The 115,343-nt window shown below is 33.7% G+C and carries 101 protein-coding genes and 4 tRNA genes (1 of these 105 running past the window's edge); 51 read left to right on the forward strand and 54 right to left on the reverse strand.

Annotation, left to right across the window (positions count from 1 at the left end; all coding sequences use genetic code 11):
• Positions 1–22: 22 nt before the first annotated feature.
• From OZP10_RS10160 to OZP10_RS10180, 5 genes are all read right to left on the reverse strand, one after another.
• Positions 23–460 (reverse strand): retropepsin-like aspartic protease, encoded by a 438-nt coding sequence (locus OZP10_RS10160; protein WP_281634532.1) that lies wholly within the window; start codon positions 458–460, stop codon positions 23–25.
• Positions 420–3,062: a CHAT domain-containing protein gene (locus OZP10_RS10165; protein ID WP_281634533.1), complete on the reverse strand. Its 2,643-nt coding sequence runs from the start codon at positions 3,060–3,062 to the stop codon at positions 420–422. Before OZP10_RS10165 ends, OZP10_RS10160 begins: the two co-directional genes overlap by 41 nt.
• A 118-nt stretch (positions 3,063–3,180) precedes the next feature.
• Positions 3,181–5,133: a PKD domain-containing protein gene (locus OZP10_RS10170; RefSeq protein ID WP_281634534.1), complete on the reverse strand. Its 1,953-nt coding sequence runs from the start codon at positions 5,131–5,133 to the stop codon at positions 3,181–3,183.
• A 112-nt stretch (positions 5,134–5,245) separates the two neighbouring features.
• Complete coding sequence (locus OZP10_RS10175) at positions 5,246–6,229, reverse strand: hypothetical protein (protein WP_281634535.1); 984 nt, start codon at positions 6,227–6,229, stop codon at positions 5,246–5,248.
• 185 nt (positions 6,230–6,414) lie between these two features.
• Positions 6,415–6,714: a hypothetical protein gene (locus OZP10_RS10180; RefSeq protein ID WP_281634536.1), complete on the reverse strand. Its 300-nt coding sequence runs from the start codon at positions 6,712–6,714 to the stop codon at positions 6,415–6,417.
• A 130-nt stretch (positions 6,715–6,844) separates the two neighbouring features.
• On the opposite strand from OZP10_RS10180, the gene OZP10_RS10185 reads away from it, so the two are divergent.
• The 6 genes from OZP10_RS10185 to OZP10_RS10210 all read left to right on the forward strand — a co-directional run bounded on the left by OZP10_RS10185 (position 6,845) and on the right by OZP10_RS10210 (position 13,249).
• A complete protein-coding gene (locus tag OZP10_RS10185) occupies positions 6,845–7,429 on the forward strand; it encodes an RNA polymerase sigma factor (RefSeq protein WP_281634537.1) in 585 nt (194 codons plus the stop codon).
• Positions 7,430–7,431: 2 nt separating this feature from the next.
• Positions 7,432–8,157, forward strand: a complete 726-nt coding sequence (locus tag OZP10_RS10190) for a tetratricopeptide repeat protein (RefSeq protein ID WP_281634538.1) — start codon at positions 7,432–7,434, stop codon at positions 8,155–8,157.
• Positions 8,158–8,286: 129 nt separating this feature from the next.
• Complete coding sequence (locus OZP10_RS10195) at positions 8,287–9,948, forward strand: S41 family peptidase (protein WP_281634539.1); 1,662 nt, start codon at positions 8,287–8,289, stop codon at positions 9,946–9,948.
• Positions 9,949–10,251: 303 nt separating this feature from the next.
• The gene (locus tag OZP10_RS10200) at positions 10,252–11,031 is read left to right on the forward strand and encodes a TatD family hydrolase (RefSeq protein ID WP_281634540.1); all 780 of its coding nucleotides are present in this window, start codon (positions 10,252–10,254) and stop codon (positions 11,029–11,031) included.
• Between the two features lie 63 nt (positions 11,032–11,094).
• Positions 11,095–12,231 (forward strand): 1-acyl-sn-glycerol-3-phosphate acyltransferase, encoded by a 1,137-nt coding sequence (locus OZP10_RS10205; protein WP_177211296.1) that lies wholly within the window; start codon positions 11,095–11,097, stop codon positions 12,229–12,231.
• Positions 12,221–13,249, forward strand: coding sequence for an asparaginase (locus OZP10_RS10210; protein ID WP_281634541.1), 1,029 nt, complete (start codon positions 12,221–12,223; stop codon positions 13,247–13,249). The genes OZP10_RS10205 and OZP10_RS10210 overlap by 11 nt, the downstream gene beginning before the upstream one ends.
• Before the next feature lie 153 nt (positions 13,250–13,402).
• On the opposite strand, the gene OZP10_RS10215 is transcribed toward OZP10_RS10210, so the two are convergent.
• Positions 13,403–14,644 (reverse strand): MFS transporter, encoded by a 1,242-nt coding sequence (locus OZP10_RS10215; RefSeq protein ID WP_281634542.1) that lies wholly within the window; start codon positions 14,642–14,644, stop codon positions 13,403–13,405.
• A gap of 90 nt (positions 14,645–14,734) precedes the next feature.
• Between OZP10_RS10215 and OZP10_RS10220 the strand changes: the two genes are divergently transcribed.
• The 3 genes from OZP10_RS10220 (at position 14,735) to OZP10_RS10230 (ending at position 16,414) form a co-directional block, all read left to right on the forward strand.
• Entirely contained in the window at positions 14,735–15,616 is an 882-nt protein-coding gene (locus tag OZP10_RS10220) for a LysR substrate-binding domain-containing protein (RefSeq protein ID WP_177211293.1), read from the forward strand.
• Positions 15,617–15,664: 48 nt separating this feature from the next.
• Positions 15,665–15,751 (forward strand) — tRNA-Ser (locus OZP10_RS10225).
• Between the two features lie 96 nt (positions 15,752–15,847).
• A complete protein-coding gene (locus OZP10_RS10230; protein WP_281634543.1) occupies positions 15,848–16,414 on the forward strand; it encodes a transposase in 567 nt (188 codons plus the stop codon).
• 60 nt (positions 16,415–16,474) lie between these two features.
• Here the strand turns inward: OZP10_RS10230 and OZP10_RS10235 are convergent, their stop codons facing one another.
• From OZP10_RS10235 to OZP10_RS10245, 3 genes are all read right to left on the reverse strand, one after another.
• Positions 16,475–17,239: an SGNH/GDSL hydrolase family protein gene (locus OZP10_RS10235; RefSeq protein ID WP_281634544.1), complete on the reverse strand. Its 765-nt coding sequence runs from the start codon at positions 17,237–17,239 to the stop codon at positions 16,475–16,477.
• Between the two features lie 66 nt (positions 17,240–17,305).
• A complete protein-coding gene (locus OZP10_RS10240) occupies positions 17,306–18,088 on the reverse strand; it encodes a DUF3050 domain-containing protein (RefSeq protein ID WP_177211284.1) in 783 nt (260 codons plus the stop codon).
• Positions 18,089–18,179: 91 nt separating this feature from the next.
• Positions 18,180–19,358 (reverse strand): acyl-CoA dehydrogenase family protein, encoded by a 1,179-nt coding sequence (locus tag OZP10_RS10245; protein WP_281634545.1) that lies wholly within the window; start codon positions 19,356–19,358, stop codon positions 18,180–18,182.
• Positions 19,359–19,644: 286 nt separating this feature from the next.
• Between OZP10_RS10245 and OZP10_RS10250 the strand changes: the two genes are divergently transcribed.
• A complete protein-coding gene (locus tag OZP10_RS10250) occupies positions 19,645–21,306 on the forward strand; it encodes an AraC family transcriptional regulator (protein WP_281634546.1) in 1,662 nt (553 codons plus the stop codon).
• A gap of 10 nt (positions 21,307–21,316) precedes the next feature.
• Here the strand turns inward: OZP10_RS10250 and OZP10_RS10255 are convergent, their stop codons facing one another.
• The 4 genes from OZP10_RS10255 to OZP10_RS10270 are packed head-to-tail and all read right to left on the reverse strand — an operon-like array spanning position 21,317 to position 22,066.
• Complete coding sequence (locus tag OZP10_RS10255; protein ID WP_177211279.1) at positions 21,317–21,466, reverse strand: hypothetical protein; 150 nt, start codon at positions 21,464–21,466, stop codon at positions 21,317–21,319.
• Between the two features lie 49 nt (positions 21,467–21,515).
• Positions 21,516–21,665, reverse strand: a complete 150-nt coding sequence (locus OZP10_RS10260) for a hypothetical protein (RefSeq protein WP_177211279.1) — start codon at positions 21,663–21,665, stop codon at positions 21,516–21,518.
• Between the two features lie 47 nt (positions 21,666–21,712).
• Positions 21,713–21,862 (reverse strand): hypothetical protein, encoded by a 150-nt coding sequence (locus OZP10_RS10265; RefSeq protein ID WP_177211278.1) that lies wholly within the window; start codon positions 21,860–21,862, stop codon positions 21,713–21,715.
• 54 nt (positions 21,863–21,916) lie between these two features.
• A complete protein-coding gene (locus tag OZP10_RS10270; protein WP_281634547.1) occupies positions 21,917–22,066 on the reverse strand; it encodes a hypothetical protein in 150 nt (49 codons plus the stop codon).
• A 587-nt stretch (positions 22,067–22,653) separates the two neighbouring features.
• Between OZP10_RS10270 and OZP10_RS10275 the strand changes: the two genes are divergently transcribed.
• The 7 genes from OZP10_RS10275 to OZP10_RS10305 all read left to right on the forward strand — a co-directional run bounded on the left by OZP10_RS10275 (position 22,654) and on the right by OZP10_RS10305 (position 31,156).
• Entirely contained in the window at positions 22,654–24,210 is a 1,557-nt protein-coding gene (locus OZP10_RS10275) for a vitamin K epoxide reductase family protein (protein WP_281634548.1), read from the forward strand.
• A 63-nt stretch (positions 24,211–24,273) separates the two neighbouring features.
• Entirely contained in the window at positions 24,274–24,456 is a 183-nt protein-coding gene (locus OZP10_RS10280) for a hypothetical protein (RefSeq protein WP_281634549.1), read from the forward strand.
• Positions 24,457–25,269: 813 nt separating this feature from the next.
• Positions 25,270–25,434 carry a hypothetical protein gene (locus OZP10_RS10285; protein WP_281634550.1) on the forward strand — a complete coding sequence of 55 codons (165 nt, stop codon included), beginning with the start codon at positions 25,270–25,272 and terminating at the stop codon, positions 25,432–25,434.
• 140 nt (positions 25,435–25,574) lie between these two features.
• Positions 25,575–27,767, forward strand: a complete 2,193-nt coding sequence (locus OZP10_RS10290; RefSeq protein WP_281634551.1) for a peptidase domain-containing ABC transporter — start codon at positions 25,575–25,577, stop codon at positions 27,765–27,767.
• 2 nt (positions 27,768–27,769) lie between these two features.
• Positions 27,770–29,065 carry an HlyD family secretion protein gene (locus OZP10_RS10295; RefSeq protein WP_281634552.1) on the forward strand — a complete coding sequence of 432 codons (1,296 nt, stop codon included), beginning with the start codon at positions 27,770–27,772 and terminating at the stop codon, positions 29,063–29,065.
• A gap of 38 nt (positions 29,066–29,103) precedes the next feature.
• Positions 29,104–30,747, forward strand: a complete 1,644-nt coding sequence (locus OZP10_RS10300) for a S41 family peptidase (RefSeq protein ID WP_281634553.1) — start codon at positions 29,104–29,106, stop codon at positions 30,745–30,747.
• A gap of 25 nt (positions 30,748–30,772) precedes the next feature.
• Complete coding sequence (locus OZP10_RS10305; protein ID WP_281634554.1) at positions 30,773–31,156, forward strand: hypothetical protein; 384 nt, start codon at positions 30,773–30,775, stop codon at positions 31,154–31,156.
• Positions 31,157–31,174: 18 nt separating this feature from the next.
• On the opposite strand, the gene OZP10_RS10310 is transcribed toward OZP10_RS10305, so the two are convergent.
• The 3 genes from OZP10_RS10310 to OZP10_RS10320 all read right to left on the reverse strand — a co-directional run bounded on the left by OZP10_RS10310 (position 31,175) and on the right by OZP10_RS10320 (position 33,065).
• Positions 31,175–31,882, reverse strand: coding sequence for a tRNA1(Val) (adenine(37)-N6)-methyltransferase (locus tag OZP10_RS10310; protein ID WP_281634555.1), 708 nt, complete (start codon positions 31,880–31,882; stop codon positions 31,175–31,177).
• 78 nt (positions 31,883–31,960) lie between these two features.
• A complete protein-coding gene (gene rimM, locus OZP10_RS10315; protein WP_281634556.1) occupies positions 31,961–32,485 on the reverse strand; it encodes a ribosome maturation factor RimM in 525 nt (174 codons plus the stop codon).
• A gap of 16 nt (positions 32,486–32,501) precedes the next feature.
• Positions 32,502–33,065 carry a 30S ribosomal protein S16 gene (locus tag OZP10_RS10320; protein WP_281634557.1) on the reverse strand — a complete coding sequence of 188 codons (564 nt, stop codon included), beginning with the start codon at positions 33,063–33,065 and terminating at the stop codon, positions 32,502–32,504.
• A gap of 190 nt (positions 33,066–33,255) precedes the next feature.
• Here OZP10_RS10320 and OZP10_RS10325 point away from each other — a divergent pair, with 190 nt between their 5' ends.
• Together OZP10_RS10325 and rbp are read left to right on the forward strand one after the other, a co-directional pair.
• A complete protein-coding gene (locus OZP10_RS10325) occupies positions 33,256–33,753 on the forward strand; it encodes a DUF6252 domain-containing protein (protein ID WP_281634558.1) in 498 nt (165 codons plus the stop codon).
• Positions 33,754–33,866: 113 nt separating this feature from the next.
• Positions 33,867–34,214 (forward strand): RNA-binding regulator, encoded by a 348-nt coding sequence (gene rbp / locus OZP10_RS10330; RefSeq protein WP_177211265.1) that lies wholly within the window; start codon positions 33,867–33,869, stop codon positions 34,212–34,214.
• 125 nt (positions 34,215–34,339) lie between these two features.
• Here rbp and leuB read toward each other — a convergent pair whose 3' ends face one another.
• The 6 genes from leuB to OZP10_RS10360 all read right to left on the reverse strand — a co-directional run bounded on the left by leuB (position 34,340) and on the right by OZP10_RS10360 (position 41,879).
• Positions 34,340–35,395, reverse strand: a complete 1,056-nt coding sequence (leuB, locus tag OZP10_RS10335) for a 3-isopropylmalate dehydrogenase (RefSeq protein WP_281634559.1) — start codon at positions 35,393–35,395, stop codon at positions 34,340–34,342.
• Between the two features lie 159 nt (positions 35,396–35,554).
• A complete protein-coding gene (locus OZP10_RS10340) occupies positions 35,555–37,075 on the reverse strand; it encodes an alpha-isopropylmalate synthase regulatory domain-containing protein (protein ID WP_281634560.1) in 1,521 nt (506 codons plus the stop codon).
• Positions 37,076–37,192: 117 nt separating this feature from the next.
• Positions 37,193–37,789, reverse strand: coding sequence for a 3-isopropylmalate dehydratase small subunit (gene leuD, locus OZP10_RS10345; protein ID WP_121362564.1), 597 nt, complete (start codon positions 37,787–37,789; stop codon positions 37,193–37,195).
• A 169-nt stretch (positions 37,790–37,958) separates the two neighbouring features.
• The gene (gene leuC / locus OZP10_RS10350) at positions 37,959–39,353 is read right to left on the reverse strand and encodes a 3-isopropylmalate dehydratase large subunit (protein ID WP_274252114.1); all 1,395 of its coding nucleotides are present in this window, start codon (positions 39,351–39,353) and stop codon (positions 37,959–37,961) included.
• Between the two features lie 518 nt (positions 39,354–39,871).
• Positions 39,872–40,792 (reverse strand): helix-turn-helix domain-containing protein, encoded by a 921-nt coding sequence (locus OZP10_RS10355; RefSeq protein ID WP_281634561.1) that lies wholly within the window; start codon positions 40,790–40,792, stop codon positions 39,872–39,874.
• A 283-nt stretch (positions 40,793–41,075) separates the two neighbouring features.
• On the reverse strand, positions 41,076–41,879 hold the full coding sequence (locus tag OZP10_RS10360) for an SDR family oxidoreductase (protein WP_281634562.1): 804 nt from the start codon (positions 41,877–41,879) through the stop codon (positions 41,076–41,078).
• 481 nt (positions 41,880–42,360) lie between these two features.
• Here OZP10_RS10360 and dnaE point away from each other — a divergent pair, with 481 nt between their 5' ends.
• Together dnaE and OZP10_RS10370 are read left to right on the forward strand one after the other, a co-directional pair.
• Positions 42,361–46,896, forward strand: coding sequence for a DNA polymerase III subunit alpha (gene dnaE, locus OZP10_RS10365; protein ID WP_281634563.1), 4,536 nt, complete (start codon positions 42,361–42,363; stop codon positions 46,894–46,896).
• A gap of 177 nt (positions 46,897–47,073) precedes the next feature.
• Positions 47,074–48,012, forward strand: coding sequence for an outer membrane beta-barrel protein (locus tag OZP10_RS10370; RefSeq protein ID WP_281634564.1), 939 nt, complete (start codon positions 47,074–47,076; stop codon positions 48,010–48,012).
• Positions 48,013–48,126: 114 nt separating this feature from the next.
• Here OZP10_RS10370 and OZP10_RS10375 read toward each other — a convergent pair whose 3' ends face one another.
• From OZP10_RS10375 to OZP10_RS10390, 4 genes are all read right to left on the reverse strand, one after another.
• Positions 48,127–49,125: a Gfo/Idh/MocA family protein gene (locus OZP10_RS10375; RefSeq protein ID WP_281634565.1), complete on the reverse strand. Its 999-nt coding sequence runs from the start codon at positions 49,123–49,125 to the stop codon at positions 48,127–48,129.
• 361 nt (positions 49,126–49,486) lie between these two features.
• Positions 49,487–51,595 carry a prolyl oligopeptidase family serine peptidase gene (locus OZP10_RS10380; protein WP_281634566.1) on the reverse strand — a complete coding sequence of 703 codons (2,109 nt, stop codon included), beginning with the start codon at positions 51,593–51,595 and terminating at the stop codon, positions 49,487–49,489.
• A 161-nt stretch (positions 51,596–51,756) separates the two neighbouring features.
• Positions 51,757–53,964: a TonB-dependent receptor gene (locus OZP10_RS10385; RefSeq protein WP_281634567.1), complete on the reverse strand. Its 2,208-nt coding sequence runs from the start codon at positions 53,962–53,964 to the stop codon at positions 51,757–51,759.
• A 164-nt stretch (positions 53,965–54,128) separates the two neighbouring features.
• Positions 54,129–54,482, reverse strand: a complete 354-nt coding sequence (locus OZP10_RS10390; RefSeq protein ID WP_281634568.1) for a hypothetical protein — start codon at positions 54,480–54,482, stop codon at positions 54,129–54,131.
• A gap of 225 nt (positions 54,483–54,707) precedes the next feature.
• On the opposite strand from OZP10_RS10390, the gene OZP10_RS10395 reads away from it, so the two are divergent.
• Positions 54,708–55,412, forward strand: coding sequence for a porin family protein (locus tag OZP10_RS10395; RefSeq protein WP_281634569.1), 705 nt, complete (start codon positions 54,708–54,710; stop codon positions 55,410–55,412).
• Here the strand turns inward: OZP10_RS10395 and OZP10_RS10400 are convergent.
• Complete coding sequence (locus OZP10_RS10400; RefSeq protein WP_281634570.1) at positions 55,407–56,012, reverse strand: hypothetical protein; 606 nt, start codon at positions 56,010–56,012, stop codon at positions 55,407–55,409. The genes OZP10_RS10395 and OZP10_RS10400 overlap by 6 nt on opposite strands.
• A gap of 335 nt (positions 56,013–56,347) precedes the next feature.
• On the opposite strand from OZP10_RS10400, the gene OZP10_RS10405 reads away from it, so the two are divergent.
• From OZP10_RS10405 to OZP10_RS10425, 5 genes are all read left to right on the forward strand, one after another.
• Positions 56,348–58,819: a bifunctional UDP-N-acetylmuramoyl-tripeptide:D-alanyl-D-alanine ligase/alanine racemase gene (locus OZP10_RS10405; RefSeq protein WP_281634571.1), complete on the forward strand. Its 2,472-nt coding sequence runs from the start codon at positions 56,348–56,350 to the stop codon at positions 58,817–58,819.
• A gap of 68 nt (positions 58,820–58,887) precedes the next feature.
• Positions 58,888–59,265 (forward strand): large conductance mechanosensitive channel protein MscL, encoded by a 378-nt coding sequence (gene mscL / locus OZP10_RS10410; RefSeq protein WP_111376040.1) that lies wholly within the window; start codon positions 58,888–58,890, stop codon positions 59,263–59,265.
• 175 nt (positions 59,266–59,440) lie between these two features.
• Entirely contained in the window at positions 59,441–60,430 is a 990-nt protein-coding gene (locus OZP10_RS10415; protein WP_177211250.1) for an aspartate-semialdehyde dehydrogenase, read from the forward strand.
• 172 nt (positions 60,431–60,602) lie between these two features.
• Positions 60,603–61,283 (forward strand): XAC2610-related protein, encoded by a 681-nt coding sequence (locus OZP10_RS10420; protein WP_281634572.1) that lies wholly within the window; start codon positions 60,603–60,605, stop codon positions 61,281–61,283.
• A gap of 82 nt (positions 61,284–61,365) precedes the next feature.
• The gene (locus OZP10_RS10425; RefSeq protein ID WP_281634573.1) at positions 61,366–61,875 is read left to right on the forward strand and encodes an SMI1/KNR4 family protein; all 510 of its coding nucleotides are present in this window, start codon (positions 61,366–61,368) and stop codon (positions 61,873–61,875) included.
• 72 nt (positions 61,876–61,947) lie between these two features.
• On the opposite strand, the gene OZP10_RS10430 is transcribed toward OZP10_RS10425, so the two are convergent.
• The 4 genes from OZP10_RS10430 to OZP10_RS10445 form a co-directional block, all read right to left on the reverse strand.
• Positions 61,948–62,265, reverse strand: coding sequence for a 2Fe-2S iron-sulfur cluster-binding family protein (locus OZP10_RS10430; RefSeq protein ID WP_091490641.1), 318 nt, complete (start codon positions 62,263–62,265; stop codon positions 61,948–61,950).
• A 58-nt stretch (positions 62,266–62,323) separates the two neighbouring features.
• A complete protein-coding gene (locus OZP10_RS10435) occupies positions 62,324–62,803 on the reverse strand; it encodes a hypothetical protein (RefSeq protein ID WP_177211246.1) in 480 nt (159 codons plus the stop codon).
• Positions 62,804–63,018: 215 nt separating this feature from the next.
• The gene (locus tag OZP10_RS10440; protein WP_095929732.1) at positions 63,019–63,258 is read right to left on the reverse strand and encodes a NifU family protein; all 240 of its coding nucleotides are present in this window, start codon (positions 63,256–63,258) and stop codon (positions 63,019–63,021) included.
• 114 nt (positions 63,259–63,372) lie between these two features.
• Entirely contained in the window at positions 63,373–64,500 is a 1,128-nt protein-coding gene (locus OZP10_RS10445) for an Mrp/NBP35 family ATP-binding protein (protein ID WP_281634574.1), read from the reverse strand.
• Positions 64,501–64,918: 418 nt separating this feature from the next.
• Between OZP10_RS10445 and OZP10_RS10450 the strand changes: the two genes are divergently transcribed.
• On the forward strand, positions 64,919–66,520 hold the full coding sequence (locus OZP10_RS10450) for a L,D-transpeptidase family protein (RefSeq protein ID WP_281634575.1): 1,602 nt from the start codon (positions 64,919–64,921) through the stop codon (positions 66,518–66,520).
• 65 nt (positions 66,521–66,585) lie between these two features.
• Here the strand turns inward: OZP10_RS10450 and OZP10_RS10455 are convergent, their stop codons facing one another.
• The 3 genes from OZP10_RS10455 to OZP10_RS10465 all read right to left on the reverse strand — a co-directional run bounded on the left by OZP10_RS10455 (position 66,586) and on the right by OZP10_RS10465 (position 71,242).
• A complete protein-coding gene (locus OZP10_RS10455) occupies positions 66,586–69,015 on the reverse strand; it encodes an ABC transporter permease (protein ID WP_281634576.1) in 2,430 nt (809 codons plus the stop codon).
• Positions 69,016–69,148: 133 nt separating this feature from the next.
• Entirely contained in the window at positions 69,149–69,856 is a 708-nt protein-coding gene (locus OZP10_RS10460; RefSeq protein ID WP_111376033.1) for an ABC transporter ATP-binding protein, read from the reverse strand.
• Positions 69,857–69,997: 141 nt separating this feature from the next.
• Positions 69,998–71,242, reverse strand: a complete 1,245-nt coding sequence (locus OZP10_RS10465) for an efflux RND transporter periplasmic adaptor subunit (protein ID WP_281634577.1) — start codon at positions 71,240–71,242, stop codon at positions 69,998–70,000.
• 160 nt (positions 71,243–71,402) lie between these two features.
• On the opposite strand from OZP10_RS10465, the gene OZP10_RS10470 reads away from it, so the two are divergent.
• The gene (locus OZP10_RS10470) at positions 71,403–72,755 is read left to right on the forward strand and encodes a sigma-54-dependent transcriptional regulator (protein WP_281634578.1); all 1,353 of its coding nucleotides are present in this window, start codon (positions 71,403–71,405) and stop codon (positions 72,753–72,755) included.
• Between the two features lie 146 nt (positions 72,756–72,901).
• Entirely contained in the window at positions 72,902–74,227 is a 1,326-nt protein-coding gene (locus tag OZP10_RS10475; RefSeq protein ID WP_281634579.1) for a sensor histidine kinase, read from the forward strand.
• 181 nt (positions 74,228–74,408) lie between these two features.
• On the opposite strand, the gene OZP10_RS10480 is transcribed toward OZP10_RS10475, so the two are convergent.
• From OZP10_RS10480 to OZP10_RS10500, 5 genes are all read right to left on the reverse strand, one after another.
• A complete protein-coding gene (locus OZP10_RS10480; RefSeq protein WP_111286436.1) occupies positions 74,409–74,735 on the reverse strand; it encodes an MGMT family protein in 327 nt (108 codons plus the stop codon).
• 133 nt (positions 74,736–74,868) lie between these two features.
• Positions 74,869–75,507 carry a LysE family transporter gene (locus OZP10_RS10485; protein ID WP_111286085.1) on the reverse strand — a complete coding sequence of 213 codons (639 nt, stop codon included), beginning with the start codon at positions 75,505–75,507 and terminating at the stop codon, positions 74,869–74,871.
• Positions 75,508–75,549: 42 nt separating this feature from the next.
• The gene (gene trmB / locus OZP10_RS10490) at positions 75,550–76,227 is read right to left on the reverse strand and encodes a tRNA (guanosine(46)-N7)-methyltransferase TrmB (RefSeq protein WP_095929742.1); all 678 of its coding nucleotides are present in this window, start codon (positions 76,225–76,227) and stop codon (positions 75,550–75,552) included.
• A 134-nt stretch (positions 76,228–76,361) separates the two neighbouring features.
• Positions 76,362–77,744 (reverse strand): ammonium transporter, encoded by a 1,383-nt coding sequence (locus OZP10_RS10495; RefSeq protein WP_281634580.1) that lies wholly within the window; start codon positions 77,742–77,744, stop codon positions 76,362–76,364.
• A gap of 263 nt (positions 77,745–78,007) precedes the next feature.
• Positions 78,008–78,496 (reverse strand): nuclear transport factor 2 family protein, encoded by a 489-nt coding sequence (locus OZP10_RS10500; RefSeq protein ID WP_281634581.1) that lies wholly within the window; start codon positions 78,494–78,496, stop codon positions 78,008–78,010.
• A 317-nt stretch (positions 78,497–78,813) separates the two neighbouring features.
• On the opposite strand from OZP10_RS10500, the gene OZP10_RS10505 reads away from it, so the two are divergent.
• Positions 78,814–79,473 (forward strand): hypothetical protein, encoded by a 660-nt coding sequence (locus OZP10_RS10505; RefSeq protein WP_281634582.1) that lies wholly within the window; start codon positions 78,814–78,816, stop codon positions 79,471–79,473.
• Between the two features lie 151 nt (positions 79,474–79,624).
• Here the strand turns inward: OZP10_RS10505 and OZP10_RS10510 are convergent, their stop codons facing one another.
• On the reverse strand, positions 79,625–79,939 hold the full coding sequence (locus OZP10_RS10510) for an HPF/RaiA family ribosome-associated protein (RefSeq protein ID WP_111425972.1): 315 nt from the start codon (positions 79,937–79,939) through the stop codon (positions 79,625–79,627).
• Positions 79,940–80,280: 341 nt separating this feature from the next.
• Here OZP10_RS10510 and OZP10_RS10515 point away from each other — a divergent pair, with 341 nt between their 5' ends.
• Positions 80,281–80,514: a hypothetical protein gene (locus OZP10_RS10515; protein WP_281634583.1), complete on the forward strand. Its 234-nt coding sequence runs from the start codon at positions 80,281–80,283 to the stop codon at positions 80,512–80,514.
• A 272-nt stretch (positions 80,515–80,786) separates the two neighbouring features.
• Here OZP10_RS10515 and OZP10_RS10520 read toward each other — a convergent pair whose 3' ends face one another.
• The 3 genes from OZP10_RS10520 to OZP10_RS10530 all read right to left on the reverse strand — a co-directional run bounded on the left by OZP10_RS10520 (position 80,787) and on the right by OZP10_RS10530 (position 85,498).
• A complete protein-coding gene (locus OZP10_RS10520; protein ID WP_281634584.1) occupies positions 80,787–81,596 on the reverse strand; it encodes a TdeIII family type II restriction endonuclease in 810 nt (269 codons plus the stop codon).
• 33 nt (positions 81,597–81,629) lie between these two features.
• Entirely contained in the window at positions 81,630–82,868 is a 1,239-nt protein-coding gene (dcm, locus tag OZP10_RS10525) for a DNA (cytosine-5-)-methyltransferase (protein ID WP_281634761.1), read from the reverse strand.
• Positions 82,869–83,026: 158 nt separating this feature from the next.
• A complete protein-coding gene (locus tag OZP10_RS10530) occupies positions 83,027–85,498 on the reverse strand; it encodes an AsmA family protein (RefSeq protein WP_281634585.1) in 2,472 nt (823 codons plus the stop codon).
• A gap of 230 nt (positions 85,499–85,728) precedes the next feature.
• On the opposite strand from OZP10_RS10530, the gene trxA reads away from it, so the two are divergent.
• A complete protein-coding gene (trxA, locus tag OZP10_RS10535; protein ID WP_068844792.1) occupies positions 85,729–86,046 on the forward strand; it encodes a thioredoxin in 318 nt (105 codons plus the stop codon).
• A 160-nt stretch (positions 86,047–86,206) separates the two neighbouring features.
• Here trxA and OZP10_RS10540 read toward each other — a convergent pair whose 3' ends face one another.
• The 5 genes from OZP10_RS10540 to OZP10_RS10560 all read right to left on the reverse strand — a co-directional run bounded on the left by OZP10_RS10540 (position 86,207) and on the right by OZP10_RS10560 (position 91,383).
• Complete coding sequence (locus OZP10_RS10540; protein WP_281634586.1) at positions 86,207–87,430, reverse strand: hypothetical protein; 1,224 nt, start codon at positions 87,428–87,430, stop codon at positions 86,207–86,209.
• 50 nt (positions 87,431–87,480) lie between these two features.
• Entirely contained in the window at positions 87,481–89,688 is a 2,208-nt protein-coding gene (locus tag OZP10_RS10545; protein WP_281634587.1) for a TonB-dependent receptor, read from the reverse strand.
• A 10-nt stretch (positions 89,689–89,698) separates the two neighbouring features.
• Positions 89,699–90,169 (reverse strand): DUF4625 domain-containing protein, encoded by a 471-nt coding sequence (locus OZP10_RS10550; protein ID WP_281634588.1) that lies wholly within the window; start codon positions 90,167–90,169, stop codon positions 89,699–89,701.
• A 5-nt stretch (positions 90,170–90,174) separates the two neighbouring features.
• A complete protein-coding gene (locus tag OZP10_RS10555; protein ID WP_281634589.1) occupies positions 90,175–90,597 on the reverse strand; it encodes a DUF4625 domain-containing protein in 423 nt (140 codons plus the stop codon).
• Positions 90,598–91,032: 435 nt separating this feature from the next.
• On the reverse strand, positions 91,033–91,383 hold the full coding sequence (locus tag OZP10_RS10560; RefSeq protein ID WP_281634590.1) for a hypothetical protein: 351 nt from the start codon (positions 91,381–91,383) through the stop codon (positions 91,033–91,035).
• A gap of 158 nt (positions 91,384–91,541) precedes the next feature.
• On the opposite strand from OZP10_RS10560, the gene OZP10_RS10565 reads away from it, so the two are divergent.
• From OZP10_RS10565 to OZP10_RS10610, 10 genes are all read left to right on the forward strand, one after another.
• Positions 91,542–94,109: a M1 family aminopeptidase gene (locus OZP10_RS10565; RefSeq protein ID WP_281634591.1), complete on the forward strand. Its 2,568-nt coding sequence runs from the start codon at positions 91,542–91,544 to the stop codon at positions 94,107–94,109.
• On the forward strand, positions 94,106–95,032 hold the full coding sequence (locus tag OZP10_RS10570) for a DUF58 domain-containing protein (protein ID WP_281634592.1): 927 nt from the start codon (positions 94,106–94,108) through the stop codon (positions 95,030–95,032). Before OZP10_RS10565 ends, OZP10_RS10570 begins: the two co-directional genes overlap by 4 nt.
• An 86-nt stretch (positions 95,033–95,118) precedes the next feature.
• Positions 95,119–95,192: transfer RNA gene (locus tag OZP10_RS10575), tRNA-Asp, on the forward strand.
• Between the two features lie 675 nt (positions 95,193–95,867).
• A tRNA-Asp gene (locus OZP10_RS10580) sits at positions 95,868–95,941 on the forward strand.
• A 279-nt stretch (positions 95,942–96,220) separates the two neighbouring features.
• Complete coding sequence (locus OZP10_RS10585; RefSeq protein ID WP_177211229.1) at positions 96,221–97,042, forward strand: AraC family transcriptional regulator; 822 nt, start codon at positions 96,221–96,223, stop codon at positions 97,040–97,042.
• Positions 97,043–97,314: 272 nt separating this feature from the next.
• Entirely contained in the window at positions 97,315–98,670 is a 1,356-nt protein-coding gene (locus tag OZP10_RS10590) for a TolC family protein (RefSeq protein ID WP_281634593.1), read from the forward strand.
• Positions 98,671–98,758: 88 nt separating this feature from the next.
• Complete coding sequence (locus OZP10_RS10595; protein WP_073408093.1) at positions 98,759–99,808, forward strand: HlyD family secretion protein; 1,050 nt, start codon at positions 98,759–98,761, stop codon at positions 99,806–99,808.
• A gap of 1 nt (position 99,809) precedes the next feature.
• Positions 99,810–101,393 carry an MFS transporter gene (locus OZP10_RS10600; protein WP_177211227.1) on the forward strand — a complete coding sequence of 528 codons (1,584 nt, stop codon included), beginning with the start codon at positions 99,810–99,812 and terminating at the stop codon, positions 101,391–101,393.
• A 106-nt stretch (positions 101,394–101,499) separates the two neighbouring features.
• Entirely contained in the window at positions 101,500–102,510 is a 1,011-nt protein-coding gene (locus OZP10_RS10605) for an NHL repeat-containing protein (protein WP_281634594.1), read from the forward strand.
• A gap of 79 nt (positions 102,511–102,589) precedes the next feature.
• A complete protein-coding gene (locus OZP10_RS10610; protein WP_281634595.1) occupies positions 102,590–103,249 on the forward strand; it encodes an HAD family hydrolase in 660 nt (219 codons plus the stop codon).
• Positions 103,250–103,544: 295 nt separating this feature from the next.
• On the opposite strand, the gene OZP10_RS10615 is transcribed toward OZP10_RS10610, so the two are convergent.
• Together OZP10_RS10615 and OZP10_RS10620 are read right to left on the reverse strand one after the other, a co-directional pair.
• On the reverse strand, positions 103,545–103,949 hold the full coding sequence (locus tag OZP10_RS10615; RefSeq protein WP_281634596.1) for a YcxB family protein: 405 nt from the start codon (positions 103,947–103,949) through the stop codon (positions 103,545–103,547).
• A 127-nt stretch (positions 103,950–104,076) separates the two neighbouring features.
• On the reverse strand, positions 104,077–104,307 hold the full coding sequence (locus OZP10_RS10620) for a helix-turn-helix domain-containing protein (protein ID WP_281634597.1): 231 nt from the start codon (positions 104,305–104,307) through the stop codon (positions 104,077–104,079).
• Between the two features lie 86 nt (positions 104,308–104,393).
• Here OZP10_RS10620 and OZP10_RS10625 point away from each other — a divergent pair, with 86 nt between their 5' ends.
• The 7 genes from OZP10_RS10625 to dcm (OZP10_RS10655) all read left to right on the forward strand — a co-directional run bounded on the left by OZP10_RS10625 (position 104,394) and on the right by dcm (OZP10_RS10655) (position 112,108).
• Positions 104,394–104,633, forward strand: a complete 240-nt coding sequence (locus OZP10_RS10625) for a hypothetical protein (protein WP_281634598.1) — start codon at positions 104,394–104,396, stop codon at positions 104,631–104,633.
• A gap of 265 nt (positions 104,634–104,898) precedes the next feature.
• Complete coding sequence (locus OZP10_RS10630) at positions 104,899–106,125, forward strand: hypothetical protein (RefSeq protein WP_281634599.1); 1,227 nt, start codon at positions 104,899–104,901, stop codon at positions 106,123–106,125.
• Positions 106,126–106,739: 614 nt separating this feature from the next.
• Positions 106,740–108,128: a tyrosine-type recombinase/integrase gene (locus tag OZP10_RS10635; protein WP_281634600.1), complete on the forward strand. Its 1,389-nt coding sequence runs from the start codon at positions 106,740–106,742 to the stop codon at positions 108,126–108,128.
• Between the two features lie 15 nt (positions 108,129–108,143).
• A complete protein-coding gene (locus OZP10_RS10640) occupies positions 108,144–109,256 on the forward strand; it encodes an RteC domain-containing protein (protein ID WP_281634601.1) in 1,113 nt (370 codons plus the stop codon).
• 80 nt (positions 109,257–109,336) lie between these two features.
• Positions 109,337–109,615, forward strand: a complete 279-nt coding sequence (locus OZP10_RS10645) for a helix-turn-helix domain-containing protein (protein ID WP_281634602.1) — start codon at positions 109,337–109,339, stop codon at positions 109,613–109,615.
• Positions 109,616–109,747: 132 nt separating this feature from the next.
• Positions 109,748–110,827, forward strand: coding sequence for a protein rep (locus OZP10_RS10650; RefSeq protein ID WP_281634603.1), 1,080 nt, complete (start codon positions 109,748–109,750; stop codon positions 110,825–110,827).
• Between the two features lie 294 nt (positions 110,828–111,121).
• Positions 111,122–112,108 carry a DNA (cytosine-5-)-methyltransferase gene (gene dcm, locus OZP10_RS10655; RefSeq protein ID WP_281634604.1) on the forward strand — a complete coding sequence of 329 codons (987 nt, stop codon included), beginning with the start codon at positions 111,122–111,124 and terminating at the stop codon, positions 112,106–112,108.
• On the opposite strand, the gene OZP10_RS10660 is transcribed toward dcm (OZP10_RS10655), so the two are convergent.
• From OZP10_RS10660 to OZP10_RS10675, 4 genes are all read right to left on the reverse strand, one after another.
• On the reverse strand, positions 112,089–112,862 hold the full coding sequence (locus OZP10_RS10660; protein ID WP_281634605.1) for a hypothetical protein: 774 nt from the start codon (positions 112,860–112,862) through the stop codon (positions 112,089–112,091). The two genes, dcm (OZP10_RS10655) and OZP10_RS10660, sit on opposite strands and share 20 nt — an antisense overlap.
• Positions 112,859–113,779: a hypothetical protein gene (locus OZP10_RS10665; RefSeq protein ID WP_281634606.1), complete on the reverse strand. Its 921-nt coding sequence runs from the start codon at positions 113,777–113,779 to the stop codon at positions 112,859–112,861. Before OZP10_RS10665 ends, OZP10_RS10660 begins: the two co-directional genes overlap by 4 nt.
• Entirely contained in the window at positions 113,772–113,993 is a 222-nt protein-coding gene (locus OZP10_RS10670; RefSeq protein WP_281634607.1) for a helix-turn-helix domain-containing protein, read from the reverse strand. Before OZP10_RS10670 ends, OZP10_RS10665 begins: the two co-directional genes overlap by 8 nt.
• Before the next feature lie 349 nt (positions 113,994–114,342).
• Positions 114,343–114,424, reverse strand: a tRNA-Leu gene (locus OZP10_RS10675).
• A 110-nt stretch (positions 114,425–114,534) separates the two neighbouring features.
• Between OZP10_RS10675 and OZP10_RS10680 the strand changes: the two genes are divergently transcribed.
• A protein-coding gene (locus OZP10_RS10680; protein ID WP_281634608.1) for a dipeptidase crosses the window boundary here: on the forward strand, positions 114,535–115,343 show its 5' portion. The gene runs 580 nt beyond the window's last position; only the first 809 of its 1,389 coding nucleotides appear in the window; the start codon lies at positions 114,535–114,537; its stop codon lies off the right edge, out of view.

Raw genomic sequence — 115,343 nt, forward strand, 5'->3', positions numbered from 1 at the left:
TATATCAAAAAAACAAATTATACTACTTTAAATATAAATAATGGTTAAAATAATCAATAATCGCTTTTCCCTCCAATAAAACATCAGCGCCAATAATGCCATGTACGGCTTTGGCCTTAAAAGATTCTAAAGCTTCATTAACATGCGAAAGATCAAAAATTACAATATTGAAATCTTTGTTTTTCCAGCTTCCCAATTGCAATTTGTTTTTAGATGAAATCTGAGTTGTCATTCCAGTTCCGCCTGCTCCAGAAGCTTTTGTTTTAGAATTTTTTGCAGAAAGTTCAAAACGCTCAATAGACTCAAAACCCACGCAAGTGTTGGATGCGCCCGTGTCTAAAATGAAATTGCCAGAAATGCCATTTATTTTGGCTTTTATCTGCAAATGCTGAGTTTTAGTGATTTTGAATTTTATTTTTTTATAATTCTCTTTTTTGAGAATTTCGTGAAGATTTTCCATTCCTGTAATGATTGAAACTCAAAAATAAGCCAATTACAGCCAAAAAACTAATGATATAGAAGATATAATTGGTTTGCGTTTCAGGTTTTTCAAGAGTGCCGTAATAGACAAAAGCACTCCAGTAATAAGGAGACTTTTTTGCATTGGGAATATTTTCATCTTTTAAAAATTTCCTTTTTGCATTTGCTGTTGCGTGTACAAAAGAAGAATTATGTTTAAGATCTTTATAAAAATAATCCATAAAAACAGAAGTAGTATAATCGTTTACATTCCACAGAGAAAATAAGAGATTTTGTGCTCCTGCAAACTGAAAACCTCTTGCAATACTCATGGCGCCTTCGCCTTTATACAATTTTCCAATTCCTGTTTCGCAGGCGCTCAGAACCACCAAATCTGGATTGAGCTGTAAATTGTATAATTCAGAAAACAGGATTTCCTGATCGTAAAATTTAATGCTTGCCGGAATTTCAAAATCTCCCGAAGAGGCATGTGTACTCAGATGAATAATTGATTTTCCCGTAACATTATTTTTAAAGTTTGAAAAAGTGGCATTTTCATTTTCAAAAAACTGTCCGTCAAAATTGTGTTTTATAGATTGCAATTCATTTTTTGAAAAAGGAAGTTCATAATTGGTTTTCCCGAAAACGGGAAAAAGACCTAGAATATTTTTTTTGCCACTTGAAAGCGTATTTGCATTCAAATACAATTCGGCAGAATTATTATACGAAATATCAAAATCATTCAGTAAATAATGCATTTTGGCAAAATTTGTCGTTTTAGATTCCTTTGTTATTAAAGCTTCAAAAGGTAAGAAGTTCAACAGCCCATCAGGAATAATAATGAGATTTTTAGAATCCGATTTTAGAGGTAAAAGAAGTTTTTTATGAGTAAAAAATGCTGTTTTTTGGTAGCTTCCAACATTGCTGACAATATTCTCAGGATTATCAAAAAAACTTATAAATCTTATTATCGGCTCACTGCATATATGGCCAATACAAATTGATTTTAATTGGATTTTGTTGTTTTGAACGACAAATAGATGAATTGCTTTATAACCCATAAAATATTCGTACAGTACAGCATCATCTTTATCAAGTTTGGCGTAAAGCTTTTGCAAGTCGAACGAAGTTTGATTTTTTTTGTTATTTTTTTCTTCATTTGATTTTAGCAGCAACATTAATTTATTCTGTTTCTGGATGGCTTCATTTATTTTTGAAATATCTGCAAGATCTTGTTTTTGCTGTTCTTTCAAAATAATGGTGTTCCAGTTTTGCATCTGCTGCAAAATCAATTTTTCTTCTCTAGAAAGTAATTCAACGTTTTTCAAATGATCTTTTAAAACTACAGATTTTGTCTTTTCTGCAAGTTTAAAAGCATCTTCAATATAACTTTGTTTTTTTTCGCTGTCAAAAAGAGATTTATAAATATCAAGACACTTTTCTGTTCGGTTTCGATTTCTAATTTGAGATATAATTTTAGAATCTTCGTAGATTAAAAGTGACTGAAATAATTCTTCAATATAGAAAGAAAGAGCATAGCTTTTTAATGCATTTTTGGGTTCATTTTGAGATAGATAAAGTTCTGCCTGTAAATCTAAAGCATCGAGTAGAACAGTTTCGGCATAAAGTGAATTTTTATCGGGAAGGATATTTTTCTGGCTTTGGTAATTAGGCAATAATGTTTTATAAACAATCGTAAGTTCATTTTGCGCTTCTTCAAAACTATTTTGTTTCAATAATAAAAAGGATTTTTCTAGATAAAATTGTGCTTTTTTTCTAGGTTCCTGTTGAGGTAATTTTTCAAAAATGGCTTGTGCTTTTACAAAATATAAAGTAGCATCTTTTAAATTAAAGTCGAGTTTTATTCTATAAAGATTAATGTAAGTGTTATATAAATTTTCTGAAAGTGCCTTATCTTTTTTTAATAAAGGAATGGCTTTCAAAAAAGCATTTTCAGCCTCAGTAAAATCTTCATTGATATTTCTTAAGAGATAATTTGCGCCTAGATTGTTTAATAAAAGTCCTTTTTGAGAAGAGGTTATTTTTTCTGAACGAAGCGTTTTTTCAATTATTTCAATAGCCTCATGGACTTTTCCTGAATTTTGATAAACGTTTGATAAATTAAGGATGGCCGCAATTTTCTGCTTTTCATTCTTTTCTTCGTTGGCAATAAAGTAATATTGTTTAATAGTATTTTCGGCATTTTTATAATCGCCTAAAATCGTGTACAAATTGCCTAAAGGTTTCAGGCAGAATTCGGTAATATCGTAGTTTTTTAATTTGTTTTTCTGGTAAATCATCCACGCTTTTTCATAGCTTTTTATAGCATCTAAAGTCTGCCCAAACTGATTTTCATAATACGCTTTATTGCAATTTAAAATTACAATTGCCAGTAATTCTTCTTTGGTTTTAGGTTTGGCACTTTTCCAAAAATCAGTTTCGATACTTCTTAAATTTTGTAACGCTTCCGTGGAAGGATTTGCGGTAAAACTATCCACAGCATTATATATTTTATCTTCCTGATTTTGTCCGTAAACATTCAGACTCAGGAAAAGAAGGATAAAACCATATAAGTGATGTAAGTTCATATTATTGTTGAGCATAATTTTGATGATCATTAAGTTAATATAAGTTTTCAATTCTTTACCTCATTTTCATAAATATATTAAAACTTTATCAAGTTATTTTAATATGAACTTACATCACTTATATGGTAAAAAACTAAAACTTCCAAATTCCATAAACCTGAAAATAATTAAAATTCTGTTCAAAATTAATCACATAACGCGCACCTAAACTTGGTCCGATTCTAGCAAAACCAGCTGTTAGATCAAATAAAAAACCTACTTTAACATCTGTAAAATTATTTTTTATGGTATTTGAATTCGTTGTCGAACTGATTAAAGAATTTCCCTTATCGCCTTCATAAGTATCAATTGTGATCGTCTGATTTTGTTCTGAATAAACATTGACATTTGCCTGAATTCCTGCTCCAACTCCGATATAATTATTGATGTTGTAGCGAATCAAAACTGGAATTTCCCAATTGATATTTTTATTTTCGGTTGCAGTTGTGGTTCGCACCAATTGCCTTGTTCCGTTGGCATTTGTATTAAACTCTTCGGAGACATTTACGTCACTGTTGTATTTGTTTAAAGCATTTTCCCATTCTACCTGCCAATAAAAGCGATACGATTTAAAAGGCGAAAGTGTCGCGCCCACAAAATAACTGGTCGATTTATCTAAATCGGGATAAAAATTATAACCAGCTTTTGCGCCAATCGAAATTCCGGGCAAGAATCGGGTAGTAGCATAATTGGTAATTATAGGTTCATTTTTATCAAATATAATTGCAGTTCGGCTTTTGGTTTTTACTTTATGAAAATCTTCGCCAAATTTCATGGAGTATTTTACAAAACCTTTTGTAGAATCCTTTTCCTTTACATTTTTCTGTTCGCTTCCAGGCAGATAAATATTTTTGAAGGTAAAAATAATTTGTTTTTGTTTGATGATCGTATCGAGACAGCTTACCGTTGGTTCTTCTCCTTTTGGGCAAATTGGACATTCTGGATACATACTTTCAATCTGAAAAGTTTTTTTGTCGAACATCTCCGGGATATCGGTTTCCAGACGAATTTTTCTTGCAGGACCTTCACCATTATTCTGAAAACGCGTTTTAAAATTTACTCTTTTAAAACGCACTAATCTGTAATTCATAAAACTTCCGTTAGACCCCATTTTGTTTGGATCATGAGAAGTCACAATTTCCATTTCCAGATTTTTTACTTTGTGGTTTTTATAACTTCTATTCGGCACAAAAATACCACGCATTGTAACTGTTGCGCTGGTATCTTTTATCATTTCGGGAGTAGTTTTGAAAGTATAAAAAATATTTCGGGTTTCTCCAGGATTTGCATCATCAAATTCTAAAATAGAAACATTATGATACGTTTTATTGGCATTTAAAAGAGAAGCGTCTAAATCTTCTTCGGTTGTGGTATTTCGGTATTTTTTGGTTTTGAAATTCCCTTCGGCGGAAGCCAGAAAATTATTCGAATCATTTAAATCATCAACCGCAACGACCAGGTTTTCTTTTACTTCACGTTCGCCCGCATAAGTTCTGAAATCGCTTAACTCGAAATTATTGTGTTTAAATTGCTTTTCATTATAAAACAAATAAAGCTTTCCGCTAGAAACATAATTCTCCAGATTTTGATAACTCACAACGACTACCATTTCCTGTTCTGGAATAGGATCACAGTTTTTAATAATCGCAAAACCATTCTGATCGGCAATAGAAGCAATGTCTTTATAATTCGTATTTGTAATGTCGTTGATGGCCACTTTTTTAGGGCGAGTTGCTGGAGGTTTTCCGTTATCGTAATTATTGGTTACAGCAAGTCTTGTGGTGTAAGTGCCCTTGCTTTTATAAACATGTTTAGGTTCGGCTTCTTTACTGTAATGCCCGTCTCCCAATTCCCATAAATAAGAATAACTTGGTTTTGGCGCACCTGCAATCGGAATCAAAGGCGGTGTTTCGGGTTTAAAAGAAACCTGATTTCCGTTTTGTATAAAACCTATATTGGCTCTTCGCGTTATGGTGTCTTTCACTTTGGTTTGCCCTATTGCGAGAATAGAAAATAGAATAAAGAAAATAGACAGTTGTGGTTTCATAACTAGATAGTTTTGAGGTTTAAAAATTTCTGAATGAAATCTCAAACAAGATTAAATGTAAAAAAAAGTGATGAGCAAATCACCACTTTTTCTCAAAAAAAGCATTTGTAAGCTACTGTATGGCATTAATTGCTGCAATCAGTTGAGCTTCGGTACCGACTGTTGTTTCGGATAAATTAAATTCGTAAACCGCATTGGCAGAAATTGTCACTCCTTTTATCGCATAACGCCAGTTACCATTATCTTCAGTAGCAAAAATGATGTGGCATGCTAATCCAATCGGAATTTGTCCATAATGCTCGCTAAATAAACCTTCAGCAGTAAACGTATCCAACTTAGCAAGAGCATTTGTGCCTTCTCCATCATAAGAAAGATAAACAGCACTGTTTGTATTATTGTATCCATCTGGTACATCTACCAAAAGAGTTGTTTTTGGTCTAGGGTCGCTGTAAAAACGGTCTACGTTTGTCCATCCAAAGTTTCCAAAAGTTACATAATAATTGTTTCCTTCGCCTTGTACGCCACCTTTTCCGCCAGTTCCGTCAGCATTTGCTTTTGCCTCTCTCCAGGCCAATTCGCCATCTTCATCAATAACTCCAGTCCATAAAGTCATTAAATTATCAAGACCATTTGTTAATGCCGTTGGAACAATCATGTTCATACTGCATGAAGTTTGTAATTCGACTCCCCCCTGAGTTGCTTTGATGAAGAATTCTCCTCCAGAAATCAAAAGATTTTTCTTTCCGTCTGCTGTAATTCCCATAGTTGGTTTGTTGGTTACCAGCATATTTCCTTTGTCAAAAAGTTCAATGTATTCTATATCGACTTGTCCCGTTACCGGATTTCCATTTTTGGTTAGACAGTCTCCATTAATGTTAAGTTTTACACCTTTAGCCGAAGTTAAAGTGACAACACCATTTCCTGCGGTCATGGTAAAATTTTGCGTGTTTCTTTTTACTCCTTTTTCGCTAATGCTTTTAAATGCTGCCGAAGTTGGTGGAGAAAGTTTAATATCGTCTCCGTCAGTATTGTCACAACTTGCAAACGCTGTCATAGCGAGTATTAAAAGTCCGATTTTTTTTAAATTTGTTTTCATAATTTCTAGTTTTTTATAAATCTGTTCTGAATCTTTTCAGAGGATTTTCAGATTTGGTTAATTAATTTTTAGTTAAATCAATTCGGGTTTGATTTTGTTACCCTTCTTTCCTAAAAATATTTTTAAGAGGCTTGTATATCCCTATATCAAGGGAGTATAAAATTTGTTACCCCTGATTTTTTGTTTTAAGCAGAAATGCATTTGTCTTCAAATAAATTTCCGTCTTTGTCGACAGCGATTAAAATGTTTTTTTTACGAGAGAATTTCAGAATAAGACAAATCCAGACAATGGTCCAAAAACCGAAAGTGATAATGCTGAGAAATAAATGAAAAGCATGATTTATGGTTTTCTTTTCTTTAGACAAAACCACATAAGGCAGTTTCTCATTTTGTTCTGTAATTACAAAACCATTGCGTGTTTTGGCGGCGATTATTTCGTAAAACCGATCTAGGTTTTTTTCGTCTATAAATTGATAACTTTCCATTTCTTTTAATTTTTTAAAGGTTTTTAAAAGACTTTTGTTTCGTTATATACAATTGATTGTATTATTGTTACCTCTTATTTTAAAAGTTTTTAGGATTCTTTTTTTTAAATTAGCTGTAAAATGTTTTTTTATGGATCAAAATAAAATTCATCCTGATCAAAAATATATCGACGGACTTGCTGCAAACGATTCAGTGATTATCGAGATGATATATAGAAAATTTGCGCCCAAAGTCGTGCAGTTTATCACCAATAACTCCGGCGATAAAGATCAGGCGCAGGATGTAGTTCAGGAAATCATGATTCTGCTTTTTAATCAGGCTAAAGCTGGTAAACTTTTTTTAACCTGTCCTTTTGATGCTTATTTTTTCTTATTGTGCAAAAGACGATGGCTAAACGAATTGAAAAATTCTGCCAATAAAGGGGTAACAATTTATGAGAATGTAGTATCTATCAATGAATCTGCTCACGAATTGGTTGCACAAGCCGAAGAATTTGATGAAAAACAGAAACTTTTCGAAACCATGTTTCAGAAACTAGGAGAGAAATGCCAAGAAGTTTTGAAACTCAGTTTTTCTTTAAAATCGATGGAAGAAGTGGCCGAGAAACTCAATGTGACTTATGGCTATGTGCGTAAAAAGAAATCTTTATGCGTAGGCCAGCTGACACAGTGGATTCAAGAAGCGAAAAATTTTAACTCTTTAAAAAACAATTAATCATGAACGAAGAACGCTATATATTATTTGATCAATATCTTCAAGGCGAACTGACCGTTGATGAAAAACACAATTTGGAGAAACAACTATCTGAAGATCCAGAATTGGCTTCAGAATTTGAAAGTTTCAAAGAAATGCATTTTCAATTGGGAAATAAATTTGGACAAGAAGAAGAGAGAGAAATCTTTAAAGAAAACCTCACTAAAATTTCAGATAAATATTTCCATAAGAAACAAAACAAAGTGGTTTCGCTTAAACCGTGGTATTTTGCGGCAGCAGCATCTGTGATTATTATGTTCGGACTATTTTTCTTTGATTATAAACACTATCCTAATTTTGAAGATTACAATCATCCGGAAAGCGCTTATTTTACAGAAAGAGGTGTGTCTGAGGCTATTTTAAAACAAGCAGAGAATAATTTCAACGGAAAAAGATATCAAGCCGCTATTCCGATTTTTGAAATGATTTTGAAAGAGAATAATTCAGATGAAATTAAATATTTCTACGCAGTATCCTTATTGCAGGTTGACAAATATGTAAAGGCAGAAACTATTTTTAAAGAATTGGAAGCAGGAAATTCTGTTTATAAAGAAAAAGCAAAATGGAATCTGGCTCTATCTAAGCTAAAACAAGGAAAATATAAAGAATGTAAAGACATTTTACAGACTATTTCTCAGGATTATGAAGACTATGATCAAGTAGAACAGCTTTCGGAAGAATTGGACTAAAATACAATTATTAAGAAAAATTTTATCCGTTTACGGAAAACCTCAATCGAATTTGGAATTTTAGTTCTAAATTCGATTTTCTTTTTAAAGGAATTCGCCCAAAACATTTAACCTAAACCTACCCTTTTAATGAAGAAGTTTACATTGTTGCTTTTTATTGTTTTTTCTCATAGCATTTTTAGCGCTACTAAAATTACGGAGACCGAAAAGCTTTATGCAACCTGTAAAGTCTGGGGATTTTTAAAATATTATCACCCCAAAGTTGCTGGTGGAGAATTGAATTGGGATAATGAGCTTTTGGAAAAATTGCCTAAAATAGAAAAAGCGCAAACCAAAGAAGAGTTTTCATTAATTATGGAAAATTGGATCGATGATTTGGGGCCCGTAAAAGAAATAGCGCCAATTGCAATACCAAAAGACGTAAAGTTCTTTGATAAAAATTTTGATTTAAGTTGGATTAACAGCGACAAACTGTTTTCAAAAAAGCTTTCAAAGAAATTAAAATTTATTGAAGAAAATAGATTTCAGGGGAAACAATTTTATGTAGAAGGAAAAGAACATGTCAAAAATGTTTCTTTGATAAACGAACGTTATGATCATCCAAACTTTGAAGATAAAAATTCTAAACTCCGAATGATTTTTATGTATTGGAATATTGTCGAATATTTTTTTCCGTATAAATATTTGATGAATCAAAAATGGGATAAAACTTTAACAGAGACATTGCCTGCGGTTATCAAATCAGAAAATCAAAAAGATTTTTATACAGCCATGAAAAAAATGGTTTCAAAAATGGATGACAGCCATACAGAGTTTTTTATGTACGGGCCAACGCTGGGTGAAGGAAAAGGAAGATTTTTTCCCGCTGATGGAAAAATAATTGATGAAAAAATAGTAGTAACAGAAATTTTAGGAGACAGTGTGGCCGAAGCTTACAACATTAAAATTGGAGATGTTATCACTAAAATAAACGACAAAACTATTAAAGATCTTATTTCAGAAAACAGAGATTTAATTTGTGCTTCAAATGAAGCTGCATATTTAGATAAACTTGCAAAGATTGTTTTGATGAATAGTGCAGATAATGTTAAAGTAGAGTTTTTGAAAGATGGGAAATACGAAACAAAAGAAATGATTTGGTTTGATTATCATGAATCACATAGAAATGAATTTAAAAAAGGGGCACAGAAAAAGAAGGAAAAGTTTAAACTTCTTGATAATAATATTGGATATGTAGATATGGGAATTATTAAGCCCAAAAACATTCCTGCTATGATTGAAGTTTTAAAAGACACCAAAGCGATTGTTTTCGATATGAGAAATTATCCGCTAGGTACTTTTAGAGAAATATCAGCTTTTTTGAATTCTCAGGAAAAAGAATTTGCCATTTATACGCGTTCGTATTATGGTTATCCAGGTAAATTTATATGGGAAGGAGAAACAAAAAGTGGTTCTGAAAATAAAGATAATTACAAAGGAAAAGTAATTGTTTTGCTTAATGAGAAATCAATCAGCCAGTCAGAATGGACGGCAATGTGTTTTCAGACAGCAGGAAATACCACAATTATAGGAAGCCAGACTGCAGGTGCAGACGGTAATGTAAGTCAGTTTGATTTTCAAGGATTTCACACACTATTCTCCGGAATTGGCGTTTACTACCCAGACGGAAGAGAAACGCAGCGTGTAGGAATTGTACCTGATATTGAAATAAAACCAACAATTTTAGGTATTCAACAAGGCAAAGATGAAGTTTTGGAACGCGCTTTGCTATATATAGAAACAGGAAAATAACTCCAATTATCGTTCTGAAGAACGAGGGATCGCACTAGCTGATCGAGAGAAAAAATGGGGGTTTTCTCCTCGAAGCTTCTTGTGAGATCCTTCGTTCCTCAGCATGATAAAAAAATTGGTTATTATTATTCAGACCTTTGTCAAAGTTTAAACTTTTACAAAGGTTTTTCTTTTTAATCAAATACAGAAAATCCATTTTTATCAGCGTTTTCACGAAGTGAATCCGTTTCATCCGCGTACCAATCGTGCAGAATTGCTATTCTTTTAATATTGTCGTAATTTTGCTACTTTAAAATTATAGACTTGAATTCAACACCCATTATTACCGATACCCATACCCATTTGTATTCTGAAGAATTTGATCAGGATCGTGACGAAATGATTCAGCGCGCTATTGATGCCGGAATTACCCGTTTCTTTATTCCCGCAATCGATGCTGCCGCGACTCAATCTATGTACGATTTGGAGAAAAATTATCCTGAAAATATATTCTTAATGATGGGTTTGCACCCCACTTACGTGAAAGATAATTATCTGGAAGAATTGGCGCATGTTGAAAACGAACTGGCCAAAAGAAAATTCTATGCAGTTGGCGAAATCGGGATCGATTTATATTGGGATAAAACGCATTTAAAAGAACAGCAAATTGCGTTTAAAAGACAAATTCAGCTGGCAAAACAATACAAATTGCCAATCGTAATTCATTGCAGAGAAGCATTTGATGAAATCTTTGAAGTCTTAGAAGAAGAAAAATCTGAAGATTTATTTGGGATTTTTCATTGTTTTTCCGGAACTTTAGAACAAGCAGAGCGTGCAATTTCTTACAATATGAAATTAGGAATTGGCGGTGTTGTTACTTTCAAGAACGGAAAAATAGACCAGTTTTTAAATCAAATCGATTTAAAACACATCGTTTTAGAAACAGATTCGCCGTATTTAGCCCCGATTCCTTATAGAGGAAAAAGAAATGAAAGTAGCTATTTAGTCAATGTTATTGCCAAATTAAGCGATATTTATAGTGTTTCTGCCGAAGAAATTGCAACAATTACAACTCAAAATTCAAAGGACGTTTTTGGTATTTAACTTAAGCCTTACAAAACTTTAATTTTTTTTTTGTTCTTTTGCCCACTTAAACCCAAATAAATAATGCAGAGATTTGATGCCATTCGACCGTTTTATGATTCCGAAATAAATGAAGCACTTCATGGTGTGGTAAATCATCCTATGATGAAAACCATGATGAACTTTACTTTTCCGGATGTGGAAGATGAGGTTTGGAAGGAACAATTAAAGAAAACACATTCTATTCGTGATTTTCAATGCAATTTTATTTACAATACAATCCAGAAAGTTTTAGAAAAAAGCTCTGAAGGCCTTACAACTTCAGGTTTTGAAAAACTGGAACCCAATACATCTTATCTGTTTATCTCAAATCATAGAGATATTCTTCTAGATACAACATTATTGAATGTTTGTTTGTTCGAACATGGCTTGGTAATGACAGCTTCTGCAATTGGAGATAATTTAGTGAAGAAAGCTTTCTTGGCAACTTTAGCGAAATTGAATAGAAACTTTTTGGTTTTAAGAGGATTAACACCTCGAGAAATGTTGCAAAGTTCTAAATTATTGTCTGAATATATAGGACAATTACTGCTTCGCGAAAATCGTTCGGTTTGGATTGCACAAAGAGAAGGAAGAACAAAAGACGGAAATGACGAAACCAATCCAGGTGTTTTAAAAATGATTGGAATGGGTTCTGATGAAGAAAACTTAATGGATTATTTCAAGAAATTAAAAATTGTTCCAGTTTCTATTTCTTATGAATATGATCCTACCGATGTTTTGAAAATGCCGCAATTAATGGCAGAAGCAAACAACGAAGTTTACGTAAAAGACAAAAATGAAGATTTCATGACCATTATAAGCGGTATCATGGGAACTAAGAAAAGAATACATATTTCTGTTGGCGATGTTTTAGATACAGAAATCGATCAGATTGTGGCTGAAAATGACAATGCAAACAAGCAAGTTCAGGCTTTGGCACAAACGATTGATGACGTTATTTTGAAAAACTACCAATTATGGCCAACAAACTTTATTGCTTACGATATTTTAAACGAAACAGACAAGTTTGCTCACAAGTATAAAGAAAGCGAAAAACAGCTTTTTGAACGTCGTTTAGAAATGCGTATCGGAAGCGATAATCCTGTGACAAGACAAGGATTTTTGGCTATGTACGCTAATCCTGTTGTCAATAAATTGAAATACCAAGATGTCATCTAAAGCAAGAATACTATTAGTTTATACCGGAGGAACCATCGGTATGAGCAAAGATTTTGAAACTGGAGCGTTGAAAGCCTTCAATTTTGGTAAATTAATTCAGAAAATCCCGGAAATTAAACAATTGGACTGCGAAATCGAATCGATTTCATTTGAAGATCCAATTGATTCTTCGAATATGAATCCCGAAATGTGGACAAGAATTGCCACCATTATCGAGGAAAATTACAACGTTTACGACGGATTTGTTGTCCTTCACGGATCAGATACTATGTCGTATTCGGCTTCGGCATTGAGTTTTATGCTCGAGAATTTAGCAAAACCAGTTGTGTTTACAGGTTCACAATTGCCAATTGGAGATTTGCGTACCGATGCAAAAGAAAACCTGATTACAGCAATACAGATTGCTTCACTTTTAGAAGACGGAAAGCCAGTTATTAATGAGGTTTGTCTGTATTTTGAATACAAGTTATACCGCGGAAACCGAACCTCTAAAGTAAATGCTGAACATTTTAGGGCTTTTACAGCGCCAAATTATCCTGAATTGGTAGAATCTGGTGTTCATTTAAAACTAAACAGACATTTATTTCTTCCTGTAAATAAAGACGCAAAACTGATCGTTCATAAGAATTTGGACAATCATGTTGCCATCATCAAAATGTTTCCTGGAATGAGCGAAGTAGTTCTGGCTTCGATCCTTTCTACCAAAGGATTGCGAGGAATTATTCTAGAAACTTACGGCTCAGGAAATGCTCCAACAGAGGACTGGTTTTTAAATCTAATAGAAAAAGCCATCAAATCTGGAATGCATATCGTAAACGTAACACAATGTTCTGGCGGAAGTGTCAATATGGGGCAATACGAAACCAGTACTGCTTTGAAATCGCTTGGAGTTATTTCTGGAAAAGATATTACTACAGAAGCTGCAATTACTAAATTAATGTATCTGTTAGGGCATAATATTCCGCAAAATGAATTTAAAGATATTTTTGAGACTGCACTTCGCGGGGAAATATCTTAGAATTTAAATTGCAATATTTTAAATCCCAAATTCCAATGTTTCGTCGTAAAGAACTTTGTAAAAGTTTTAAACTTTGACAAAGTTGATCAGCCTTGTTTTTTCAATCCTGTAAAACTTTGGAGGTAATTGGAATTTAGTCTCGATGCTTCGAGATTAAAATTTGGAATTTCTATACTCAACCGGACAAGTCTCCAAATCCTCTGAAGCTTTTTGTTTCTTGTAATACACATAAACAATAACAGAAAGAATACAAATAATTCCCTGAATGGCAACGGTAGTTCTTACGCCAAGCGAATGAGAAACATAACCGATAATTAAACTTCCAACAGGAATCATTCCTTGATACGCCATCATGTAATAACTAATACTTCTAGAACGCATACTAACAATACTATGAGTCTGAATATAAATGTTAATCGATGAGGTTTGTCCCATCATTCCGATACCGCTTAAAGTCATACAGATCAATGCAACTGTAATACTACTTGAAACTGCTAGAATAATAATACTGAAACCTAACAATAAGCTGGCTGCAATCATTAGTTTTCCCATATTTTCAGACGATTTTAAATTGGCCAAATAAATTGCTGATATAACAGAACCAATTCCGGCAGCACTCTCAAACCAGCTAAAAGTTTCGGCATTTCCGCTAAAAATATCTTTGGCGAAAACGGGCATTAAGGTGTTAAAAGAAATTACAAACAAACTGCTGCAAGTCAGCATCAAAAGCATTCTTGCCATTTCGCTTTCTTTTTTCACATAATCAAGGCCTTCTATAAGATCGTCCAGCATATTTAATTTGTTTTCGGCTTTAATGTGTGGTGTGATTTTCATCATCATCAACGAAATTAGGACGGGCACATAACTAATAAAGTTTCCGATAAAACAAATATCTTCTCCATATTGATGCAGAATAATTCCCGCAAGTGCCGGTCCGGCGATTCTAGCAAAATTGTTTAAAGTGGAGTTAAGAGCCACAGCATTTGGAAGATCTTCTTTATTATCGACAATATCAATCATCATGGTTTGACGGCAAGTCATATCAAAAGCATTAATAATTCCCTGAATTAAACTCAATGCTAGAATAAAATTGATATTGTAAATTTTAAGATAAATAAGCAAAGCCAAAGCTCCAGCTTGAAGCATCGCCAAAGATTGCAAAACCATCATGGCACGGTGTCTGTCATAACGGCCAATAATGCTTCCTGCAAGAGGTGCCAGAAATAAAGACGGAATCATGCTTAAAAAAGTCGCTAATCCCAGTAGAAAAACAGATCCAGTTATGCTGTAAACCATCCAGCTTACGGCGGTTTTCTGCATCCAGGTTCCAATTACTGAAACAGATTGTCCATAAAAGAACAATTTGAAATTTTTTGATTTTAACGCTTTAAACATAGTCCTAAATATTTAATACAAAGGTCGGGATTATGATTTCATTAGAAAAATTAATAATTTTACTGATAATAAGTAGTAAAACTTATCAACATGGAAATCTATCAACTGCAATATTTTATTAAAACGGCTGAGGTTTTGCACTTTACCAAAGCGGCAGAATTGTGTTTTGTGACGCAATCGGGACTTTCACAGCAAATAAAGAAACTCGAAGAAGAATTGGGAATGCCATTGTTTAAGAGAATTGGTAAGAAAGTGCAATTGACAGAAGCTGGTGCAGTTTTCTTGATTCATGCTAAAAAAGTGGTCGAAAACGTCGAAAATGGAAAACAGGCCATTGAAGATTTAAACGAAATGATTGGCGGAGAACTCCGAATAGGTGTAACCTATATTTTCGGATTATTGATTCTGCCTGTTGTAAATGCATTTGCCAAGAGATATCTGAATTTAAGAATTGTTGTAGAATATGGCACAACAGAAGCTTTAGAACAAAAACTCATTAATAATGAATTGGATTTGGTTCTGGTAATTTCATCGCATGAGATTGGACCTCCAATCCAGAAAGTGCCTTTGTTTACCTCAAACATGGTTATGGCGGTTTCAAAATCGAACTCTTTGGCGGAACTAGAAAAAATACCGTTTAAGAGATTAGATGAAGTGCCATTAATTCTTCCAGGAAAAGGTTCCAATTCGCGAGAATACGTTGAATTGCTGTTTGCAAAACACAATATGAATCCGAAAATTTCGATCGAGTTAAATTCGATTCATGCGCTATTGCAAATGGTAGAAAACAGTGATTGGGCAACCATTGTAGCCGAAAAAGCTTTGAAAGGCTGGGAGCATAGTCTTAAAGCTATTCAGATTACAGGTGTAGTAACCAAGCGAGATTCGTTTATGCTGACAATTGGCAGTTATCAAAAGAAAGCAGTAAAATTGTTTATGGAGGAATTTAGAAAAAGTATAAACGAATCTTAATTTTACTTTTTAAACTCGATTTTTTTTGTGTTATTTGCAGACCAAAATAGAAAGGTGTCCGAGTGGTTTAAGGAGCTAGCCTGGAAAGCTAGTATATGGGTAACTGTATCGAGGGTTCGAATCCCTTCCTTTCTGCGAGTTTTTAACTAAAAATAATACCAAACCTCGAAATTCATGTTTCGAGGTTTTTTTATTGAATTTTTCGAAAATAAAAACTCTCTTCTGATAAAAATGTCTCAAAAATTTCAAAATAAATATCGTATTTCATCGGCTCGATTGCAAAATTGGGATTATGGTGAAAATGGTGCTTATTTTATTACGATTTGTACTCAAAACAGAGAGCATTATTTTGGAGAAATCGTTGATACGAAATTTATTGCGTCTGAATTGGGTATTTTGGCAGAAAAATTTTGGTTGGAAATTACTGAACATTTTCCGTATGTGGAATTGGGTAATTTTGTTATCATGCCTAATCACGTACATGGGATTTTGATTATTGATAAAAATGCGTCGGTTTCCGTAGAGACGCGATTAATCGCGTCTCTACCCGAAATGACAAATAAAATAGGTGGTTTTGCCAAAGATAAAAACCCGATGCTACAAGACAATATTTCAAGAATTATAAGATGGTATAAAGGCAGATGTTCTTTTGAAATGAGAAAATTACATTGTGATTTTAGTTGGCAATCGCGTTTTTATGATCATATCATCAGAAATGAAAGATCTTTTGAAAACATTCAAAATTATATAGAGGACAATCCGATGAATTGGAATGAGGATAAATTTTACGGTAAATAAAAATAAAAATAACCCAAAATCGTGATAACGGTAGAGACGCGATTAATCGCGTCTTTACAATTAATCCTGCAAAACCATTTTTACCTTTGGGAACATTCTTTCAACAAACATTTTATAAGCAGTTTCAGAAGGATGAAGACCATCTGAAGCAACTAAGCTTGGGGTGTTTAAGCCTTGTTTTGTAATGTCGGTTATGGAAACGAAAACTACATTTTTTGAAATGCAATAATTCTCAGCAAAAGTGTTGTATTGATTTATTTCGTTGGAGATTTTCATGCGGTTTTCGTCCGTATAATTTGTTGCAAATGGAGTATAAACATAATCTGGAATTGAAAGTACAATCACATTTTTTTTGTCGCCTTTTGCCAATGTAATTGCTTTATCTAATAACAGCGGAAAATCTTTTTCATAAACTGAGAAATCCTGATGTTGGTATTGATTATTTACGCCAATTAAAAGCGTAACGAGATCATAATTTGAATCGGGATTTTGAGTATTTATTGCCGCAATTAAGTCTCTTGTTGCCCAGCCAGTTTGGGCAATTATTTTTAATGAAAAAGTTGTTTCGGGATAAATTGTTTTGAGGCTGGATTTAAGCTGTTCTGGATAACGGCAGGTTTCGCAGACACTTTGTCCAATAGTATAACTGTCGCCTAAAGCGAGATAATTTATCGATGAAGCAATTGGAGTTGTTGGAATTTCTGTTGCTGGGGGCAAGGTAGTTGGCGGTACTGAAGCATTTTCGGAACCTGCTTGCTCAGAACTGCAACTCAATAGGAATATGGAGAGGATAACGATAACTATTTGTTTGAAATGCGTTTTCATAATTTTGGCAAATTTGAGTTGAGAACATTTTAAACAAATAGTTACGTTAAATATTTGGCTTAGGTTTTAAACCATTTCAGTTTTCATCACAATTTCTTCTTCAATAGCGTTCCAAAGTCCGATACGTTTTTCTAAGGCAAGAATTGAAACCTCTTCAACTTCTTTCCATTTTTGAGCATCTTCCTCACATAATTCAGTAATCATTGTCATTGCCATTGGTCCGTGTTCGTCGGCATCTAGTTCGATATGTCTTTCAAAATAATATAACAGTTTTGCTAGATCGCTCTCTGGCAGATTTTTTTGAAAGTTCTTTAAGATTTCCGTAAACATACTCGGAATCAAATCTTCTCTTCCAAAAGTAAATGCAGCGGCAATTTCGTGTGGTTTTCCTTCTTCAATAACTCTAAATGTAAAATCTAAAAAGGCTTTTACATTTGGATGTAAATTACTTTGCTTGATAGCAACAAATATATTGTGAAGAGAATTTACTTCTGATAAGAAGTTTAAAACTCCTGTTGTATCTGCACCGCAGGCTTCCATAGCTTCAAGATACATTTCGTAGTGACTTTGTCTTCTTCCGTCAATACTTAAATCTGTTTCTTCTGCGAGAACAATTTCATTAATTAAATATCTAGTTTCTGGATTTTTTGTAGCAAACCAAGGCGTTGTTGTACAGGTAAGTTTGGCTTGTAACGCTTTTAATAATGACATAAAATCCCAAACAGCAAAAACGTGAGTTTCAAGAAAACTGTGCAGGTCGTCTATATTTTGAATCTTATTGTATAAAGAATGATTTAATAGTTGGTCTTTTTGTGGTTGTATGCTTTTGTTTATCGTTTCGATATTCATTTTTGAAAAAATTTTGATGCAAAGATAAAAAGCTTCTTCGTGAAGAAGAAGCTTTTTAGATTGATTTTGTATATATTTTAATAATTATCAATTATTTAAATGCTGGAATTCCGGTTACATCCATTCCAGTTATCAATAAATGTATATCGTGAGTTCCTTCATAAGTAATCACACTTTCAAGGTTCATCATATGACGCATAATTGAGTACTCGCCTGTGATTCCCATACCTCCAAGCATTTGTCTGGCCTCGCGTGCAATAGTAATGGCCATATTTACATTATTACGTTTTGCCATAGAAATCTGTGCGGTAGTTGCTCTACCTTCATTTCTTAAAACTCCTAATCGCCATGTTAATAATTGTGCTTTTGTGATTTCGGTAATCATTTCTGCCAGTTTTTTCTGCTGTAACTGTGTTCCTCCAATTGGTTTTCCAAACTGAATTCTTTCTTTTGAATATCTTAAAGCGGTATCATAACAATCCATTGCAGCACCAATTGCTCCCCAAGCAATTCCATAACGAGCAGAATCTAAACAGCCAAGCGGAGCACCTAAACCAGATTTGTTTGGTAAAAGGTTTTCTTTAGGAACTTTTACATTATCAAAAATTAATTCCCCTGTTGCAGACGCACGAAGCGACCATTTGTTATGCGTCTCTGGAGTTGTAAATCCTTTCATACCACGCTCAACAATTAAACCATGAATTCGTCCTTCTTCGTTTTTTGCCCAAACAATAGCGATATCAGCAAATGGAGCATTTGAAATCCACATTTTGGCACCATTTAAAAGATAATGATCGCCCATATCTTTAAAATTGGTAATCATACTTCCAGGATCAGACCCATGATCTGGTTCGGTTAAACCAAAACAGCCTATATATTCTCCCGTAGCAAGTTTTGGAAGGTATTTCATTCTTTGTTCTTCGTTTCCATATTTCCAAATAGGATACATTACCAAAGAAGATTGGACAGATGAGGTAGATCTTACACCAGAATCACCTCTTTCTATTTCCTGCATAATTAAACCATAAGAAATTTGGTCTAATCCAGCACCGCCATATTCTACAGGAATATAAGGTCCGAAACCGCCAATTTCGCCTAGACCTTTAATAATTTGTTTAGGAAATTCTGCTTTTTGAGCATATTCTTCAATAATAGGAGAAACTTCTTTTTTAACCCAAGCACGAGCAGATTCGCGAACCAATTTATGTTCGTCTGATAATAAATCGTCTAGGTTAAAATAATCTGGAGATTGAAATAGGTCTGGTTTCATGTTTTTTAATTTTTAGCAAAGCAAATTTACATAATAAAAATATAACAAATACTGGTTAAATTGTTATATTATTTTGTAGTAAAAATAAAATTAATAGGAATTTGGCAAATTAATTGTAGTTTATTGATAATTTATAGACTATTTTTGAATACCAAAAACTAACTTAATGAGGCTGATCATCTCTTTATTTTTTTTACTATTGATATTTTCCAGTGGGACTGCTCAAATCAAAGAGGAGTTCACGGAACAAAGGTACTTAGAATTACAGGATAAAATTCGTTTCAGCATGAATGGTAACTTCGACCAGGGTCTTGAATATGCAGAAGAATTAAAGAAATCCAACAACAATGAACACATAGCATTTGCCTATGGTGCAGGATCATATCTTTATCAATTAAAAAATAATAGGGCTAAAAGTGATGAATGGTTTACCAAGGCATTAGCTTATTATAATAAACTGCCAGAATCTGTTCAAAAAATAAACCTTAGAGCCTACCTATATAATTATAGAGGATTGATAGAATGGAAGAGACGAAACTTTAGTAATGCTCTTACTAATTATCAGGAAGGAATTAAACTCTCTATCAAAACTAATGATGTTATCCAGATTGTAAAGTTTAAAAGTAACATCGCCTTGGTTAATGAAGCTGTGGGTAATTATGAACTTGCCGTTAAAAATCTTAAACAAAACAGTGATTTTTTAGATAAGAATGAAAGTCTTTATGATAAAGACCAATTTCAGAATAGTAGAAGTAACATTTATACCAATCTAGGGAATGTTTACGAAGGTTATTATATGAAGAATCGAAGTAAAGCCTTTTTACTTGATTCGGCCGAATACTTTTACAAAAGGGCGATAACCTATTCTCAAAATTATATGGATAACAAAATGACGGCTACTTTAAGTCTAGGAAACATCTATTTGTTGAAAAAAGATTTTAAAAATGCCGAAAGGTCTTATTTTGATATTGCAATGTATGCGAAACAAAATAATGACGAGGACTATTATAAGACTGCAAATTATAATTTGGGAGATCTTTATTATGCTCAAAAGAAATACGATAAAGCCCTGATATTCCTGAAAAAAGTTGATTCGCTTTATCTTAAGGAGAAGAAAATAGATGTGAGCTATTTTCAATCCAATTATGTCCAGGCCAAAATTTATAATATTCTAAACGAGCCTGAATTGGCTTTTAAGCATTCTAAAATTTATTTAGATTCTTATGAAAAATATGAGGGGCAACTGCGGGAAGAAGCTTTAGAAGTTAATTATAAATTGGGCACTGCAAATCTGAGTGATGAGATGTTGAGCATTCAAGAGAAGTATAAATATGAAGTTTTATGGAATAAAGCCCTAAAAGTCTTCTATGTTATTTTGGTTGTTGGGATTGTATTTTTCTTGATTAAAAATATTAGAGATAAGAATAGAGCTCAGAAAAAAATGAACGCTTTAATTGAAGAGTTTAAAGCTAATCTTGAGAAAAAAGAATCTGAAAAAGCAGAAATTGAAAAAGCACCATTAGAGAAAAACATAGTTTTGGAAGAGTCTCTAGAACTAGAAGATACACAGCTTAAAAAAGAAAATGCAAATCTTAGTATTGATGAGGCTAAAGAAAATAAAATCGTAGAAAAATTATTGGCGCTAGAAGAGAAACTGGAATATCTAAATGCAGATTTTACGCTTTCGTATGTTGCCAAAAAAATTAAAACCAATACAACTTATTTATCCTATGTTGTCAATAAAAGATTCGGAAAATCTTTTGGAGAATATTCAAATGAGTTAAAGATTAATTATGTTATTAATCAGATGATTACAAATCATTTGTATCGTAAATATTCGACTCAGGCAATTGCAGAAAGTGTTGGTTTTAAAAATGCCGTTTCATTTGCAAAATCGTTTCGCAAAAGAACTGGAGTGTCTCCAGCTCAATTTGCGAACAATATTTAAGCTTGAATTATTAACCATTTCCTCCACCATTGGTTTTTATAGGATAGCTTACAACAGGCGGGTCAATAGATTCGTTTTCACCTCCTCTAATAATTCTTTGAGTTTTTTTGTCTATTTTTTCTAGTTCAAAATCTTTGAATGTCAATATTTTAGTTTTCATGATTTAAATTTTTTTAGTTGTTTTTTATACTACATACTTGAAAATAAGATCAGCCGTTTCCTCCGCCATTGGTTTTTATAGGATAACTTACAACAGGCGGGTCAATAGATTCGTTTTCACCTCCTCTAATAATTCTTTGAGTTTTTTTGTCTATTTTTTCTAGTTCAAAATCTTTGAATGTCAATATTTTAGTTTTCATGTCTTAATTTTTAGTTATTTTTTATAATTGAAATCTGTAAATGCAAATCAGCCGTTTCCTCCGCCATTAGTTTTTATAGGATAGCTTACAACAGGCGGATCAATAGGTTCGTCATCACCTCCTCTAATAATTCTTTGAGTTTTCCTGTCTATTTTTTCTGTTTCGAAATCTTTGAATGTCAATATTTTATTTTTCATATCTTTTTTTTTTGGATTACTTTTTTTGGAATTTTTGCTATTTTAAGATTTCTATCAGCCGTTTCCTCCACCATTAGTTTTTATAGGATAGCTTACAACAGGCGGATCAATAGAATCGTTGCCACCTCCTCTAATAATTTTTTGAGTTTTCTTGTCTATTTTTTCTACTTCGAAATCTGCTAATGTGAATATTTTATTCTTCATGTTTTTGAATTTTTTAGTTTATTACTTTGTGCTATTAATCTTTCATATTTGTTTTTTTGCAGTTTTGTCAAATGCGACAAAAAAGCGCTAAAAAATTTGGTTTATGCTAATTCTTTTTTTGGAGTTTTATAGGTCAAAAGCAATAAAAAAATCTAGTTTTATTTGCGAGATAAAACTTTCAAATTAAGATGTTGCTTTTTGTTTTTTAAGGGAGTTTTTCGCTTCCGATTTGAGGCTTTTTTTACTATTAAAGTCGTTTTTTTGAACCTCCTTTTTACGATTTTTTTTCTTGAAAACCGTATGTTTTTTTTGGCCTTATTTTCATGTTTTATGATGTTTAGATTATTACTTATCCAAAACTAGATAAAAAGCAAAACCGTTAATCGAAAATGAGCTTTCTGAGCTTTTTGTTAAAAAAATAACAACACAACTATTTGATAACAAGGTAATTATGTATTGAACTATACTTGGTATAATTTATAAATTGTATGTGGTATAATTAATAAAATGTATGTGTTTATGTGATTTTTATCAATAAAAACCCCAATCTTTGCAGTGTAATTATGATTTAAAAACAATCAAAAACGATGTTAAAACTGGTCCAAAAATTTCTACAAATCAATCGATACTCAGACATCAAAAATGAGTTCAAGGACCTGTTTTTGTCTCATCCAAATTATCCGAGTTTGTTTGCCATTACAGACTCGTTTGATTTGCTTTCGGTAGAGAATGCAGCTGTAAGAGTTTCGAAAGAGCAGATTGAAGATTTGCCTTCAAACTTTTTGGCATATTTTAAAGATGAATTGATATTGGTTGAAAAGATTAAAAGTGGAGTTAGAATCACAACCACAAAAAAAGGAAGCCAAAAATTATCTTATGATAAATTTCTTTTAGACTGGAACGGTGTAATTGTTGCCATTGAACCTAACAATGTAGTAGCAAGAGACAATTTAAAGTTCGAATATAATTGGCTCAAATATTTTTTGCCTTTTGTACTTGTAGCAGGGTTGTCTTTTTATTATAATGGTTTTAACTGGTTTAGTGCATCATTCTTGGTAACATCAGTTCTTGGTTTAATTGTAAGCATATTTATTGTTCAAGAAAAATGGGGAGTTAAAAACACAGTAATTTCAAAATTCTGTAATTTAAGTCCTAATTCTTCTTGTCACTCAGTAATAAGTTTCAACGATGATATTGCAAACAGATGGTTAAGTTTCTCAGATTTGCCATTACTTTTCTTTAGTGCAAGCATCATCGCAATATTAGTTCAGCCTTTAAGCTCTGCTATTTTTGTTGGACTTTTAAGTTTGTTGGCCATTCCAATAATAGTTTGTTCGATTTGGATTCAAAAATTTGAAATTCAAAAATGGTGTGTAATGTGTTTAGCAATATCATTTTTAATATTGGCTCAAAGCATTATTTGGTTTTCATCAGATCTTTTTACATTGAGTTTTAGTTTTAATGAAGTTTTTCCGTATGTATTCTCTTTATTGCTTTTAGTGCCAATTTGGGCAACAGTTAAAGTAATGATTAGAAAAATGCTTGATAACGAGAACTCTCTTAAAGAACTTAAGAAATTTAAAAGAAATTATGCTCTATTGAACTTCTTGTCTAAAAAAGTAAAATACACAAAAGGATTTGAAGATTTAAGAGGCTTGACATTTGGTAATAAAAATGCAGGAGTTAGACTTTCTGTAATTCTTAGTCCAAGCTGCGGACATTGTTACAAAACTTTTCAAGAAGCTTTTGATTTGGTGCTGAAATTTCCAGATAAAATATATTTGAATGTTCTTTTTAATATTAATCCAGAAAACAACGACAATCCTTATAAAGCAGTTGTTGAAAGACTTTTAACTATTAATAGAACAACACCTGGAAAAACGGTAGAAGCGATTTCAGATTGGTACATCAAAAGAATGTTGCACAAGAAATGGCTTAAAAAATGGAATGTTGATTCTGTAAGTATGATGATAAATCAGGAAATTCAGAAGCAATACGATTGGTGCTCTATGAACAATTTTAATTACACACCTATTAAAATTGTAAACGAAAGGCTATTTCCAAATGAATATGAATTGAATGAGTTGAAATATTTCTTAAATGATTACGTAGATGAAGTTCAAGTTTTAGAGAAAATAGCGTAAGATACAGAAGCTTCAACTGTTGAAATAGAAGAGAATAACCCCCGATTAAAAAAACCTGCAGTTATGTTAAAGAACATTTTGAAGTTGAAAAGTGCAGTAGAATTGACTGCGAATGAGCTGAAAACAATAAATGGAGATCATGCTCCTATTTGTGAAGATGGATTTAAAGCTAAAAGATGTACAGAATTTGGAACAGTGCCAGCTTACTGGAACTGCATACCAAATAGTTATGTTGGAAGCTGTTAAAGAAGATTTTTTGAGCATCAAGTTATTTAAGATTTGAGGCTTAAACCAAAAAATGTAAATAGCCAGTTATGTTAGAAAAGATTTTAAAAAGTAAAGAAACAAGAAAGCTGACAAAAAAGGAACAGAAAAACATTTTGGGAAGTGAGTATCTACAAGAACTCAATTGCCATGATAATGCTGTTGAGAAATATGCTACTTGCTAATTTATAATGGTATATAGCAATTTTAAAAAACTATTGCTATATCAAAAGGAATTAATTATGCTAAAGAAGATTTTAAACCTAAAAGGTGCTCATTACATAAATAAAAATGAACAGAAAACCATGAAAGGTGGAATTCCAGAATGTTGGGTTTATGCTTTAGAGGCTGGATGTTTTTTAATACCGCTAGGCGAAACATGCCCTTTAAATACGTCATCGGGTATATGTGACACAAGCCGTCTTTGTTGTTAAGTCAAAAATTATTAACTAATTATAATAATATAAAATAAAGCCTTTTTAAAATTTAGTCATGTTTTTTTTAATTCGTAGGCGCTCGATCGTGGAACATTGAGCAAATTATCCCAACATTGATGATTGGTGTCGGGATTCTCAGGATAATTGGCCACCTGATTAGTTTTATTTGGTTAGGGCTAATCAAGTGCCATATTCCTAGAGGAAATTAAATTACGAATATTTATCGTATTTAAAGTATTAGAGAAGTGAATTTATTTCTCCTTGTTTACAAGAGCTGATAGTTTATCTATAGAGACAGACAGAAACTTCAAATGTCTTAAAATGATTGGAGTGCAAACAAACTAAAAAACAAAAAAGCATGTTAAAGAAAATTCTAAAATTAGAAGGAGCTCAAGAGCTAACTAGAGAACAACAAAGATCAATTAAAGGCGGAATTGCTTGTGGTGCGGGACACCCCCCATGTAAAAGTGGTTTTCATTGCGTTATTCCAGATGGCGGTGAGGGATATTGTAAAAGCAATTAATTGTTATAGTAACTAGGATATAAAAATATCAAAAAAAGCTTTGTTGTTAAAACAAAGCTTTTTTTGATAAAAATAGTTCTGTATAAATATTTTTTTAAGAATTTTTGTATAATATTGCCAAAATTAACCTAAATATAAGATTGAAAAAATTCCCTCATTATAAGCAGGCAGATTTTAAAGACTGTGGCCCCACATGTCTAAAAATTATAGCCAAACATTACGGTAAGACAATCCATATTCAGGATCTTAGAGACTTTAGCGAGACGACCCGCGAGGGAAGCAATCTCCTGTTTCTGAGTGATGCCGCCGAGAAAATCGGTTTTCGGACTTTGGGGGTGAAACTGAGCTTGGAAAGGCTGGAAGAAGCTCCTCTGCCCTGCATTCTGCATTGGAATAAAAACCATTACGTTGTGCTTTATAGAATTAAAAAAGAGACTTACTATGTTTCTGATCCTGCATTTGGGCTGATTGAATACAATACGGAAGATTTTTTAAAATTGTGGATTGGCAGCAATGCCGGCAATGAGACGAAGGAGGGAATTGCGTTGCTGATCGAAGCAACACCTAAATTTTTTCAATCAGATTTTGATAAAGAAGATCGTAAAGGATTGGGTTTTGGAATCTTGTCCCAATACGTGATCCGATACAAATCTTATCTTTTTCAACTAAGCATTGGGCTGTTGGCCGGGAGTTTGCTGCAGCTAATATTTCCTTTTTTAACCCAGAGTATTGTAGATGTCGGAATCCAGAACCAGAATATCCATTTTATTTATCTGATTCTCTTTGCCCAGCTGTTTCTCTTTGCTGGAAGAACAGGTCTAGAGCTCATAAGAAGCTGGATACTGCTTCATCTCTCCACTCGCATTAATATTTCACTGATTTCAGATTTCTTTATCAAGCTAATGAATCTTCCGATTTCTTTTTTTGATGTGCGAATGACAGGTGACATCATGCAGCGTATAAATGACCATCACAGAATCGAAAAAATACTGACCACATCGTCTTTAAATGTGCTTTTTTCTATTATCAACATGTTTGTGCTGGGAGGAGTTCTGGCTTATTTCAATGTAAAGATATTCTTGGTGTTTTTTGCTGGAAGTCTTCTTTATTTTGGCTGGATAAGCATGTTTTTAAAACGGAGGGAGGTTTTAGATTACAAACGTTTTGCGGAAGTTTCCAATGAGCAGGGAAAAGTTATGGAGCTCATTAACGGAATGCAGGAAATTAAGCTTCATAATGCCGAAAAACAGAAACGATGGGGTTGGGAATATGTCCAAGCGAGACTTTTTAGGGTTTCGATAAAAGGACTGGTTTTAGAACAATCGCAAACTATCGGGTCGTCGGTAATAAATGAATTAAAGAATATCTTCATTACTTTTTTATCTGCGAAATTAGTTATCGACGGTTCCATCACGCTGGGGATGATGCTGGCAATTAGTTCGATTGTAGGCAGTTTAAACGGCCCAATTGCGCAGCTTATCCAATTTGTGAGAGAGCTTCAGGATGCTAAAATTTCATTGGCAAGGTTGTCTGAGATTCACGAAAAAGAAGATGAAACGCAGCAGGAAGAGCATCAGTCTCATGATGTCCCTTATGATTCAGATATCGAATTAAAAAATGTCTCCTACAGATATCTAGGTTCAGATATTCCTGTTCTAAATAATTTAACCTTAAAAATTCCAGCCAATAAGGTAACGGCAATTGTCGGAACCAGCGGAAGCGGAAAAACAACGCTCATGAAGTTGCTTCTTAAATTCTATGAACCCGAAAAAGGAGAGATCCTAATTGGAAATTCACAACTTAAAAACATATCGCAGCATGCCTGGAGATCAAGCATTGGGGCTGTAATGCAGGAAGGATTTATTTTTAGCGACACCATAGCCAATAATATTGCATTTGGAGTAGATAAAATTGATAAGGAGCGTCTGGTTTATGCTGCAGATGTGGCAAATATCAGACAGTATATAAGCGAATTGCCATTGGGCTATAACACCAAAATCGGCGCAGAAGGCGTAGGAATGAGCACCGGACAGAAACAACGGATGCTGATTGCTAGGGCAGTATATAAAAATCCTGAAATTCTGTTTTTTGATGAGGCAACGTCAGCTTTGGATGCCAACAATGAAAAAGAAATTATGCAGAAGCTTGATATCTTCTTTAAGAACAAAACCGTGATTGTAATTGCGCACCGATTAAGCACTGTAATGAATGCAGATCAGATTGTGGTTTTGGATAAAGGCAGAATTATTGAAATCGGAAATCATGCTGAGCTGGTTGGACAGAGAGGTAGTTATTTTGAATTGGTTAGAAATCAATTGCAGTTAGGAAATTAATTATGGCAGAAAACAACGATACATTTGAATTAAGAAGCGAAGAGGTTCAGGATATCCTGACCAGAGTGCCGCATTGGATGATACGATGGGGAACTGTTTTAATATTTGCCATTATTATCATGCTGTTTTTTGTTTCCTGGTTTGTCAAATATCCGGATGTCGTGAAAACCGAAATCGTCATTACAACCAATATCCCTCCGGAAAAAATAGTGTCAAAATCTTCTGGGCGCATTGAAGCAATTCTGATCAGGAATAAAATGCTGGTTGAAAAAAATAGCATTTTGGCAATTATTGAAAATACAGCCAATTACAAAGATGTTTTCCTGCTGAAAAAGATTGTTGACGGTTATGATATAAACGGCTCAAAGAAAGAATTTCCTTTTGGACTGTTAAAAAACACACAGTTAGGCGAAATAGAAAGCGCATTTGCAGCATTCCAGAAGGATTATCAGGCTCAGGAACTAAACAAAGACCTGCATCCTTTTCAGGTGGAAAGCAGAGCGCAGCAGTCTGAGAAAATCCAGATAAGCGAAAGGATAGAAATTCTGCAGCAGCAGAAAGTGATAAATGAAAGGGAGCTGGATCTCCAGAAAAATGAAGTGGCCCGATTTGAAACTTTATTCAATAAAGGAATTATATCTGCTCAGGAAATGGAAGCGAAAAAATTGGGTTTTCTTCAAGCGCAGAAGAATTACAGAAGCCTGCTGTCATCAATTTCTCAGCTGAAATCTTCTCTTATTGACAATACAAAATCGAGCCAGAATCTGCAGATAAACAGCACCAAAGAAGAAGTTAATCTCGGACGCAGCGTGTCACAGTCTTTCTATCAGCTGAAAAAAGTGATAAGGGACTGGGAGCTGGCTTATGCGCTAAAATCTTCCATCAGTGGCAAGGTGACTTTTCTGCAGGTCTGGAATGAAAATCAGACTATCAATGTTGGAGATAATGTATTTTCAATAATTCCGGATGCTAAAAACAGTTTTATAGGAAAAGTAAAAGCGCCGGCTCTAAATTCAGGAAAAATTAAAGTGGGGCAGCGCGTCAATATCCGTCTGGCTAATTTCCCTGACAGAGAGTTTGGGGTTTTAAAAGGCGAAATCGAAAACATTTCACTGGTTCCCGATAAAGATGGAAACCTGCTTATAGACGTGGCTCTTCCAGACGGACTGAAAACATCCTATAATAAACAGATTGCCTTTCAACAGGAAATGAAAGGAAGCGCAGAAATTGTAACCGAAGATCTGCGTTTAATCGAAAGAATTCTGTATCAATTTAAGAACATTTTTGAACAAGTTTAATACTAATTTTAACTAACCTAAACCACCCCAAGTTGTCAATGAAAAAAATAGTACTCATTACATTTTTATTCTTATTTCAATACTCTTTTTCAAAACCAATTACAGAAACTCAAAAGTTAGCCACAACCTGCAAAGTTTGGGGGTTTCTAAAATATTATCATCCAAATGTTACCGATGGAAGTAAAAATTGGGATGAACAGCTATTTCAAATTTTGCCAAAAATCGAGGAAGCTCAGACCTCTGAAGCATTTTCTTCAGTGCTAGAAAATTGGATTGTTTCTTTGGGAGAAATTAAAAAACAAGAAACTCTAAAACTCGATGTAAAAAAAGAATATTTTGATAAAAACTTCGACTTGTCGTGGTTTAATAATAAGGAGTTGTTCTCGAAATCACTTTCAAAAAAATTAAAGTTTATTGAAGAAAATAGGAATAAGAATCAGCAATTCTATTATACTTCTAAGCCCTATATAGAAGTAATAAATGAGGTTAAGTACAAGGAATTTAAATGGACGGATAAGAATCTGCGTCTTTTGGCACTCTTTCGTTATTGGAATCAAATGGAATACTTTTTTCCGTATAAATATAAAATGGACCAAAGTTGGGATAGTGTTTTAATAGAAATGATGCCTCGATTTAGCAATCCTGAATCTGAAATGGATTTTGCATTAGCGATGCGTGAAATTTCAATAAAACTAAACGATACGCACGCTTCCACTCAAATGAGGCAGATGTATGATTATTTTGGAGATAAATTTATTACTGCTGATGTAGTTTTTATAGATAATAAAGCGGTTGTTGTTGCTTTAAAAAATGATTCATTAGCTAAAATTGATGATTTTAGAATAGGAGATGTCGTTACAAAAGTTGATGGAAAAGCAGTAGGAGATTTAATCAAGGAAAATTTGAAATATGCGGAAGGCTCTAATATGCCTGCAATTTTAAAAAATATTTATTGGACTGTTTTCAACGGAAAAACAGAATCAATCGAAATCGAATTTATTCGAGACAACACTACTTCTGTTAAAAAAGTTAAACGTTATACCTATTCAAAACTAAGAATCACAAATGCTAAAAATGCAGAGAAATGGAAATTATTGGATGATAGTATTGGGTACGTTGATGTTGAGAGAATAAAAGCAGATGAACTTCCTAGTGTAATGAAGCAATTTGAAAATACAAGAGCAATTGTTTTTGACGCCAGAAAATACCCCCAAGAACCAAATATTGAAGAAGACATAGCACAATATTTATATCCAGGAGAAAAAGCATTTGCAAAATTTATAGATGCAGACTTGACATATCCAGGGAGATATGTTTGGAGAGAAGATCAAAAAACAGGAAAAACAAATGCTGATTATTATAAAGGCAAAGTGATTATTTTGCAAAATGAAAAAACGCAAAGCCATGGTGAGCATTTAGTAATGTGTCTGCAAGCAGCTCCAAATGCCACAATTATTGGCAGTCAGACTTCGGGTGCAGATGGTGGAACATGCAGATTTGAAATTATAAAAGGTTATTCAACCATATTTACAGGTTTTGGAATTTTTTATCCAAACGGAAAAGAAACACAAAGAATTGGTATTATTCCAGATATCGAAGTTAAACCAACAATTTTAGGTATTCAGCAAGGTAAGGACGAAGTTCTTGAAAGAGCAATTCTTTTTGCTAAAAATGGTAAATAATTAAAAATAACAGTAAAAAAATATCATGAAAATAATCATCGTTTTTTGTTTAATATTATTGGGAACTGCTGCTTATTCTCAAAAATTAGATTGCATTAGATTTAAGAATGGAAAGTTTGCGGCTCCAGCTTTTCCAGATGAATACGCTATTCGAAAAGATTCTATTGAAGAAGGTTATTTTGATGGTAAATTGCAAACCGTTTGGAGTGTCAAATGGCTTAGTGATTGTAAACTTGAAAAAGTTTGTATTAAAAATTTAGGAGCTGAGAATGTTAAAATTGGGGATAAAAGTGTAGCAGAAATAATTTATACAGACGATGAATGCGTTACTTATAATATAGTATATTTTAATGAAGAAAACCCGAATGGAATAGATTTTCAAAGAGGATTGTGTCTGCAAAAAGAATAATTTATTTAAAGATATTTTTTACATCTTTAAATAAAAATCTTTAGTCAATTCAATATATTCAGGAGTATAAACGTGTCTGTCGATTTCGATAATAAGTTCGTCGATTTCAATTTCAGGAACTTCATTACGGCTAAAAGCTAATAAACTACGCTTAATTTCCGATTTTGGAGTTCCTTTAACTCTAGTGATTTTTATTGGATAAAGTTCTGATTCTTTTGCTAGGGCAATAAATTTTTCTTCTTCTTTGAAGGGAATAATTAAAGCAAATATTCCGTTTTCTGAAAGTAATAAATCGGCAGCTTCAACCAATTCTTCAAATGGCATTGCGTCTTGAAAACGAGCTAAATCACGTTGCTCACTTTCTGTTTTATAATCTTCTGCATAAAAAGGCGGATTAGAAACAATTAAATCATATTCATCTTCCGGTTCTTCAATAAATTCATCTAAACCAGCGTGAAAGCAGAATAAGCGATCACCCCAAGGGGAACTTTCAAAATTTTCTACCGCTTGTTCGTAAGCGTCTTCATCAATTTCAAGCGCATCAATTTGTTCTGCATGAGTTCGTTGAGCGAGCATTAAAGCAATAATTCCAGTTCCAGCGCCAACATCTAAAATACTAAACGGATTATGATGAATAGGAGCCCAAGCGCCAAGTAAAACACCATCTGTGCCTACTTTCATAGCGGTTTTGTCTTGTTTAACAGAAAATTGCTTAAACTGAAACATAGTAAATTCTAATTTATTATTAAGATTTTGAATTCAGATAAGAGACTGAACACTTAAAAACTGATACTGAACACTAAATTAAAGATACATCTCCACAAGACCTTCAGGAAGATCCATGATTACTTTTTTGTTTTCGCGATCAATTTTAACCAAGAAATGGTCAATCATTGGGATTAGCATTTCAACTTCGCCATTTAAAACTTCGAAAAGTGGCTGAGCAGTAGAATCATTTATCGAAGTTATTTTGCCGAAAATACCAAGACGTTTGTCTTCAATTTCAAAACCAATAACTTCATGATAGTAGAATTTGTTGCCAGTAAGTTTTGGCAGCATAGATAAAGGAAGGAAAACACCGTTTCCGATTAAGGCGTCTGCATCTTCTTCGGTATTAACATCTTCAAAACTAACTCTTAAAAAGTCGTTTTTATGTAAAGAGCTTTTTTCAATAAAAAAAGGAACCAAGTGTTTGTTGTGTTCAACAAACACTGATTCCAGATTTTCGTATAACTCAGGTTCATCCGTGTCTAAATAGACTAAGACTTCACCTTTGAAACTAAATTTTTTAGCGATTTTACCTAAATAAAAACAATCTTCTTTACGCATTATCGCCAAGTAAAAATTATGCTTCAGTTGTTTCGTTATTCTCTTCAGCAGCAGGAGCTTCTTCAGCTTCAACTTCAGCAACTTCTTCAGTAGCCTCAGCAGCTTGTTCAGCGGCAGCAGCTTCAGCTTGTGCAGCAGCAGCATCAGCAACACGTTTAGCGTTGATTTCTTGCTCAGCTTTTAAAGCTTTTGCTTTAGCATCAGCTTTTGCTTTAGATAAACCATCTTTTTTAGCATCAACTTTTCCAGCTTTTGATTCTAACCAAGCAGTTAATTTAGCATCTGCTTGCTCTTGTGTTAAAGCACCTTTACGAACTCCTCCATCAAGGTGGTGTTTCAATAAAGCACCTTTGTAAGAAAGGATAGCTCTTGCAGTATCAGTTGGTTGAGCACCGTTGTGTAACCATTTAACTGCGCTGTCAAGGTTTAACTCAACAGTTGCTGGGTTAGTGTTTGGATTGTAAGTACCGATTTTCTCTAAGTATCTACCATCTCTTTTTGAGCGTGCATCTGCAGCTACTACCCAGTAAAAAGGTTTTCCTTTTTTACCGTGTCTTTGTAATCTAATTTTTACTGACATAATCTAGTGATTAAATTTTGAGGTACTCGACCTCTGTTAATTAAGGGCGCAAAGATATAATTTTTTTATGAAAAACACGTTTTTAAAAGGATTAAATGTATCTGAGTTGTTTTTTTAGCATTTTTTTGACTTTTTAAATTTTAGGGTTTAGCTCTTAATACGATACTTTTGCAGCAAATTCATTTTAAATATGAAAAAATACTTTTGTTTTTTATCACTTTTACTACTAGTTGTATCCTGCACATCAGAGGATGTGACGTCTAATAATAAAGCTTTTCAAGCCTTAAAAGATAATGTTTTTTGGAGAGCACAAGTTTTTCAAGCCAGTATAGAGGCCGATGGGATTTTTACTATTGAAGGTTCTTTAGATTCCGATCAGATAAGATTTCAGATTCCTGAACCAGCTAAGAAAACGTATGTTTTAGGTGTGGATGATGATACGAAAGCTGTTTATAAGAAAACATATAAAGGACAAGAAGCAGAATTTAGTACTGGAACTGGCAAAGGAAATGGAGAAATTATCATTACAGAATATAATTCAATCGACAATACCATTTCGGGCACGTTTAAATTTACGGCGGTTAATGCTGATGCTGATGCTGAAAAACAAACAATTCATTTTTCAGAAGGAGTCTTCTATAAAATTCCTGTAACAGCAGAACATAGCATTGTTGCTGCAAATAATTAAGTTCTGATCGAAGTATTTCTGGTTAAATCAAAATAAAAACTTAAATAAACTCATAACATAGTGGATTAGATAGAAATAAGATTACATTTGCTTATTATTATAAATAAATATCTATGAATATTTTTGTTGGAAGCCTTCCATTCAGTATTGAGGAAGCAGATTTAAGAGAGTCTTTTGAGGCTTATGGAACAGTTGACTCTGTTAAAATTATTACTGATAAATTTACTGGAAGAAGTAAAGGCTTTGGTTTTGTTGAAATGCCAAATGATAATGAGGCTCAAAAAGCTATCGACGAATTGAACGGTGCTGTTGTTGCAGGACGTACAATCGTTGTGAACAAATCTGAGCCAAAACCAGAAGGCGAAAGAAGAAGTTTTAATAACAATCGTGGTGGAAATGACCGCGGTGGTTACGGAAACAACCGTGGTGGAAATGACCGCGGAAACAGAGGAGGATATTAATATTTTTTTTCTAAAATATAAAAGGGATCAACTTTCGTTGATCCCTTTTTTTGTTTCAAGTTTTATTTGTTTCAAGTTTCACGTTCCAACAACCTGAAACTTGAAACCTGAAACAAAATAAACTGTTATACATTCGCAGCTAACCAGTCACCAACTTCTTTAGTGCCGTATGCTTTGCCTCCATTAGCTAAATCTTCTGTAACTACTCCAGCTTCTAAAGCTTTATTTACAGCATCTCTCATCGCTTTTCCTTCTTCCATCAATCCGAAATTTTCGAACATCATGGCAGCAGACAAAATAGTAGCCATTGGGTTAGCAATGTTTAATCCGGTAGCTTGTGGATAAGATCCGTGAATAGGTTCGAATAAAGATACTTCAGCTCCCATAGATGCAGAAGGCATTAATCCCATTGAACCTGAAATTACTGAAGCTTCGTCTGTTAAGATGTCTCCAAATAAGTTTTCAGTAATTAATACGTCATAAGAATTTGGCCATTGAACTAAACGCATTGCAACTGCATCAACAAATTCGTAGCTAACTTCAACTTCTGGATAATCTTTTTCCATTGCCTGAACAGTTTCTCTCCACAAACGTGAAGTTTCCAAAACGTTTGCTTTATCCACGCAACATAATTTTTTAGAACGTGTCATAGCTAATTCAAAACCTTTTTTAGCTAAACGCTGTACTTCGGCTCTTGTGTAAACGCAGTTATCATAAGCTGTATCTCCGTCATCTTTTCTTCCTTTTTCACCAAAGTAAATTCCACCTGTCAATTCTCTTAAGAAAACTAAATCAGTTCCTTCAATTCTTTCTCTTTTTAAAGGAGATTTATCTAATAATGATGGGAAAGTAAAAGTTGGTCTTACATTTGCGAACAAACCTAAAGCTTTACGCATTTTTAGTAAACCTTGTTCTGGCCTTACAGGTGCAGAAGGATCATTATCATATTTAGGGTGTCCGATTGCTCCAAAAAGAACGGCATCGGCATTTTTACAAACTTCGTGTGTTGAATCCGGATAAGGTTCACCTACTGCATCAATTGCAGCTGCTCCAGTTAAAGCTGGTTTCCAAGTAATTTCATGTCCGAACTTTTTTGCAACAGCATCAGATACTTTTACTGCTTCATTTATTACTTCTGGTCCGATTCCGTCGCCGGCTAAAAGGGCTATGTTTAATTTCATTCTATATTTTTTAAAAGGTTCTAAGGTTCTGAGTTGCTAAGCTTCTAAGTTTTTCTTCTTAGTGGCTTAGTTTTTTTTAAAGGTTCTAAGGGTCTGAGTTGCTAAGGGCTTAGGTTAAAGAAAAATCTTAGAACCTCAGAACCTTAGTCTCTTAGCGCCTTAGGTAATTATATTAAGCATTTTTTGCGTTGCAATAATCGCTGCAACGGTTTGATCTGAATCTAATCCTCGGGTTTTGAATTCTTTTCCGTTGTTTGTCCATGTAATAATGGTTTCGCACAACGCATCAGAACTACTTCCCGGTGGGATTCTCACGGCATAATCGATTAATTTTGGAAGCGTAAGTTTCTTGCTTTTGTAAATCTTTGATAAAGCATTCATAAAGGCATCGAACTGACCGTCTCCTTGTGCGTTTTCTTCGATTATTTCTCCGTTTAAATTTAAAGATAAAGTCGTAGATGGGCGCATTCCTTTAGAATGAACTAGCATATAAGAATTTATAGTTATTTTTTCTTCGTAAGTATGACTGTCCAGAACATCCGAAATAATGTATGGAAGATCTTCTTTGGTTACGGTTTCTTTTTTGTCCCCCAATTCGATAATTCTTTGGGTAACCAATTTCAAATCTTCGTTGTTTAATTTTAATCCTAATTCCTGAAGATTTTTTTCAATATTGGCTTTTCCAGAAGTTTTTCCTAGAGCGTATTTTCTTTTTCTTCCAAAACGTTCTGGAAGAAGATCATTAAAATAAAGATTGTTTTTATTGTCTCCGTCAGCATGAATTCCAGCTGTTTGTGTGAAAACATTATCTCCTACAATAGGCTTATTGGCAGGAATTCTATAACCTGTAAAAGTCTCAACAAGTTTACTTACAGAATACAGAGAAGTTTCTTTTACGTTGATGTTTACTTGTGGCAAATAGTCATTAATTACAGCAACAGTACTTTCAAGAGGTGCATTTCCAGCACGTTCTCCCATTCCGTTTACCGTTACGTGAAGTCCGTTGATTCCCGCTTTTACGGCTTCCATGACATTAGCAATGCTTAAGTCGTAGTCATTGTGTGCATGGAAATCAAAGTGAATTTGCGGATATTTTGCTCTGATTTTCGAAATAAATTCAAAAGTCAGAGAAGGAATTAAAACTCCTAAAGTATCTGGAAGTAAAACTCTTTTGATTGGTTGTGTTGCTAAGAAATCCAAAAATTGAAATACATAATCAGGAGAATTTCGCATTCCGTTGCTCCAGTCTTCCAGATAAACATTGGTTTCTATATTGTTTTCTTTAGCTAAAGCAATGATTTGAGCGATTTCAGAAAAATGCTGTTCTGGAGTTTTCTTTAATTGATGCGTTAAGTGATTCATTGAACCTTTGGTCAATAAATTCTGTACTTTGGCACCAGCTTTTTTCATCCAGTCAATTGAAACGCCTCCGTCAACAAATGTCAGAACTTCGATTCTGTCAATGTAACCACGTTCTTCAGCCCATGAAGTAATGCCTTTTACGGCTTGAAACTCTCCTTCGCTCACGCGGGCAGAAGCAATCTCGATTCTATCAATATTTAATTCCTCCAGCAACAATTGCGCAATGGTCAGTTTTTCTGCAGCAGAAAATGAAACTCCAGATGTTTGTTCACCATCACGAAGTGTCGTATCCATTATTTCAATTTTTCTTTTTTCCATATTGATAATCTATATTTCTTTTAATTTCGAAATGATAGCAGGTTTGTATTATTAATTTAGAAAGACCCGACTGGTTTTTAAAGCCTGCCGGGTCTAATAGACTGAATGATATTTCTATTAGTACGGAAGTTTATCGGCGAAAGCCTTAATATCTTCCTTCATGTTTTGTAAATAATCAATATCGTCAAAACCATTAATCATGTTATTTTTTTTGTAACCATTAATAGCAAATGATTCTTGCTCACCAGTTGATAATAAAGTAATCGTTTGGTTTGGAAGATTGATTTCTAATTCTGTATTTGGATCAGCTTCGATAGCTTTGAAAATATTTGCTAAAAATTCAGGGCTGATTTGTACTGGCAAAACACCAATATTTAAACAGTTTCCTTTGAAGATATCTGCAAAGAAACTAGAAACTACAGCACGGAATCCGTAATCGTAAACTGCCCAAGCAGCGTGCTCTCTAGAAGATCCTGAACCGAAGTTTTTTCCTCCAACAAGAATTTTTCCACTGTAAGTTGGGTTATTTAAAACGAAATCAGCTTTTGGAGTGTCGTCTCCGTTATATCTCCAATCTCTAAAAAGGTTGTCTCCAAAACCTTCACGTTTTGTAGCTTTTAAGAAACGAGCAGGAATGATTTGATCTGTATCTACGTTCTCAATTGGCAGTGGCACTGCACTGCTGGTAAGTATATTAAATTTATCGTATGCCATTTGATTTTTGATTTTAGATTAACGATTTCTGATTTTAGATTTGTTGTTGTGTCTTAAAATTGTAATCGTTAATGTTTTTTGTAAAATGTAAATTGAAATTTTAGAAGATTTTTTAATGAAGCGTATCGAAATCTGAAATCAAAAATCGTTAATCTTCATTCTTAAATCTTTAAAAAAGCTCTCTCGGATCTGTTAGTTTTCCTGTAACAGCAGCTGCAGCAGCCATAATTGGACTTGCTAAAAGCGTTCTTGATCCAGGACCTTGACGGCCTTCAAAGTTTCTGTTTGAAGTACTTACTGCATATTTTCCAGCCGGAACTTTATCATCGTTCATTGCTAAACAAGCAGAACAACCCGGCTGACGTAATACGAAACCAGCTTCAGTCAAAATATCTAAAATACCTTCTTCTTTAATCTGCGCTTCAACAACGTGAGAACCAGGAACTAACCAAGCTGTAACATTATCTGCTTTTTTTCTTCCTTTTACGATTTCAGCAAAAGCTCTAAAATCTTCAATACGTCCGTTTGTACAACTTCCTAAGAAAACGTAATCAATTTGTTTCCCAATCATTACATCGTCTTCGTGGAAGCCCATGTAAGCCAAAGATTTTTTGTAAGTTTCCTCACCACCTTCAACTTCTTTTGCACTTGGGATATGTTTTGTGATACCAATTCCCATTCCTGGGTTAGTACCATAAGTAATCATTGGTTCAATGTCTTCAGCTTTGATGTTTAATTCAGCATCAAATACAGCATCAGCATCAGTTTTTAGCGTTTTCCAGTATTCAACAGCTTTAGTCCAAGCTTCTCCTTTTGGAGCATAAAGTCTTCCTTCAAGGAAATCAAAAGTAGTTTGGTCAGGAGCAATCATTCCTCCACGAGCACCCATTTCGATACTTAAATTACAAACTGTCATACGGCCTTCCATAGTCATGTTTTCAAAAACATCACCAGCATATTCAACAAAATAACCTGTACCTCCAGAAGTAGTTAATTGAGCGATAATATAAAGCGCAACGTCTTTTGGACCAACACCTTTGCTTAATTTACCGTTTACGTTAATACGCATTTTCTTTGGTTTTGGCTGCATAATACATTGAGTAGAAAGCACCATCTCAACCTCAGATGTTCCGATACCAAAAGCGATAGCTCCAAAAGCACCGTGAGTAGACGTATGCGAATCCCCGCATACAATAGTAGCACCTGGCAAAGTAATTCCGTTTTCAGGACCTACTACGTGTACAATTCCATTTTTTTGGTGACCTAATCCCCAGTGCGAAATTCCGTATTCGTTAGCGTTGTCTTCAAGAGCTTGAAGCTGATTAGCAGAAAGCGGATCTTGAACTGGTAAATGTTGGTTTATGGTTGGTGTATTGTGGTCGGCAGTTGCAAAAGTACGTTCCGGATATAATACGTTAACGCCTCTTGATTTTAATCCTAAAAAAGCAACAGGACTCGTAACTTCATGAATGAAATGGCGGTCAATAAAAAACACATCTGGTCCATCTTCAATTTTACGCACAACATGTGAATCCCATACTTTGTCAAATAATGTCTTACTCATTTTTTATTTTTTTTAATTGTAATTTCTATAACCACAGCAATTTCCTGTTCATTATAATAGCAAAACAAAAGTAAAAAAAGATAAAAAAGCGTCAATTTCAATATTTCATTATATACGATACCCAAACTAAATTACAAATTGCCAAATGGCTTTTGCAAACTAAAATTTGAAAGAAAAATGATTAAGAAACTGATTTAGCTTTTCTTTTTCGGCTTTAATTTTTCTTGTTTGTTTTTTGTTTTAATAGTTTGCAAATTTATCTCAAAATCAATATAAAATATAAGAATTTGTTTGAAAAAATCTAACAAAATGAATAAAAATAGTAATAATTGTTAGTTTTGATTTCTTTGTAAAAAGTATAGTTTTTAGGTTTTTTAAAGCTTTTAAAGGAGTTTTTTTGGTGTTATTTAGATTCAATAAAACACAAAAATACTACGACATCCAAGAGGTGTATTTTTATGAAATTTTATGATTTTTTAAGGCCGAAATTGATTTTTTGAAGACAATAATTTTTAAAATTAATTCAACGAATTTTTAAATTCTAATGGAGTAAGACTGGTTTTCTTTTTGAATAATTTACTAAACGATTGCGGATATTCAAAACCTAACTGATAAGCAATTTCTGCTACCGAAAGATTGGTAGTAATCAAGAAATCTTTTGATTTTTCTATTAATTTTGAATGAATATGCTGTTGCGCATTTAACCCAGTTAAATTACGAAGCATATCGCTGAGATAATGACTTGAAACATTAATCTGTGAAGCCAGAAATTCTACTGTTGGCAATCCTCTTTTTAAGGTTTCTGCATTACTAATATAGCTATCCAGAGTTTCTTCGACTTTTAATAATAAATCGTTACTGATGGTTTTTCTGGTAATGAATTGGCGCTTGTAAAAACGATTGCTGTAATTCAGCAAAACATCAATGTAAGATACAATCACGTCTTGACTCATTTCGTCAATTGCGGTATTGAGTTCGTTGTCGATGCTTTGTAATAATCCAATAATAATTGTTTTTTCACTGTCTGAAAGGTGCAGAGCTTCATTGGTGTCATAAGAAAAGAAGCCATATTTTTTGATGCTTTTTCCCAAAGGATAATTTCGAATAAAATCAGGATGAAATAAAAGGGTATAACCGCCATATTCAACGCCTTCTTCATTTTCAGTAAAAATTAACTGAGTTGGAGAAGCAAATAGGAGTCCGCCTTCGTTGAAATCATAATAGCCTTGACCGTAGCCCATTTTTCCTTTGGTAGAAAACTTATAAGAGATCTTATAAAAATCAAGCATAAAGGCATGATTCGCTAAATTTTCATTTATAACCAACTGTGTATTGTCTACCAAACTCACCATCGGATGAAGTGGTTTTGGAAGTTGAAGCAGGTCATGAAACTGCGATATAGAAGAGATTTTTTCTGGATTATTGTTTTTCTTTTCCATGATATAAAAGTATGAAAATTTGAAAATTAATTGGGCTTTTCGAAAAGTATTGAAGATTCTCTTTGATTTTGAAAAATCAGCTTCGAAGAAGCGAAATATTTATAGAAATCGTATTTGTTGTTGAAAGCAAAGCTCCAGGGGAGCGACATCTGTATTGCAATAAATATGTCGCTCCGCTGGAGCTATTTTGCACCTTCATAATTAAATTTCTATAAATATTTTGCTCCTCTGGAGCTTAATAAAAGAATGTTCAATATTTTGTGGGTAGGGTTATTAGAAATAATTATTCTCCAAAAAATTGTTTTCCGAATTCAGAACGAAAGACTTCGTCCCCAACTTCCAATCTTTGTTTGTAAAGCGCTTTTGCATCTTCGCCAGCAACATATCTTAATTGGTTTTTTCCATCTGTAGCAGCTTCATAAACTACGTCGGCAATTTGCTCCGGAGTTGATGCCATTTCAAACATAACGTCAACGTTTCCAAACATTTTATTAGTCATTGTTTCATATTCTGGAAGAGTGCTTGTGTCAAGTGAACCATGAAGGAATTCGGTTTTGATTGCTCCAGGAGAAACTGTTTTAATTTTTATTCCAAACGGATTTAATTCGTAAGCCATACTTTCGCTCCAGCCTTCTAATCCCCATTTTGTGGCGTGATAGATTGATCCTAAAGGAAAAGCAATCAAACCTCCAATAGATGTTGTTGAAATGAATGAACCATTTTTTCTTTCTCTGAAATATGGAATGAATGCATTTGTAACTCTGATTACTCCCAATAAATTAGTGTCCAATTGTTTTGTGATTTGATCATCTGTTAAGCTTTCCAAAGGGCCAATCAATCCATATCCAGCATTGTTAAATACGATATCAATGTCGCTTAATTCTAACGCTTTTTTAACTGTAGTTTGTATCTGGTCGTAATTGGTAACGTCTAAAGGTAAAAGCGTTACGTTTTTTAATTGAGAGAGTTCTGTTTCTTTTTCAGGATTTCTCATTGTTGCGATTACATTCCAGCCTTGTTCGTGGAATAATTTTGCTGTTGCTTTTCCTAAACCTGATGATGCGCCTGTGATAAAAATTGTTTTCATGATTATTGTTTTTTTAATTGTTATAATTTGATGAAGCAAAGTTCAGGATACACTTCAGTTTAAAAGTGTTCAATTTGGTGTAATGAGTATCCAAAATGAATAATCGATTTTTTTTTTGGATTAAAAACTTTTGAGTGTAATTATTTTAAACACATAGAAACATAGTTTTTCTTTGTCTACAAAGGCATTTCACTCATTTTAAATACACATAGCTATGTGTGAAAATCTAGATTTTTTTAATTATCTTTTTAGAAAATTTAAATCTATGTTTCTATGTGTTTAATTTTTTTACAAATTGCAATCGGCGAGTTTTAATTAACGTTTTTGTTAACAACTTTAGCTTCTTTATTTCTGTAAAAAAAGCGTAAATTTGAATTCCTCCGATTTTTCATTTCACATTTTGTTATGTTTCATGTTGTCAATGTTTTGCAATATGTAAGATTTGAAATTTTGGACATCAAAATTTGACTTTTACAACTCTATGTATTTAATATTCGATACCGAAACAACCGGATTACCAAAACGCTGGGATGCCCCAATAACCGATTCTGATAACTGGCCTCGCTGTATACAAATTGCTTGGCAGCTTCATGACGAAATGGGACAGCTTATCGAGCATCAGGATTATTTGGTAAAACCTGAAGGATTTAATATTCCGTATGATGCCGAGCGTATTCACGGAATCTCAACTGAATTGGCTGAAGCCGATGGAATCACTTTGGCCGAAGTTTTAGAGAAATTCAATATTGCCTTAAGCAAAACCAAATTTATCGTTGGACAGAATTTAGGTTTCGACGTTAATATTATGGGAGCCGAATTTCATAGAATGGGAGTGGAGTCTCAAATGGCTTCAATGCCTGTTTTGGATACTTGTACCGAAGTTACCGCTTCGTTATTGCAGCTTCCTGGAGGTCGTGGAGGAAAATTCAAACTTCCAACTTTGACCGAATTACACAGCTATCTTTTCGATCAGCCTTTCGCGGAAGCGCACAACGCAACTGCCGACGTTGAGGCAACTACGCGTTGTTTTTTGGAATTGGTTAGAAGAGAGGTTTTTACAAAAGAAGAATTAGATGTTCCGAAGGAATATTTCAAAGAATTTCAGGAAAGAAATGCGGAGCCATTTAAGTTAATTGGTTTAAAACACATTAATTTAAAAGCAGCTTCTGATAAAATCAGGGAACAGCTTAAAGCTTTAGCTGGAGAAGGTCAGCAGACCGTTGTTTCAGAAGAAGATAAAGCTGATTTCAAAGCAGCAAAATTTGCACACTTGCACAATCACACACAGTTTTCGGTACTTCAATCTACTATCGGAATTGGGAATATAGTTGCCGCTTCCGCTAAAAACGGAATGCCTGCCGTTGCAATGACGGATACAGGAAACATGATGGGAGCTTTCCATTTTGTGAGCGCTGTTATGAATCACAACAAAGCCGCATCTGGAAAAAATAAAGCTTTGGTTGAAGCTGGAGAAGAACCAACAGAAACCGAAGTAAAACCAATTGTAGGTTGCGAATTTAATATTTGTGAAAATCACTTAGATAAAAGCAAAAAAGACAACGGTTATCAGGTTGTTTTGATGGCTAAAAACAAAGCAGGATATCACAACTTGGCCAAAATGGCTTCGATTGCGTATACTGATGGATTTTATTATGTTCCGAGAATTGACCGCAAAATTGTCGAGCAATACAAAGGTGATATCATGGTTTTGTCTGGGAATTTATACGGAGAGATTCCGAGTAAAATCTTGAACATTGGTGAAAATCAAGCTGAAGAAGCTTTAATTTGGTGGAAAGAACAATTTGGCGAAGATTTCTATCTTGAAGTAATGCGCCACAATCAGGAAGATGAAAATCGTGTAAACAAAACCCTGATTGAGTTTTCTCAAAAACACAACGTCAAATTAATTGCGACTAACAATACCTATTATTTAAATAAAGAAGATGCCAATGCTCACGATATTTTACTTTGTGTAAAAGATGGTGAAAAGCAGGCAACACCTATTGGACGTGGACGTGGTTACCGTTACGGACTTCCAAATCAGGAATACTACTTCAAGTCGCAAGACGAGATGAAAAAGCTTTTTGCTGATTTGCCGGAAGCGATTATCAATATTCAGGAAATTATTGATAAGGTTGAAGGATATTCATTGTATCGAGATGTATTACTTCCGAAATTCGAAATCCCTGACGAATTTATGGTTCCCGAAGATGAAGAAGATGGTGGTGTAAGAGGGGAAAATAAATATTTGCGACACCTTACGATGGAAGGTGCCAAAAGACGTTATGGCGAAATTACCGAATCGATTCAGGAACGTTTGGATTTTGAGTTAATGACGATTTCAAACTCAGGATATCCGGGTTACTTTTTGATTGTACAGGATTTCATCGCTGAGGCGAGAAAAATGGACGTATCAGTAGGGCCTGGTCGTGGATCTGCAGCGGGTTCTGCCGTTGCGTATTGTCTGGGAATTACCAATATTGACCCAATTAAATACGACTTGCTTTTTGAGCGTTTCCTAAATCCTGACCGTGTATCGATGCCCGATATTGATATCGACTTTGATGACGAGGGTCGTGGACGTGTAATGGAATACGTAATCAATAAATACGGTCAAAAACAGGTTGCTCAGATTATCACTTACGGTAAAATGGCAACCAAATCGGCGATTCGTGATACGGCGCGTGTACTGGATTTACCACTGTTTGAAGCCGATAGAATTGCAAAACTGATTCCAGGAATGATGCCGTCAAAATGGAATTTGGCACGTTTTATTTCTGAAAGTGAAGAAGAAGTCAAAAAAGCCCTTCGTTCTGACGAATTTGATAACGTAAAAGAATTAATTGCGATTGCCAATGAAGATGATTTGGCAGGAGAAACCATTCAGCAGGCAAAAATCCTTGAAGGATCGATGCGTAACACGGGAATTCACGCCTGCGGGGTAATCATTACGCCGTCGGATATTACGAATTACGTTCCCGTAACAACAGCAAAAGATTCTGATTTATATGTAACACAGTTCGATAACTCGGTTGCAGAAAGTGCCGGATTGCTGAAAATGGACTTCTTGGGTCTGAAGACCCTTACACTGATAAAAGATACCGTAAAACTGGTAAAATATAGAACCAATATTGATCTTGATCCCGATACCTTTCCGATTGATGATGAGGAAACGTACGCGCTTTTCCAAAGAGGTGAAACCGTTGGAATCTTCCAATACGAGTCGCCTGGGATGCAGAAATACATGAAAGATCTGAAGCCAACGGTTTTTGGAGATTTAATTGCCATGAACGCCTTGTATCGTCCGGGACCTTTGGAGTATATTCCGTCTTTCGTTCGAAGAAAAAATGGCGACGAGGAAATCAAATACGATTTAGATGCCTGTGCCGAATATTTATCAGAGACGTACGGAATTACAGTATACCAAGAGCAGGTAATGCTTTTATCTCAGTCTTTGGCAGGATTTACAAAGGGTGAGGCCGACGTCTTGCGTAAAGCGATGGGTAAGAAACAAAAAGACGTACTGGATAAAATGAAGCCGAAGTTCGTTGAGCAAGCGGCAGCAAAAGGTCACGATGCAAAGGTTCTAGAGAAAATTTGGAAAGACTGGGAAGCCTTTGCGAGTTACGCCTTCAACAAATCGCACTCGACTTGTTATGCTTGGATTGCCTACCAAACGGCTTATTTGAAAGCGCATTACCCTGCAGAATATATGGCAGCGGTACTTTCGAACAACATGAACGATATCAAACAGGTTTCTTTCTTCATGGAAGAATGTAAACGTATGGGATTGCAGGTTCTTGGGCCAGACGTAAACGAATCGTACTATAAATTTACCGTAAACGATGACTACGCAGTTCGTTTCGGAATGGGAGCGATTAAAGGTGTTGGTTCTGGAGCTGTAGAAACCATTGTTGAAAACAGAAAAGACGGAAGATATAAATCAATTTTTGATTTGGCAAAGCGAATTGATTTGCGTGCAGCCAATAAAAAAGCGATTGAGAATTTAGCACTTGCCGGAGGTTTCGATTCATTTGAAGGAACAACCAGAGCGCAATATTTCCACGACGATGGAGACGGAATTACTTTCTACGAAAAAGCCATGCGTTACGGATCGAAATTTCAGGAAAATGAAAACTCTTCTCAAGTAAGTTTATTTGGAGAAACTAGTGAAGTGCAAATTGCAGAACCTGTTGTGCCACCATGCGAAGACTGGAGCACTATGGAAAAACTGGCAAAAGAAAAAGAGGTTGTTGGGATTTATATTTCTGGACATCCGCTTGACGATTTTAGGTTTGAAATGAAATACTTCTGTAATTCTCGTTTGGAATCGCTGAAAAGTATGAATGAGTATGTTGGAAAGAACCTAATGTTTGCTGGAATTATCAATAACGTTCAGCACCGTGTTGCTAAAAACGGAAAGGGCTGGGCAGCTTTCAATTTAGAAGGTTATGATGAAAGTTATGAGTTTAAGATTTTTGGGGAAGAATATTTGAAATTCCGCCATTTCTTGATTCAGAATAATTTTGCCTTTTTGAAAATAATGATAAAAGATGGCTGGGTAAATCATGATACGGGTAAAAAAACAGATCCGAGAATGCAGTTTGTCGAGATTCGCCAATTGCAGGATATTTTGGAAGCTTTCGCCAAAAAGCTAATCGTTTTATTAAATATAAAAGATTTGCATCCAGAGTTCATTCATAAATTGAGTCATTTGTTTGCTGAAAATAAGGGAGAGAATTCTGTAACTTTTGAAATCATGGAGCTGGAAAAAATAAAACGTTTGGTTGAGGTAGAAACTCCAACAGATTTTGAAGCAGATGACGCTGTTTTTCAAACCGAAAATGAAAATGAAGATAGTGCAATGGAAGATACAAAGATTCAAGAGGTAAATGAAGTTGAAGAAATAAAAGTGGTAACAAAATTAACGATGCCTAGCCGTCGTTTAAAGGTTAGAATCTCAACTGAATTACTGCAAGAATTGGAGAAAATGCAGATTAATTTTAAACTGAACTAAAAATTTAACAGTTAAATTTTAGACGCATGTTAATTTTTTATGTTAAAAATATGCATGCATAATAGTTTTTTAGTAATATTGCCCAAAATTACAACGTTTTCGTTCCAAGTCTAACTTTGCAAACGGTAAGAATGTGTTAAAATATTCTATGTTTGTACTAATCAATAAATCAAAATTATGAAAAAGAACCTATTTTTATTAGGATTATTAGTTTGCTCTATGGCCACAATGGCGCAAACAGAAAAAGCGGACAAACCAGAAAGCTGGTATTTTAAATTGGGGGGATCTTATTTTAACCAAACAGCTTCAACTGAGTTTCCAACTGTTGGAGGAAATGCTGCATTAGACAGAACTTATGTAGGAGGAAAATTAGTTTCTGAAAAAAGTATTACAGGTTCTTTTGGACAAGGTTTTAGAACTGGCATAACTGCTGGTTACCGTTTTTCTACACGTATTGGAGTTGAATTAGGAGTTAATTATTACTCTAGTAATGATAAAACTATGGCACAGACTACTTCAGATCAGCCATATATCCCTACATCTGCAACTACAGGAATTTACAACTTTAAATCAGTTGGTCAAATTACAGCTTTTGATTTAGCTCCTGCAATTGTTATGTTTTTAGGAGAATCTAACGGATTTGAGCCTTATACTAAAGTTGGGGTTTTAGTTCCAATTCACGGAGATTTAGAAATTAAAACAGATGCTGTTGCTCCAGTAGGAGTTAATCCAGGTACTGGTGCTCCAGTTTTTGGAAATGTTCATAGCGTTGATAAAGTAAAACCAAACCCAACTATCGGATTTACAGCTGCTGTTGGTACAACTTACAAACTTACGTCACACCTTTCTGCTTTCGCTGAATTAGAGTACCGTAACTTTACTGTACATGGTAAAACAAAAGAAACAACTGACTTTACAGTAAACGGAAATGATGCTTTAGCTACTAGAACTACAGCTCAAATTCACACTAATTACAGAGATGGTTTAGATGTAAATTCAAACAATGCTCTAACAAATCCAAATGGTGTTAATAAAGATAAACCAATGGATGAGTTAAGTTCTTATGTTGGAATCTCAGGATTAGGATTAACATTAGGTATCAAATACAGCCTATAATTTTCCAATTTTTTTTATAGTTTATAGTTTAAAAAAAGAGGATATTCGAAAGAATATCCTCTTTTTTTGGACGCATTTTTTGTCAGGATGACAAAATTGTATTTTAATTGATAATTATAATTTCGAATTCTCTCTAAACTCTTTCAAAACTTGATCAATAACCCAAGTGGTTCTTGCGCCAGAAGTTCCTTTAGATGGAGAAGCGCCTTCTTTGCCTAATAATTCAGTAATAACAGTTTCAATAAATGGCTGTTGAATATGAAGAGGATTTTCTATCGTAATACTTTCTTTTTCTCCATTTGCATATTGAATATGAATTGGATCGTTTCCGAAAGTAGAAAAAGAGATTTTTCCTTTATCTCCTACAATTTCAGTGTTGTCATAACGTTCAAAACTTGCAAAATTCCAAATTCCTGAACCATGAATTCCGTTTTCGAATAAAAAGGACATTGAAACTGCGTCTTCTGCCGGATATGCTTTTAATTGAGAAGTTGCATGTCCGCGAACTGATTTTATTGGACCTAAAACAAAATCTAGGAAATCTAAAGTGTGGCAAGCCAAATCCACAAAGATTCCGCCTCCTGAAATATGTGGTAAAACGGTCCATGGGAGGTTAATTTCGTCATCGTAACGTGCTTCAAAAGGATGGTACAAAACACAATTGACGTGTCTGATAGTTCCTAATTTTCCCTGATCGATTATTTCTTTTATTTTTAAAAAACGAGGCAAGGCTCTTCTGTAATAAGCAACAAACAAAGGAACGTTATGTTCTTTACAGACGCTGATCATTTCGTTACATTCTTCAAATGTCAAAGCCATTGGCTTTTCCACATAAACTGGTTTTCCTGCTTTGGCGCATAAAATGGTGTATTCTTTATGAGAAGATGGAGGAGTAGCGATATAAACGGCGTCAACTTCGGGATCATTTATTAAATCTTCCGCGTTAGAATACCATTTCGGAACATTATGGCGTTTGGCGTAATCTTCGGCAAGAGCCGCATCTCTTCGCATAACTGCAACTAAAGCCGAATTTGGAGCTTTCTGAAAAGCTGGCCCGCTTTTTACTTCGGTTACATTTCCGCACCCTATAATTCCCCATTTTATAATTTCCATTGATTAAGTTTTTAGTTTCTCAAATTTAAAAGAAAATTAGCCACGAATTCACGAATTTTTTGATCTGAATGTTTAAAAAATCTGTATTGAATTACGCGAACTAATTTCACGCAGATTTAAAATAATTTTAGCAAATGCTCGCAGATTTTTTTAATTCAATCTGCTAAATCTGCAGAATTTGCGTGAAAAAAAATAAAAGCCACAGATTAAAAAGATTTTCACAGATTTTTTAATCTATCTAATCCTTTTAATCTGTGGCATAAAATAAATTAACCACGAGCTCACAAAAAGTAATTCGTGAATTGCTTCGCCTATTCGCTATCGCTCGAGTCGTGGCTAATAAAAAATTTAGCTTAAAGTTTTATTTTTTCGGCAAAGCTTTAAAACCCATATTGTAAAGTGTGAAAGCTTGAATATCTACATTTTCTTGAATTGTAGCAGCAACAGATTTCCCTGCTCCATGACCTGCTTTAACGTCAATTCTAATCAAAACCGGGTTTTCTCCTGTTTGTTTTTCCTGTAACTCAGCAGCAAATTTGAAACTGTGTGCTGGAACTACACGATCGTCATGATCTCCAGTCGTTACCATTGTTGCAGGATAATGAGTCCCTTGTTTAACGTTATGAACAGGTGAATATCCTTTTAAATATTCAAACATTTCTTTGCTGTCTTGAGCAGTTCCGTAATCAAAAGCCCATCCAGCACCTGCTGTAAAAGCATTGTAACGAAGCATATCCATAACTCCAACCGCTGGCAATGCTACTTTCATTAAATCTGGACGCTGTGTCATCGTTGCGCCAACCAACAAACCTCCGTTAGATCCTCCGCGAATAGCCAAATAATCAGAAGAAGTATATTTTTGGGCAATTAAATATTCTGCAGCCGCAATAAAATCATCAAACACATTTTGTTTCTGCATTTTGGTTCCTGCATCATGCCATTTTTTTCCGTATTCACCACCACCTCTAAGGTTAGCCACTGCGTAAACTCCACCATTTTCTAACCAAACAGCATTCGCAATACTAAAACTTGGTGTTAAACTAATATTGAATCCGCCGTAACCATAAAGGATTGTTGGATTTTTACCGTCTAATTTTGTTCCTTTTTTATACGTAATAATCATCGGAACTTTTGTACCATCTTTTGAAGTATAGAAAACTTGTTTAGACTCGTAATCTTCACTCTTGAAATCAACTTTTGGTTTTGCATATACTTCAGATTTGCCAGATTTTGGTTCAAAAGAATAGATACTTCCAGGAGTTGTATAATTTGTAAAACTGTAGTACAAAATTTTATCTTCTTTTTTACCGCTAAATCCGCCTGCAGTTCCAACAGCTGGAAGTTTAATTTCGCGAACTAATTTTCCGCTGTAATCATATTGTTGCACAAATGAAACCGCATCTTTAGTATAATTAGCAAAGAAATAACCAGCACCAGTTGATGGCGATAATATATCTTTGGTTTCTTTAATAAAATCTTTCCAGTTTTCAGGCTTCGGATTTGCTGCATCAACCGTTACAACACGTTTGTTTGGTGCGTTATAATCTGTTTCAATAAACAATTTGCTTCCTGCGTTTTCTATTACATTGCTATCGCTGTTAAAGTTGTCTACGATAGTAACAATCGGGCTGTTCGGTTTTGTAAGGTCTTTAATGTACAATTCGTTTCCGTAAGTCGAATTAGCTGCCGTGATTACCAAATAACGGTTGTCTTCAGTAACATATCCACCAACATATCTTCTTTTTTGATCTGCACCAAAAATTACTTTATCATCTTTTTGAGAAGTTCCTAGTTTATGGAAATACAATTTGTGCTGATCTGTTTTAGCAGATAATTCACTTCCTTTTGGTTTGTCATAACTAGAATAGTAGAAACCTTCATTTTTATACCATGAAACACCACTAAATTTCACATCAACCAAAGTATCTTCTACAATTTTCTTAGAAAGTGCGTCTATGATAATTACTTTTCTCCAATCGCTTCCTCCTTCAGAGATTGCGTAAGCTGCTTTGCTTCCGTCTTCAGAAAAATCAAGTCCGCCTAGAGAAGTTGTTCCGTCTTTAGAAAAAGTATTTGGATCTAAGAAAACTTCTTCTTTGCCATTTTCATCTTTTCTGTAAACAACAGATTGATTCTGAAGTCCGTTGTTTTTAGAGTAATAAGCGAATTTTCCTTCTTTAGAAGGAGCTCCAATTTTTTCGTAGTTCCAAAGTTTTTCCATTCGCTTTTTAAGTTCTTCGCGAAACGGAATTTTATCTAAATAAGCATAAGTAACTTCGTTTTCAGCTTTTACCCAAGCACCAGTTTCGGCAGATTTATCATCTTCTAACCAACGGTAGGGATCGCTTACTTTGGTGTCAAAATAAACATCAACAGTTTCTCCTTTTTTTGTTTGCGGATATTGTATTTTGCCTTGTCCAAATGATATTCCTGCAGTTGTAATTGCCATTAATAAAAATGTTTTTTTCATAGTTAGTTTTTATCTGTTATAACAAAAATAGCACTTTTTGTGAGAATTGATAAATGTTTAACCGCAAAGAACACTAGGAGTTTTTCGCAAAGTTCGCAAAGCAAATAAAACTTTGTGAACTTTGCGTTTTCCTTTGCGTTCTTTGCGGTTAAAATTTAAAATTATAAGTTGAAATTAATCCCCAAAACGATATTTCTTCCAATGTTCGGAATACCGTCTGTCTTTAATCTAGAAAGATGTGCAATATATTTTTTGTCGAATAAATTGTTTCCGTTTAAATTAATATCGAAAGCCGTTTTTCCTAGTTTAACAGTTCCACCAAAACCTAAATTTACCAAAGTATAACCTTTAGAAGCCGTTTCGAAACCGCTTACATTATCTTGGTTGAAAGTTGAAGAAACATTTAGAGAAGCAAAACCTTCGCTTAACCAATTTTTGATATTAAATTCAGTTCTAAGCGTATTATTCCAATTGTTTGCCGGAATCAAAGGCAGATAATCTTTGTTTTCTTTTTTACCTGTAACCGTTTCAAAACTAGTTTCAAAATGCAGCCAGTCTAAAGGGTGAGGATGAAAATGCAAACCAACTTCACCACCATACAATTGTGCATTATCTTGAACATAAGCAAAAACATCATTATCATCTCGAACTTCCCCAGTTGGCGAAGTATAGATATAATTGTTTACATGATTGTAAAATCCGTTTACGAAAAATTCAAAGTGCGTGTTTTTGTATTCTAAGTTCAAATCGGTCTGAACGTTTTGCTCTGTTTTCAAATTAGCATTCCCAATTTCGTAACGATTTGTTCCTTCGTGAACACCATTTGAAGTCAATTCAGCCAAGTTTGGAGCTCTAAATCCTGTGGCAACATTCAAACGAAGCGTTAAAGGTTCTGCCAGTTTTGTTTTATAACCTAAAGAAGCATTAAAGCTATCAAAAGATCGGTCTAAGGCCTGAAAATAACCTTCTTCACCTTCAGTTCCGTGTGCTATTGAAGTAATATTTCGGTTGTCAAAACGCAATCCAGCTTGAATAACGCTATTGTCCCATTCGTAATTGGCTGTTCCGAAAACTCCAAAATCATTGGTTGTGGCATCTGGAATTAAATATTCTTCTCCAGAATTTTTATTGGACTGATGCATTCCCTGAACCCCTATAATAGTTTCGATTTTACCGAATTTAGGGAAATGGTATTTCGCATTATAATTGAACGTATTCAATTTCATGTGAAGCGAAGCTTCATTGCTGTCTTCAAACTCACTTCGATCATTTGCGATATATCCTAAGTCAACATCTAGTTTAGAGTTTTCGAAGAAAATAACATTATTCAAACTCAATAAATGATTAAAAATTCCTTGTCTCGGAAACTGTGTGTCTTTGCTAGAAGACTGTTCGGCAATTCCATCTTCAGGAATCCCGATATCCAATTTGTTATAGTTGTATCTTAAAACACTTGAAAAAGTCGAATTGCTGTAGCCAATTCCAGTTTTAAAGTCCGTTTCGTTGTAACGAGAATTTGTCACACGATCACCGCCAGAAATTTTATAATCAGAATGTGTATTGTAGCTTCCTCTTGCTAAGAATTTCCAGTTATCAGTAGACGTTTTTAATCCAATAGAAGAGTTGCTTCCTTGTGTATTCGTAAAATATTTTTGACTGAAATTAGCTTTAAAATCACCAGCATCAGCAAATTTTTCAGGATTGAAATATAAAACACCTCCCAAAGCATCAGAACCATACAATAATGAAGCTGGCCCTTTAATAACTTCAACACTTTCTATTCCGGCATCATTTAAGCCCAAACCATGCTCATCTCCAAATTGCTGATTTTCGATACGAACTCCTTGAGAATAAACTAAAACACGATTACCGCTAAGTCCGCGAATTACTGGTTTTCCAATAGAAGTTCCTGTTGAAATCTGTGAAACTCCTGGAATTGTCGCCAAACCTTCAATCAAAGTTGAGGTTCCTTTTTGCTGTAATGTTTTAATGCTTTCATGCTCTATTTTCATTACGTTTTGCGATTGCAGTTTGTTGAAAGGTGTAGAAACTACTACTTCGTCCATTTCTAGAATAGATTCTTCAAGAATAATATCTAGTGTGTTTTGTTTCAGTAGTTTAGAAATCGTTTTATTTTGATTGGCATATCCAACATAAGTAAAAGCAATGCGAAGGCTTCCGTTTGGAAGATTATTCAATTCGTATTTTCCCTTTGCGTCTGTTGTAGTTCCTTTATGTAATTCGGGAGCATAAACAGAAACTCCAGGCAATGGCTGATTTTGTTTATCGGTTACAATACCTGAAACCGAATTTTGAGCAGAAAGCATGCTCGAGAACCCTAAAATAAGGGCAATTATAATTTTTTTCATTTGAAAATGATGCTATAGTTAAATTGAGTTTTTTTCTTCGAATAAAAACCAAACGCGACATTAAAGCATTCTGATCCCAATTCAGAAGATTAGGATTAGGAAACTCAATGTTGTTTTGAATTTAAATGAAAAGAAATGTGATTTTTTTTCGAAAAATCGATAACTTAAGAAACTATAAACGCAGGAGGTCCGCGTAAGAAATACGAAGGGGATGAAATAGAGAAAATTTTCTCTGTAACGGGTAAGAAATAAGCAAATTCTTTTTCAAAAGAATGAAATTGAAATTGAAAAGTTTCTGGAACAATGTAACTTCCGAAGGCGAAATTACAAACAAAACAAACCTCATAATCATGATGCTGATGCGTTATTTCTCCGCTCGGATCATTGTAATTGTGATGGCACTGTTTTTCTGAAAGCTGCTTTACAATATGCTCATAACTGTGTATCGACTGAAACAATATCGAGAACAATATTGTTACAGCAAACGATAAACTTAATATGAGCTGCTTTTTCTTCATGCACTGCAAAGGTATAAAAGATAAAAACAAAATTGATTAATTTTTTCTTTCATCGAGTTGATCTATTGAAAATAATGCAGCAATTAATTTTATTCGGAGTCAAAATGAGAATATTTTTACTTCTTATCGTTACTGCAGAAAGCATTATATTATATTTGTATGTGAAATAAATGGACATCGAAAAACGTTTATTTATAATTACCTCTTTAAAATCAAAAACACGATATGCGAATTATTTTTAGCTGCTTATTTTTACTCACTTTTTTAAATTCTTTTGCGCAAGAAGACGTTAAGCCTGAGATAAAACCAGTTGTAAAAATAGATTCTTTATATCGAGAAGATCAGTTTTATTTTTCGGTTACCTATAATATGTTTACTGATATTCCAATCGATTTCAAACAGAATAAATTTTCTCTTGGACTTTCAGGAGGTTTTTTACGCGATATGCCGGTGAATAAATCAAGAACCGTTGCTATTGCTGCTGGATTAGGGTTGAGTTATCAGAATTATTATCAGAATCTGACTATTTCTGAAGATGGTTCGGGATCAATAATATATGGAGTTAACGATTATGGGCAATTTGTATCCAATCGTTACAGACAATATTCTGTAGATCTTCCAATAGAATTTAGATGGCGTAATTCGACGTATGAAAGTACTAAATTCTGGCGTATCTATGGTGGAGTTAAACTGAGTTATGTTTTCTCGAGCGCCTCTACTCTTGACGATGGCGAAAAAACATATAAAATCAAAAACAACGGAGATATCAATAAATTTCAGTACGGACCTTATTTGGCCGCTGGATACAATACCTGGAACGTTTATATATATTACGGCTTAAGTCCGTTATTTAAGTCGGCAACAACTTTGAATGGAGAAAAAATCAATATGAAAACCTTAAATGCAGGACTGATTTTTTATATTTTATAACCACAAGTATAAAAATAAAAGTTGTGGCATTATTCCAACAAACAATCCAATTAATATTTCTCTAGAAGTATGTGCATTCATTTCTAAACGAGATGAAGCTACAATTCCTGATAATAAAATAAGTAAAGCTGGCCAATACGGATTATGCAGCTGAAGATGAATGTTTAATCCGATAACAAAAATCGTTAAACCTGATATTGCGACCATATGCAAGCTTGCTTTTGTCTTGAAGAGCACACATACCAATGCCAAAATAGTACTGAACAATGCGGCAAGAAAAAAGAAGTGAAGCTCTGGATAACGTGTAATTACAATGCTTCTTTTTACTAATAAAATATATAAAAAACACTGTAAAATAAGAGGAATAGTTCGTTCTGATGTCTGACTTAGCATTATTGATTTTACGTGTCCAGTCGATCTTAATAATAGATAAAATAAGACAGGAACAATAATGTTAATAACCAAAATCTGAATTAAGACAAAATACTTTTCGTTTGTGCTGAAAACATCATCTTTGTAAAATAAGTAAAACAAAGTTGCGTATAACGATATAAAAATCGGATGTAAGATATAGGAGAATAGTGGAAGTACTTTTTTCAAAACTTGCAAATTTGTGGTCTAAAAACAAATATAATCAATAAATGTTTTCTGCCACGAATTACACGAATTCACACGATTTATTTTTTTTCCACTCCCGATAGCTATCGGAATAATCGGATTTAAAAGGATTATAATTAGTGATACTTTTTTTAATCTGGGGAAGAAATTTTTCACGCAGATTTAGCAGATTATAAAAAAAAAATTAATTCGTGTGAATTCGTGTAATTCGTGGCAAATCTACTTTTTCTACACTTTCATATAAATGGAATAATTAGTGAAAATTTAGGAGTTTCGTGGCAAACCTTTTTTTAAATTTGAAAAAAAGAAATTCCGAAATGAGCCTAAATTTAAAAAACCTGGTTTCAGTACTTAATGCCAAATGGATTGGTACAAATGCTGATGTTTTAATCGATCATATTTCAATTGACAGCCGTTCACTTCAAAACGGATCACAGACTTTATTTTTTGCTCTAGCCGGTGTTAACAACGATGCGCATTTGTTTATTCCAGATTTAATAGAAAACGGAGTTCAGAATTTTGTTGTTCAGTATATTCCAGATGGTTACATAGACAAAGCTAATTTTTTAGTTGTTGATAATGCACTTCTAGCACTTCAGGAATTTGCGGCTTATTACAGAAATCTTTTCCATTTTCCAGTTATCGGATTAACAGGGAGCAATGGCAAAACAATCGTAAAAGAATGGCTTAATTTCTTATTGAGCCCTGATTATAATATTATTAGAAGTCCAAAAAGCTACAACTCACAAGTTGGAGTTCCGCTTTCGGTTATTGGTATTAACGAAAAACATAATTTAGGCATTTTCGAAGCTGGAATTTCGACAGTTAACGAAATGATTCATCTTGAAAAAATAATTAAACCTACAATTGGTGTGCTTACTAATATTGGAAGTGCACACGATGAAGGGTTTTTAAATTTAGTGCAGAAGATTGATGAGAAATTACTTTTGTTTAAAGATTGTCCAATAATTATATATCAAAAAACTGAAGTTGTAGAATCATGTCTGACTCAGTTTGCAGCAGAATATATGATTCATCCTCGAAAGCTTTTTTCTTGGAGTTTTACAGATAAAAAAGCAGACGTTTTTATTGAAAAAAGAGAATGTAAAAACGATCATACTTTTATTCAATATCAATATAAAAATGAAATTTTCAATTTAGAAATTCCGTTTAATGATTCGGCTTCTATAGAAAATGCTATTTCCTGTTTATTGGTTTTACTACATTTTAATTATAATCAAGAAACTATTCAAAGCCGAATTGAGATGCTTTATCCAGTTCGAATGCGACTTGAAGTAAAAAACGGAATCAACAATTGCAGTATTATTGATGATAGTTACAGTTCCGATTTCCAGTCGCTTAAAATTGCTTTGGATTTCTTGGAAAGCCAAAAGAAAAAAGGCGCTTCAAAAACTGTTATTTTATCTGATATTTTCCAAAGCGGATTTGCAAACGAAGAATTGTATTCTAAAGTTGCCCAGTTAATTTCAGACAATAAAATAAACCGCATAATTGGTATTGGCGCAACGATTTCTTCTTTTGCGGCTAAATTTCCAAACAGTACAATGTTTCAAAATACAGCCGATTTTATAGCTGACATCGATAATCTGAATTTCAATAATGAAACGATTCTAATAAAAGGAGCTAGATCTTTTCAGTTTGAAGAGATTGTTTCGCTTCTTGAAGAGAAAACACACGAAACAGTTCTTGAAATTAATCTCGATGCTATTAGCCATAACTTTAATTATTACAAGTCAAAACTGGCGCCAAATGTCAAAATGATGGTTATGGTAAAAGCATTTGGTTACGGAAACGGCGGTTTAGAAATTGCCAAACTTTTAGAACATCATAAAGTAGATTATTTGGGAGTGGCTTTTGCCGATGAAGGAATAACGTTGAAAAATGGAGGGATAAAAGTTCCTATTATGGTTTTGAATCCAGAATCGACTAGTTTTCCATCTATGATTCAATATCAGTTAGAACCTGAAATATATAGCTTAAAAGGGTTAAATGCCTTTTTGAAAATTGCACGCGAAAAGAACTTAAAAGATTATCCAATTCATATCAAAATGGACACAGGAATGCATCGTTTAGGTTTTGAAAACAATACAATCGATGAACTGATTGCGACTTTAAAAGGAAATTCGACTGTTCGTGTTCAAAGTATTTTATCTCATTTAGCAACAAGTGATGATCCGAAGCATTTTGATTTTGTGCGACAGCAGATTGCCTTATTCGAAAAACTGTCTTCAAAATTAATAACAGCATTAAATATCAATCCAATTCGTCATACATTAAATACTTCTGGAATCAGTAATTTTCCTGATGCGCAATACAGCATGGTGCGTTTGGGTATTGGATTGTATGGAGTTTCAAACGATCCTGCAGAACAGAAATATCTGGAAAATGTGGGAACGTTAAAATCCATAATTTCTCAAATTCGAACCATTCCAGCTGGTGACAGCGTAGGTTATGGACGCCGTTTTATGGCTGATCGAGAAACAAAAATTGCTACAATTCCAATTGGTTATGCAGACGGAATTTCGAGGTTATGGGGTAATGAAATAGGCTATGTAACAATCAAAAACCAGAAAGCAAAAATTGTTGGCAGTGTCTGTATGGATATGCTGATGGTTAATGTCAGCCATATCGATTGCAAAGAAGGCGACTCAGTAATTATTTTCGGCGAAAGCCCGACTGTAATAGAGATGGCTGTAGCGTTAAAAACGATTCCGTATGAGATAATGACGAGTATTTCGCAACGTGTTAAGAGGGTATTTTTTAGATAATATTAAGAATTTCCAATAAAATTGCGTATTTTCGATATTACTTAATTATAAATATAAACAGATACGATATGGGATTTTTTTCTGAATTTAAGGAATTTGCAATGAAAGGCAACGTGGTTGACCTGGCTGTCGGGGTGATCATTGGAGCTGCTTTTGGTAAAATTGTCAGCTCATTTATTGAAGATGTAATTACGCCATTGCTGTTGAAACCAGCTTTAGATGCTGCGCATTTATCGACTATTGAACAATTGACTGCTTTTGGAGGTGTAAAGTATGGAGTCTTTATATCGGCAGTAATTAACTTTATAATTGTGGCTTTTGTTTTATTCTTGATAATTAAGGGAATGAATCATGCAAAAAAGAAAGATGTTGCACCACCGCCTCCAGCTGGACCAACTCAAGAAGAATTATTGACACAGATTAGAGATTTACTGAAAAATAAATAAAAATATAATACCGCTACACTAAGTCTAACTTAACCGCCTTCTAAAGAGGCGGTTTTTTTACAAAATGTTTGTTTTATAACAATTTGTTATTTTTTGTGAATCACCTTGCCATAACTTTTATTATACTTACTTTTGCGATACAAATTAGATTAATTGATTATTTAAAAATATAAAAATGAGAATTGCAGTTGTAGGCGCTACTGGAATGGTAGGCGAAGTAATGCTTAAAGTATTAGCAGAAAGAAATTTTCCTGTTACAGAATTAATTCCTGTTGCATCAGAAAGATCAGTAGGAAAAGAAATCGAATACAAAGGAACTAAATATAAAGTAGTAGGATTACAGACAGCTGTTGATATGAAAGCTGATATTGCTGTTTTCTCTGCTGGAGGAGATACTTCATTAGAATGGGCTCCAAAATTTGCTGCTGCTGGAACAACTGTTATCGACAACTCTTCTGCATGGAGAATGGATCCTACTAAAAAATTGGTAGTTCCAGAAATCAATGCTGATGTTTTAACTAAAGAAGATAAAATTATTGCAAATCCAAACTGTTCTACTATTCAAATGGTAATGACTTTGGCTCCTTTGCACAAAAAATACAACATTAAAAGAATCATTGTTTCTACTTACCAATCTATCACAGGAACTGGTGTAAAAGCAGTGAAACAATTAGAAAACGAGTACGCTGGAGTTCAAGGTGAGATGGCTTACAAATATCCAATTCACAGAAATGCGATTCCACACTGTGACAGTTTTGAAGAAAACGGGTACACTAAAGAAGAAATGAAATTAGTTCGCGAAACTCAAAAAATCTTAGGTGATAACACTATCAGAGTTACTGCAACTGCTGTTCGTGTTCCAGTTGTTGGTGGACACAGTGAGGCTGTAAACGTTGAGTTTACAAATGATTTTGATGTAAACGAAGTTCGTGAAATCTTACACAATACTGACGGAGTAACGGTACAAGATAATTTGGATACCTTTACATATCCAATGCCATTATATGCAGAAGGTAAAAATGATGTTTTTGTTGGAAGAATTCGTCGCGACGAAAGCCAGCCAAATACATTAAACATGTGGATTGTTGCTGATAACTTAAGAAAAGGAGCTGCAACAAACACAATCCAAATCGCTGAATATTTAATTAAAGCTGGTTTGGTATAATCAAGAGATTAAATAAAATTGTTATAAAGAGAAAACCGTAATTGCAGTGATGTAATTACGGTTTTTTTGATTTCAAATATCTTATTTTGATTATTTTTTAGCCTTTGCAAGTAGATTTCTAATTGAGTTTAGACTAGTTTTACACGAAAGAATCACAGTAACCCGATTAAAAATGAAAAATATAAAATATTTATTAATTCTAATTTCAGGAATTTGCGCAGCGCAGAATAAATTTGAAGTTATGAATGGTTCAAAAAGATATTCTGCTGAGATTTCTGTAGATAATTGTAATGCTGAAAATTGTGAAGGAAAAGCAGTTATAAAATTAGTGGATAAAAAATCAAATCGTTTTTTTCAAACGTTGACTTCAGACGATTTGTATTTTTTTCTTGATGAAAAACAAAAACCAACAGTAAATGTTATTCAGCTTTATGGAGAGCAAAGTCCATTGATTTTTGATGATTTTAATTTTGATGGAACAGAAGATTTGGCTGTGAGGAACGGGAACAACAGTGGATATGGTGGACCTTCTTATGATATTTATGTTTATAATTCTACTAAACGACAATTTGTTTTAAGTAGTCAATTAACGAATTTGGTAGTTGAAAATCTTGGTATGTTTGTTACAGATCATAAAAGAAAAAGATTAATTACATATTCTAAATCTGGCTGTTGCTGGCACATGACAACAGAATATGAAGTTGTACCAAATAAAGGATTGCATAAGGTTCATGAATTAGAAGAAGATGCAATGAATAGTGAATTTGTAACCGTGACTATAAGAAACTTTATAAATAATAAATGGCAGACAAAAACTAAAAATTATAAAATAAGTGAATATTATAAAGAATAAGATCTGAGCGAAGTTTTTTAATTTTTAAAAAGTTACTTGCAATATAAAAAAGGTATATATTTAATTTAGAAAAATAAAGACAATGAATTTCGATAACTACAAGATTATTCCAAATTGCAATACACAAAAAATAGATTTATTTACAGCAGATGAAGAAGAAATTCTGGCTTGTGAAAAAACATTAAACATAAATTTTGATGAAGATTATAAAGAGTATGTTCAAGAATACGGAAGTGGGATTTTAGGAGGTACTTATGTGAGAGTTTATCTTCCTGAAACAATAATTCTTACTTTAGAAGAATGGAAAAACCGTATTACCGAATATTGGTTTTGGGACGAAGGAAAAGAAGTTTTAACGAAAGAAGAAGTGCTAAAATCGATTAGAGTTGGAGATACTTTTGATGGAGATGAAATCATTCTTTTAAACAGTCAATATTACATTCTGCCAAGGTATAGTGAAATGATTTATAAAGCAGGAAATACACTTGAAGAAACAATTTCGTGGCTTTGTTCGTCTGGTATTTTGACAGAAGCGTTTTCTGAAAGAGAATTTGAACCTTTTGATCCAAGCGGTTTTTTAAATTCCAATTAAAAAAAATTCCAAATTCCAAGTGCACAAAATGCATTTTGGAATTTGGAATTTTAAAATTTTGGAATTTATTTTCTAGTATTCAGGAGCTAATTCTAACTCCAATCCTTCTAAATCTTCAGTTATTGGAATCTGACAACCTAAACGACTATTAGACTTCACATAAAATGCTTCCGAAAGCATAGCTTCTTCATCATCTCCCATTTCTGGTAATGCAACATCATTAAGAACATAACACTGGCAAGAAGCGCACATGGCCATTCCTCCGCAGGTTCCTTCAACAGGAAGTTCGTATGCTTTGCATAACTCCATTATATTCATTGCCATATCGGTTGGAGCTTGTAATTCGTGTATAACTCCTTCTCGATCTTTAATTTTAATTAATACATCCATTTTTGATTATTGGAATTTACTGCAGAATTTGAAAACGTGTTCAAACCCTTTATTAATTTTAACTTTTCTCTTTTAAGCTAAAAGCGTATTCTTTTCTATTACCGTCTTTAAGGCGCATTTTTACACCAATAATATTACCTCCTTTTTCTAGTATTGTTACTAGAGAAATAACAGAGTAATAATCTTTATCAGCTTGGAAAATTAAGGTCCCTTCGTATGTAGAGTTTAAAATTCCTTGTTTATCTGTTTGCGCGCTAAGCTTTCGCGGATGCGAAAAATCGGCTGAGCTATATGTTGCTTTATTTGAAAACTTTGCTTTTCCGTCGCAAAGATCATATAAGAAATCATAATTACCAATTCTTAAAGCGCCTTCTTCAGTTTTGCCATTTGTAGAAAAAATGATTTGTCCTGAATATTGGAAATCTGACCATTCTTCGGATTCATTTACCCAAGCTTTTTCAGCAAATAGTGTTTGGCCCTGTTGTGCATTTACAGCGCTTATAAAAAATAATAAAAAAAGAGCGTAAAAGTTTCTCATAAGTTTAAGATTTAAGGGTTATGTTGACAAATTTAAGTTAAAAATGTAACAATTCCTTAACAGAAACTCTTAAAACTTTGCATTGTTTTTTATGAATGTGGCAAAAAGAGCCTTTTTTTTGATGTTATTTTATTGTTTTTTCAATTAAACAATAAAACACCTATTATTCTTGTTAAACCACGAGTGTTTAATTTTGAAGAAAAAGGAACTATTTGTTACATTACATTTACCACAGTTTCAATTTGTGGAGCATATTTTTTTATTGTTGTTTCAACACCTGCTTTTAGTGTCATTTGATTAACACTGCAGCTAATGCAAGCACCTTCCAAACGAACTTTTACATGTTTGTCATCTTCGATAGAGATTAATGAAATATCTCCGCCGTCAGATTTTAAGAATGGTCTTATCTCATCTAAGGCCAATAAAACATTACTTGTTAATTCTTCTGTTGTCATAATTTTATCAATTAGAAAATGTGTCAATTAGATAATTAGAAAATTCACTTTGAGCAAAATTATCTAATTGTCTAATTTTCAAATTATCTCATTAGTTTTATCTCAATTATCTAATTATTTTTTAACTGCCGAGCAACCTGCCATTGTTGTAATTTTGATGGCTTCTGTTGCTGGTAAGCTTTCATTTCTGTTTACTGTTTCTTGTACAACGTTTCTAGTAATTTCTTCAAAAACTGTTTCTATTGGAGAACCAGTCTGCAATGCTGCCGGACGACCGTAATCTCCTGCTTCGCGAATAGATTGTACAATTGGAACTTCTCCTAAAAATGGAACTCCTAAGTCTTCGGCAAGGTTTTTAGCGCCTTCTTGTCCAAAGATATAATATTTGTTTTCTGGCAATTCCTCTGGTGTAAAATACGCCATATTTTCTATAATTCCTAAAACAGGAACGTTGATGTTGTCTTGCATAAACATTGCCACCCCTTTTTTTGCATCGGCAAGTGCTACCGCTTGCGGAGTACTTACTACAACAGCTCCAGTAATTGGGAGCGACTGCATGATAGACAGGTGGATATCTCCAGTTCCAGGAGGCAAATCTAGAAGCATGAAATCTAATTCTCCCCAATCGGCATCAAAAATCATTTGATTTAATGCTTTTGCCGCCATTGGACCTCTCCAGATTACGGCTTGGCTTGGTGCTGTGAAAAATCCTATTGAAAGCATTTTGATTTCGTAGCTTTCAATTGGCTTCATTTTAGATTTTCCGTCAACAGCTATAGAAACAGGTTTTTCGTTTTCAACGTCAAACATGATTGGCATAGAAGGACCGTAGATATCGGCATCCAAAACACCAACTTTAAAGCCCATTTTTGCAAGTGTAACAGCTAAGTTTGCAGTTACAGTAGATTTTCCTACTCCTCCTTTACCAGAAGCAACTGCAATAATATTTTTAATTCCAGGAATAGCACGACCTTTAATTTCCGGTTTCTCTGCTGCTTCTACTTTAATGTTTACTTTTACTTTTGCATCGGGAGATATTAAATCATGAATTGTTTTTTTAATATCATCTTCTGCTCTTTTTTTGATGTGCATAGCAGGTGTATGCAATACAAGGTCTACAACAGCTTCATCTCCAAATGTAATGACATTGGTTACAGCGCCGCTTTCAACCATATTTTTTCCTTCTCCAGCAATAGTGATTGTCTCTAAGGCTTTTAGAATTTCTTTTCTATCTAGTTTCATTGTAATGGGCTATTTTTTTATTGTCCAAAATCAATCTTATAAGATTATATTTATTTAAACTGATTTCAGGGTGCAAAGATAACAGATTAAGTTCGGAAATTAAGCGTTTTTGAATTGTAATTATTGATATTGAGATTATTCAAAATTATGCCGTATTCATTTTTACCAGAAATCATAATTTGAGTAAGATCGATCGTTTTAATAAAGGCCGAAAAGTTTTTTCGTTTTAAACGAATTATTTTCTATAAGTTTTCTTTCAAATAAATAAAATTCTCACAAAACTTCGCTATATTTGATTACCCAAATCGATGATTACCAGACATAAAAAAAAATATGTGAAAACTAAGGTTTTTTTGAGTAATTTATTGGGTTTTCGGTATTTTTTTTAAAGTTATTTACCACTTAAAACTTTAAAAATATGCGAAATTTTACTTCTTCTTTAATTATTGTTACAGTCAGTTTTTTTGCATTTTCATTTAATTCGTTTTCCAACAATGCTAAAAGCAAGGCTGATTTGACAAATCGAAAAGTTGTTGCGGTCATTAGTCTTGACGCGGCTTCTATTAATGCCTTTTTTAAAAAATACCCTAAGCTTAAAAAATACCAGAAAGATGTTGAAGGTATTTATAAGGCCAAAGCGTACAAATCTATTTGGTACGATGACAAAAGTATAACCGAATTCGGATCTTTACTGTACCAAAAAGTAAATGTTTTGAAAGATCAGGGAATTGAAGAAAAAATGCCCTATAAAGAACAAATAGATGAGGCTTTTAACGAAAGCTCTTCAAACAAACCATCTCAGCTCGATACCGAATTACTGCTGACAAGTATGTATGTGTTTTATGCCAGCAATGTGTATTCTGGTGTTGATCCCGCAACATTGAAAAAAATAGGATGGTATCTGCCTGCAAAATCTATTTCGTACACTCACATTCTAGATTCATTAATGGTAGATTCTGATCGATTGGATAAAGATGATAATCTTTTGTTTAGCCAATACTACAGATTGAAAGACGCGCTGAAAAAATATCGTAAAATTGAAACCGATAATCTATGGCAGAAAATTTCTATTGACAGTGCTAATTTTAAAGATCTAAGGCCAGACGATACAGCTATTGCCATAAAACAAATTAGAAATCGCTTGTATGTTGTAGGAGATTTAAAAAAAGATTCAGGAAGTGATATTTATGATGAAGAATTGATGGCGGGAGTTTTAAATTATAAAAAAAGATATAATCTAAAAACAAATTATGCCTTAACCAGAGATATAGTCAATCAGATGAATGAGCCAATTGGTAAGAGAATCAGAACCATTATGCTAAATATGGAAAGATGCAGATGGATTCCAACCAAGTTGGCTAAAGCAGAAGAATATGTTATGGTTAATATTCCTTCATTCAGGCTGTTTTATGTTAAAGACGGAAAATATGATCTAGTTTCGGACATTTTTGTTGGTAACAGACTTAGTGAAACAGTGATTTTTAGCGGAAATATGGACCGAATTGTTTTTAGTCCGTATTGGTACGTGCCAAACAGCATTATTCAAAATGAACTAAAACTTCAGATTGCAAATGATAAAAACTATCTGGAAGAACATAATATGGAATGGAATGGAGGTAAAGTAAGACAAAAACCTGGTCCTAAAAATTCTCTAGGATTAGTAAAATTTATGTTCCCGAATCCGAACGATATTTATATGCACGATACACCCGCAAAAAGTTTGTTTGAGTTTGAAAACCGTACTTTCAGTCACGGTTGTATAAATGTAAAAGAAGCCAAACAGCTTGCATTGCATATTTTAAAAGATGATCCAGATTGGCCAGCAGACAAAATTGAGAGTGCTATGAATGGCGGAAAAGAAACAACATGTATGCTTAAACGTAAAATTCCGGTTTATATAGGTTATTTTACATGCTGGGTTCAGGACAATGGAGAAGTTAATTTTTTCCCAGATGTATACGATCGTGACCAAAGTCTGGACAAGCTGATCTACAATGATTCTGTAACAATGAAAGACTAAAAACAGAAGCCCGACGGATTTTACTGAAATCTGTCGGGCTTCTTTAAAAAAAATGGTCTACAAGCTTATTCGTATTTTAGATACTTTAATACATCTATTCTAGTTACCTGAAATGCTTTTGTTAAAACAATCACTAATGTTAGGAACAAAAGTGAAATCAGGGCAATTACAAATGGAATGGTCGATATTCCAATTCTAAAAGCGAAATCCTCAAGCCATTTCTGTAATAATATATAAGCAGGAACAATTCCGATTGCAAATCCTATAAAACAGAAAACAATATATTGTTTCGATAATTCTTTTAAGAGTATATCTGTTTCAGCTCCTAATGTTTTTCGAATGGCGATTTCTTTCAATCTTCTCTCCATCGAAAATGATGCCAAAGCAAACAATCCGAACACAGCAATTATAATTACAACCAAATTTAGAATAAAAAATAGGTTTTTTTGCTTCACTTGCTGCTCATAAGTCCTTGCAAATCCTTTGTTAACAAATTCGTAATCAAACGGATAGTCTGGGTTTACATTTTTCTCCCAATATAATTTCAATTTATCTAACGTTTCTGTTAAATTATTTGGAGAAACCTTTACAAGCACACTACCAAAGTTATTCCATTTTAAAGTTTTAAGATTTATAAAAACCATTGGTGGAACTTTATTTTGTAATCCCGTCAAATTGAAATCTTTCACTACTCCAACAATTTTAAACTTTAAATTGTCGCCATTGTTGATGCTCCATCCCGAAGTTACAACGGTATTAATCGGATCTTTCAAGTTTAACATTTTAACCAACGTTTCATTCATAAGCATGCCGCTTATAGTGTCTGAAGCGTATTGAGGAGATAAATCGCGACCTTTAACTATTTTTATTTTCATCATATCTAGGAAACCAAAATCCATTTCAATGTTTTTTGGCTGTACGAAAATCCCATTGTGCTTAAATCCCGAACTTGAACCTGAATTACCTCCAAAGGCTCCTGCAAATGTAGTAACATCAACAACGCCCGGAATTTTTTTAATTTCTTGTTTTGAAACTAAATAATCATCAGTCCTTTTGAGTCTGTCTACAGTATTATAAGGAATAGAAATGACCTGATCACCACTAAAACCCAAATCTTTCTCCATCATATATTTTACCTGAGAATTAACAATTAGCGCTCCAATGATAAAGAATGCCGCGATTCCGAATTGAAAAATAAGCATCGAATTACGAATCCAGATACCACTTTTGCTACGAGAGAAATTGCCTTTTAAAACTTTTAGAGTTTCAAAGTTTGAGATATAAATGGCAGGGAAAATACCCGCAAGAACAATAACTAATCCAAAAATAAAAATGAGCTGCAGGTAGAATTCACTGCCATTCATAGTCAGTGTTTTGTTTAAAAAATTGTTGTAATACGGTAATGAAAGTTCTACAATTGCCAAAGCAAACAAAATAGATAATGTTACAATTATGGCAGTTTCAAAAATAAACTGAATAATAATCTGGTTTTTTGAAGCACCTACAATTTTGCGTACTCCAACTTCCTTTGCACGTTTTATAGCCGATGCTGTTGCTAAATTGATGTAGTTAACCAATGATAAAACTAAAATCAAAACAGATAAGCCAGCCATAATGTAAAGCAGTTTTAAATTCCCTACACCTTCAGGGTAATTTTGTCCGGCAGAACTTTTTGTTCCGTGTAATCGAGATGTTTTTAATTGATCTAAAATGACTTTTATTTCTCCGTTTTCTTTTACGTACTGAGCCACAGTCATACCGCTTTCTTTGGCATCTTTTACAGTTCTATTTACAAAATAAACATTTTGCATTTTCTTTAAAACAGTAGAAATATCTGCATTTTTCTTTGTTTTAATAAGCAAACCATAATTAAAATTTCCCCAAGCGTCTAGGTCGCCTTCTCTCTTTACATCACTAAAAACAAAAGAAGGTTCTATTGATGATGGCCTAATAATGCGGTATACCGATTTTATCGTATAGTTTTTATTGCCATAAGAAATAGATTTTCCAATAGGATCTTCATTTTTAAAGATTAACAATGCCTGTTCTTCAGAAATTGCAACACTATTCTTTTCTTTTAAAATATTGCTTTTCGCACCTTTAATAATTTCAAAAGGGAAAAAATCAAAGAAATTTTCATCACTAGAAAGGATGTCTTTTGTCATCAGTTTTTGATCCTGATATTTGATTATGTCTTCATCGTACCAAGTATGAAAGAAGCAAACCTTTTCTATCTCAGGAATAGAAGCTTTACACGTCTCGCCAAACGGAATAGAATTGGAACCCCATGTGTCTCCATTACTAAGTCTATTAAGGACCATATAAGTATTCTCCTTTTCAGGATTCCATTGATCGTAAGAATGCTCATTGTTCCAATATAATATGGCAAAGATTACGCCCGCAATACCGATGCTTAGTCCTAAAACATTTAAAAACGAAAACAGTTTGCTTTGCTTTAAATGATATATAAATATTTTAAACCAGTTAAAAATCATTTTGAAGTATATTTTTTATAGTTGATATGGTTGTTTTTGGATAACCTTTCGGTTTTAAATCATAGTAAATATTTTGCACACCAGTTCTACCAGAACTACCAGTGCAGTAACAATAATTTTAATCATCACTTTGTTATTTAGCGTCCATAAAAACATCAACATTTCGTTGATTTAATTTTTCAGAAAATATAACTCCGTCTTTCATGTGAATAGTTCTTTGCGAAAAAGAAGCATCATAATCAGAGTGGGTAACCATTAAAATGGTAGCGCCTTTAGCATGTAAATCGGTTAAAAGTTCCATTACTTCATTACCGTTTTTACTGTCTAAGTTTCCTGTTGGTTCATCGGCCAAAATAATTTTAGGGTCATTTACCAAAGCTCTTGCAACCGCAACTCTTTGTTGCTGTCCTCCAGAAAGCTGTTGTGGGAAATGTTTCAAACGGTGGGAAATGTTTAGCTTTTCTGCAATCGCCTCAATTTTCTGTTTTCTTTCAGAAGCTTTCACATTGTTGTAAAGCAAAGGCAATTCGATATTATCGTAAACAGAAAGCTCATCGATTAAGTTGAAGTTTTGAAAAATAAAACCAATGTTTTCTTTACGCACTTGTGCTCTTCCTTTTTCTTTTAGACCAATCATTTCCTGATCTAATAATTTGTAGCTTCCGCCATCTGCGCTGTCCAAAAGCCCGATTATATTTAACAAAGTCGATTTTCCACAGCCTGAAGGCCCCATGATAGTTAAAAAATCTCCTTTTTTTATCTCTACGTTGATACCGCTCAAAGCAGCAGTTTCTATTTCTTCTGTTCTAAAAACTTTGGTTAAATTCTGAATTGTGATCATAATTTTTAAGGTTTTGAAATGTTATTAAATACGTTTTTTGATTGATGATTGAAATTATGTTTTTGTTTATTTTGTTTCAAGTTTCAGGTTTCAAGTTGGTTGCAGCGTTAACGTGAAACCTGAAACTTGAAACAAAATAAACTATTCTTTATTTAGAGAAAGCTCTTCAATGTCTTTATAATCGGTGTAAGAAGAAGTAACTACAGATTCGCCTTCTTTTAAACCTTCTAAAACTTCATAATACGAAGGATTTTCGCGTCCTAATTTGATATTTCTTCTTATCGCTTTGTTTCCGTTTACAACAAAAATCCATTTTCCTGCAGCTTCCTGATTAAACGCTCCTCTCGGAATTACCAAAGTTCTATTCTTTTCAGACAAAATCAGTTTTACGCCAAAGCTAAGTCCGTCCTGCAAAACAATATTTTCTTTACTTACAAAAGCAAGTTCTACAGTAAATCGTCCGCCTTTAACTTCCGGAATTACTTTGGTCACGATAACTTCAAGGTTTTTACCTTTAAATTCTACCTGTCCTTTTAATCCTTCTCTAAGTTTTTCTAGATAAAACTCGTCTACTTCGGCAATAAGTTTGTATCCTTTGTTAGAATCAATTCTTCCAATGCTTGCGCCTGCTTGAAAAGTTTTTCCTAAAACAGGTTCAAAAGAAGTTAATCGTCCTGTTTCTGGAGCTGTTATTAAAAAGTTCTTTTTATTGTTTCTCAGAATATCCAAACTCTTTTCCATAGTCTGGATCGAACGGTTTATTTGAGAAATCTGAACCTGATTACTTTGCTTTTCTTTTTGAATGCTCTGCTGAATTGTTCTTTTGCGTTCTTCCTGAAAACGAAGGCTTTCTTTAAAAGTATTCCAGTCATTTTTAGAAATTACATCTTTCTCATACAGCTTTGCATTCATGTCATATAATCTTTTTGCATCGTTGTAATCATGTTCAATTAGAACCAAATCTTTGTTTAAGTTCAATTCCTGATTTCTAATGTTTAATTTTCCTGTATTTAGATTGTTGATTTGCTCAATAATAGCAGTTTCTTGAGTAAGATAATTCAATTCTGTGTTCGGATTGTATAAACGAGCCAGCGATTGTCCTTTGGTAACCATTGCACCATTTTCTACAAAGATTTCTTTTACAGAACCTCCCTCGGTAACATTCACAAGCATAACATTCAAAGGTTCTACTTTTGCTTGAAAAACTACAAAATCTTCAAAAAAGGCTTTTTCTGCTTTTTGAATTACCAATTCGTCGGCTTTTACATTTAAAGTTCTTTTGGTATTAAATGCAAAAACACTAATGGTTAGCAAAACTAAAAAAACAGCAATTGCTATTGCGAGATATCTAAATTTTTTACTTTTACGAGGAATTATCGTGTCCATTTTTTAAATTATTTTACTGATAATCAATAGGTAAATACTGTGCCATAAAATTTATTATTTGTAAAGTGTTGAATTTAAAGGAGCTTTAGAAAGCGCTTCAAAAAAGCAGTGTCCGATAATGAACAGTTGACCGTTCGGAAGCGGACAAAAAAAAGACCAAATGAGAAAAAAACTAGCCCAAATATTAGTTGTTGATGATCAGGAAGAAATTCTTTTTTCTGCAAAAATGATTCTTAAAAAACATTTCGAGACCATTTTTACAACTAATAGTCCAAAAAAAATCATTTCAATCTTAAGCGAAAATGACATAAATGTGGTTTTGCTAGATATGAATTACCGAATTGGTTTTGAAGATGGACGAGAAGGTATTCATTGGTTAAAAGAAATTAAAACGCTTTCTCCGAATACAATTGTGATCTTAATGACCGCTTTTGGTAAAATCGAAACTGCTGTAGAAGGTATTAAAATTGGGGCTTTTGATTATGTGCTAAAGCCGTGGAATAACGAAAAGCTGTTGGAAGTTATTGATAAAGCAGTTTCTGAAAGCAGAAAAAACAGTAAAAAAACAACTTCAGAAAAAGCAGAGAAGACCGAAAAGAAATATTTTGTTGGCACTTCAGCAAAAATAAAACAAGCATATTCTATTGCTGAGAAAGTGGCTAGAACAGATGCGAATGTTTTGATTTTGGGCGAAAACGGAACAGGAAAATATGTTTTTGCCGAATATATTCATCAGCATTCAGAAAGAAAAAATCAGCCTTTTGTGCATGTCGATTTAGGTTCTCTAAGTGATAATTTGTTTGAAAGTGAACTTTTTGGTTACGCAAAAGGTGCTTTTACCGATGCTAAAATTGATACTCCAGGACGTTTTGAAAATGCATCGAACGGAACTATTTTCTTAGATGAAATTGGAAATATCCCGCTTCATCTTCAGGCTAAATTATTACATGTTTTACAGACTAAAACCGTAACACGTTTAGGCGAAAGTAAACCACGACCGTTGAATGTTCGTGTTATTGCAGCCACAAACAGTGATATAAAAGCTGAGGTAAAAAATAAAACCTTCCGTGAAGATTTGCTGTACCGAATTAATACCATGGAAATCAATTTGCCTTCTTTGAGAGAAAGAAAAGACGATATTGTGCCGATGGCCAACTTTATTCTGGAACAAATTGCAGAAAAATACAATCAGGAAAATTGGCGTTTTGAAGATAATGTTGCCTTATATCTAGAAAAATATCCGTGGAAAGGAAATGTGCGTGAAATGGAAAACAAAATAGAACGCGCTTTGATTTTGGCTGAAAACAATACCATTTCGGTAATGGATTTGGATATTTTGGATTTTGAAGAAATTCAGGAAAATGATGAAAATCCGTTATCGGAAATGGAGAAAGGCGCAATTGAAAAAGCACTTTTCAAGCACAACGGAAACATCAGTAAAACTGCCGAAGAATTAGGTTTGTCTCGTGCCGCTTTGTACAGAAGAATAGAGAAATATGATTTGAAGAATTAAAGAGGAAGAAGTAAGAGGCAAGAATCAAGATTTTTGCTTTGTCTTTAGTCTCATGCAGATTTCGCAAATTTAGCAGATAAAAAAATCTCTATAATCTTTTTAATCTGTGGCAAGAAAAAAAACAATCCGTGGTAAACAAAAAAATAATGAAGAATTGGAAATTTTATAATGCCTTGTTCGTGAGGGTTCTATTTGTAATGGTACTCTTCCTTGCCAGTGCATTATTATTCTATAAAGGATTTCAATACAACGCTCTATTGGTTGGTGTTTTCGTTTTGATTTTCCTATTCGAAATGTATTTTTTTGTCAAAAACCAATTGCTGTTTTATGACAAAACGATAAACTCGATTCTACATGACGACTTTTCTGCCCATTTTCCAGAAGGACATAAAAAAGACAACTTCAATAGTCTGTATCTCTTGTATGATACTTTAAAAGTTCAGAAACAAGAGCAAATTTCCAAAGAATTAATCTACCGTTCGATTTTGAACAGTATAGACACCGCTGCTTTAATCTTAGAAAAAGAAAATGAGGATTGGTCCATTTTTATAATGAATGACTGTTTTTCGAATCTTTTTAAAGTCCCAAAAGTAAGTCATTGGAAATATCTGAAAAACTATCTTCCGAGTCTGTGTGGTGAAATTGAAAAGGTTGGTTTTACCGAATTAAAAACCGCCATTTCAATCAAAATTGAAGATCAGGACTTGCAGACTTTTATGTTGCAGACTTCTCATACTCAAACCTACGATAAAGAGTATTTTATCATTTTGCTCGACAGTATTCAGCGCGTTATTGAGAAAAAAGAAAAAGAAGCATGGATTAATTTGATGAAGATTATTTCGCATGAATTAATGAATTCTCTAACGCCTATTCGTGCGCTTTCGCAGAATCTGCTTCATATTGTAGATCAGGAAGAGTTGGAAGAAGACGATTTTGAAGACATCAAAAGCAGTATTTCGACAATCATAAATAGAAGTGATCATTTGCAGTTTTTTGTGGAGAATTACCGTAAACTGGCAATGTTGCCAACGCCAAACAAGCAAATGACGCCAATTAATGCATTGTTTGAAGATTGTCTGCGTATCATGAGTCCGATTTTGAAAGAAGAAGGAATAGAATTGGTGAACGAAATACACAGTTCGCGTTCTATTATGATTGATAAAAATCAGATGGAACAGGTGATTATCAATTTAATTACCAATAGTATTCATGCATTAAAAGAAAAAACTGAAAAGAAATTAATAATTTCCAGTTATACAGAAAATAATCGCTTTTTCATTGTGATCTCAGACAACGGAAAAGGAGTAGACGCAGAGATTCGAGATAAAGTTTTTCTTCCGTTTTTCACCACCAGAAAAGATGGAGCAGGAATTGGTTTGACGCTTTCTAAAAACATTATAGAAGCCCACGGAGGTTATCTAAGCTACCAAACCGATGAGGATAAAACGAGTTTTGTGATTTGCTTGATTTAGTAGGTTTTGCCACAAAGGCGCTAAGTCGCAAAGATTTTTTCCCGCAGATTTTGCAGATTTTGCAGATTTTGAATTAAAAAAAAGAAAATCGGCTAGATCTGCAAAATCTGCGAGAGAAAATAAAAATATAAATTCTTTCTGCTAAAATGAACTTATATCACTTATATGGTGAAAATGATTTTTACGATTCAACTTCCGGTTTCCAGAAATGCTTTTCAAAATCTACAATCTGATTGTTGACTACTTTAATGCCTTCGTTTTCTAAAAGTTGCTGCATTAAATTAGTTCCGTCAAAGTGATGTTTTCCTGTTAGAAGACCTTTTTGGTTTACAACTCTATGCGCAGGAACATCATCCATATTATGACAGGCGTTCATTGCCCAACCGACCATTCTTGCAGAACGTGCTGTGCCCAATGCTTTTGCTATTGCACCATAAGAAGTAACTTTTCCAAACGGAATTTGTCTGGCGATTACATAAACTCTTTCAAAAAAATTCTCTTCTGCCATGATTTTGTTTTTTTTGCCACAGATTAAAAGGATTAAATTGATTATTTGCAAAAAATCGTAAAAATCTGCGTGAAAAATATTTAGCCACAAAGTAAAAAAATCATTTTAATCTGTGAAATCTGTGGCTATAAAATTATCCGAAGTAGTAATTTAGGATATTGAAAAGTGTTGCAACAGCGACTAATCCAGTAATGGTTCCGATAATGGTATTCATGTTACGCATGAAGTAATCGGTTTTCTTTTCTATTCTTCCGAAAAAAGCAATATAACTGTATAAAATTCCAAAAGCGCCAAGAACAGAGCCTAATACGAATGTTAGTATAATTGGGTTTTGAAATGTAAAAAGATTGTATGAAGCCAGTGTAACACTTACGACAACATAATACGGAATCGGAAAGAAGTTTAATCCAGAAAGCAACATTCCGAGAAAGAAACTACTTTTTTTACTGCTTTTCTTAATCTTTGTTTTTTTCTTTGCTATTGGATCTTTCGCAAAAAATAAAAAGTAAATAGTTAAGATCGAAAAAATAACAAAACCAACTTCACGCAATAAGGTTACAACATCTGGGCGATTGTCTATAACACGTGCAAATAATACTGCGACATAAGCCTGAAAGAAAATAACGATAACAGCGCCGATTACAAATGACAGTGCATTCTTTTTTCCCTCTTTCATTTTTATTTTGGCAGCCGTCATATTGAGCAATCCTGGCGGAATTGTCCCAATGGCTGCTGCGATAAAACCTGAAAGTAAAGGGGTAAGGTAGGTCATTTAGTTATTAAAATCGGTTAGATTAAGGTTTCAAAATTAAAGTTAGTCTTTAATTTTGAAACGAATATACGTAATTGCCTTATTAATTTCTAGATATTGTTTTTCGTAAAAAGTCTGGATAGAAGTTACAACTTCAGGGCTTCCTTCGTTTTTATATACGTTATGATTCGCGTATAAAACTTCGTGACCTTCACCATGAAGCAATCCAAGAGTATAACCGTGCATAAATTCGCTATCGGTTTTAAGGTTTACAACACCGTCTTTTTTCAGGATTTTTTTGTACAATTTCAAGAACTCAGAATTGGTCATTCTGTGTTTTGTTCTTTTGTATTTGATCTGCGGATCTGGGAAAGTAATCCAGATTTCGTCAACTTCGCCTTCAGCAAAAATATGATTGATCAATTCGATTTGTGTACGAACGAAAGCAACATTATGAAGTCCGTCTTCAACAGCAGTTTTTGCACCACGCCAGAAACGAGCACCTTTAATATCAATTCCGATAAAATTTTTGTTTGGGTATTTTTCTGCTAATCCAACAGAATATTCTCCCTTTCCGCATCCTAACTCTAAAACTAATGGATTATCATTTTTAAAGAAATCAGAATTCCATTTTCCTTTTAAAGGCATTAAATCGCCTACAACTTCTTCTCTGGTTGGTTGAAAAACGTTTTGAAATGTTTCGTTCTCTCTGAATCTCTTAAGTTTATTTTTACTTCCCACTTTTACAAAAATTTTCGGCAAAATTAAGGAATATAAACGAATGAAATGGCGTAAGTGGGTTTAAATGTTTTTTTCTGCCACGAATTCACGAATTATTTTAAAAATATAATTTGTGAATTCGTGGCGAAAAAAAATTATCCATAATGAGGCTCAGTAATGGGTTGTGCTTTTGGGTCAAGAGATTCATCGTGTTGCGATAAATCCAATCCGATGTGTTCTGATTCTTCAGAAACTCTTAGCGGAATAATGAAATTGGTTACTTTAAATAAGAAATAAGCTCCGAAGAAAGTAAAGATAGAAACCAAAACCAAAGCCATCATGTGATGTCCGAAAACATTCCAGCCGCCGTGAAGTAAACTTGCATTTTCGCCGTGAGCGAAAATAGCAGTTAGAATCATTCCCATAATTCCGCCGACACCGTGACAAGCAAAAACGTCAAGTGTATCATCGAACTTTTTAGAGTATTTACAATTTACAGCCGTGTTAGAAACCAACGCAGTAATGAAACCGAAGAACATACTTTCTGGCACCGAAACAAATCCTGCAGCTGGTGTAATGGCAACAAGTCCTACAACAGCACCAATACAAGCTCCAAGAGCAGAAACTTTTCTTCCGTTCATTCTATCAAAGAAAATCCAAGTTAGCATTGCTGCCGCAGACGAAGTTGTAGTGGTTGCAAAAGCCATCGCAGCAGTTCCGTTGGCAGCAAGAGCAGATCCAGCGTTGAAACCGAACCAGCCAAACCAAAGCATTCCTGTTCCTAATAATACAAAAGGAATATTGGTTGGAATATGCTGACTGTTTTTTCTTTTTCCTAAAACAATAACTCCAGCCAAAGCAGCAAAACCAGAACTCATGTGTACAACCGTTCCTCCTGCAAAATCTTTAACACCAAAATAGCTTCCTAAAACACCCGTTGGATACCAAACAGCATGACATAAAGGAGCATATATAAAAATGGTAAATAAACTAATAAAAACTAAATAAGAGATAAAACGAACGCGTTCTGCAAATGAACCCGTAATAATAGCAGGACAAATGATGGCAAATTTCATCTGAAACAAAGCAAAAAGCATAAACGGAATCGTATTGGCCAATTGTTTATGAGGCAGAACGCCAACATAATCCATAAAAGCAAAAGTAGTCGGATTGCCAAAAAAGCTATAAAAATGATCTCCAGAACCAAAACCAACTGGTTCTCCAAATGCCAAACTAAAAGCAACCACTACCCATAAAAGCGTAACGACACCCAGACAGATAAAACTTTGAAGCATGGTCGAAATAACATTTTTCTTTCCAACCATTCCGCCATAAAAGAAAGACAATCCTGGCGTCATGATTAAAACTAGACAGCTCGAAGTAAGCATCCAGGCAACATCGGCAGGAACGATATGATCTGTAGCTCCAAATTCTGATAAAACATAATTATTTTCGGTCACTGTTGGCCAAAATGCCCCTATCGTACATACGACGCTTATCATGATAAAGGAGATAATCCAGCGTTTTTCTATTTTCATTTTTAAAATACTTTGTTTAACCCTATTTTTTTTGGGGTCAAAGTTAGAAAAAAATAAAGATTCTTGTTTTTAAGGCTGTTAAAATAGAGGTGTAGGTTTTATTTTGATGAAATTTGTAAAATACAGGTTCTTTTTTTGACAGTATCTTATTCTAAAGTTACAAAAAAGCACTGTTTTTGCCGAATTTATTAAAATAAATCTGCTAACAGTGCTTCTAAAGTGCTCAAAAAGTTACGTTTATAATAAGAAAACCGTAAAATGTTTTATTTTTTCTGAAGTTTTGCAATCAAAGCGTCTTCAATTGGTGCTTTTATTTTGGTTATGGCATCAACTTCGTCATTTGGAACAGTCATCGATAAAACATAATGCTGAATTTTCCATTCGTTCCCTACTTTTATTAAAACTCCAGAACCGCGACAGATTTTCATTTGAGTATCTAACAATTCATCAAACCAAGCAATTTTCCCTGATTTATCAAAAAAGATATGACGCTCTAAAGCTTTAAAATTCCAAGTCGTTCCTTTATCGAAAAATGGTTTTGCCCAAATAGCAAATTCCTTTTTAGTCCAATTTTCGGTTGCATCCGTTCCAATGTAAATAGCATCGTCTGCCAAGACATTAAAGTAGGCATCATATTTTACTTCGGCAGCCGCTTTATGCCAAGCGTCTAATGTATGATTGATTTTGATTTTGTCTGTTTGCGCATTAGCAAAAGAAGCAACAAATAAAAGGAGTAAAAGTGTTTTTTTCATGAGATATGTTATTTGAGTTTAAAGGTATAATTTTTTTTGAACCATATAAGTGATATAAGGAAATGGAAGTTTTTAACCTTCTACTCACATATAATAAAAGTACTGTTTGTCATCCTGAGGAACGAAGGATCACACTAGAAACTCCGTAAAGAGATTCGCCAATCTTTGTAGAGCTCCGTGTGTGATCCTTCGTTCCTCAGGATGACATAAATTCAAAACAATTTAAAATCCTGTGTTTAATTATCATTAACATTACTCATGTCATTTAATCTCTCAAAAAACTACTATATTTGATTCTCAATAAAAATACCCCAGTCATGAAGGCAAAAATACTTCTAAGCTCAATAGCTGTTACTTCTTTACTTTTTGTTTCTTGTAAAAAAGAATTAGAACCGCAAGAAAGTACAGCAACATCAGAATTAGTAAGATTAGGACTTGCAAAAGATACAACAAAACCTGCAGCGCCAGTAGCGCAAGCTCCTGCTGCAAACCCAAATACGGTTTTAAGCGATACAAAAGGAATTAATCCTGCTCACGGACAGCCGGGACACCGTTGCGATATTGCGGTTGGAGCACCTTTAAACTCTGCACCGACACAGCAAGTGCAGGCAACTCAGGGACAAACCGTTCAGGTAAATCCGAATCAGCAGAAAATGGTGACGACTACAACAACTACGCCTGTTAAAGTGGCAAAAGGGATGAATCCGCCACACGGACAGCCGGGGCATAGATGTGATATTCCTGTTGGAGCGCCTTTAAACTCGCCTAAAGCAACAACAACTGCAACAACGACAAATACAGCTCAAAGCGGAACAGTTACGCAAAACTTTAGCGTTACTCCTCCAGCATCAAACCCAGTTCCAGCTTTGTTAAGCACAGAAGGCACTGAAGCGACAGTAGCAGACGGAATGAATCCGCCACACGGAAAACCAGGTCATCGTTGCGATATTGCAGTTGGCGCACCGTTGCCTAAATAAAGTAAACCATATAAGTGATATAAGTAATTTAAGATTTTCACTTATTACGATCCATAAAAAAAGCGAAGCCGTAAAGTAGTACTTTACGGCTTCGTTGCTTTGTGATGTAAATTTAAAATGAACTTATATCACTTATATGGTTTAAAAAAAATTAATGTTCTTTTATCTTCTCGAAAGTGCTCGTCAATGTTTTTTTAGCTTTTGCCAATGCACCGCTAAAAGCTTTTTCTAGAGTGTCGGCGTGTTCTGTAACCGTAATTGGCTGTAGTTTTACAGGACGAACTTCAATCACACATTTTTTGTCATGCAAGCTGAATTTTTCTCCATTTTCATCTCCAAAATGAATTTCTACGCGAGTAATTTTATCTTGAAAACGGTCTAAGCTTTTTTCTACTTCTCCAGAAAAATAACTTTCTAATCTTGCACTTCCTTCAATGTTTTTGTCGGTGTTGATTTGTACTTTCATAACAAATAAAATTTAATGATTCATTCTCAAACTTATCGATTTTAAAGATAAAAGACAAGTAGGTTAAGGAAATATTATGAAATTTTAAATTGATTTATTTTTCAATTTTGTAATTTCGATTTGGAGAAAATATACTTATAGTATTTTATTTCTTAAATAAAGAAAAAACTTACATTTTATTTTGTTTTTCATATATTTGGAATTCCTAAATGCAAAAAATATGAATACAAAAAAACTTCTTGCCCGTGTGGTATGGTGGCGGTATTGGAAACAATCGCAACGCTCTTTGCAGCGTAGGACACCTAAGCTATGCGGGTTTTATAATTCCTAAATGCAAAATTATGAGTACCAACACCCTTTCCAAAGAAACCGAATTGAGGTTAACTGAATTCTTCAACAATTCAATTGATTCCAAAAGTATGGCAAAAACCATTAGGCAAGTAAATTTCCTAATTGCGTTAAATGCAATACGAGAAGATGGATTTATTAAAACCGAAACCGTAAATATTGAAGATGGTTTCTTTTGGTTAAATGAATTAGCAGAAATTCTTGATCCTTATTTGGTGATTGAGTAAGAAATGAGAAAAAGCCACTTGGGAAAGTGGCTTTTTATATTTAGAAATTTCTAAACTTGTTTGATTTCAAATTTAATTATGTGTTCGCATAGATTGCATTTTATAGAGCTTTCATTATCCACAAGCATATCTATTTCAATTTCATTATCACAAACGGGACAATTGTAGATAATTTCACTAAGTTTGATTGGTGGAGTTAATGAAGTGGGTATTATTAAAGTTGAAAATTCATTTGTATTCATTGAATCATTCTTTAGTTTAATTGATGGGAACTAATTATTTCCATAGAAGATTTGCTGTATAATTTCTTCTAAATCACCTGTTTCGGAGATGTCTATAAAAGCTTCATGAATTATTGAATAAGTGTTTTGTAGACCAGAACAAAAGTCCCAAAAATCATCTTGAACCCATCCTTCATTATTTGGTTCGAGTGGCCAACCTCTGCCAATAGTTTTTGACCAAAAGTTAACTTCTCCATATGGATTATAAGGAAAAACTATTCGTGCGCTAGAATTTTGATCAGGATATCTGGAATAGAAATAAGAATACCAATTAAGTATTTGAGAAAAACATTTAGCATAGCTGCCGACATTTGCTTGTACGGTTTTTGTGTCAAAAAAATAATTAACATCATCTTTTTTTAGCCAAATATCAACTCCAAATCCTTTTGCAGGAGGCTTAAAATCATTAATCGGATTGATTAAGAAGTTTTGACAAACTTCTTTAATTCTATCGTGGCAGTGTTGTGCATTATATTGCGGATTTTTGTTTTCTCTGCCCTCAATAAGCATTTGCACAGTATTTTGCAAAATAGCAGGCATATTTGAAGGGCATAATAGTTTTTGATTTATTATTTCAAATCCATTTAATTCAGCAATTGCTTTTGCCAAAGGTTCCCATAGAGTAGTGCCTAACGATGTTTCCATTCCTCCAACAACAGATCTTATTCTCCTCTCAGTAGGGATTATTAAATCTAAAATTTGGAAATTAGGTATCGCATTTTGCCTGTTCGCAATATATCCCGAAATAGAATTTATAACAGTTTGTCTAACAATTGTGTAAACTTCTTCTCTAGTAGGCATAAAATAATTTATTAATTTTTACAAAGTAATAAATTATTTTTTCATTTTGTAATATTGATTTAAGAAACTTATGATGGAATATCCTACTTCTTTGCCTAAGTTTACAGGAACTGCATTTCCAATTTGTTTATATTGTTGAGCAAGAGAACCTTCAAATTTCCAATCATCTGGAAATGTTTGAATTCTAGCATATTCCCGAACAGTAAATGGTCTAGTTTCTTCTGGATGACATCTTTCTGTTTGTTTTTGTGCCGGACTGCAAGTTAAAGTTAGACAAGGTTCATCCCATCCAATTCTTCTAGCAATACCAGTTTTTCCACCACCAAGATAAAAACTTCCGCCCATAAATTCTTTTTGGATATCTAATGGTAAGTCTCTCCAATATCCTTTTTGTGGAACTAATTTTAAAACATCAACTTTTGATTGAGGATATTTTGAACCTCCTGAATGAGGAACATCACAATCAAATAAATCGCCTTTTTTTAGAGCATCTTCAAGATTGTATATTTTTTTATAAGGTTTTGGATATTCATATTTTACATGAATGTCTTTTCTAATACCAACTAAAATTAATCGTTCTCTTTTCTGAGGGACATTAAAATTAATTGCTTTTAATACTTGTATAGGAACTACATTATAACCGATTTCATCTAGAATAGAAATCATACCTTGTAATGTTTTACCGTTATCATGGTTTAGTAATCCACGTACATTTTCTCCAATACAAATAGGAGGATTTACTTCTTTAACAGCTCTTGCAAATTCGTAAAACAATGTGCCTCGAGCATCAGCTAATCCTAATTTTTTTCCCGCATAACTAAATGCCTGACATGGAAAACCACCGGTTACAACATCAACTGTATTATGAAATTCTGAAAAATTATGATCTTTTATGTCTCCTTCTAGAACATTCCAATTGGGTCTATTTGCTCTTAGTGTTGCACAAGCCCATTTATCAACTTCATTTAAAGCAACACATTTTAAACCTGCTTTTTCCATTCCTACCGCAAGACCACCAGCTCCTGCAAAAAGTTCAAGAACAGTATAATCGTTATGCGGCTTTACATAATTAGAAATGGTTTCTTGTATATCATTATCTATAAAACTTGAAAATAAATTATTAATTTCAGATCTTTTGTACATTCTATAATTACTCATAGGTTCACGTACAGCATTCAGTCTTCCTTCATTATCCCAACGTCTTAAAGTCTCTTTACTCTTTCCTAATAATTCTGATGCTTCAGACAATGAAATATAATCACTCATAACCAAGTTGTTTAACATTATACAATGGTTACAAATTTAAAGGAAAAACTTTCAAATTACGATTGTTTTTTTGTTATAAATTGGAACAAAAAGTGTTTATTTTTTTAATTCGCTAAAGATCATTTAAATAAGGCAACATATTTTTTTTAGAAATAGATTTTTCTTTACCCCTTATCCTTCTTCCCCCACTTAACCTTCATTTTTCCTTCATTATCATAAGCGATCAAATGCAGGACAATACCATTTTCGCGAACGGCTTTTCGTTCTTCTTTGGTGGCGAGTTTGGCGTCGTTTTTAGAATTTCTTAGCGGGATGGTAAGGGCGAGATTGGTGCCTCGGCCGAAAGAGTAAATGCCATTTATGTCAAAATTTAAGACACTGGAACTTATGGTAAGTTTATTGACGTCGATTTGTTCTCCGCGAAGATTGAGCGAACCCGACAAATCGCTGAAAGTAATATTCTCGACATCGCGAAACGGAAAAGCAAATTTGCCGACTTTCATAATCGGCTCAAAATTAATTAAGGCGCCTTGGTTGACATTAAAATCTAGTTTTCCTTTCATAGAATTTACAATAAGATCGCCTTTACTGCTCATCAAACCGGCAACATTGGCATTGCTGGTCAATCGTCCGCGAATGTTTTTTGGACTGAAAGATTTAATTCCGAAATTATTAAAAGACCTTAAAAAACTCGCAATATCAACTCGGTTTACCTGTGCGTTTGAAGTAAAAACATAACGATTTCCGCTCGGCTGTACAGAACCGCTAAAATTTATGCTTCCGCCAGAAGTATTTAATGTTCCGTTTTTGAGCAGGATCTTAGAATTTAGCATCTGGATTGTGGCCCGAGTGTTGGTTGCGGTAAGCGCCCCGTAGGTGATATTATCGGCTTTGAGATTAATTACAGCCGTACATTTTTCTATTACAGATCGCAACTGATTTGTAAAATTGACATTCTTTTTAACTGGTTTTTTCTCTGCCACTTTTTGTTTCGGCGAATTTTGCAGAACGCCTAAAAACTGTTTTACATCAATATTTGGACAGTAAATATTCCAGTTTACGACCATTTTTTCGGGTGCGTCGTAATAGAGATTTAAGAAATTATCGATTTTTCCGTCAATGCGAATAATGTTCTTTTTGTGTTTGTAAGCTATTTTTTTAATGTAAAGCGCCTGTTGCGTAAACGACAATTGTACAGCCGTTTTTTCGGCGTGAATCTTTTTTGGAATATAATCGAATGTGGCATCAGCAATATCTACATCGCCTGTAAATTTGGGTTTATTGATGTACAAATCGACAATGTCAAACTGAAATTTCAAATTGGCTTTGGCATGACCGCTTTCAAAATGAAGAATTTTCTCGTTCATCATTCCGTTGAGTTTCGAAATATCAAAATCGGAATTTACAACTCCGGTGGCAATCGGTTTTTCGAGATTGTTAATTACAGCTTGAGCAATTTTTAATGGAATGTTTTCGTATTCAGCTTTAAAATTGGTTAGAATAATGGCTGAATTTGGATCGCTGGATTCTTCTTTGGGTTTAAAAGTGTTAGTAAAAATTCCTTTGAAACTGCAATTGGTAAACAAACCATCTGGAATACTCACTTCGTTATCGCGAATGTCTGCCTGCACCACAATTTTCGGATCGCCTTCTACATTCAAATCGCCTTTTATGTCGCAGTTTACCTTAATCGGTTTTTTGATGTCAAATTGGTTGAGTTTTGAACTGATATTTGCCGATAATAAATTGGAAGCATTTCGCCATAAAATATCCGTCCCGATATTGATTCCGAAAAGCGAATTGCTTTTTCCGATATTAAAATAAGCGATAATATCAAAAACGTCAGAACCAATTTTAAGTCCTTTGGTTTTAATATCTATTTTCTGATTGGTTTCGGCATACGAAATATCAAAATTGCCTTCTAGAACTTTTTCCTTAGCAAAACTTCCGTGAACGGTATTAAAGGCAAGACTATTAATTTTGGTTTTCAAATACAGATTGGTTTGCCAGTTGTTGTCGCCATAATTTACTTTAGATTCTAAACTCGCCACATCAAAATCAAACAGTTTATGCCCCAGATGATTGTCAATAATAACATGAACATCGTTGAGGTTTACTTCGTCAATCGTAGTTTCGGGTTTTTCTTTGTCAGTTTGAGTTTTCTTCTTTTTCGGTTTAAAAATATTGACGTTAGAATAACCGTTTTCGGCTTTATAAATATAGATATCAGCGTTGTTGATTAAGATTTTATGAATGTTGATTTCGTGCTGCAGCAAACTCAAAATGTTCAAACGCGCTTCGATTTCTTTTGCTCTCAACAAAGTATGTTTGTGGCTCTGCCATTGATTGTCTTTTATTTCGACATCATTTAGCGCCAACGTAAAGTTTGGGAAACCCGTTAGAAACTTATAATGAAAATCTCTAATATGAAATTTGCCATTTATATTTTCGTTGATTTTAGTATTGACTTTAGCAATAATTTCAGCTTTATTTCGATTAAAATAAATCGACAAACCTCCACAGGCAAGCAAAAGAATGGCAATTAAGCCCAAGATAAAATATCCAAAACGTTTGGCATATTTTTTAAAAGAATCAGATTGCAGAAAAGATTTGGTTTTGGATAAAGCTTCTTTCATAGTAGCCGAATTTTGAATGTATTAAAGATACTACAAAAAACATTAACTTTTTATTGGTTTGATTTTCAGGTAAATAAATTGTAATTTTAAAGTTATCTAGCTTATAATTAATGATAATACATTTATAACGAAAACTAATTTAGTAATGGTGTTTGATTTATTTTAAATTTTTAAATTTGTACTGTAGTTTGAAAGTTAATATTTCAAACCTAATTTAATCTTAATATATTATGGCATTAGCAATAACAGATGCTACTTTTGATGAAGTAGTTTTAAAATCAGATAAACCAGTAATGGTAGATTTTTGGGCAGCATGGTGTGGTCCTTGTAGAATGGTTGGTCCAATCATTGACCAATTAAGCGAAGAGTACGCTGGTAAAGTAGTTGTTGGTAAAGTAGATGTAGATGCTAACCAAGAATTTGCTGCAAAATATGGTGTGCGTAACATACCAACCGTTTTGGTGTTTCATAACGGTGAAGTAGTAGGAAAACAAGTAGGAGTAGCTCCGAAACAAACCTACGCAGATAGTTTAGATGCTTTATTGTAATCTTAGATTACATTAATATAAAAAAGGTCCGACGAAAGTTGGACCTTTTTTATTGGGTTTGTTTTTTTTTGCCACAAATTTCACGAATTAACACGAATTAAATTTGTGAAAATTTGTGAAATTCGTGGCAGAAAACCTTTTTATTTTGTTCTAAAATCAATTAGTGGCTGTGAGTTTCGCTGTTTTCATAACCCAAAACTGTAATCATATAAGGCGTGCTAGAAACCTTAGTCTTTTTGATTGCCAATGTAGAAAGATTTACTTGTAGTAATTCACCCGTAGATGGAGATGTAATATAAGCAAAACGGTCAGTAACTGCCATTTGAGGTTTTAATGTTGCATCTGTAGCTGTTTCTGCAGTTGCTTTAGTTTCTTTTACTGCTTGTAAACTGCTGATGTCATAAAGTTTAAACTCTCCAGAATGCAATAAAACGGCCAGTTTTTTACGATCGTAACTCGTTTTGCATTGCATAATGGTTGTGTTGGCAATAATTGGTTTAACGGTATTAGCCACAACATCAATTAAATAAGCGCCTTTTGCAGCCGTATAACCAATAAATTTTCCAGCTGAAGCCGTTTCTAAAATACTTCCAAACCAAGCTGTTCCAAAATCTGCTGGATGATCAATTAGTCTTTGATTTCCGTTGCTTTCTACAACCAAAATTCCGCTTGACGAACCAAAAACAGCATAAACACCGTCTGAAGCATTTCCGTGAATTCCTTTTGTTTGAATTTTAGCATCAAAAAGCGTTTTTCCGGTATTGTCAATGATTTTTACTTTTTCAGGAAGTGTTCCTGTTACCGAATTATCTTTTACCGTAATCGCATAAGTTCCATTAGTAAAAGTAGCCATTGCACCATGATGCGCCAATAAACCTGCGTTTATCGTTTTGAAAGTTGAACCAGCTTTGTTTACATCGGCTTCTTTACCAACAGAAAGCGTTCCGTCTCCGTCGTTAAAAGTCAGGATTTCGCCAATTTTACTTTTAAAATGCGTTGGTTTTAATGCGCTTGTCGCTAAAACTCCAAATTTCGGAACATCATCTACATCGATATGATCGCCGTGTAATTCCAATCCGCTGTCGAAAGTTTCTACAAAATTATTGTCTCTGTGAACAATTCCTGCAAAACGTCCAGATTCTGTTGTGTACAAAGAGGCTTTAGCAAATTTTGCCGTAAATGAACTGATTTTATCTTCATGCGGATCAAAAAGCGTTAACTCAGTCGTTTTTTCGTCAGAAAGTAAAACTCGAACAAAAGTATGTTCTTCTGAAGCATCGTGATCATGATCATGATTGTCGTGGTTGTCATCGTCGTTGCTGCACGAAACCGCAAAAAGCGATACAGCAAATAAAAATAATAATTTGTAAAACTTGTTTTTCATTGTAATAAAGGATTTAAAATTTGTAAATAATTGAGTTTTGAAAGGTTTACTTATCGCGAAACCAAAAACGGAATCTTCATAGAAACAATAATGTTTCGTCCCGCTTCTGGAAGTTCGATAAGTCGGTAAAAGCTGGTGTGATTTAAATATCTGGTATTAAATAAATTTTGGATCTGAATATTGATGCTGATATCCTGTTTTTCTGTTTTAATTTTTGAGCCAAAAGCCAGATTAAAAACATGACTTTCAGCTGTTTTTTTCTCAGGAGGAACGATATTGTTTTGCTGTGCCGTAAAGCGATAATCAACAGAAAAGTATGGTTCTTTTAAAAAGGAAATTTGAGGTTCATAATTCAATCCCAACAAAACAGAAGGCGGTGGAGAAAACGGAAGCGTATAGCCTTTTTTGCTTCCTGATTTTTGTTCCGAATAAAGATATTCGGCACCAATTTCTGCGCTTAAAGATTTTAGGAAATAATATCTCGTTTGAAATTCTGCACCGTAACGAAATACTTTACTTTGTTCATATTCAAAAACCTGATTTCCTGCGCCATAATAAATATCGTGCGCTGCCGTTGGATTGAGATAAATGAAATTTGGAAAATAGTTCACAAACGGAGTCAGCTGAAAAGAGAAGTTTTGCGCTTTCCATTCCACACCTAAATCCAATTGATAGGAACGCTCAGCATCCAAATTCGGATTTCCTTTTTCGAATCGGAAATAATGATAATTTACACCATTTGAAGCCAGTTCTTTGGCAATAGGCATTCTGAAACTTGAACCCAAATTGGCTTTCAGCGAAAGCTTTCCAGGATTGTAATTTGCTCCAACCGACCACGTAAAACTGTCAAAAGTTTTGGTCAAATCTTCAGAACGTTGCAAATATTCTAATTCCGTTTGATTGTTCTCCGAAACCGGACTTTGAAACCAATCGTAATACGATTTCATTTTAATTTTTCCGTAATCGTAACGAACAGCTCCATTTAAAAACCATTTTTCGTTCAGTTCAATTTTGTCGTAAGCAAATAAACCAGCGTTGAATTGAGTGAAGGCTGGAATTAAAAAACTCCATCCGCCAATTTCATTTTGCTGAAAAATAACATTTGTGCCAATTGTAATCTGATGATTTTGAATTCTGAATTCATCTTTAGCAGAAAACGACCAGACATCTTTATCATATTGACGTTCCAAATCTTGCGGAGCGTACATGTCTTCAGGATAAATTGGAGGCATATAGCCGTGATTGACATAATGGCTATATTCTCTTCTAAAGTTATTTTGAAAACCAATTTGTGTCTCAAAAGCATGATTTCCCAACTGAAAAGAGGTAGTATTGCTAACTTTCAAATGATTGACTTGCTGATACGGCATCAAAATATCACGGCTCGATTTATCATGTAATTCCAGATCTACATTTCGAGGTTCAAGTCCATGCGCATTCGCGAAAAAACCGCTTTTGGTATGCACATTGCTGAAATAGAAAACCGATTTAAAATGTTCTCCAGAATAACCTGAACTTAAATGAAAATCAAGTTCTCGCCCTGCCGTATTTCGCAAATGATTTTTGTACAACGGAACAGCATAACTATAAACATGAACCACATCGGTTGGAACGCGATAATCACCATAATCGATTGTTGTAACTCGAGAATCAAAGAACCAATTTTCATTTCTTCCAAATAAATTAATAGAACTTCCAAATTGAGCATTGTTGCTTTTTCCGGTAAGATCAACACTTCCGCCAAAAGTGTTTTGCGACGGAAGAGGCAAAGGTTTAATGTTTATCGCGCCGCCCACAGCATCAGATCCGTAAATAAATGAAGAAGGACCTTTTATAATTTCTACCCGATTTACAGCATATTGATCGATTTCCAATCCATGATCTGCGCCCCATTGTTGGCCTTCGTGTTTCAAACCGTTCTCAACGACAATCACCTGATTAAAGCTCAAACCACGAATAAGCGGTTTTGAACCTCCCGAACCAATCGAAATAGTTTTAACGCCAGGCAATTTCTGCAAAGACTGCATTAAACTCCCGCCAAGATTACGCTGAATAAAACTATTGTTTACCGTTTCAACATTCAGTGATTCTTCTTTTTTGCGTTTTTCGGCAGAATTTCCGTTAATTAAAACTTCGTCAAGTTCCTTGATTTGTGGTTTCTTTTCTGAAGGCTGATTTTGAGAAAAAGCTTCAACTGAAACCAATAAACTGATGAGTAAAAAACAATATTTCCAATAAATGGATAGGGCATTCTTCATTAATCTGATATTATAAAATTTTAATACTTAAACCTTTCAGCGTCTGCCAGCCTTCTTTGTCCGTCAAGCGAATCATAAAATGATAATCGCCTGGATCAACATCTGCAGGAATGGTGATTTGTGCTGTTGCTTCGTAAGTTTTCACACCATTTGGAATAGTATAATTGTTGATGAAAAGCATTGGTTTTACAGGACTTTTTACAGCTTCCATTTCACATGTTGTTACTTCTGTACTATGTGTATGATGATCGAAATTGTGATGAATATCAAGACTGTAAGAACCCAGAGCGACATTATCATTAAAAGTAGCTTTGAAAGTGAAGGTCTTTCCGCGTTCGACTGTACTACATTGAATCGGAAAAGCATTTGCTCCAGTACTATCAATTACGGGATATTCGCTGTCGATTTCGGCTTTGTCGCTGGAGCAGGATGAAATAAAAGTAAGAGCCAAAATGCCCATTAAAAGCTTTAATTTTTTCATGTTTTCTAATTTATAATGGTTAAGTTTTTCTTTACTTCCAGTTTGCTTCCGTTTTGATCGTTTACGATAATGATGAAGTCGTATTTGCCTTCTGCGGCATCTTCAGGAATATCAAAATGCTTATGCACATTGGCATTTTTTGCACCTGCATATTGTGTCCAAGTGATTTCGTGCGACCAAACTTTCGAGTATGTTTCGGTGCTTCTTTGTAGAATTTTTATTTGTACATTTTCGATTTTATCAGCGGCAGTTACTTCTGCATTAAAATGGAAATCTGCGCCAATAGTTGCTGTTTCGCTGTTGCTAAGACCAAGTTCGACTTTGTCAATAGTTGGAATTGCTTGTTTTTCTTCTGAATCGTCGTTACTGCAGCTTGTAAGAGCCATTGCAGCAAAGAGTGAAGCCAGAATGAGTTTTGTTGTTTTCATTTTTTCTAATTTGATTTTGATCATTTTATAAAGGGTATTTGGGTTATGTAAGAAGCCTATTTCAATGTTTATAAGTCCCAGAGGGGCAAAATATTGGCAACAATAGATTTGTCATTTTGGGTAAGTCCCAGCGGGACGAAATATTTATAGAAAAGTATTTATGACGTATGCAAAAGCCTCAGAGAGGCGACATATATGTTTTCTCTAGTTAAAACAGCATAGCCGCAACTAAAAACCTAAATTGGGATTTAGTTCGAATGCAGTAAATCGATAAAAATTGGAAAGTGTTTTTTGTGTAGAAAAAGCTATTTCAATATCAACACATTATATTAAATGCTTAAATGAATAAAATAGCCGTTGAATGTTTTAAGATTTTGAAATCCTATAAACAACTAAATAGCCGAATTGCAAAACAATCGGGAACACAAAAAAATACTAAAGTGTAAATGGCGGGGCTCGAAGTGAGAAAAGCGCCCCTTTAAAAATTACAAAATGCGGTTTGCTGTAAAAGCTGATCTGTTTTACAACAGGATTATTCTTGAAAAACTGAAAAGCATTGAATTCAAATGTGCCAACTGCGCTGAATTTGAAATCGCAAAGCGAGCATTTATGAAAAGAATGCAGTTTGGCTTTAAATTGTGGTTTTTCGGAAACAGAAAACTCTAATTTCTCTTTGCAATTATGAATGTCTAAAATATGCTCATACGAATGGACAGCCGGAAAAAGTATTGCGAACAATACAATCAAAGGCATTAAGAGATTTATAAATTTAAGTTTCTTTTTCATTCGTGAAGATTAACTTCTAGATTAGGTATTTTTATATTGTTTAATGCAATAGTGTTGCAAATATAGAAATGTTATTTTTAAATGCAATGTTGTTGCAGTAATTGTTTGCGAAAAATTAATGCTTTTGCTAATTTTAGCAAATCTTATATTCCTTAAAAATGAAAATTTTCTACAGCCTTCTTTGTTTTTTTATCTTGATTTTCAATGGTTTTTCTCAGTCAAAAGCAGATGAATTATTTGAAAACGGTGTTTCTGAGCAGCTGGCACATTTTCGTAAAAAACAGATTTCAGATCTTCAATACATTTTGTCTTTTGAAATTCCGAATCAGAAAACAGAAAATATAAACTCTCAATTATTTGTAAACTTGAATTTATCTGATTTAAGTCAGCCTTTAATTTTAGATTTTAAAGAGAAAACATCCAATATAAAAACGGTTGAAGCAAATGGGAAAAAGCTTTCGATTGTTCATGAAAACGGACATATTATAATTCCGGTTTCCGCTTTGATTTTAGGAAAAAATACATTTTCAATTTCATTTATTGCAGGTAATTTGTCATTAAACAGAAACGACGATTTCTTATATACTTTATTAGTTCCAGATCGCGCCAGTACTTTATTTCCTTGCTTTGATCAGCCAGATTTAAAAGCAACCTATAAATTGAAACTTTCTGTGCCAAAAGATTGGTCGGTTTTGGCTGGAGCCAACGTTGTAGAGAAATTGGATAAAGGTGATTTTACGTCTTACACTTTTGGAGAATCGGACAAAATGAGTACCTATTTATTCTCTTTCGTTGCAGGAAAATTTAAAAGCGCGACACAAAAGCCAGGTTTAGAAATGACGATGTTGTATCGTGAAAATAGTCCGGAGAAATTTCGCGTAAGCGCTGATACTATTTTCAATTTACATCAACAATCTTTAGACTTTTTAGAAAAATATACGAATTATAAATTTCCGTTTCAAAAGTTAGATTTTGCTTCGATTCCTGTTTTTCAATATGGCGGAATGGAACATGTTGGTGCAATTCAATACAGAGAATCGACTTTGTTTTTGGATAACAGTGCAACTGACAGCGAGAAATTAAACCGAGCAAAACTCATCGCACACGAAACTTCACACATGTGGTTTGGCGATTTGGTAACCATGAAATGGTTTGACGACGTTTGGATGAAAGAGGTTTTTGCCAATTTTATGGCCGATAAAATCATGAATCCGATTTTTCCGAAAGTCAATCATAATCTGCAGTTTTTTACGGCGCATTATCCGAGCGCTTACGCGGAAGATCGATCTTTAGGAACACATCCGATCAAGCAGCATTTGGCGAATTTGAAAGATGCAGGTTCGCTTTACGGAGCTATTATTTACAACAAAGCACCCATTATGATGCGTCAGTTAGAAGCTTCGATGGGAAAGGAAGCGTTCCAGAAAGGAATTCAAAAATACATTCTAAAATACGCCAACGACAATGCTGATTGGAATAATCTGGTAGAACTTCTTGATGCTGAAACTCCGCTTGATATGAAAAAATGGAGCGATGTATGGGTAAATAAATCGGGGAGAGCCATTTTTACGGATCAAATAGAATATGATGCTAAAAACCGAATTAAAAGCTTTGAAATCCAGCAAAAAGCAGAAGATAAATCAGAGAATATCTGGCCTCAGGTTTTTCAGATTGGTTTAGTTTATGCTAAAGAGGTAAAAGTATTATCAGTCAATATTAATGATAAAAGTACAGTTATAAAAGAAGCTATCGGACTTGAAAAACCGCTTGCTGTTGTTTACAATTATAATGGTTTTGGATACGGTGTTTTTCCGCTTGACGGGAATAATTTAAATTATATTGCTGATTTAAAAGAGGAAATGGCGAGAGCTTCCAGTTATAGTAATCTTTACGAAAACACTTTGATTGGGAATGTTTCGCCAGAAAAAGCTTTTGAATGTTTTTTAAGAGGAATTCAGACGGAGCAAAATGAATTGGTTTTGCGAATAGCGACGGGAAGTTTAAATACGATCTATTGGAGATTTTTAACCGAAAAACAGCAGAATAAATTGCAGAAAAAACTTGAAGGCGTTTTATACGAGCGTTTGCAGGCTAATTTATCATCTAACATCAAAAAGACATTATTCGGATTGTTCAGTTCGATTGCGTATTCTAATTCGGCGAAAGCCAGTTTGTATAAGGTTTGGAATAGAGAAATCTCGGTTCCGAATTTGAAATTAAACGAAGACGATTACACCAATATGGCGATGAATCTGGCGATTTTCAACCATTCAAAAGCCGATGAAATCTTGGAGAAAACCAGAACTTCATTTACCAATCCAGACAAACAAAAGCGTTTTGAGTTTTTGCTTCCATCATTATCTAAAGATGAATCGGTTCGAAATGCGTTTATGGAATCTTTAAAAAACGATGCAAACCGTGAGAAAGAATCTTGGGTTTCGGTTGGTTTGGCAAATATTCATCATCCGCTTCGTCATGAAAGTGCGCAGAAATATATTAGATTTTCATTAGATTTGGTTGATGAAATTCAGCGAACAGGAGATATTTTCTTTCCGAAAGACTGGCTGGATAATACAGTTGGGAAATATTCGTCGAAATATGCTTTTGATGAAGTGCAAAGATTCTTAAAAGAAAACCCTAATTTTAGTCCGATCTTGAAACGCAAATTGTTTCAGGCGACAGATTTGCTTTATAAAGCACAAAATATTAAAAAAGAAACCGAATGAAAATCGAATCGGAAATAGAGAAAGTCTCGAGTTTTCAGCATCTAGAAATGCTGGCGAATCAGGTTGTGGAAGGTTTTATATCGGGAATGCACAAGAGTCCGTTTCATGGATTTTCGGCCGAATTTGCCGAACATAAAGTCTATAACGCTGGAGAAAGCACCAAACATATCGACTGGAAATTGTTTGCCAAAACCGATCGTTTGTATACGAAACGTTTTGAGGAAGAAACCAATTTGCGCTGTCATCTAATCGTTGATAATTCGTCATCGATGCATTATCCTGAACTGAAATCGAATCAGCCTTTTTATGAAAAGAAGATTGGTTTTGCGGTTTTGGCTTCGGCGGTTTTAATGAATATTTTAAAGAAACAGCGTGATGCGGTCGGTTTGAGCGTTTTCTCAGATAAATACGAATATTACGCACCAGAGAAAGGAAGCGATCGCCATCATAGAATGCTTTTGAATAAACTGGAAGAATTATTGGTTCAGCCAAAAGTCAAAAAAACGACTGATACGATTACCTATCTGCATCAGATTGCTGAGAAAATACATCGACGTTCGATGATTATTTTGTTTACCGATATGTTTCAGACTGAAGATGATGAAAAGCTTTTTAATGCATTGCAGCATCTTAAACATAATAAACACAAAGTAGTTTTATTTCATGTAGTTGATAACGAAACCGAATTGAAGTTTGATTTTGATAACACGCCAAGAAAGTTTATCGACTTAGAATCAGGAGAAGAGGTTTCGATTTTTGCTGATAATGTAAAAGAGCAATATGAAAAAAGGGTAGAAGCTTATTTTAAAAACTTGGCTTTAACCTGCGCAAAGAACCAAATTAAGTACGTTCCAGTAAATGTTGGCGATAATTTTGAAAAAATATTGACTACATATTTGGTTGAAAAACAAAACTTTGGCTAATATTTATAAAAATAATTTCATTTTTTTTATAAAAACACTTGCAGAAACGAAATTCTGTTATATCTTTGCAACCGCAATAACGCAGAGGTTTGGTAGTTCAGTTGGTTAGAATACATGCCTGTCACGCATGGGGTCGCGGGTTCGAGTCCCGTCCAGACCGCAATATTGGGGAAGCCTTTCTGTTAAGAAAGGCTTTTTTGCCCAAATACGGTATCTAAGATTAGTTGTGTTGTTTTGCTACGACTTTGTAACTCGTAGCTGGTTTAGTAGTTAGACCAATGAAAAGCTTTCCACTTTTGTGGATGGCTTTTTTGATTTAAAACCTTTTGTAAAAGGCAAATTCCAATTCCTAAATACTCGTTGAAAATTCCAAATTCCAAAATTGGATTGTGAAGATTTAAACGCAAAGAGCGCTAAGATTTACGCAAAGTTCACAAAGATATTTTTTAAAGAATGCAAAGTCGCAAAGTTTTCAATTTAGAAAGTTTTGCGATTTTTTTTGCGTAATTCTGATTTTTACATAAAGTTTGTCATTTCGAGGGACGAGAAATCTTCGTAAGTAACTCCACAAAGATTTTTCATTTATCTATTAAACATAGCCCGCGGTTGAAACCACGGGCTATGTTTAGTAAAAATTTAAAAAAAAACTTTGCGAACTTCGCGTAGACCTTTGCGCACTTCGCGGTTAAAAAGAAAGAAACTTCTTCTTTTTTGCTTTTAAAGTGAATTTTTAAAATATTGGAATTTAATCGATTAAAAATTTCTTGAAATTTTATTTGAAAAAACGCTTGCAGAAACGAAATTCTGTTGTATTTTTGCACTCGCAATAACGCAGGGTTTGGTAGTTCAGTTGGTTAGAATACATGCCTGTCACGCATGGGGTCGCGGGTTCGAGTCCCGTCCAGACCGCCTAAGTTGTTAAAGCCTTTCTTAACGGAAAGGCTTTTTTTTTTTTGGTTTAACCGCAAAGGTCGCAAGGTTTCTTTCTTAAGATCATGTTTATAAACGCAAAGTTCGCAAAGCTTTGTGGAAACAGCTTTGCAAACTTTTATAAACCTTGCTTTAAAAAAAAGCTTTGCTCCCGATAGCTATCGGGATTGCGTAGACCTTAGCGCTCTTTGCGGTTAAATCTACAATCCAATTTTCTTCTTATCTTTAATATCACAAAAAGTGCTATATTAAACACCAATGGAACATTCTGGTCAGAAACTCGATAAATACTACATCAGGAAAGTAGATGCTGATAAAAAAAGTATATACTGCCACCACGATTTAATGGGTGAATTATTTATTCCGCCACACAGGCATGTTAAAGCACAATTGCTTTATGCAGAAGGAGATGTTGTTTTTGTGACTACAGAAACCAAAACGTATTTTTTGCCGGCAAGACATTTTATCTGGATTCCGAGTGGAGTGGAGCATAGCATTGAGCCGAAATCGGAAAGTGTGACAATGCGAAATCTGTATTTTCCGGTAGAAAAGGACGAAGATGACTTTTATAAAGTAGAAGGAATTTATCCCGTTAATAATTTATTGTTGCAAATGATGCTTTTTACCAATCGATGGAATGGTGATCTTAAAAAAGGGACTCCGAACTTTGCCATTGCCAAAGCGATAAAAGCGATTCTACCGCAAATATGCACCAATAATCTTCCTTTAGAATTACCACAGCCAAAAGACAAACGACTTAGTAAAATCCTTCGTTATATTGAAAATAACCTAGGAGAAACGATTCTCTTTGCCGATGTAGCTCACGAATTCGGTTTCAGCGAACGCTCTTTATATCGCTTGTTTCAAAAAGATCTTGGCATGTCGTTTATTCAATATTATACGATTAGAAGAATTCTTAAAGCGATCGAACTATTATTAGAAAGAAAACTTTCGGTAAAAGAGGTAGCCGAAGAAGTTGGTTACAATAGTGTTCCGACTTTCAGTAATACTTTCTTCAAGATTTTAGGACAAAGACCTTCCGATTACTTAAACGGAGAAGAGATTTTGGAAAGCAAATGATTTGTTTTTTCTCTCGCAGATTTGGCAGATTAAGCAGATAATTAATGAATTAAAGTAAAAATCTGCAGAATCTGCCAAATCTCCGGGAGAAATCAAAAAATAATCACAATCAAAATCTATTTTGTAATAAATTGTTTTTCAGTATCTTAATATAACGTTTTCGAAAAACACGATTTTAACATTTGTCTGAAATGAATATGTTCTTGGCTTTTTAGAATTATCAGTCACCAGAAAAATGAAGGAACTTTGCAGCATCAAATATTTAATTATTCATGTTCCTTAAAACAACAAATTCTACAGACGATTGTTTTTCCAGAATCCTGCTGTTATTCTTAATTGTATTAGCATTCAATGGCTTACAAGCGCAGGAAGTTCATACTGTTTCATTGCAAGAAGCTTTGAAGCTGGCTAAAGAAAACAACAAAAAAATCCTCAGATCTCAATTGGAGGTCACGCTCTCAGAGCAGAATATCAAAGAAAGAAAAGAACTCCGACTGCCAGACGTACAGTTAAACGGCATGTATTCTCGAATTACGAATATTACCGAATTCAAAGGAAGCGGGTTTTTAAAAGACAAAGAAGTTACACCGGCAATTCCTGAAATTTATGAGGTCAATTCGACTTTTAAAATGCCAATTTATGCCGGAAATAAGATCAATAATGCCATCAAAATTGCCAATCAGGAAAGCGAAATAGCTAAAATAAAAACCGAAAAGGCTGAAAATGATATCGAACTTGAAGTGGTGGCAAACTACTTGGCAATTTATAAAATGATGGAACTTCAGAAAATATTCGAAGAAAACATCAAAGAAGAAAAGAGCCGATTGAAAGAAGTGCAATCGCTTCAAAAACATGGAACGGTTACGAAAAACGAAGTTATTCGTGCCGAATTACAGCTTTCAGATCGCGAATTGAATGCGTTAACTAACTCCAAAAACATTAAAATCGCACTTCACGATCTGAAAACGCTGATCCAGATTCCAGAAAACGAAGAAATTGCAATCGATACAACGTCGAGTTTGGACGAAATGAACGGTTTGGATCCGTATGATTTTTATATGAATAAAGCTTTGCAAAACGAAGAAATGCGTATTGCTAGTCAGGAATTGAATATCAGTAAAACCGAACTAAAAATGGTAAAAGGAAACTATTTGCCAAGCGTTCATTTCTTTGGGAATTACGGTTTTTATTATCCGAACTATAAATTCTTTCCGCCTAATCCGTATCTGTATACTTTAGGACAGGTAGGTATTGAAGCCACTTTTGATCTTTCGTCTTTATATAAAAATAAAACCAAAATGGAGCAGGCGAGCACCAAAATCAAATGGCAGGAAATGCAGAATGAAATTGTAAAAGAGGAAATTCAAGACAAGTTGTATAAAGAGCATACGCAATATCAGGAGATTCTTGAAAAGTTCGTTGTTGTGGACAAAGCACTGGATTTGGCTGACGAAAATTACCGTATTGTAAAGCTGAAATACTTAAATCAGCTGGTTTTAATTACCGAAATGGTTGATGCCGATAATGCTTTGCTTCAAGCGAAATACAACAAAATTTCTACGAGATTGGATGCGGTTTTAAAACATTACGAACTGCTTCATACGGCTGGAATGCTTCCGCAGAGCTAGATTGCGAAAGACTGGGCTAAAGCCTTAAGAAGAAAGAGACAAGAAGAAAGATTTTTAGGAAGAACTAAGTTAAAGAGAAAAGAAAAAGATGGTTAAGATAAAAAATGAAACTAGAAGAAATAAAACGTTTCATATACTAATAACAATTATTGCGTGTGTGCTTGTTATAAGCGGTGTTATTTTAGGGATTTGGTTTTATGTGTTCAACAGAAATCACGAAGAAACCAATGACGCGCAAGTCGAACAATATGTAACGCCAATTATGTCGCGTATTACGGGTTATGTGCAGGAAGTTCGTTTTAACGAAAATCAGTTTGTGCATAAAGGAGATACTTTGGTTGTAATTGACAATCGTGAATATAAATCAAAATTGAATGTGGCTCTTGCCGATGTTCAAAACGCACAGCAAAATAGCGTTGTGGCGCAGAAAAATGCTATAAATACGGCAAGTGCAACAGCGATTAACGAAGCGCAATTAGAAGCTGCAAAATCGAATCTTTGGAAAACCAAATTAGAATACGAAAGATACAAAGCTTTGGTAAGCGAAGAAGCGGCTACTTCTCAGCAATTAGAGAAAGTAAAGGCAGATTACGAATCGGCTCAGGCGCATTTTCAGGAAATGAAAAATAGAATTCATTCATCTGCTTTAAGTACTTCTGTTGCCGAAGCAAATGTTCCGACAACGCAAACCAATATTGCTTCAAAACAAGCTGTTGCAGATAATGCTGCTTTATTTCTTTCGTACACCATAATTACAGCGCCTTATGATGGCTGGGTTGGAAAACGAACTTTACAGCCTGGACAATTGGTAAAAGAAGGTCAGTCTTTATTATCAATTGTAAGTAAAGAAAAATGGATTACGGCGAATTTTAAAGAAACGCAATTGCAATATTTAACCGTTGGGCAAGATGTTGAAATTAAAGCCGATGCTTTGAGCGATAAAACTTTTGTTGGTACAATTGCTTCTTTATCGCCAGCGAGCGGGGCAAGATTTTCATTGCTTCCTCCAGATAATGCAACGGGTAACTTCGTAAAAATCGAACAAAGAATTCCAGTTAGAATTCAGTTGAAGGACAGCGACAAACAAGCCGACTTTTTAAGAGCGGGAATGAATATTACTGTGATCGCAGCACACTAAAATGGAAGATAAAAGTATTTTTAAATCATGGGTTCCAAAATGGGCAATCATTACAATTTTGTTTGTTTGCCTTTTGCATTCCATGATTTTATTGGGAGTTTATACGTCAAACGTAACGTATGCGGCAAGTTTTCTGGACATTGAGCCCGAAGATTTGCAGTACGCGATGTGCGTTACGTATGGAACTCTGTTGGCGACAATTCTTATAGAAAGCCGATTTTCGAGTTTTTTCCCTGCCAAAAATTACCTCATGGGCGTTTATTCCTTAATTGGAGTTACGATTGTGACGTCGGGTTATGTCGATAATTTTGCGGTTTTTCTATTGCTGAGAGTTGCCGAAGGAATCTTAATGGCGCTTCCTGCCATTACCATCAGACAATTGCTTATTGAGCAGTTTGATTCTAAAAATGCCATTATAATTGGTTTTTCCTTTTATTATGGTTCTCTACTGTTGTCTACGCCTTTTATTATGAATATTGCGGTTTGGTTTCTGGATCATTACGACTGGAAATACATGCTGTATGTTTCGGGCGGACTGCAGGTTTTAAATGTCTTTTTAATCTTGGTTACTTTTCGTGGGCACCGAACAACAAAGAAAATTCCGTTGTATCAAATCGACTGGATGAGCTATTTTTTGGTTTTAACAGCTATTCTTTGCGGTGCCTACTTTTTTGTGTATGCCGAGAAAAAATATTGGTTCGAATCTTCTCAAATGGTTTTAATGCTTATTACGGCACTTATTACGGGAGGTTTGTTCATCTTCAAAGAGCTTTTGGTTAAAAGGCCAACTTTTAATTTTGAAGTTTTTAAATATGCCAATCTAAGAATTGGGTTTTTATTGTTTTTCCTGTTTTATATCAGCAGAGCAACGCTGAGTCTTTGCCATTCGGCGATGTATTCGATTTGGAATTGGGATCCGTCTCGAGTTGCGGGCGTGCAATACATTAACGGACTCGGAAATATTATCGGATTGGTTTTGGCGGCTTTTTTCTTGATGAAATCGCTTTCGACCAAAATCATTTTTCTGATTGGTTTTTCGCTAATTGCCTTGTATCATTTTTGGTTTACGTTTCTTTTTGTGCCCGATGTGGCTTTGTCAGATATTATTGTTCCGTACTTTTTGCAGGGCATCGGAGTTGGATTGTTATTTGTTCCGTTAATTCTCTTTACTACTTCTTCGGTTCCTGCAAATATGGCGGTTTCTTCTGGAATTGTCGGCGTTTCTGGACGTTTCTGGGGAAGCACGATTGGTTTTTGCGTCATGCAGAATGCAACTGTATTTCTAAACAAAAAACACTTTTTGAAACTTAGTCAGTTTGTGACTGGCGAAAATCCCGAAGCGCAACAAAACATTGCAAATGCTACACAGAGTTTTATTGCCAAAGGATATTCGGCAGATAATGCGAATGTTCTAGCTATGAAAAAGATTTTTGGAAGCATTGCCAAACAGTCGACTTTATTGGCCGATATGGAGATTTACACCATTGTGGGTTATGGTTTGTTGGTTTTGATTATTCTTATTGCATGTAATCAGCATTTGAGACAGACTATGACTTTGGTGAAAAGTAAGATTTGGATTGGGTAAGAAAGTTAAATTGTAGTTTTTTTATTGGAAATAATGTTTTTTGAAAGATTATTCTATTAGTTTTGTTTTAACTAATTCAAAATCAAGTCCAAAATCTTAAGAACCTATGAGGAAAATTGTATTCTTTCTATTTGCTATCACAATGATTTCTTGTTCGAGTGATGACAATGAAAATGTAGCTATTATTCAATATGATAAAGTAAGTACTGTTGCGGCAGGGGTCTTTAAGCCAAGAGATTTATTTCCTACGGCATTGACTATTGACGGAAATGGAAATATATATGTAGGAAGTTTTGAATCTGATCAGATAAGAAAAGTAGATAAAAATGGCGTTGTATCAGTTCTTGCTGGATCTGGAGAATATAGTGAGATAGATGTAAATGGGCAGGGCGAAGAAGCTGTTTTTACAACAATTGTTGATTTAAATACAGATTCTAAAGGAAATATATATTTTTCAGGTTCTCATGATAGAACTTTGAGAAAAATTACTCCAGACGGCTTAGTGACTACTTATCTGACAGAAGCAGAAATGGGACGCCAGGCTTTTGGTTTTCTTATTGACAAAGAGGATAATTTGTATATTTCTGATGCAACATCCATATTAAAATTTAATCCAAAAGGGACATCAACTGTTTTGGCTGGAAAACCTGATGCATGGGGACATAATGATGGTAAAGGCGAAGAGGCACGTTTTAGTTCTGCGCAGTTTATGGCGAAGGATAGTAGAGGTAATTTATACATGAAAGAAAATGTTGGTGCCGAAGGGATTCGAAAAATAACACCAGAAGGACTTGTAACTACAATTAAAATTACGGTAAAACAAGATGGAGTCTATGTGCCGTATGTAGGTTTAGAAGACGCACAAGGGTTGGCTATAGATAAAAATGACATTATATACATATCGACATCTAATAATAATATTTTACAGATTACGCCTGACGGAAAAGGGAAATATTTATTAGGAGAAGGTGATAGGCCTAGCGGATATAAAGATGGTTTGGTTGGTGAAGCATTAACCTCTAATATAGGAAGAATCGCTTTTGATGAAAATGGGGATCTTATTATGATCGAGAATAGAAAAAACGGAATTAACGTACGTAAATTATCTCGAAAATAATCAAAATTTAATTTTATATAATAGAGGTAGATAAAGCGATTCAGTATATTTGAAGATAATAAAATAACAAAACAAGTATATGAGCCAGCAATGTGTAATTTTTGATATGGATGGCGTGATTTCGCATACAAATCCGCATCATGTAATCGCTTTTGAAAAGTTTTTCGATAAATATAATATTCCGTACACGAAAGAAGAATTTGAAGAACATATGTACGGAAAACACAATAGTTATATCATGACGCATTTCTTCAAGCGCCCAATTGCGGGAGAAGAACTGATAAGATTAGAAGATGAGAAAGAAGGGATGTTTCGTGAGATCTACAAAGACAAAGTCGAAACGATTCCGTACTATATGGACTTTCTAAACGAATTAAAATCTCGTGGTTTCAAAACTGCAGTTGCAACATCTGCGCCTCGTGCGAATCTTGATTTGATTGCAAATGCTTTGAAGCTAGGCGAAAAAATGGATTCGATGATGTCAAGTGAAGATGTTACGTTTCATAAACCAAATCCAGAAGTATATTTAAAATCGGCAGAAAGAGTTGGCGTTTCTCCTTCTGATTGCGTGGTTTTCGAAGATTCTTTTTCGGGTATTACAGCAGGGCTAAATGCCGGAATGAAAGTAGTGGGCGTTTTGAGCACGCATACAAAAGAACAGCTTCCGCCATGCGATTTTTATATTAATGATTATAGTGAAATCAATGTGGATAAGATTTTAGAATTATTAGGGAAATAAATTCCAATTTTTTAAAATCCCAAATTCCAAGTGATACGAGACCTTTGTCAAAGTTTTAAACTTTGACAAAGGTTTTTTTCATATTGTAACCACAATCTTGTCATTTCGACGAAGGAGACTCGAGCGATAGCGAATAGGCGAAGCAAATCTCCGTAAGTAACTCCGCAACGAAAAGCCAATCTTTGTAGAGCTTCTCGTGGAGATTCCTCGTTCCTCGGAATGACAAACTAGAAGGATATGCTTTATGGAATAAGAAAGTTAAATGAATTGCCTCCTGCTTTAGCTGGAGGTTTTTTTATGTTTGAGAGGGAAGGGCTTTAGCCGAAATCTGTTTGTTTTTAATCTTCAAAAAAACTTCATTTCTAAACCAATTTTCATCTTCTTGAGTTTTAAAAATTCGTTTTGGAAGGAAGATTGTTTGTCCTTTGGTGTAGTATAAAAGATAGAGGTCATTTAGTTCGAAAACTTTTACAAAATTTTGCATAGGAACTGTACTATTAGATATTTCCCCCATTCCAGAAATAATTCTATCTGAGAATATTTCATGTTGTCTTTCGTAGAAAATAATCTTATTGTCTTTTGAATTTGTAAAAATCCAATATTTATAAATCGTAAGAATAGGATACATAAAACCAACAACTATAATAAAAATGCTAAAAGAATCTTTCTTTCCAGTAAAAAGAACGAATGCAGAAAACATCCACATAAAAAGAAATAACCATCCTCGTCTTTTTAACTCAAGTCTAACGAGGAATATGAAATATTCTTTTTTTGTAAGTTGAAATTTTTTGGTTTTAATCATTGGAGGTTAGGGGAAATCTTAAGATTTATTTCAAAGGAAAGTCAAACAATTCTTTAAGTTCAACATCTAAAGCATTGGCAATTTTTGCAAGGGTCTTTATGCCCGTATTTACTTTAGCAACTTCTAATCTTGCTATTTGAGATTTGTTAATATTACAGTCGTCAGCTAAACCTTGTTGGGATAAGCCTTTCTTTTCACGTAATTGTCTAACGTGAATACCAAGATTAACGAGAAAAGTTTCTTCTGAAATATTCATATTTCAAAAGTGGAAAGATTTATTTTGTTCATGTAGGCTAATTAGCATACAAATTATTATATTTGCTTCAAATAAAAAATAAGACAATGGCTACAAACGATCTTTCAAAAGAAACAGAAAAAAGACTCTTGGATTTTTTTAATAATGTTATTGATGCTAAAGATTTGGCAAAAGCAATACGGCAATTAAATTATGCAATTGCTTTAGTTGTTATGAAAGATGATGAAAGAGGATATGTTTATGCTCAAAAAGAAAACTTAGAAAAAGGTTTTTATTGGCTGAATGAATTAGCCGAAATTTTGCATCCGTATCTGGAAGTTGAATAAGAGAAAATAACGTTCTAAAATATCTTCATTTCGACGAAAGGAGAAACTAAAAGCAAAACCGACAAAAAATTCCAGAGTGATTTCCGCAATTTTTTCATAGTTTGACAACCTGTTGGTGATGCTGAAAAGCTCCTTTCGTCAAGGTGATAACCGTTCAATTTCAAATTTATATAGAAAGGTGACTAATAATTAAATTGGTTGGATTGTTCAAAGAATATTTTTGTACTTTCATTTTCTAATAGAAATCTTTAATTGCTGGTTTGATATGAAAAATGCACAATTTGAGCACCAAAGCATTGCTTATTCAAATTATATAAGGTTTTTTTATCCAGATATACAATGGACGGAAACAATATATAAAGATCTATATGATATTTTGAGTAAGGACATAGGGTTGACTTTAGCAAGTTTAGGTGATTACTTTTTCGAAAAGTTCATTTTTTGTTTAAATGATAATTTGAGTGAAATAAAAAAGAAGGTTGGTGATTATGCGCAAAAGAATAGCTTTAATGATGTTCAAAAAGAATATATCTTTTATCATAAACAATTTTTAGAAAAAAGAATCGACGAGCTTTTTGTGGAATTTAATTTGAAGAAAAAAATAGTTGAAAAAGAAGGGTTGATGTCAACTTACGATAGAATTTTAAAAGATTTAAAAGTTGTTGAAATCATTTTTAGATCTCAAATGGATCCTACAATACATTTAGGTAGTGGAATGGGATTGCCTAGATATTGTAATGAGATTTTTATATTTTCAGATGTTGAATTGCTTAAAATTGTAAGCTATAAAAGTGAATATACATCAAGATTAGAAAATTCAAATAATAAATTATTGTTGCTAAATGAACTTGCAAACATTTATAATTTATCTATTGCGATTTATAATTTTTACGTTGATAATTTGCGTAATCACCCTGACAAGAAAGAAATTTTTAAAGGTGAAGATGCTAGACAACAAATTATAGATAGTACTGGATATTATAATTTTATAAATTATAGAGCAAGTTTCTGTTTTTTTGGAGTTGAGAAAAGTGAGATAGGCTCAACATTTTTGCAGAATGATTTTAGTTATAACTTTAAAAATGAAACGCTTGTAAATTTTTGCGTGCAACTATTAGAATTTATAAAGTTAAGTGGAGTTATAGCAGAAGGTAAAGTAAATTTACTTGAAGAAAAGAATCATCACCCTGATATTTTTACTGGAAACGATAATAAGGCATTTAACTTGTTTGATGAGTTTGCAAAAGAAGTAACAGATTATTATCAAGATTACTCTTTTATTTTTCAAAAAATGAAAGATGAAAATTTAATTGGTAAAAGAGTAATGCATAAGGAATTCATGGAATGGTTGTTTAATAATAAATATATAAATGAAGGTTGTTATCAATTGTTTTTAGATAAAGAAAGTTTTTCAAAGAAATATGATAGAGGAATGAGGCCAACTCGATATTATAATATTAGGAATAAATTTTTTCTAGATAATTCCGATTAATCGGAAAAAATTACCATAAATCGGAAATTAAACTGTTGGAATATTTGTGAAGAAATTTTAAATATATCACAAATGAAAGTACAACAAGTAATAAGTTATTCAAAAAAACGATGGCGAAATAAAATCATTTTAGGACTAAAATGGTTAAATGAAAAAAAGGATAAATACAAAAAGGTAATAAATTTGGTTAGATTGGGTCTGAAAATCTATAATGTTTTTACTTGTTCTGAGATTTATGATTTTCTACTTTATATAAAAAAAATGTTTGTAATATGGTTTTAAATCGATTAATAATATTCAAATTATCCCAAAAACAAAAAAGCTTCTGAAAAATCTTCAGAAGCTTCTTTTAGTGCGGATAATAGGACTCGAACCTACACGCCAAAACGTTCGATCTTGTTTTTTATGATTACTTATTAAAATTAAGACTAAGTTCGCTTAATTTGTATTATTTACGATGGTTTAAGCAATTTTTTAAGCGATAAATTAATGTAGTGAAATAGAATGCTATTTAATAAAATAGTAGAAATGTTTGGCAAATGTTTGGCAATTTTCTAAACCAGCCAAACATTTTTAATATCTTTGTTTTGTTCAAATGTTCAAAACAAAATCAGATGGCATCGGTAAAGTTTAGATTACGAAGTAAAGCAAATAAAAATGTTTCTATTAAAATATATCTATCAACTGGTAGAGGAAATAAATTCTTAGAAGTAAGTACTGGATTTACAATTAATCCTAAAGACTGGAGCGAAGCAACCAGCTTGCCAAAGCAAAACAATAGTGAAAACAAGGTGTTGTCTAACAATCTCAAAAAGTTGGAAACATTTATCTTAAATAACCTCAACAAAGATTTGGCAAACAGTATTTTAATAGATTCCTATTGGCTAGAAAAAAACATTAACGATTGTTTTAATAGGGTTGTTCAAACTGATGCAGGATTATTAGTTAATCATATTCAATATATCATTGATAATGCGAACACTCGTAAAGTAGTGTCTAATGGAAGTGTGACGATCGGATTAAAACCAACAACTATTAAAAATTATAAGATTTTTAAAAACAGAGTTTTGGAATACGAAGCGCATATAAAAAGGCAAATTCGTTTTGTTGAAATTACTAAACCTTTTATAGATAAGTTTACTAACTGGCTTGTAAATACTAAAAAGTATTCAACAAACTATTCAGGCAGATTATTGGAAGCTTTGAAAACCGTTTGTAAAGATGCTGGAGAAAACGAAATTGAGGTAACACCGTTTTCAAAAACAATTCAAAATTTTAGAGAGAATGATAAAGATAGATATATTCAAACACTCTCATTTGCAGAACTGGAACAAATAAAAAATAGTGATTTCACTAATCAGAAAGACCTCGACAAATTCAAAAAAGAAAATCCTGAATTAACAAACGGATTAGCAATAACTACCTCAACATTAAATAATGCTCGAAATTGGATTTTACTTGGTTGTGAGATTGGACAACGTGGAGGCGATCTATTGAATATAACAAATGAAAACATCCGATATAAAGGCAATAGCATATATATTGATGTTTTACAGCAAAAAACAAATAAAAATGTCACAATTCCGATAATTGCATCTTACGCAATTGATATTGTTGAAAATGAGTTGCCTATAAAAATACAGCATCAAAAACTAAACGAATTAATAAAAGTAGTTTGTAAGATTGCAGGAATCAATACTATTATCAAAGGAAGAAAACTTAATACAGATTTAAATCGTAAAGAATTAGGATTTTATCCAAAATATGAATTGATAACATCACATTGTTTCCGTCGTTCTTTTGCTACAAACTATTATAAAAAGATTCCAACACCTATATTGATAAATATTACGGGACATTCTAAAGAAAGTCTGTTTTTACAATATATTAACCAGCGTGAAGATAAAGACAGTAATGCTGACTTATTCAGAAAGTTTTATGAAGATATGCAAATGGATAAAAAACCAGTTCTCAAAATTATTAAAAACGGCACTACTAACTAAAAAAATGTTTTTTGCATGAAGATTTATTATACATTAACTGAATTTGCAGAAAATTACCAAAATGATCTTCATTTATTTTTGGATGATTACGAAGATAATGAATGTGTAGATTTTTGGAAAGAACAAAGACAAGTATATAAAAAGTGTATACAAAATGTAACTATCACTAAAGATAATACATTGGACGAGTTCCGTACATTGGCTCAAAATAATGGTAATATAATTGATGCCGTTTTTGATAAAATACACACCGTTGAGTCAGTGCCATGTATAGTCGATTATGATGGAAGGGATCTTAAAATTTTTAAAGATGAGGTTCGCTATAATTTTGAACTTGCAGAAAAATTAAAAAGAAGTTTTGAAAAAATTTTGCAATTTATCGAGGATCTTAATAGCCCGAAAATTGAAGAAGAATCGGAAAAAGAGTTTTTTGATAAATTAGATACAATTCGTAACGGAGAGGGTACTGAATATGAGATTACCGTATTTTTAAAAGAGGTTTCCAATAACTATGATGTTGACTTACTTAAAAGTATAAGTAAGGATATTGAGCTTTATTTATTTATTGAAAAAGATATTATAGAAGCAGAATTTAGCCCTGAAGAGATAAATTCAAAAATAGAAGAATATACTAAGAGAGGTATTCCAATACCTTATAATAAAAGAAGAAGTGAAGAAGAATTAACGGAAAAACAAAAAGAGATGCGTAACAAATTACGAAGCAACGGTGCTTTAATCTCTGATGCTCCATCAATAAACTATGAACAATTTCTATACCCTTTTGAATTTATGAATATATATGCATTACAAATGCAAATAAATAGAAAATTAAAAGAATTAGTCCCTAAACAGCCCGAGCAAATTATAGAAGTTAATACTAAAGTAACTTGGAACGGAACGCAGACGGACTTTATAGAATTAATAAAGGCATTAATTGAAAACGGAAACCTTAAAGGAACACAATCAGAATTGATAAAAAACTTATCAGCTATTTTTAGTATCGAAATTAAGAATCCGAGTAAATTAATTAACGATATTAAGAAGAGAAATAATGGTAGTGAAACTTTATTCTTGGATAAATTAAAAAAATCTCTTTTCGACTATATTACATTAGAAAAGAGGAAATAACATACGTTACTTGCACGTTAGTAACCTTTTAACGTGCTCAAATAGATTGAATTTTACGCCATAACATTAAACTCTTAGTTATGGCAACAGTACAATTTATTCAAACTACTCCTGAAGAACTTAAAAGCGAAATAACCGCTGGAGTAAAAGCTCAATTAGAAGAATTTCTAAAACACTACACCCCTAAACAACCTAATGAATATTTAACCCGTCAAGAAGTGGCGCAAATGTTCAACGTGGATTTGTCAACGGTTCACAATTGGTGCAAGTCTAAAAAACTCAATCCGCTTGGTTTGGGTTCAAGGGTTTATTTTTTACGCTCCGAAATCGAAGCAAGTCTAAAACCACTAAATGTATAAAAATGAGTGTAGCTAATAAAAAAGCGCACTTGTTCAAGGTGCGCTCATGCATTGTTCAAAAGTTCGTCTTAACTGGCATCGTAAGACTATGTAAAGATACAGTTTTTTCAAATAATCATTATTTTTTTTGATATGGAAAACGGACAGACAACGCCCCAAAATCCACTTTTAGAGAATTGTTTGCAAAGGCAATTCAATACATTAGGACAAAACGGGACAAATAAAACGGGACAAAAACAAGCAATCGTAACAGGGAACGGCTCAGATTTGAATAATAATGATGGATTAAAAGGTAGAGCAAAACGTAAAACCATTACACAGGCTATGATTTTAAGTTTGATGGATGTTGCCAAGCTAAAGGGCGACACAGAAAAACAAAATTCATACTGGAATACGTACTATTGTCAGAGCAAAATTATTAGTGCTGAGGGGAAATTTTACGGCAAGTATTGTAAAAACAGATTTTGCACGCTTTGTTGTAGTATTCGTAAAGCCGAAATAATAAACAAGTATTTGCCAATTATAAAAGAATGGCAAGAACCTTACTTTGTAACCTTAACGGTAAAATCCTGCAAAGCTAATAGGCTCAAAGTAATGATTGGAAAAGTATTGCAAGGATTCTCAAAAATAAGAGCTAAGCATAAGAAAAGACATCAAAGAGGTAACGGAATAAAGCTTATTGGGGTAAAATCTTTAGAATGTAATTTTAATCCAACAAAACAAACTTATAATCCCCATTTGCATTTGATTGTTGCCAATGAAGAAATCGGAGAACTAATAGTAAAAGAATGGTTGAAAATTTGGACACCAAAATTTACTAATCGATTAGGTCAGGATATTAGAAAGGTTTTTGATGTTGAAACCAATTTAATTGAAATTATAAAATATGGAAGTAAAATATTTACTGAACCTGATATGAAAAAGAAAAACAAGTATGACAATTCATATCAGATTTATATTTCGGCTTTAGATAATATTTTAACAGCAATGAAAGGTAAGCGGATTTTTGAACGTTTTGGGTTTAATGCCGATAAAGAGGCAGTTCCAGCACATCAAGAGCCAAAAATCTTAACTCATTTTGAGGAATGGGAGTTTAACCCGAAAAAAAGCGATTGGGAAAATGTTGTAACCACTGAAGCATTGGCTAATTATGAGCCAAAATCTCAACTCATTGCGATTTTAAACAGTTGTATTGATTTGAATTCACAATAAATGGATAATTTTCTAATTTTATATAGGAGATTCAATTAAATTAAAATATTTTTTTTGATAGAGAAATCCAGCAGTAATATTTATTAAGTGTCAATCAAGTGAATTAATTTTAGAATTTAATTTCTATATTCAATTATTCATTATAAATATTTTATAATCAAATTATTAAAATACAGTTTTAAAGTGATTAAAATTTAAATTTTATTGCATAAGGGTTTATATATATGATTCATTGTATATTTGTATTTTAAAGATAAATACGCATACTATAATTAGCGATAAAAATAAACAAATATGAGTAAAAAGTTTAAAGTGGGGAGTTTATACGCAGGTATTGGTGGTATTTGTATGGGATTTAAAAATTCAGGATTTGATTTACTTTGGGCAAATGAATATGATAAATCAGCTTGTGTAACTTATCGTGAAAATTTTAAGCATGAGCTTATTGAGGGGGATGTTTTACAACTAGATTTAGATAATATTCCTAGAGTAGATATTTTGACTGCAGGATTTCCTTGTCAACCATTTTCGGTTGCAGGTTATAGAAAAGGATTTAATGATAATAGAGGGAATCATTTTTTTCGAATATTAGATTTTGTTGATACTATGAGGCCTAAGGTTGTGTTCTTGGAAAACGTTAAAAATCTTGTCAATCACGATCATGGTAAAACAATGCAAGTCATTGAATCTTCTTTGAGAGAAAGAAATTATTCTTTTCAAGCAAGGGTTTTGAATACAAAAGACTATGGTAATATTCCTCATAATAGGGAAAGAATATTTATGATAGCTTTTGATTTAGATGAATATCCAAATGCAGAAGAGATATTCGAATTTCCGAAAAAAGAAGAATTGACAAAGACAATAAGGGACTTATTAATTGAGGATAAGGTTGATGATGCGTTCTATTATAATGAAGATAAATATATGTTTGATATGTTGAAAGAAACTATTACATCAAAAGATACAGTTTATCAATTTAGAAGGCAATATGTTAGAGAAAATAAATCGAATGTTTGCCCAACACTAACTGCTAATATGGGAACTGGTGGGCATAATGTACCTCTTATTTTGACCGATTACGGCTTTAGGAAGTTAACGCCAAGAGAATGTCTTAGATTTCAAGGTTTTCCTGATTCCTTCAAAATTCCAGTACGGTTAGCTAATTCCAGTTTATATAAGCAAGCTGGTAACTCTGTGAGTGTGCCTGTAATTGAAGCAATTTCCAAGAACATTAAAAAAGTTTTAAATAATGTTTTAGCGCCTACTGAGGTTGAGTTATAGAATGTAGTTCTGTTATTAAATTTGGTGTATTACGCATATCTCCACATTGAATATAATAATTTTCAGCATCCATTCTGACTTTCCCGTTGAGGTAAGAGTTTTGCGGTAGTATATCTTTATTTGCTATTACACTAATTAAGTCTGCATGGGTAATATAGCCAGGTATATCGGCAGTAAAAACTTGTCCCATTACAATTGCTTCGATTTTAGCTTTATCAAAAGTGTTACCGTTGAATAGGTTGTTTTCTCGAAATACAGATTTCAAATCAGGTTTTATTCTTGTTAAAATAAAGTAATCGTATGTGCTAGTTTTTTCTGTTGCTAAATTAGGAATGTATTCGCCATTTGTATTCCAATCTCTTGTTTCTAAAAGTTCAAGATTCGAAAAAAAAGCGGCTGATTTTACATTAATCTTTTTGCCTTTGATCTCTATATCAGAATCATCCCAAACACGCTCGCCGTATATTTCAAAATCGGGTTCGTTTGCTTCTAAGCTGTGTGATTTAAAATAATTGTAAACTACAATCTCAGCCAATTTGCCTTGGAATGTATTACAGAATTTTTCACTATTGCTTCTATCGTACTGACCACCCGATCTATGGGCGCGGTGATGACCAGTACCTAAGCACATTTCGTATGCAAAATCAAATGCTTTTTTTATGTCGGCAGGTGTTAAGGGAGAACCCGAAAATGTCTTTTTGGAATTTGAGTGATAGTTGTTTCTTCCGTTTTCAGTTGAATAAGTTAGTTTCATATGCCATTACTTTTTTCAATTGCTACTTCTGATATTACATCCCAGTTCTCTTTAAATCTATCAAGAGTAGTTAAGCTCACGCTTGTAATATTTGCGTCATCAATTTGTTCTACATAACTCATGGGAATTAGATAGCATATCCCAACTTGCTTATCCACGGCTACATAAATATCACAGTGTTCAGCTGTAATTCTTTGACCTTGATTTCTCAAATGGTGATGGTCTATTCCTTGTCCCCCTCTATCTCTGTCTTTGAAGCTTATCGAGCTTCCTGAAGCGCCTTTTATTTGAATTCTTAGGAGAGTATTGTTGTAGTCAACTACGGCATCATATTTACTAGATCTAACATCAACATTGGAACAGTTAAAGCCTGCTAATATAGCTCTTGCTAAAAATAAAAACTGAGCGCTATCTCCAGCATTTGCTGTCATTACTCCACTATTTATATTTTGAATATTAGTTGGGAATCCATTTGAAAAAATGAAGTCATATTGTTTCTCTAAAATCTTTTTTAAACTAGTTGTAGTGTATCTATAATGATGCTGATTAGTCATATTATTTTTAATATAGTCAATCGCATTGTTAATGAATCCAGTTTTGTTAATTTCGTCTCTTATGCTTTGCTGTAAAATAGAGTCGTAATATGCATGTAAATCGGCTTTTAAAATGAAATGCCGATTAGCTATGTTTAAAATTCTTGTCTTAACATAATTTTCAGCTCTAAATTCACGATGTAAGGTTTGATTGAATGATGCATCTCTCAATCTTTCTATGAAATAAGCTTTCATCGTTGATTTAAAGTCAGTTTTAGAGCCAAATAAGCGTGTGCCATCATTGCCTACGTGAGCAGGGTCGAAATTTACGCCATTAATTGCTGAAATATTATCAGTAAGGTATTGTAGTTGTTCTTCAGTCATTCTTAAATAAGTCGATTAAGTTTACATTAAGACCTTTAGCAATTTTTTGAATATTAATTAGGGTAATGTTTTTTTCTGCTCTTTCAATCATCCCTATATAAGTCCTATGAACATCAGCAAGATGAGCCAATTGCTCTTGAGAAAGACCTTTTGATATTCTTATTTGGCGCACATTATTTCCAAATGTGATTAATATTTGTGGTTTTTCGTTCATTGCTAATTAATGTGTTCAAATCTACTTTTATAAAAATGCACAATCAACATACTATAGTTAGCATGTTAAGGTTTTTATGAGAAAAAGAGATCAAAAAGAAAAGAAGTTGGTTTAAGAAAAAGAAGACATTATAATGAATTATGTTTTTATGAGATTTTAGAAAAACATATATTAGAGAATTTCATGTATTCGTCTATTCATGTAAATCTTTTGTTCAAATCTGAAAAACCTTTTTGAAAAAAATAATATAAAAAACATAATATTACTTTAAAGTTTGGCAATGGTTTGGCAACTTCGTAAAAGCAAAAAACCCAACAATCTGTATTTAAGAAAGTTGGGTTGTTTTTTGTGCGGATAATAGGACTCGAACCTACACGCCTTGCGGCACCAGATCCTAAGTCTGGCACGTCTACCAATTTCGCCATATCCGCGGTAATTGTGGGTGCAAAGATAGGCATACTTTTGAATTATCAAAGCATTTTTTGAAAATTTTTTTTAATTCTCTTTTTTGTACTTTTGGGTTTCTATAAAAATAATTTAAATGGAAAATATTAAGTCCTACGTTCAACAACATAAAGATCGGTTTATCAACGAATTGATCGAATTATTAAAGATTCCGTCGGTTTCTGCCGACACTGCATATTCTCAAGATGTTATTGACACAGCAGAGGCTGTAAAAGAAAGTTTATCAAAAGCAGGGTGCGATTATGTCGAAACTTGCGACACTCCAGGTTACCCAATTATCTACGGAGAGAAAATTATAGATCCAAATCTTCCAACGGTTTTAGTTTACGGCCACTACGACGTACAACCGCCAGATCCATTAGAATTATGGACTTCACCACCTTTTGAACCCGTTATTAAAACTACAGATATTCACCCAGAAGGAGCCATCTTCGCTCGTGGAGCATGTGACGACAAAGGTCAGATGTACATGCACGTAAAAGCGCTTGAATTGATGGTGCAAAGCAATACGCTGCCTTGTAACGTAAAATTCATGATCGAAGGTGAAGAAGAAGTTGGTTCGGCAAGTTTGGCTTGGTTCGTAGAGCGCAATCAGGAAAAACTGAAAAACGACGTCATCTTGATTTCAGATACAGGAATGATTTCTAACCAACAGCCGTCTATCACGACAGGTTTAAGAGGTTTGAGTTATGTTGAAGTAGAAGTTACAGGTCCAAACCGCGATTTGCATTCAGGTTTATACGGTGGAGCTGTGGCAAACCCAATTAATATTCTGGCAAAAATGATTGCTTCGCTTCACGACGAAAACAATCATATTACAATTCCAGGTTTCTACGATAAAGTAGAAGAATTATCTGCAGAAGAAAGAGCCGAAATGGCAAAAGC

The organism is Flavobacterium luteolum, from assembly GCF_027111275.1.
GTDB lineage: Bacteria > Bacteroidota > Bacteroidia > Flavobacteriales > Flavobacteriaceae > Flavobacterium > Flavobacterium luteolum.

Coding starts and splice junctions, on each gene's coding strand:
- OZP10_RS10160 (WP_281634532.1), bottom strand. CDS start 460: ATGGAAAATCTTCACGAAATTCTCAAAAAAGAGAATTATAAAAAAATA.
- OZP10_RS10165 (WP_281634533.1), bottom strand. CDS start 3,062: ATGCTCAACAATAATATGAACTTACATCACTTATATGGTTTTATCCTT.
- OZP10_RS10170 (WP_281634534.1), bottom strand. CDS start 5,133: ATGAAACCACAACTGTCTATTTTCTTTATTCTATTTTCTATTCTCGCA.
- OZP10_RS10175 (WP_281634535.1), bottom strand. CDS start 6,229: ATGAAAACAAATTTAAAAAAAATCGGACTTTTAATACTCGCTATGACA.
- OZP10_RS10180 (WP_281634536.1), bottom strand. CDS start 6,714: ATGGAAAGTTATCAATTTATAGACGAAAAAAACCTAGATCGGTTTTAC.
- OZP10_RS10185 (WP_281634537.1), top strand. CDS start 6,845: ATGGATCAAAATAAAATTCATCCTGATCAAAAATATATCGACGGACTT.
- OZP10_RS10190 (WP_281634538.1), top strand. CDS start 7,432: ATGAACGAAGAACGCTATATATTATTTGATCAATATCTTCAAGGCGAA.
- OZP10_RS10195 (WP_281634539.1), top strand. CDS start 8,287: ATGAAGAAGTTTACATTGTTGCTTTTTATTGTTTTTTCTCATAGCATT.
- OZP10_RS10205 (WP_177211296.1), top strand. CDS start 11,095: ATGCAGAGATTTGATGCCATTCGACCGTTTTATGATTCCGAAATAAAT.
- OZP10_RS10210 (WP_281634541.1), top strand. CDS start 12,221: ATGTCATCTAAAGCAAGAATACTATTAGTTTATACCGGAGGAACCATC.
- OZP10_RS10215 (WP_281634542.1), bottom strand. CDS start 14,644: ATGTTTAAAGCGTTAAAATCAAAAAATTTCAAATTGTTCTTTTATGGA.
- OZP10_RS10220 (WP_177211293.1), top strand. CDS start 14,735: ATGGAAATCTATCAACTGCAATATTTTATTAAAACGGCTGAGGTTTTG.
- OZP10_RS10230 (WP_281634543.1), top strand. CDS start 15,848: ATGTCTCAAAAATTTCAAAATAAATATCGTATTTCATCGGCTCGATTG.
- OZP10_RS10235 (WP_281634544.1), bottom strand. CDS start 17,239: ATGAAAACGCATTTCAAACAAATAGTTATCGTTATCCTCTCCATATTC.
- OZP10_RS10240 (WP_177211284.1), bottom strand. CDS start 18,088: ATGAATATCGAAACGATAAACAAAAGCATACAACCACAAAAAGACCAA.
- OZP10_RS10245 (WP_281634545.1), bottom strand. CDS start 19,358: ATGAAACCAGACCTATTTCAATCTCCAGATTATTTTAACCTAGACGAT.
- OZP10_RS10250 (WP_281634546.1), top strand. CDS start 19,645: ATGAATGGTAACTTCGACCAGGGTCTTGAATATGCAGAAGAATTAAAG.
- OZP10_RS10255 (WP_177211279.1), bottom strand. CDS start 21,466: ATGAAAACTAAAATATTGACATTCAAAGATTTTGAACTAGAAAAAATA.
- OZP10_RS10260 (WP_177211279.1), bottom strand. CDS start 21,665: ATGAAAACTAAAATATTGACATTCAAAGATTTTGAACTAGAAAAAATA.
- OZP10_RS10265 (WP_177211278.1), bottom strand. CDS start 21,862: ATGAAAAATAAAATATTGACATTCAAAGATTTCGAAACAGAAAAAATA.
- OZP10_RS10270 (WP_281634547.1), bottom strand. CDS start 22,066: ATGAAGAATAAAATATTCACATTAGCAGATTTCGAAGTAGAAAAAATA.
- OZP10_RS10275 (WP_281634548.1), top strand. CDS start 22,654: ATGTTAAAACTGGTCCAAAAATTTCTACAAATCAATCGATACTCAGAC.
- OZP10_RS10280 (WP_281634549.1), top strand. CDS start 24,274: ATGTTAAAGAACATTTTGAAGTTGAAAAGTGCAGTAGAATTGACTGCG.
- OZP10_RS10285 (WP_281634550.1), top strand. CDS start 25,270: ATGTTAAAGAAAATTCTAAAATTAGAAGGAGCTCAAGAGCTAACTAGA.
- OZP10_RS10295 (WP_281634552.1), top strand. CDS start 27,770: ATGGCAGAAAACAACGATACATTTGAATTAAGAAGCGAAGAGGTTCAG.
- OZP10_RS10300 (WP_281634553.1), top strand. CDS start 29,104: ATGAAAAAAATAGTACTCATTACATTTTTATTCTTATTTCAATACTCT.
- OZP10_RS10305 (WP_281634554.1), top strand. CDS start 30,773: ATGAAAATAATCATCGTTTTTTGTTTAATATTATTGGGAACTGCTGCT.
- OZP10_RS10310 (WP_281634555.1), bottom strand. CDS start 31,882: ATGTTTCAGTTTAAGCAATTTTCTGTTAAACAAGACAAAACCGCTATG.
- rimM (WP_281634556.1), bottom strand. CDS start 32,485: ATGCGTAAAGAAGATTGTTTTTATTTAGGTAAAATCGCTAAAAAATTT.
- OZP10_RS10320 (WP_281634557.1), bottom strand. CDS start 33,065: ATGTCAGTAAAAATTAGATTACAAAGACACGGTAAAAAAGGAAAACCT.
- OZP10_RS10325 (WP_281634558.1), top strand. CDS start 33,256: ATGAAAAAATACTTTTGTTTTTTATCACTTTTACTACTAGTTGTATCC.
- rbp (WP_177211265.1), top strand. CDS start 33,867: ATGAATATTTTTGTTGGAAGCCTTCCATTCAGTATTGAGGAAGCAGAT.
- leuB (WP_281634559.1), bottom strand. CDS start 35,395: ATGAAATTAAACATAGCCCTTTTAGCCGGCGACGGAATCGGACCAGAA.
- OZP10_RS10340 (WP_281634560.1), bottom strand. CDS start 37,075: ATGGAAAAAAGAAAAATTGAAATAATGGATACGACACTTCGTGATGGT.
- leuD (WP_121362564.1), bottom strand. CDS start 37,789: ATGGCATACGATAAATTTAATATACTTACCAGCAGTGCAGTGCCACTG.
- leuC (WP_274252114.1), bottom strand. CDS start 39,353: ATGAGTAAGACATTATTTGACAAAGTATGGGATTCACATGTTGTGCGT.
- OZP10_RS10355 (WP_281634561.1), bottom strand. CDS start 40,792: ATGGAAAAGAAAAACAATAATCCAGAAAAAATCTCTTCTATATCGCAG.
- OZP10_RS10360 (WP_281634562.1), bottom strand. CDS start 41,879: ATGAAAACAATTTTTATCACAGGCGCATCATCAGGTTTAGGAAAAGCA.
- dnaE (WP_281634563.1), top strand. CDS start 42,361: ATGTATTTAATATTCGATACCGAAACAACCGGATTACCAAAACGCTGG.
- OZP10_RS10370 (WP_281634564.1), top strand. CDS start 47,074: ATGAAAAAGAACCTATTTTTATTAGGATTATTAGTTTGCTCTATGGCC.
- OZP10_RS10375 (WP_281634565.1), bottom strand. CDS start 49,125: ATGGAAATTATAAAATGGGGAATTATAGGGTGCGGAAATGTAACCGAA.
- OZP10_RS10380 (WP_281634566.1), bottom strand. CDS start 51,595: ATGAAAAAAACATTTTTATTAATGGCAATTACAACTGCAGGAATATCA.
- OZP10_RS10385 (WP_281634567.1), bottom strand. CDS start 53,964: ATGAAAAAAATTATAATTGCCCTTATTTTAGGGTTCTCGAGCATGCTT.
- OZP10_RS10390 (WP_281634568.1), bottom strand. CDS start 54,482: ATGAAGAAAAAGCAGCTCATATTAAGTTTATCGTTTGCTGTAACAATA.
- OZP10_RS10395 (WP_281634569.1), top strand. CDS start 54,708: ATGCGAATTATTTTTAGCTGCTTATTTTTACTCACTTTTTTAAATTCT.
- OZP10_RS10405 (WP_281634571.1), top strand. CDS start 56,348: ATGAGCCTAAATTTAAAAAACCTGGTTTCAGTACTTAATGCCAAATGG.
- mscL (WP_111376040.1), top strand. CDS start 58,888: ATGGGATTTTTTTCTGAATTTAAGGAATTTGCAATGAAAGGCAACGTG.
- OZP10_RS10415 (WP_177211250.1), top strand. CDS start 59,441: ATGAGAATTGCAGTTGTAGGCGCTACTGGAATGGTAGGCGAAGTAATG.
- OZP10_RS10420 (WP_281634572.1), top strand. CDS start 60,603: ATGAAAAATATAAAATATTTATTAATTCTAATTTCAGGAATTTGCGCA.
- OZP10_RS10425 (WP_281634573.1), top strand. CDS start 61,366: ATGAATTTCGATAACTACAAGATTATTCCAAATTGCAATACACAAAAA.
- OZP10_RS10430 (WP_091490641.1), bottom strand. CDS start 62,265: ATGGATGTATTAATTAAAATTAAAGATCGAGAAGGAGTTATACACGAA.
- OZP10_RS10435 (WP_177211246.1), bottom strand. CDS start 62,803: ATGAGAAACTTTTACGCTCTTTTTTTATTATTTTTTATAAGCGCTGTA.
- OZP10_RS10440 (WP_095929732.1), bottom strand. CDS start 63,258: ATGACAACAGAAGAATTAACAAGTAATGTTTTATTGGCCTTAGATGAG.
- OZP10_RS10445 (WP_281634574.1), bottom strand. CDS start 64,500: ATGAAACTAGATAGAAAAGAAATTCTAAAAGCCTTAGAGACAATCACT.
- OZP10_RS10450 (WP_281634575.1), top strand. CDS start 64,919: ATGCGAAATTTTACTTCTTCTTTAATTATTGTTACAGTCAGTTTTTTT.
- OZP10_RS10455 (WP_281634576.1), bottom strand. CDS start 69,015: ATGATTTTTAACTGGTTTAAAATATTTATATATCATTTAAAGCAAAGC.
- OZP10_RS10460 (WP_111376033.1), bottom strand. CDS start 69,856: ATGATCACAATTCAGAATTTAACCAAAGTTTTTAGAACAGAAGAAATA.
- OZP10_RS10465 (WP_281634577.1), bottom strand. CDS start 71,242: ATGGACACGATAATTCCTCGTAAAAGTAAAAAATTTAGATATCTCGCA.
- OZP10_RS10470 (WP_281634578.1), top strand. CDS start 71,403: ATGAGAAAAAAACTAGCCCAAATATTAGTTGTTGATGATCAGGAAGAA.
- OZP10_RS10475 (WP_281634579.1), top strand. CDS start 72,902: ATGAAGAATTGGAAATTTTATAATGCCTTGTTCGTGAGGGTTCTATTT.
- OZP10_RS10480 (WP_111286436.1), bottom strand. CDS start 74,735: ATGGCAGAAGAGAATTTTTTTGAAAGAGTTTATGTAATCGCCAGACAA.
- OZP10_RS10485 (WP_111286085.1), bottom strand. CDS start 75,507: ATGACCTACCTTACCCCTTTACTTTCAGGTTTTATCGCAGCAGCCATT.
- OZP10_RS10495 (WP_281634580.1), bottom strand. CDS start 77,744: ATGAAAATAGAAAAACGCTGGATTATCTCCTTTATCATGATAAGCGTC.
- OZP10_RS10500 (WP_281634581.1), bottom strand. CDS start 78,496: ATGAAAAAAACACTTTTACTCCTTTTATTTGTTGCTTCTTTTGCTAAT.
- OZP10_RS10505 (WP_281634582.1), top strand. CDS start 78,814: ATGAAGGCAAAAATACTTCTAAGCTCAATAGCTGTTACTTCTTTACTT.
- OZP10_RS10510 (WP_111425972.1), bottom strand. CDS start 79,939: ATGAAAGTACAAATCAACACCGACAAAAACATTGAAGGAAGTGCAAGA.
- OZP10_RS10515 (WP_281634583.1), top strand. CDS start 80,281: ATGAGTACCAACACCCTTTCCAAAGAAACCGAATTGAGGTTAACTGAA.
- OZP10_RS10520 (WP_281634584.1), bottom strand. CDS start 81,596: ATGCCTACTAGAGAAGAAGTTTACACAATTGTTAGACAAACTGTTATA.
- OZP10_RS10530 (WP_281634585.1), bottom strand. CDS start 85,498: ATGAAAGAAGCTTTATCCAAAACCAAATCTTTTCTGCAATCTGATTCT.
- trxA (WP_068844792.1), top strand. CDS start 85,729: ATGGCATTAGCAATAACAGATGCTACTTTTGATGAAGTAGTTTTAAAA.
- OZP10_RS10540 (WP_281634586.1), bottom strand. CDS start 87,430: ATGAAAAACAAGTTTTACAAATTATTATTTTTATTTGCTGTATCGCTT.
- OZP10_RS10545 (WP_281634587.1), bottom strand. CDS start 89,688: ATGAAGAATGCCCTATCCATTTATTGGAAATATTGTTTTTTACTCATC.
- OZP10_RS10550 (WP_281634588.1), bottom strand. CDS start 90,169: ATGAAAAAATTAAAGCTTTTAATGGGCATTTTGGCTCTTACTTTTATT.
- OZP10_RS10555 (WP_281634589.1), bottom strand. CDS start 90,597: ATGAAAACAACAAAACTCATTCTGGCTTCACTCTTTGCTGCAATGGCT.
- OZP10_RS10560 (WP_281634590.1), bottom strand. CDS start 91,383: ATGAAAAAGAAACTTAAATTTATAAATCTCTTAATGCCTTTGATTGTA.
- OZP10_RS10565 (WP_281634591.1), top strand. CDS start 91,542: ATGAAAATTTTCTACAGCCTTCTTTGTTTTTTTATCTTGATTTTCAAT.
- OZP10_RS10570 (WP_281634592.1), top strand. CDS start 94,106: ATGAAAATCGAATCGGAAATAGAGAAAGTCTCGAGTTTTCAGCATCTA.
- OZP10_RS10585 (WP_177211229.1), top strand. CDS start 96,221: ATGGAACATTCTGGTCAGAAACTCGATAAATACTACATCAGGAAAGTA.
- OZP10_RS10590 (WP_281634593.1), top strand. CDS start 97,315: ATGTTCCTTAAAACAACAAATTCTACAGACGATTGTTTTTCCAGAATC.
- OZP10_RS10595 (WP_073408093.1), top strand. CDS start 98,759: ATGGTTAAGATAAAAAATGAAACTAGAAGAAATAAAACGTTTCATATA.
- OZP10_RS10600 (WP_177211227.1), top strand. CDS start 99,810: ATGGAAGATAAAAGTATTTTTAAATCATGGGTTCCAAAATGGGCAATC.
- OZP10_RS10605 (WP_281634594.1), top strand. CDS start 101,500: ATGAGGAAAATTGTATTCTTTCTATTTGCTATCACAATGATTTCTTGT.
- OZP10_RS10610 (WP_281634595.1), top strand. CDS start 102,590: ATGAGCCAGCAATGTGTAATTTTTGATATGGATGGCGTGATTTCGCAT.
- OZP10_RS10615 (WP_281634596.1), bottom strand. CDS start 103,949: ATGTTTTCTGCATTCGTTCTTTTTACTGGAAAGAAAGATTCTTTTAGC.
- OZP10_RS10620 (WP_281634597.1), bottom strand. CDS start 104,307: ATGAATATTTCAGAAGAAACTTTTCTCGTTAATCTTGGTATTCACGTT.
- OZP10_RS10625 (WP_281634598.1), top strand. CDS start 104,394: ATGGCTACAAACGATCTTTCAAAAGAAACAGAAAAAAGACTCTTGGAT.
- OZP10_RS10630 (WP_281634599.1), top strand. CDS start 104,899: ATGAAAAATGCACAATTTGAGCACCAAAGCATTGCTTATTCAAATTAT.
- OZP10_RS10635 (WP_281634600.1), top strand. CDS start 106,740: ATGGCATCGGTAAAGTTTAGATTACGAAGTAAAGCAAATAAAAATGTT.
- OZP10_RS10640 (WP_281634601.1), top strand. CDS start 108,144: ATGAAGATTTATTATACATTAACTGAATTTGCAGAAAATTACCAAAAT.
- OZP10_RS10645 (WP_281634602.1), top strand. CDS start 109,337: ATGGCAACAGTACAATTTATTCAAACTACTCCTGAAGAACTTAAAAGC.
- OZP10_RS10650 (WP_281634603.1), top strand. CDS start 109,748: ATGGAAAACGGACAGACAACGCCCCAAAATCCACTTTTAGAGAATTGT.
- dcm (WP_281634604.1), top strand. CDS start 111,122: ATGAGTAAAAAGTTTAAAGTGGGGAGTTTATACGCAGGTATTGGTGGT.
- OZP10_RS10660 (WP_281634605.1), bottom strand. CDS start 112,862: ATGAAACTAACTTATTCAACTGAAAACGGAAGAAACAACTATCACTCA.
- OZP10_RS10665 (WP_281634606.1), bottom strand. CDS start 113,779: ATGACTGAAGAACAACTACAATACCTTACTGATAATATTTCAGCAATT.
- OZP10_RS10670 (WP_281634607.1), bottom strand. CDS start 113,993: ATGAACGAAAAACCACAAATATTAATCACATTTGGAAATAATGTGCGC.